This is a genomic window from Latilactobacillus sakei subsp. sakei DSM 20017 = JCM 1157, assembly GCF_002370355.1.
In the GTDB taxonomy this organism is placed as follows: Bacteria; Bacillota; Bacilli; order Lactobacillales; family Lactobacillaceae; genus Latilactobacillus; species Latilactobacillus sakei.
Genome location: NZ_AP017929.1, coordinates 1,614,799 through 1,730,141, shown reverse-complemented (window position 1 = coordinate 1,730,141; position 115,343 = coordinate 1,614,799). Strand labels below are relative to the sequence as shown.

121 protein-coding genes, 1 tRNA gene, 4 pseudogenes and 1 other annotated feature (2 of these 127 only partly in view) are annotated in these 115,343 nt (G+C 40.8%); of the genes and pseudogenes, 106 read left to right on the top strand and 20 right to left on the bottom strand.

Going from position 1 to position 115,343, the window contains the following annotated elements; translation table 11 throughout:
- The 8 genes from opp3b to LEUCM_RS08640 all read left to right on the top strand — a co-directional run.
- A protein-coding gene (opp3b, locus tag LEUCM_RS08675) for an oligopeptide ABC transporter permease (protein ID WP_011374411.1) crosses the window boundary here: on the top strand, nt 1-95 show its end. Its footprint begins 841 nt before the window's first position; 95 of the gene's 936 nt are visible here — the last part of the coding sequence; the start codon falls outside the window, past its left edge; its stop codon occupies nt 93-95.
- Complete coding sequence (locus LEUCM_RS08670; protein WP_056936396.1) at nt 96-1,109, top strand: ABC transporter permease; 1,014 nt, start codon at nt 96-98, stop codon at nt 1,107-1,109. It begins immediately after the preceding gene.
- A gap of 408 nt (nt 1,110-1,517) precedes the next feature.
- Nucleotides 1,518-2,543: an ABC transporter ATP-binding protein gene (locus LEUCM_RS08665; RefSeq protein ID WP_016264874.1), complete on the top strand. Its 1,026-nt coding sequence runs from the start codon at nt 1,518-1,520 to the stop codon at nt 2,541-2,543.
- A 28-nt stretch (nt 2,544-2,571) separates the two neighbouring features.
- On the top strand, nt 2,572-3,534 hold the full coding sequence (locus tag LEUCM_RS08660; protein WP_011374414.1) for an ABC transporter ATP-binding protein: 963 nt from the start codon (nt 2,572-2,574) through the stop codon (nt 3,532-3,534).
- 154 nt (nt 3,535-3,688) lie between these two features.
- Nucleotides 3,689-4,402: a ribonuclease III gene (gene rnc / locus LEUCM_RS08655; protein WP_371861460.1), complete on the top strand. Its 714-nt coding sequence runs from the start codon at nt 3,689-3,691 to the stop codon at nt 4,400-4,402.
- Between the two features lie 35 nt (nt 4,403-4,437).
- Nucleotides 4,438-7,998 carry a chromosome segregation protein SMC gene (gene smc / locus LEUCM_RS08650; protein WP_056936397.1) on the top strand — a complete coding sequence of 1,187 codons (3,561 nt, stop codon included), beginning with the start codon at nt 4,438-4,440 and terminating at the stop codon, nt 7,996-7,998.
- Between the two features lie 10 nt (nt 7,999-8,008).
- Nucleotides 8,009-9,481 (top strand): signal recognition particle-docking protein FtsY, encoded by a 1,473-nt coding sequence (gene ftsY, locus LEUCM_RS08645; protein WP_096695401.1) that lies wholly within the window; start codon nt 8,009-8,011, stop codon nt 9,479-9,481.
- Nucleotides 9,478-10,257 carry an alpha/beta fold hydrolase gene (locus LEUCM_RS08640; RefSeq protein ID WP_025015859.1) on the top strand — a complete coding sequence of 260 codons (780 nt, stop codon included), beginning with the start codon at nt 9,478-9,480 and terminating at the stop codon, nt 10,255-10,257. Before ftsY ends, LEUCM_RS08640 begins: the two co-directional genes overlap by 4 nt.
- A gap of 51 nt (nt 10,258-10,308) precedes the next feature.
- Here the strand turns inward: LEUCM_RS08640 and LEUCM_RS08635 are convergent, their stop codons facing one another.
- A complete protein-coding gene (locus LEUCM_RS08635) occupies nt 10,309-11,256 on the bottom strand; it encodes a sugar-binding transcriptional regulator (protein WP_025015858.1) in 948 nt (315 codons plus the stop codon).
- Nucleotides 11,257-11,420: 164 nt separating this feature from the next.
- On the opposite strand from LEUCM_RS08635, the gene LEUCM_RS08630 reads away from it, so the two are divergent.
- The 17 genes and pseudogenes from LEUCM_RS08630 (at nt 11,421) to LEUCM_RS08550 (ending at nt 24,929) form a co-directional block, all read left to right on the top strand.
- Nucleotides 11,421-12,560, top strand: a complete 1,140-nt coding sequence (locus tag LEUCM_RS08630; protein WP_035146302.1) for an NAD(P)-dependent malic enzyme — start codon at nt 11,421-11,423, stop codon at nt 12,558-12,560.
- A gap of 24 nt (nt 12,561-12,584) precedes the next feature.
- Nucleotides 12,585-13,904, top strand: coding sequence for a 2-hydroxycarboxylate transporter family protein (locus tag LEUCM_RS08625; protein ID WP_016264881.1), 1,320 nt, complete (start codon nt 12,585-12,587; stop codon nt 13,902-13,904).
- Nucleotides 13,905-13,916: 12 nt separating this feature from the next.
- The gene (gene citC / locus LEUCM_RS08620) at nt 13,917-14,969 is read left to right on the top strand and encodes a [citrate (pro-3S)-lyase] ligase (protein WP_025015857.1); all 1,053 of its coding nucleotides are present in this window, start codon (nt 13,917-13,919) and stop codon (nt 14,967-14,969) included.
- Nucleotides 14,959-15,255 (top strand): annotated as a pseudogene (gene citD / locus LEUCM_RS08615) (citrate lyase acyl carrier protein). Before citC ends, citD begins: the two are co-directional and overlap by 11 nt.
- Entirely contained in the window at nt 15,255-16,157 is a 903-nt protein-coding gene (gene citE / locus LEUCM_RS08610) for a citrate (pro-3S)-lyase subunit beta (protein WP_016264884.1), read from the top strand. The pseudogene citD and the gene citE overlap by 1 nt, the downstream one beginning before the upstream one ends.
- Nucleotides 16,147-17,688, top strand: coding sequence for a citrate lyase subunit alpha (citF, locus tag LEUCM_RS08605; RefSeq protein WP_016264885.1), 1,542 nt, complete (start codon nt 16,147-16,149; stop codon nt 17,686-17,688). The genes citE and citF overlap by 11 nt, the downstream gene beginning before the upstream one ends.
- Before the next feature lie 4 nt (nt 17,689-17,692).
- Nucleotides 17,693-18,238, top strand: a complete 546-nt coding sequence (gene citX / locus LEUCM_RS08600) for a citrate lyase holo-[acyl-carrier protein] synthase (RefSeq protein ID WP_025015855.1) — start codon at nt 17,693-17,695, stop codon at nt 18,236-18,238.
- The gene (gene citG / locus LEUCM_RS08595; RefSeq protein WP_035146297.1) at nt 18,239-19,084 is read left to right on the top strand and encodes a triphosphoribosyl-dephospho-CoA synthase CitG; all 846 of its coding nucleotides are present in this window, start codon (nt 18,239-18,241) and stop codon (nt 19,082-19,084) included.
- A 93-nt stretch (nt 19,085-19,177) separates the two neighbouring features.
- Nucleotides 19,178-20,323: a glycerate kinase gene (locus tag LEUCM_RS08590; protein ID WP_025015854.1), complete on the top strand. Its 1,146-nt coding sequence runs from the start codon at nt 19,178-19,180 to the stop codon at nt 20,321-20,323.
- A gap of 125 nt (nt 20,324-20,448) precedes the next feature.
- On the top strand, nt 20,449-20,790 hold the full coding sequence (locus LEUCM_RS08585; RefSeq protein WP_011374421.1) for a putative DNA-binding protein: 342 nt from the start codon (nt 20,449-20,451) through the stop codon (nt 20,788-20,790).
- A 24-nt stretch (nt 20,791-20,814) separates the two neighbouring features.
- Entirely contained in the window at nt 20,815-22,251 is a 1,437-nt protein-coding gene (gene ffh, locus LEUCM_RS08580) for a signal recognition particle protein (RefSeq protein ID WP_016264889.1), read from the top strand.
- A gap of 92 nt (nt 22,252-22,343) precedes the next feature.
- Nucleotides 22,344-22,619 (top strand): 30S ribosomal protein S16, encoded by a 276-nt coding sequence (gene rpsP / locus LEUCM_RS08575; protein ID WP_011374423.1) that lies wholly within the window; start codon nt 22,344-22,346, stop codon nt 22,617-22,619.
- Between the two features lie 9 nt (nt 22,620-22,628).
- Nucleotides 22,629-22,871: a KH domain-containing protein gene (locus LEUCM_RS08570; RefSeq protein ID WP_025015853.1), complete on the top strand. Its 243-nt coding sequence runs from the start codon at nt 22,629-22,631 to the stop codon at nt 22,869-22,871.
- Between the two features lie 65 nt (nt 22,872-22,936).
- Entirely contained in the window at nt 22,937-23,467 is a 531-nt protein-coding gene (rimM, locus tag LEUCM_RS08565) for a ribosome maturation factor RimM (protein ID WP_011374425.1), read from the top strand.
- Nucleotides 23,457-24,197, top strand: a complete 741-nt coding sequence (trmD, locus tag LEUCM_RS08560; protein WP_016264890.1) for a tRNA (guanosine(37)-N1)-methyltransferase TrmD — start codon at nt 23,457-23,459, stop codon at nt 24,195-24,197. The genes rimM and trmD overlap by 11 nt, the downstream gene beginning before the upstream one ends.
- Before the next feature lie 118 nt (nt 24,198-24,315).
- A complete protein-coding gene (rplS, locus tag LEUCM_RS08555) occupies nt 24,316-24,663 on the top strand; it encodes a 50S ribosomal protein L19 (protein ID WP_011374427.1) in 348 nt (115 codons plus the stop codon).
- Between the two features lie 77 nt (nt 24,664-24,740).
- Complete coding sequence (locus tag LEUCM_RS08550) at nt 24,741-24,929, top strand: hypothetical protein (RefSeq protein ID WP_011374428.1); 189 nt, start codon at nt 24,741-24,743, stop codon at nt 24,927-24,929.
- Here the strand turns inward: LEUCM_RS08550 and LEUCM_RS08545 are convergent.
- Nucleotides 24,926-25,330, bottom strand: a complete 405-nt coding sequence (locus LEUCM_RS08545; protein WP_025015852.1) for a hypothetical protein — start codon at nt 25,328-25,330, stop codon at nt 24,926-24,928. The genes LEUCM_RS08550 and LEUCM_RS08545 overlap by 4 nt on opposite strands.
- Before the next feature lie 145 nt (nt 25,331-25,475).
- Entirely contained in the window at nt 25,476-25,823 is a 348-nt protein-coding gene (locus LEUCM_RS08540) for a hypothetical protein (RefSeq protein ID WP_011374430.1), read from the bottom strand.
- A 161-nt stretch (nt 25,824-25,984) separates the two neighbouring features.
- Between LEUCM_RS08540 and LEUCM_RS08535 the strand changes: the two genes are divergently transcribed.
- Together LEUCM_RS08535 and LEUCM_RS08530 are read left to right on the top strand one after the other, a co-directional pair.
- Nucleotides 25,985-26,218, top strand: a complete 234-nt coding sequence (locus tag LEUCM_RS08535) for a hypothetical protein (protein ID WP_016264893.1) — start codon at nt 25,985-25,987, stop codon at nt 26,216-26,218.
- A gap of 144 nt (nt 26,219-26,362) precedes the next feature.
- Nucleotides 26,363-26,450 (top strand) — tRNA-Ser (locus tag LEUCM_RS08530).
- 218 nt (nt 26,451-26,668) lie between these two features.
- On the opposite strand, the gene LEUCM_RS08525 is transcribed toward LEUCM_RS08530, so the two are convergent.
- The 5 genes from LEUCM_RS08525 to LEUCM_RS08505 all read right to left on the bottom strand — a co-directional run bounded on the left by LEUCM_RS08525 (nt 26,669) and on the right by LEUCM_RS08505 (nt 29,840).
- Nucleotides 26,669-27,178 (bottom strand): N-terminal phage integrase SAM-like domain-containing protein, encoded by a 510-nt coding sequence (locus LEUCM_RS08525; RefSeq protein ID WP_025015850.1) that lies wholly within the window; start codon nt 27,176-27,178, stop codon nt 26,669-26,671.
- A 156-nt stretch (nt 27,179-27,334) separates the two neighbouring features.
- Complete coding sequence (locus tag LEUCM_RS08520) at nt 27,335-28,138, bottom strand: DUF1828 domain-containing protein (RefSeq protein WP_025015849.1); 804 nt, start codon at nt 28,136-28,138, stop codon at nt 27,335-27,337.
- A gap of 24 nt (nt 28,139-28,162) precedes the next feature.
- On the bottom strand, nt 28,163-28,633 hold the full coding sequence (locus LEUCM_RS08515; RefSeq protein WP_051524259.1) for a DUF6978 family protein: 471 nt from the start codon (nt 28,631-28,633) through the stop codon (nt 28,163-28,165).
- 89 nt (nt 28,634-28,722) lie between these two features.
- Nucleotides 28,723-29,427, bottom strand: a complete 705-nt coding sequence (locus LEUCM_RS08510; protein WP_016264895.1) for a hypothetical protein — start codon at nt 29,425-29,427, stop codon at nt 28,723-28,725.
- Nucleotides 29,428-29,447: 20 nt separating this feature from the next.
- Nucleotides 29,448-29,840, bottom strand: coding sequence for a DUF4064 domain-containing protein (locus LEUCM_RS08505; protein ID WP_016264896.1), 393 nt, complete (start codon nt 29,838-29,840; stop codon nt 29,448-29,450).
- A 293-nt stretch (nt 29,841-30,133) separates the two neighbouring features.
- On the opposite strand from LEUCM_RS08505, the gene LEUCM_RS08500 reads away from it, so the two are divergent.
- Nucleotides 30,134-30,376 (top strand): hypothetical protein, encoded by a 243-nt coding sequence (locus LEUCM_RS08500; protein WP_025015847.1) that lies wholly within the window; start codon nt 30,134-30,136, stop codon nt 30,374-30,376.
- An 80-nt stretch (nt 30,377-30,456) separates the two neighbouring features.
- Here LEUCM_RS08500 and ybaK read toward each other — a convergent pair whose 3' ends face one another.
- Nucleotides 30,457-30,963 (bottom strand): Cys-tRNA(Pro) deacylase, encoded by a 507-nt coding sequence (gene ybaK, locus LEUCM_RS08495; RefSeq protein WP_011374436.1) that lies wholly within the window; start codon nt 30,961-30,963, stop codon nt 30,457-30,459.
- A 122-nt stretch (nt 30,964-31,085) separates the two neighbouring features.
- On the opposite strand from ybaK, the gene LEUCM_RS09920 reads away from it, so the two are divergent.
- From LEUCM_RS09920 to LEUCM_RS08450, 10 genes are all read left to right on the top strand, one after another.
- The gene (locus LEUCM_RS09920; RefSeq protein WP_011374437.1) at nt 31,086-31,250 is read left to right on the top strand and encodes a hypothetical protein; all 165 of its coding nucleotides are present in this window, start codon (nt 31,086-31,088) and stop codon (nt 31,248-31,250) included.
- A gap of 100 nt (nt 31,251-31,350) precedes the next feature.
- Nucleotides 31,351-31,797 (top strand): hypothetical protein, encoded by a 447-nt coding sequence (locus LEUCM_RS08490; RefSeq protein ID WP_025015846.1) that lies wholly within the window; start codon nt 31,351-31,353, stop codon nt 31,795-31,797.
- Between the two features lie 32 nt (nt 31,798-31,829).
- Complete coding sequence (locus tag LEUCM_RS08485; protein WP_011374439.1) at nt 31,830-32,216, top strand: hypothetical protein; 387 nt, start codon at nt 31,830-31,832, stop codon at nt 32,214-32,216.
- Nucleotides 32,217-32,359: 143 nt separating this feature from the next.
- The gene (locus tag LEUCM_RS08480) at nt 32,360-32,884 is read left to right on the top strand and encodes a DUF3013 family protein (RefSeq protein WP_016264899.1); all 525 of its coding nucleotides are present in this window, start codon (nt 32,360-32,362) and stop codon (nt 32,882-32,884) included.
- Nucleotides 32,885-32,947: 63 nt separating this feature from the next.
- A complete protein-coding gene (prmA, locus tag LEUCM_RS08475) occupies nt 32,948-33,850 on the top strand; it encodes a 50S ribosomal protein L11 methyltransferase (protein WP_011374441.1) in 903 nt (300 codons plus the stop codon).
- Between the two features lie 11 nt (nt 33,851-33,861).
- Nucleotides 33,862-34,617, top strand: a complete 756-nt coding sequence (locus tag LEUCM_RS08470; protein WP_016264901.1) for a 16S rRNA (uracil(1498)-N(3))-methyltransferase — start codon at nt 33,862-33,864, stop codon at nt 34,615-34,617.
- A 39-nt stretch (nt 34,618-34,656) separates the two neighbouring features.
- Nucleotides 34,657-35,001, top strand: a complete 345-nt coding sequence (locus tag LEUCM_RS08465; protein ID WP_025015844.1) for a hypothetical protein — start codon at nt 34,657-34,659, stop codon at nt 34,999-35,001.
- 80 nt (nt 35,002-35,081) lie between these two features.
- Nucleotides 35,082-37,313 carry a RelA/SpoT family protein gene (locus LEUCM_RS08460; protein ID WP_025015843.1) on the top strand — a complete coding sequence of 744 codons (2,232 nt, stop codon included), beginning with the start codon at nt 35,082-35,084 and terminating at the stop codon, nt 37,311-37,313.
- A 12-nt stretch (nt 37,314-37,325) separates the two neighbouring features.
- Nucleotides 37,326-37,772, top strand: a complete 447-nt coding sequence (dtd, locus tag LEUCM_RS08455; RefSeq protein WP_016264904.1) for a D-aminoacyl-tRNA deacylase — start codon at nt 37,326-37,328, stop codon at nt 37,770-37,772.
- Nucleotides 37,772-38,398 carry an HAD-IA family hydrolase gene (locus LEUCM_RS08450; RefSeq protein WP_016264905.1) on the top strand — a complete coding sequence of 209 codons (627 nt, stop codon included), beginning with the start codon at nt 37,772-37,774 and terminating at the stop codon, nt 38,396-38,398. Before dtd ends, LEUCM_RS08450 begins: the two co-directional genes overlap by 1 nt.
- A 37-nt stretch (nt 38,399-38,435) precedes the next feature.
- On the opposite strand, the gene LEUCM_RS08445 is transcribed toward LEUCM_RS08450, so the two are convergent.
- Nucleotides 38,436-38,822, bottom strand: a complete 387-nt coding sequence (locus tag LEUCM_RS08445; protein WP_025015842.1) for a DUF3397 domain-containing protein — start codon at nt 38,820-38,822, stop codon at nt 38,436-38,438.
- Nucleotides 38,823-38,919: 97 nt separating this feature from the next.
- On the opposite strand from LEUCM_RS08445, the gene LEUCM_RS08440 reads away from it, so the two are divergent.
- The 20 genes from LEUCM_RS08440 to LEUCM_RS08350 all read left to right on the top strand — a co-directional run bounded on the left by LEUCM_RS08440 (nt 38,920) and on the right by LEUCM_RS08350 (nt 59,552).
- Nucleotides 38,920-39,042: a DUF4044 domain-containing protein gene (locus LEUCM_RS08440; RefSeq protein WP_011374448.1), complete on the top strand. Its 123-nt coding sequence runs from the start codon at nt 38,920-38,922 to the stop codon at nt 39,040-39,042.
- 260 nt (nt 39,043-39,302) lie between these two features.
- A complete protein-coding gene (mraZ, locus tag LEUCM_RS08435; protein ID WP_011374449.1) occupies nt 39,303-39,734 on the top strand; it encodes a division/cell wall cluster transcriptional repressor MraZ in 432 nt (143 codons plus the stop codon).
- Between the two features lie 14 nt (nt 39,735-39,748).
- Nucleotides 39,749-40,705 carry a 16S rRNA (cytosine(1402)-N(4))-methyltransferase RsmH gene (gene rsmH, locus LEUCM_RS08430; protein ID WP_016264907.1) on the top strand — a complete coding sequence of 319 codons (957 nt, stop codon included), beginning with the start codon at nt 39,749-39,751 and terminating at the stop codon, nt 40,703-40,705.
- Between the two features lie 11 nt (nt 40,706-40,716).
- Nucleotides 40,717-41,091 carry a cell division protein FtsL gene (gene ftsL / locus LEUCM_RS08425; protein WP_016264908.1) on the top strand — a complete coding sequence of 125 codons (375 nt, stop codon included), beginning with the start codon at nt 40,717-40,719 and terminating at the stop codon, nt 41,089-41,091.
- Complete coding sequence (locus tag LEUCM_RS08420) at nt 41,088-43,226, top strand: penicillin-binding transpeptidase domain-containing protein (protein WP_025015841.1); 2,139 nt, start codon at nt 41,088-41,090, stop codon at nt 43,224-43,226. The genes ftsL and LEUCM_RS08420 overlap by 4 nt, the downstream gene beginning before the upstream one ends.
- Nucleotides 43,227-43,258: 32 nt before the next feature.
- Nucleotides 43,259-44,221 (top strand): phospho-N-acetylmuramoyl-pentapeptide-transferase, encoded by a 963-nt coding sequence (gene mraY / locus LEUCM_RS08415; protein WP_016264910.1) that lies wholly within the window; start codon nt 43,259-43,261, stop codon nt 44,219-44,221.
- A 15-nt stretch (nt 44,222-44,236) separates the two neighbouring features.
- Nucleotides 44,237-45,601, top strand: coding sequence for a UDP-N-acetylmuramoyl-L-alanine--D-glutamate ligase (gene murD / locus LEUCM_RS08410; RefSeq protein ID WP_016264911.1), 1,365 nt, complete (start codon nt 44,237-44,239; stop codon nt 45,599-45,601).
- A 15-nt stretch (nt 45,602-45,616) separates the two neighbouring features.
- The gene (gene murG / locus LEUCM_RS08405; protein ID WP_016264912.1) at nt 45,617-46,717 is read left to right on the top strand and encodes an undecaprenyldiphospho-muramoylpentapeptide beta-N-acetylglucosaminyltransferase; all 1,101 of its coding nucleotides are present in this window, start codon (nt 45,617-45,619) and stop codon (nt 46,715-46,717) included.
- A 74-nt stretch (nt 46,718-46,791) separates the two neighbouring features.
- On the top strand, nt 46,792-47,598 hold the full coding sequence (locus LEUCM_RS08400) for a cell division protein FtsQ/DivIB (protein ID WP_096695400.1): 807 nt from the start codon (nt 46,792-46,794) through the stop codon (nt 47,596-47,598).
- A 129-nt stretch (nt 47,599-47,727) separates the two neighbouring features.
- A complete protein-coding gene (gene ftsA / locus LEUCM_RS08395; protein ID WP_011374457.1) occupies nt 47,728-49,038 on the top strand; it encodes a cell division protein FtsA in 1,311 nt (436 codons plus the stop codon).
- 27 nt (nt 49,039-49,065) lie between these two features.
- Nucleotides 49,066-50,304 carry a cell division protein FtsZ gene (gene ftsZ / locus LEUCM_RS08390; protein WP_011374458.1) on the top strand — a complete coding sequence of 413 codons (1,239 nt, stop codon included), beginning with the start codon at nt 49,066-49,068 and terminating at the stop codon, nt 50,302-50,304.
- A gap of 15 nt (nt 50,305-50,319) precedes the next feature.
- Nucleotides 50,320-50,754 (top strand): cell division protein SepF, encoded by a 435-nt coding sequence (locus tag LEUCM_RS08385; RefSeq protein WP_011374459.1) that lies wholly within the window; start codon nt 50,320-50,322, stop codon nt 50,752-50,754.
- On the top strand, nt 50,755-51,039 hold the full coding sequence (locus tag LEUCM_RS08380; protein ID WP_011374460.1) for a YggT family protein: 285 nt from the start codon (nt 50,755-50,757) through the stop codon (nt 51,037-51,039).
- A gap of 1 nt (nt 51,040) precedes the next feature.
- Nucleotides 51,041-51,829, top strand: coding sequence for a YlmH family RNA-binding protein (locus LEUCM_RS08375; RefSeq protein ID WP_016264915.1), 789 nt, complete (start codon nt 51,041-51,043; stop codon nt 51,827-51,829).
- A gap of 33 nt (nt 51,830-51,862) precedes the next feature.
- Entirely contained in the window at nt 51,863-52,687 is an 825-nt protein-coding gene (locus tag LEUCM_RS08370) for a DivIVA domain-containing protein (RefSeq protein ID WP_025015840.1), read from the top strand.
- Nucleotides 52,665-52,874: a binding site (T-box leader), on the top strand. It overlaps the preceding gene by 23 nt.
- Nucleotides 52,875-52,918: 44 nt before the next feature.
- Entirely contained in the window at nt 52,919-55,705 is a 2,787-nt protein-coding gene (gene ileS / locus LEUCM_RS08365) for an isoleucine--tRNA ligase (protein ID WP_025015839.1), read from the top strand.
- 171 nt (nt 55,706-55,876) lie between these two features.
- Nucleotides 55,877-56,419, top strand: a complete 543-nt coding sequence (locus tag LEUCM_RS08360; protein ID WP_025015838.1) for a TetR/AcrR family transcriptional regulator — start codon at nt 55,877-55,879, stop codon at nt 56,417-56,419.
- Between the two features lie 320 nt (nt 56,420-56,739).
- Nucleotides 56,740-56,880, top strand: a complete 141-nt coding sequence (locus tag LEUCM_RS09870) for a hypothetical protein (RefSeq protein WP_011374465.1) — start codon at nt 56,740-56,742, stop codon at nt 56,878-56,880.
- Between the two features lie 15 nt (nt 56,881-56,895).
- Nucleotides 56,896-57,303 carry a PTS sugar transporter subunit IIA gene (locus LEUCM_RS08355; RefSeq protein ID WP_025015837.1) on the top strand — a complete coding sequence of 136 codons (408 nt, stop codon included), beginning with the start codon at nt 56,896-56,898 and terminating at the stop codon, nt 57,301-57,303.
- Between the two features lie 176 nt (nt 57,304-57,479).
- Complete coding sequence (locus LEUCM_RS08350; RefSeq protein WP_025015836.1) at nt 57,480-59,552, top strand: DNA topoisomerase III; 2,073 nt, start codon at nt 57,480-57,482, stop codon at nt 59,550-59,552.
- A 125-nt stretch (nt 59,553-59,677) separates the two neighbouring features.
- Here the strand turns inward: LEUCM_RS08350 and LEUCM_RS08345 are convergent, their stop codons facing one another.
- Both LEUCM_RS08345 and LEUCM_RS08340 read right to left on the bottom strand, forming a co-directional pair.
- Entirely contained in the window at nt 59,678-60,532 is an 855-nt protein-coding gene (locus tag LEUCM_RS08345; protein WP_025015835.1) for a DNA/RNA non-specific endonuclease, read from the bottom strand.
- Between the two features lie 110 nt (nt 60,533-60,642).
- Nucleotides 60,643-61,634: pseudogene (locus tag LEUCM_RS08340) on the bottom strand (LacI family DNA-binding transcriptional regulator).
- A 138-nt stretch (nt 61,635-61,772) separates the two neighbouring features.
- Here LEUCM_RS08340 and LEUCM_RS08335 point away from each other — a divergent pair.
- The 7 genes from LEUCM_RS08335 (at nt 61,773) to LEUCM_RS08305 (ending at nt 70,410) form a co-directional block, all read left to right on the top strand.
- The gene (locus LEUCM_RS08335) at nt 61,773-62,939 is read left to right on the top strand and encodes a galactokinase (protein WP_016264959.1); all 1,167 of its coding nucleotides are present in this window, start codon (nt 61,773-61,775) and stop codon (nt 62,937-62,939) included.
- Between the two features lie 25 nt (nt 62,940-62,964).
- Nucleotides 62,965-63,957, top strand: a complete 993-nt coding sequence (gene galE / locus LEUCM_RS08330) for a UDP-glucose 4-epimerase GalE (protein ID WP_025015834.1) — start codon at nt 62,965-62,967, stop codon at nt 63,955-63,957.
- Between the two features lie 10 nt (nt 63,958-63,967).
- Complete coding sequence (gene galT, locus LEUCM_RS08325; protein WP_025015833.1) at nt 63,968-65,464, top strand: UDP-glucose--hexose-1-phosphate uridylyltransferase; 1,497 nt, start codon at nt 63,968-63,970, stop codon at nt 65,462-65,464.
- A 45-nt stretch (nt 65,465-65,509) separates the two neighbouring features.
- Nucleotides 65,510-66,550: an aldose epimerase family protein gene (locus LEUCM_RS08320; RefSeq protein ID WP_016264962.1), complete on the top strand. Its 1,041-nt coding sequence runs from the start codon at nt 65,510-65,512 to the stop codon at nt 66,548-66,550.
- A gap of 106 nt (nt 66,551-66,656) precedes the next feature.
- Complete coding sequence (locus LEUCM_RS08315) at nt 66,657-66,857, top strand: cold-shock protein (RefSeq protein WP_011374475.1); 201 nt, start codon at nt 66,657-66,659, stop codon at nt 66,855-66,857.
- Nucleotides 66,858-67,241: 384 nt separating this feature from the next.
- Nucleotides 67,242-68,501, top strand: coding sequence for a tyrosine--tRNA ligase (gene tyrS, locus LEUCM_RS08310; protein ID WP_011374476.1), 1,260 nt, complete (start codon nt 67,242-67,244; stop codon nt 68,499-68,501).
- A 481-nt stretch (nt 68,502-68,982) separates the two neighbouring features.
- Complete coding sequence (locus LEUCM_RS08305; protein WP_016264963.1) at nt 68,983-70,410, top strand: MFS transporter; 1,428 nt, start codon at nt 68,983-68,985, stop codon at nt 70,408-70,410.
- Nucleotides 70,411-70,430: 20 nt separating this feature from the next.
- On the opposite strand, the gene LEUCM_RS08300 is transcribed toward LEUCM_RS08305, so the two are convergent.
- The 3 genes from LEUCM_RS08300 to LEUCM_RS08290 form a co-directional block, all read right to left on the bottom strand.
- Nucleotides 70,431-71,303 (bottom strand): hypothetical protein, encoded by an 873-nt coding sequence (locus LEUCM_RS08300; RefSeq protein ID WP_016264964.1) that lies wholly within the window; start codon nt 71,301-71,303, stop codon nt 70,431-70,433.
- A 68-nt stretch (nt 71,304-71,371) separates the two neighbouring features.
- Nucleotides 71,372-72,568: a toxic anion resistance protein gene (locus LEUCM_RS08295; RefSeq protein ID WP_016264965.1), complete on the bottom strand. Its 1,197-nt coding sequence runs from the start codon at nt 72,566-72,568 to the stop codon at nt 71,372-71,374.
- Nucleotides 72,568-73,248, bottom strand: coding sequence for a 5-bromo-4-chloroindolyl phosphate hydrolysis family protein (locus LEUCM_RS08290; RefSeq protein WP_011374480.1), 681 nt, complete (start codon nt 73,246-73,248; stop codon nt 72,568-72,570). The genes LEUCM_RS08295 and LEUCM_RS08290 overlap by 1 nt, the downstream gene beginning before the upstream one ends.
- Before the next feature lie 190 nt (nt 73,249-73,438).
- Between LEUCM_RS08290 and LEUCM_RS08285 the strand changes: the two genes are divergently transcribed.
- The 6 genes and pseudogenes from LEUCM_RS08285 to LEUCM_RS08260 all read left to right on the top strand — a co-directional run bounded on the left by LEUCM_RS08285 (nt 73,439) and on the right by LEUCM_RS08260 (nt 77,210).
- On the top strand, nt 73,439-73,981 hold the full coding sequence (locus LEUCM_RS08285) for an NUDIX hydrolase (RefSeq protein ID WP_011374481.1): 543 nt from the start codon (nt 73,439-73,441) through the stop codon (nt 73,979-73,981).
- Nucleotides 73,982-73,992: 11 nt separating this feature from the next.
- Nucleotides 73,993-74,283 (top strand): hypothetical protein, encoded by a 291-nt coding sequence (locus tag LEUCM_RS08280; RefSeq protein WP_011374482.1) that lies wholly within the window; start codon nt 73,993-73,995, stop codon nt 74,281-74,283.
- A gap of 42 nt (nt 74,284-74,325) precedes the next feature.
- Nucleotides 74,326-75,018: a 5'-methylthioadenosine/adenosylhomocysteine nucleosidase gene (locus LEUCM_RS08275; protein WP_011374483.1), complete on the top strand. Its 693-nt coding sequence runs from the start codon at nt 74,326-74,328 to the stop codon at nt 75,016-75,018.
- Between the two features lie 378 nt (nt 75,019-75,396).
- Nucleotides 75,397-75,657, top strand: coding sequence for a zinc ribbon domain-containing protein (locus LEUCM_RS08270; protein ID WP_011374484.1), 261 nt, complete (start codon nt 75,397-75,399; stop codon nt 75,655-75,657).
- A 106-nt stretch (nt 75,658-75,763) separates the two neighbouring features.
- Entirely contained in the window at nt 75,764-76,219 is a 456-nt protein-coding gene (locus LEUCM_RS08265) for an ASCH domain-containing protein (RefSeq protein WP_016264966.1), read from the top strand.
- A gap of 15 nt (nt 76,220-76,234) precedes the next feature.
- Nucleotides 76,235-77,210, top strand: a pseudogene (locus tag LEUCM_RS08260) (S66 family peptidase).
- A 368-nt stretch (nt 77,211-77,578) separates the two neighbouring features.
- Here the strand turns inward: LEUCM_RS08260 and LEUCM_RS08250 are convergent.
- From LEUCM_RS08250 to LEUCM_RS08235, 4 genes and pseudogenes are all read right to left on the bottom strand, one after another.
- Nucleotides 77,579-78,304 carry an energy-coupling factor ABC transporter ATP-binding protein gene (locus LEUCM_RS08250; protein WP_016264968.1) on the bottom strand — a complete coding sequence of 242 codons (726 nt, stop codon included), beginning with the start codon at nt 78,302-78,304 and terminating at the stop codon, nt 77,579-77,581.
- A 5-nt stretch (nt 78,305-78,309) separates the two neighbouring features.
- Nucleotides 78,310-79,119 carry an energy-coupling factor transporter transmembrane component T gene (locus LEUCM_RS08245; protein ID WP_011374488.1) on the bottom strand — a complete coding sequence of 270 codons (810 nt, stop codon included), beginning with the start codon at nt 79,117-79,119 and terminating at the stop codon, nt 78,310-78,312.
- A pseudogene (gene cbiM, locus LEUCM_RS08240) lies at nt 79,103-80,109 on the bottom strand (cobalt transporter CbiM). The gene LEUCM_RS08245 and the pseudogene cbiM overlap by 17 nt, the downstream one beginning before the upstream one ends.
- Before the next feature lie 98 nt (nt 80,110-80,207).
- A complete protein-coding gene (locus LEUCM_RS08235) occupies nt 80,208-80,873 on the bottom strand; it encodes a Crp/Fnr family transcriptional regulator (RefSeq protein ID WP_016264970.1) in 666 nt (221 codons plus the stop codon).
- Nucleotides 80,874-81,106: 233 nt separating this feature from the next.
- Between LEUCM_RS08235 and larA the strand changes: the two genes are divergently transcribed.
- The 21 genes from larA to LEUCM_RS08130 all read left to right on the top strand — a co-directional run bounded on the left by larA (nt 81,107) and on the right by LEUCM_RS08130 (nt 103,947).
- Nucleotides 81,107-82,381: a nickel-dependent lactate racemase gene (larA, locus tag LEUCM_RS08230; protein ID WP_016264971.1), complete on the top strand. Its 1,275-nt coding sequence runs from the start codon at nt 81,107-81,109 to the stop codon at nt 82,379-82,381.
- Between the two features lie 11 nt (nt 82,382-82,392).
- The gene (larB, locus tag LEUCM_RS08225; protein WP_016264972.1) at nt 82,393-83,175 is read left to right on the top strand and encodes a nickel pincer cofactor biosynthesis protein LarB; all 783 of its coding nucleotides are present in this window, start codon (nt 82,393-82,395) and stop codon (nt 83,173-83,175) included.
- On the top strand, nt 83,172-84,446 hold the full coding sequence (gene larC / locus LEUCM_RS08220) for a nickel pincer cofactor biosynthesis protein LarC (protein ID WP_035147213.1): 1,275 nt from the start codon (nt 83,172-83,174) through the stop codon (nt 84,444-84,446). The genes larB and larC overlap by 4 nt, the downstream gene beginning before the upstream one ends.
- Before the next feature lie 146 nt (nt 84,447-84,592).
- Complete coding sequence (gene larD / locus LEUCM_RS08215) at nt 84,593-85,306, top strand: D/L-lactic acid transporter LarD (protein ID WP_016264975.1); 714 nt, start codon at nt 84,593-84,595, stop codon at nt 85,304-85,306.
- Between the two features lie 20 nt (nt 85,307-85,326).
- Nucleotides 85,327-85,632: a hypothetical protein gene (locus LEUCM_RS08210; RefSeq protein ID WP_016264976.1), complete on the top strand. Its 306-nt coding sequence runs from the start codon at nt 85,327-85,329 to the stop codon at nt 85,630-85,632.
- 24 nt (nt 85,633-85,656) lie between these two features.
- The gene (gene larE / locus LEUCM_RS08205) at nt 85,657-86,493 is read left to right on the top strand and encodes an ATP-dependent sacrificial sulfur transferase LarE (protein WP_016264977.1); all 837 of its coding nucleotides are present in this window, start codon (nt 85,657-85,659) and stop codon (nt 86,491-86,493) included.
- Between the two features lie 126 nt (nt 86,494-86,619).
- Entirely contained in the window at nt 86,620-87,786 is a 1,167-nt protein-coding gene (locus tag LEUCM_RS08200) for a cysteine desulfurase family protein (RefSeq protein WP_016264978.1), read from the top strand.
- Nucleotides 87,787-87,845: 59 nt separating this feature from the next.
- On the top strand, nt 87,846-88,193 hold the full coding sequence (locus LEUCM_RS08195; protein ID WP_025015831.1) for a DUF1831 domain-containing protein: 348 nt from the start codon (nt 87,846-87,848) through the stop codon (nt 88,191-88,193).
- Nucleotides 88,194-88,380: 187 nt separating this feature from the next.
- Complete coding sequence (mnmA, locus tag LEUCM_RS08190; RefSeq protein ID WP_076631886.1) at nt 88,381-89,520, top strand: tRNA 2-thiouridine(34) synthase MnmA; 1,140 nt, start codon at nt 88,381-88,383, stop codon at nt 89,518-89,520.
- A 159-nt stretch (nt 89,521-89,679) separates the two neighbouring features.
- Complete coding sequence (gene deoC / locus LEUCM_RS08185) at nt 89,680-90,330, top strand: deoxyribose-phosphate aldolase (RefSeq protein ID WP_016264980.1); 651 nt, start codon at nt 89,680-89,682, stop codon at nt 90,328-90,330.
- 15 nt (nt 90,331-90,345) lie between these two features.
- On the top strand, nt 90,346-91,536 hold the full coding sequence (locus LEUCM_RS08180) for a phosphopentomutase (protein ID WP_025015830.1): 1,191 nt from the start codon (nt 90,346-90,348) through the stop codon (nt 91,534-91,536).
- Between the two features lie 16 nt (nt 91,537-91,552).
- On the top strand, nt 91,553-92,257 hold the full coding sequence (gene deoD / locus LEUCM_RS08175; protein ID WP_016264982.1) for a purine-nucleoside phosphorylase: 705 nt from the start codon (nt 91,553-91,555) through the stop codon (nt 92,255-92,257).
- A 21-nt stretch (nt 92,258-92,278) separates the two neighbouring features.
- Nucleotides 92,279-93,508: a NupC/NupG family nucleoside CNT transporter gene (locus LEUCM_RS08170; RefSeq protein WP_025015829.1), complete on the top strand. Its 1,230-nt coding sequence runs from the start codon at nt 92,279-92,281 to the stop codon at nt 93,506-93,508.
- Nucleotides 93,509-93,531: 23 nt separating this feature from the next.
- Nucleotides 93,532-94,806: an NCS2 family permease gene (locus tag LEUCM_RS08165; protein ID WP_016264984.1), complete on the top strand. Its 1,275-nt coding sequence runs from the start codon at nt 93,532-93,534 to the stop codon at nt 94,804-94,806.
- 100 nt (nt 94,807-94,906) lie between these two features.
- On the top strand, nt 94,907-95,788 hold the full coding sequence (locus tag LEUCM_RS08160) for a sugar-binding transcriptional regulator (protein ID WP_371861457.1): 882 nt from the start codon (nt 94,907-94,909) through the stop codon (nt 95,786-95,788).
- An 18-nt stretch (nt 95,789-95,806) separates the two neighbouring features.
- On the top strand, nt 95,807-97,105 hold the full coding sequence (locus tag LEUCM_RS08155) for a pyrimidine-nucleoside phosphorylase (protein ID WP_016264986.1): 1,299 nt from the start codon (nt 95,807-95,809) through the stop codon (nt 97,103-97,105).
- Between the two features lie 236 nt (nt 97,106-97,341).
- The gene (locus LEUCM_RS08150) at nt 97,342-98,676 is read left to right on the top strand and encodes an FAD-dependent oxidoreductase (RefSeq protein WP_025015827.1); all 1,335 of its coding nucleotides are present in this window, start codon (nt 97,342-97,344) and stop codon (nt 98,674-98,676) included.
- Between the two features lie 152 nt (nt 98,677-98,828).
- Nucleotides 98,829-99,488, top strand: coding sequence for a histidine phosphatase family protein (locus LEUCM_RS08145; protein ID WP_016264988.1), 660 nt, complete (start codon nt 98,829-98,831; stop codon nt 99,486-99,488).
- A gap of 11 nt (nt 99,489-99,499) precedes the next feature.
- Nucleotides 99,500-100,159, top strand: coding sequence for a tetratricopeptide repeat protein (locus tag LEUCM_RS08140; protein WP_016264989.1), 660 nt, complete (start codon nt 99,500-99,502; stop codon nt 100,157-100,159).
- 5 nt (nt 100,160-100,164) lie between these two features.
- Nucleotides 100,165-102,693 carry an SF1B family DNA helicase RecD2 gene (recD2, locus tag LEUCM_RS08135; protein ID WP_056936400.1) on the top strand — a complete coding sequence of 843 codons (2,529 nt, stop codon included), beginning with the start codon at nt 100,165-100,167 and terminating at the stop codon, nt 102,691-102,693.
- A gap of 42 nt (nt 102,694-102,735) precedes the next feature.
- Entirely contained in the window at nt 102,736-103,947 is a 1,212-nt protein-coding gene (locus LEUCM_RS08130) for a GNAT family N-acetyltransferase (RefSeq protein WP_011374512.1), read from the top strand.
- A gap of 60 nt (nt 103,948-104,007) precedes the next feature.
- Here the strand turns inward: LEUCM_RS08130 and LEUCM_RS08125 are convergent, their stop codons facing one another.
- Nucleotides 104,008-104,247, bottom strand: a complete 240-nt coding sequence (locus LEUCM_RS08125) for a hypothetical protein (RefSeq protein ID WP_011374513.1) — start codon at nt 104,245-104,247, stop codon at nt 104,008-104,010.
- A gap of 264 nt (nt 104,248-104,511) precedes the next feature.
- Between LEUCM_RS08125 and LEUCM_RS08120 the strand changes: the two genes are divergently transcribed.
- The 14 genes from LEUCM_RS08120 to LEUCM_RS08055 all read left to right on the top strand — a co-directional run.
- A complete protein-coding gene (locus tag LEUCM_RS08120) occupies nt 104,512-105,123 on the top strand; it encodes a LysE/ArgO family amino acid transporter (protein ID WP_016264992.1) in 612 nt (203 codons plus the stop codon).
- A gap of 91 nt (nt 105,124-105,214) precedes the next feature.
- Nucleotides 105,215-106,327 (top strand): DNA alkylation repair protein, encoded by a 1,113-nt coding sequence (locus tag LEUCM_RS08115; protein WP_016264993.1) that lies wholly within the window; start codon nt 105,215-105,217, stop codon nt 106,325-106,327.
- A 178-nt stretch (nt 106,328-106,505) separates the two neighbouring features.
- A complete protein-coding gene (locus LEUCM_RS08110; RefSeq protein ID WP_016264994.1) occupies nt 106,506-107,222 on the top strand; it encodes a MerR family transcriptional regulator in 717 nt (238 codons plus the stop codon).
- 1 nt (nt 107,223) lies between these two features.
- Nucleotides 107,224-107,778: a GNAT family N-acetyltransferase gene (locus LEUCM_RS08105; protein ID WP_016264995.1), complete on the top strand. Its 555-nt coding sequence runs from the start codon at nt 107,224-107,226 to the stop codon at nt 107,776-107,778.
- 267 nt (nt 107,779-108,045) lie between these two features.
- Nucleotides 108,046-108,501 carry a 3-hydroxyacyl-ACP dehydratase FabZ gene (gene fabZ / locus LEUCM_RS08100; protein ID WP_016264996.1) on the top strand — a complete coding sequence of 152 codons (456 nt, stop codon included), beginning with the start codon at nt 108,046-108,048 and terminating at the stop codon, nt 108,499-108,501.
- Nucleotides 108,502-108,511: 10 nt separating this feature from the next.
- Nucleotides 108,512-109,492 carry a beta-ketoacyl-ACP synthase III gene (locus LEUCM_RS08095; RefSeq protein WP_016264997.1) on the top strand — a complete coding sequence of 327 codons (981 nt, stop codon included), beginning with the start codon at nt 108,512-108,514 and terminating at the stop codon, nt 109,490-109,492.
- A 41-nt stretch (nt 109,493-109,533) separates the two neighbouring features.
- On the top strand, nt 109,534-109,773 hold the full coding sequence (locus LEUCM_RS08090) for an acyl carrier protein (protein ID WP_016264998.1): 240 nt from the start codon (nt 109,534-109,536) through the stop codon (nt 109,771-109,773).
- 137 nt (nt 109,774-109,910) lie between these two features.
- Nucleotides 109,911-110,855 (top strand): ACP S-malonyltransferase, encoded by a 945-nt coding sequence (locus LEUCM_RS08085; protein ID WP_016264999.1) that lies wholly within the window; start codon nt 109,911-109,913, stop codon nt 110,853-110,855.
- On the top strand, nt 110,855-111,586 hold the full coding sequence (gene fabG / locus LEUCM_RS08080) for a 3-oxoacyl-[acyl-carrier-protein] reductase (RefSeq protein ID WP_016265000.1): 732 nt from the start codon (nt 110,855-110,857) through the stop codon (nt 111,584-111,586). The genes LEUCM_RS08085 and fabG overlap by 1 nt, the downstream gene beginning before the upstream one ends.
- A gap of 13 nt (nt 111,587-111,599) precedes the next feature.
- Nucleotides 111,600-112,832, top strand: a complete 1,233-nt coding sequence (gene fabF, locus LEUCM_RS08075) for a beta-ketoacyl-ACP synthase II (protein WP_025015824.1) — start codon at nt 111,600-111,602, stop codon at nt 112,830-112,832.
- 4 nt (nt 112,833-112,836) lie between these two features.
- A complete protein-coding gene (gene accB, locus LEUCM_RS08070) occupies nt 112,837-113,292 on the top strand; it encodes an acetyl-CoA carboxylase biotin carboxyl carrier protein (RefSeq protein ID WP_016265002.1) in 456 nt (151 codons plus the stop codon).
- Between the two features lie 3 nt (nt 113,293-113,295).
- On the top strand, nt 113,296-113,718 hold the full coding sequence (gene fabZ, locus LEUCM_RS08065; protein WP_011374525.1) for a 3-hydroxyacyl-ACP dehydratase FabZ: 423 nt from the start codon (nt 113,296-113,298) through the stop codon (nt 113,716-113,718).
- 13 nt (nt 113,719-113,731) lie between these two features.
- Complete coding sequence (accC, locus tag LEUCM_RS08060) at nt 113,732-115,078, top strand: acetyl-CoA carboxylase biotin carboxylase subunit (protein ID WP_016265003.1); 1,347 nt, start codon at nt 113,732-113,734, stop codon at nt 115,076-115,078.
- Nucleotides 115,079-115,091: 13 nt separating this feature from the next.
- Nucleotides 115,092-115,343 carry the beginning of an acetyl-CoA carboxylase carboxyltransferase subunit beta gene (locus LEUCM_RS08055; protein ID WP_016265004.1) on the top strand. 600 nt of this gene lie beyond the right edge of the window, so the window shows 252 of its 852 coding nt (coding positions 1-252); the start codon lies at nt 115,092-115,094; its stop codon lies off the right edge, out of view.

Below are 115,343 nucleotides of genomic sequence, written 5' to 3'. Positions count from 1 at the left end.
CATTCTTATTAACCGTTATTATTTTAGTCGTTGATATTCTATATGGGATTATCGATCCTCGTATTCGATTAAGCGACGGTCAGGGGGCACGTTAAATGGCAGATGCGAAGCTAACAGCTGGATCTTTTAAACCACTTAATAAAGATACACATGAAGAACAAGAAAAAATTAGTGCACCCTCATTAACGTTTATGCAAGACGCAATTCGGCGCTTGAAGCAAAATAAGGTGGCGGTGGTCTCACTATTCGTATTGTTGATCATCATCATCGCGGCTGCATTGGCGCCCGTGATTGCACCGCACAATCCCAATACGCAAAACGTAGCGTATGCCAACCTCCCACCTAAAATTGGTGACGGTCAAATCCCAGGATTTAAAGGTGAGATGGACGTTTCCGGTGTTAAAGTTGATAAATATCAACAAGCGGGTGTGCCTAAAGGCAAGTATTTCATTTTAGGGACTGATTACCTCGGCCGGGATTTATTCTCACGAATTCTTTATGGGACACGTTTATCACTATTGATTGGGGTCCTAGCGACGCTCGTTGATTTGTTGATTGGGATTCCATACGGGATTATCTCCGGTTGGCGGGGCGGTCGGATTGATACGTTCATGCAACGGTTTATTGAAATTATCTCTTCAATTCCCAACTTAATTGTTGTGGTGCTGATGATGTTAATTCTACGACCAGGACTTTTATCAATCGTCATTGCGATCGGTTTTACTGGCTGGATTACGATGGCCCGACTGATTCGGGCGCAGACCTTCCAACTAAAGGAGCAAGAATTTGTGCTCGCTGCTAGAACGTTAGGGGAGACACCGTTCAAGATTGCGATGAAACATTTAGTACCTAACTTATCGTCAACGATTATTATTCAAACGATGTTTACCATTCCGAGTGCGATCTTCTTCGAAGCATTCTTAAGTTTTATTGGGATTGGGATTCCCGCACCTAATGCATCGCTAGGGACTTTATTATCTGATGGGCAAAAAGCCTTCCGGTTCTTACCCTATCAAATGTGGTACCCAGCAGCAGTCTTATGTGTCATCATGATTGCCGTCAACTTACTAGCAGATGGCCTAAGAGACGCATTTGATCCAAAATCATAAAGTGTGTCAAAAGCGATTATATTCTGAGGATCAGCATAGCAAGACGAATGATTGCTGCAAGCAATCGTTTGACTTATGTCGCTAACCGCAGGAATATGCTTTTGAGAGCACGTTTCAAAAAGAGTGTGTCGTTAACGATAGCTTTTGAGCATTTGCATAGAGTTGTGAATGGAGCGACGCAGTCGATTGTTTACAATTCGTAGCAAAGCGCAGAAAGCTGTTAATGAAAGCACGTTTCAAAAAGAGTGTGTTTGGAACGGTTTGACTTTGAGCATTAACTTAGTGTTGTGAATAATCGGTATAGCCGATTGTTTGCAATAGGTCGTTAAGCGCAGAAGTCAGTTTCAATAAGCACGTTTCAAATTACGAAAAAAGACCGTTCGCGGTCTCATAGTTGGAGGTCGTCAAATGGCAAATATTTTAGAAGTTAATCATTTAAGTATTGATTTTAAGACCTATGCAGGTGACGTCCACGCAATTCGGGATGTTAGTTTTAACCTTAAAAAAGGGGAAACGCTAGCGATTGTTGGCGAATCTGGATCAGGTAAATCGGTAACCGTGCGCAGCGTTATGGGGTTGCTGGCCAGTAACGCCCACGTTAAAGCCGGGACCGTCATGTATCATGGTGATGATTTATTGAAAAAACCAGAACGTGAAATGGATGCGATTCGTGGGAGTGATATCTCGATGATCTTCCAAGATCCGATGACCTCGCTTGATCCAACCATGACAATCGGCAAGCAAGTGGCGGAACCATTGTTGGTTCACAAAACGATGAACAAAGAAGATGCGATGAAGCGGGCCCAAACCGTGTTAGAATTAGTCGGCATTCCGAACGCCAAAGAACGGATGAAAGATTATCCGCACCAATTTTCTGGTGGGCAGCGGCAACGGATTGTGATTGCGATTGCGATTGTTGATTATCCGCAAATCTTGATTGCGGATGAACCCACAACTGCCTTGGATGTAACAGTGCAAGCGCAAATTATCGACTTGATGAAAGAACTACAACGTAAAATCGAAACGTCAATCATCTTTATCACCCATGATTTGGGCGTTGTGGCCGGGATTGCGGATCGGGTAGCGGTGATGTATGCCGGCAAGATTATCGAATACGGTTTGGTGGACGAAGTCTTTTATGAACCCAAACATCCGTATACTTGGGGCTTATTAAATTCGATGCCCACACTCGAAACGGCGGGCAAGTTAGAGGCGATTCCGGGGACACCGCCAGATTTGTTGGACCCACCTAAAGGGGATGCTTTTGCACCTCGGAATCCGTACGCACTGCAAATCGATGTGGAAGAAGAACCACCATTCTTTGAAGTTTCCAAAACGCATTTTGCGGCAACCTGGTTATTGCATCCAGATGCACCAGCGGTTGAACCGCCAGCAGCAATCCAAGCTTTGATGAAAAAACATAACGTTCTTTAAATTATAAATAAGAAAGTAGGCCTGTCAGATGGATAAACAGCAACGTAAAGTCTTAGTTGAAGTCAAACATTTAAAACAATACTTTAACCCGGGCAAAAAATCCGAAGTGAAGGCCATCGATGATATTTCCTTTGAGATTTACGAAGGTGAAACATTCGGGTTAGTTGGCGAGTCTGGTTCGGGTAAAAGTACGACTGGTCGCAGTATTATCCGGCTTTACAGCCCAACTAGTGGTGAAATTAATTTTGATGGGCAAGATATCAGTAAAATCAAGGAACACAGTCGCCAGATGAAGGAATTCCGCAAAGAAATTCAAATGATTTTCCAAGATCCATACGCGTCACTTAATCCGCGGATGAAGGTCAAAGATATCATTGCTGAAGGATTGCACATTCATCATTTGGTCAAAAATGAAGCCGAAAGTGATGCGCGCGTCAATGAATTGCTCGATTTAGTCGGACTCAATAAGGATCACGCAACGCGTTATCCGCATGAATTCTCTGGTGGGCAACGGCAACGGATTGGAATTGCCCGTGCTTTAGCCGTTAAACCCAAATTTATCATTGCGGATGAACCAATCTCAGCTTTGGATGTGTCGATTCAGGCGCAAGTTGTCAACCTGATGAAAGAGATTCAGGAACAACAAAACCTCACGTATCTCTTTATCGCCCATGATTTATCGATGGTGAAATACATTAGTGATCGCATCGCCGTTATGCATAACGGTAAGATTATGGAATTGGCATCAGCGGACGATATTTACGATCGCCCACTCCATCCGTATACGCAAAGCTTATTATCGGCTGTGCCGTTGCCTGATCCTAAGATTGAGCGCCAACGTCGCCGGATGCCTTACGATAGTTCAATTGAAAGTGACGATGGTGATCGCCAATTACGAGAAGTCGCGCCTGAACACTATGTTTATGCGACTGAAGCGGAAGTTGCGTCTTACCAATCAGCTTTAGCGACACTTGTGCAACAAGCTAATTAAATGAGAAACGTCTATTTTGAAATATTTGTTTGCGTGTTAAAATAAATATTTCAGAACAGACGTTTTTTATGCGCCTTTAATTCGGAATACCGGCGTTCGGCGCTGTTTTTTTAGCCGTATAAACGGTATAATAGTGAAAGATTAATCAGTTGAAATGGGGTATTTAATTTTGGATGCAGCACTAGTCAGCGAGCTTCGCGCCCGTTATGGTATTGAATTTAATAATTTAGCACTTTTGGACGAAGCGTTCACACATTCGTCTTACGTTAATGAACATCGCGAGTTAGGCTTGCGGGACAATGAACGATTGGAATTTCTTGGCGATGCCGTTATGGAAATTACGGTCTCAGAATACCTCTACAAAAAGTATCCTGACTGGCCAGAAGGTAAGTTAACACGTTTACGAGCAGCAATTGTCTGCACGAAGAGTTTCAGTAGTTTTTCAAAAGAAGCTCATTTTGACCGTTACATTCGCTTAGGGAAAGGTGAAGAGAAAAATGGGGCCCGCGCCCGGGCGACACTTTTGGAAGATTTATTTGAAGCCTTCAATGGTGCTTTGTTCTTAGACCAAGGTCGCGGCGCCGTCGTTGATTTTGTTTCACAAGTTATTTTTCCCAAGATTGAAGCCGGTGAATTCTCAGATCAAACAGATTACAAAACAAACTTACAAGAGTTCTTACAACAAGATGGCGAAATCGAAATCGAAATCGACTATCAATTGTTAGCGGAAGTTGGCCCTTCACATGACCGTCAATTTGAAGTGGATGTGTTAGTTGGCGATCGGGTATTAGGCTCTGGTGTGGGTCGCAATAAGAAAGCTGCCGAACAAGCAGCAGCTAAAAAAGCGTTAGAACAACTTAAAGCATAATTGCGATTATTAAGTTAGTGTAGGGAGTTTAGTGCATGCAGTTAAAATCATTAGTCTTATCAGGCTTTAAATCATTTGCTGATAAGACAGAAATTAATTTTTCAGACGGCTTAACCGGCATTGTCGGCCCGAACGGGAGCGGTAAGAGTAATATCACAGAAGCAATTCGTTGGGCGATGGGCGAACAATCGGCCAAGAGCTTGCGTGGCGAGAAGATGCCCGATATTATTTTTGCCGGTACTGATTTACGGCCTCAGATGAACCGCGCCGAAGTTACGTTGAATTTCGATAATAGTGACCACTATTTAAATCAAGAACTAGATAATGTGACGTTAACCCGTCGCCTATTTCGTAACGGTGATAGTGAGTTTTATTTAAATCAAAAAAGTTGTCGATTAAAGGATATCGTCAACTTATTTATGGATTCTGGCTTAGGGCGAGAATCTTTTTCAATTATTTCGCAAGGTCGGGTTGAAGCTATATTTAACAGTAAACCTGAGGATCGGCGCAATATCATTGAAGAAGCTGCCGGTGTTTTAAAATATAAGCAACAAAAGAAAAAGGCTCAATCGGAATTAGATCAAACCGATGAAAATTTAAGTCGGATCGCCGATATTGTTTACGAATTAAAGGGACAAGTTGAACCGCTCAAAGAACAAAGCAGTATCGCGCAAGATTATTTGGAACAAAAAGCGCAATTTAACGCCTTACATCAACAATTGTTAGTCGTTGAAATTGATCAATTAGCAGCGGATCAAACGCAATACCAAGCGCAAGCCAAGACACTCGCTAAGGCACTAGGCGAGATTGAAAGTGAGATTCAAGAAACCAATAAGGCGTTGGCCGATAACCAACAGGAAGTCGCAACGTTGGATCAAGAAATTGAAACGGCCAATGAAACCTTGTTGGTTAAGAGTCGCTTGGCTGAAAATTTACAGGGTCAAGAAAATGTTTCTAAGGAACGGGCTAGCTATACTGATGCTAATCGTCAAAACTTGGTCGATCGAATCGCCCAATTAGAAACGCAGTCAACAACGGCTAAGCAGCAACAAATAGCACTCAAGGCAACATACACAGAAAAAGTTGCGACATTAACTGACTTGAAAAATGAGTTAGCAACCTTGAAACGACAAGCATCAGGTAGTGAGGCCGAATTAAAGGCGAAGATTGAACAGATCCGCCAAGACTACATCGATCAAATGCAAGCCCAAACAACCAATCGCAACGAACAACAATATCTAGAAAAAGCCTTGCTACAAACGAAGACACAATTAACGCGCCAAGATAGCTCAATCAATGAAACCAGTGCGCAATTGACACAGATGCAAGCTGACAAGGTGGCCAAAGAAGCACAAGTTGCCCAATTAGCAACAGACTACGCGGCTTTAGAAACGCAACTAAGTCAATTACAACAACAAATCAGTGCGACACAAAAGCAATATCAAACGGAACAAAATAATTGGTTCCAAGCTTCTGGTATTTTACAAAAGGCAAAAGCCAAACAAGCCAGTTTAGCTGAATTAAACGATGATTACGCCGGCTTTTATCAAGGTGTCAAAGCGGTCTTGAAGCAAAAACAACAATTACCTGGTTTACTGGGTGCGGTTGCTGAATTAATGACAGTGCCTAATGACTATCAACAAGCGATTGAATTAGCATTAGGGGCACAATTGCAACAAATTGTTACGACAGATGAAAAGACGGCGCAACAAGCAATCGATTATTTGAAACGTAATCGACTGGGTCGAGCCACCTTTTTACCAAATAATGTCGTGAAACCGCGGACTTTACCAAGCAGTTTGGTGAACCAACTACAAACAGAACCCGGTTTTATTGGTATTGCGAGCGATTTAATTCAGTTCGACGATGCTGTTAACCCGGTCATGATGCATTTGATGGGGAATTTAATTATCGCCACTGAATTGACAGAAGCAATTAAGATTGGCCGTCTGACAGGACATCGGTACCGAATTGTCACTTTAGCAGGTGATATTTTAAGTCCAGGGGGTTCAATGACTGGGGGCCATAATAATCGCCAAAATAATGGTGGTTTATTGGCACGGAAGCAAACATTAACAGATTTGGAACAACAAATTAGTAAAATGCAATTGGCCTTGGATCAAAAGCAAACCAAGGTACAAGCTTTACACCAAGATTTGGCAGAGCAACAGGCGCAACTTGAACAACAACAAGGTGCCTTTGAAACAGCTAAGACGCATTACCAAACACAAAAAAATGAGTTGACGTTATTAAACGAACGTCTTACGCAATTCGAACGCCAACAACAAGCGGCTGATTATCAAGTTCAACAACAACAACAAAGTTACGATGCGGACTTGAAACGCCAAGGCGAATTACAGGCAGCAGCTACCGAAATTGAAGCACAACTCACGCAGTTAAAAGCGGACCTGGATGCGGCCAATGAACAACTACAACATTTTGATCAAAGCCAAGAACAGATTCGCCAACAACAAACCGCTTTGGAAACGAAGTTGGCAGTTGCGCAGTCCGAACAAAAAAATGTACAAGAAAAACTTACTGATGCCACGCAATTGGCTAACGATTTAACGCAACAACTCGAAACGAGCCAACAAGCGCTCGCAGCATTGCAACAAGCTGATTCTGAAGATGCGATGACGCAAAAAGAACGGCGGACGCAACTGAAGACCACTAAAGCACTAATCCAAAAACTTACTGCCGAATTGGCAACAAAACGGACGGCGCGAGAAACGCTGAAGGCCACGCAACAAACGTTACAAGCTAACGCAACGCGTGTCTACCAATTGCAACGGAATTCTTTAGCTGAGCAAGAACAAAACGCGGTTGCTTTAAACCGTGTTAAGATTAATATTGACCAACGCTTAACGACATTGCGCGAAGATTATCAGTTGAGTTATGAAGCGGCTAAATCGGCTTTACAAGCTTCCGATTTAACGAATGACCAATTGAAGTCAAAACTCAAACTTTTGAAATTAGGCTTAGCTGATTTAGGGACTGTCAATTTAGCGGCTATTGAGGATTATCAACGGGTTAAGGAACGTTACGATTTCTTAATGCAACAAGATGCCGATTTATTGGACGCCAAGTCACAATTATTAGCGTCGATGGCTGAAATGGATGCAGAAGTTGAAAAACGCTTCAAGCAAACGTTTGACCAAACCGCAGCGGCCTTTGAAGAAATCTTCCCAATGATGTTTGGCGGTGGGCACGCGTCATTAACCTTGACGGATCCATCTGCTTTATTAACCAGTGGGATTGATATCATTGCACAACCACCTGGCAAAAAACTACAACGCCTTAGCCTGTTATCAGGTGGCGAGCGCGCATTAACGGCGATTACGTTGTTATTTGCCATTTTAAAAGTGCGGCCCGTACCGTTTTGTATTTTGGACGAAGTGGAAGCGTCATTGGATGAAGCCAATGTCGATCGCTTCGGTCGTTTTATGAAACGCTATGAGAGTGAGACGCAATTTATCGTTATTACGCATCGCAAGGGCACCATGACCCAAGCCAACCGGTTATACGGGGTAACAATGGCAGAATCAGGCATCTCGAAGATCGTATCCGTCTCGTTAGAAGAACACGAAACCGCCTAGGAGGTAAGACATGGGATTATTTGATCGCATTAAAAAAGCATTCACGTTAGAACCAGAAAAAGAACCGGAAAACGTCGACGAACAAGCAACGACTGCTGAAAAGGAAGCTGACGATCCAGCTGAAAAATCGACAGAAAAGCTTGACGATTCAACCGGCGAGACCGATTCTGGAGAAACACCAGAAACACCAGAAACACCAGAAACACCAGAAACACCAGAAACACCAGAAACACCAGAAACACCAGAAACACCAGAAACACCAGAAACACCAGAAACACCAGAAACACCAGAAACACCAGAAACACCAGAAACACCAGTCGAAGAACCAACTGAACCAGTGGTCGCAGAAACACCAACACCAGTTGAACCAGAACCGGAAGTTGCTGAACCTGAAGCAACAGCAGCGCCTGAAGAGGCAGTTATTGTTACTGATGAACCAGCAGTTTCAGAAGAAGCAACGGTGGCAGACGATGCGGAAGCCGAACCGGTTCAAGCAGCTCAAACTGAAAAATATGATCAAGGTTTAGAAAAATCACGGAAGACTTTTGGACAACGGTTGAACGCCTTGTTCGCTAACTTCAGAAGTGTCGATGAATCTTTCTTTGACGACGTTGAAGAAATGTTAATCGAAGCCGATGTTGGTTATGAAACAGCAATGAAAATTGCAGACGAATTACGTGAAGAAGTGAAGTTACGCAACGTTAAGAAACCAGAAGCCGTTTCACAAGCGATTGTTGAAAAATTAGTCGATTTATACGGTCAAGAAGGACAACAAGAAGATAATGAATTACATTTCGCCCCAGAAGGTGAATTGACAGTCTTTCTTTTCGTCGGCGTTAACGGTGCCGGCAAGACAACTTCAATCGGGAAGTTTGCTCACCAACTGGAAAAAGCCGGTAAGAAGGTCTTACTTGCCGCTGGTGATACGTTTAGAGCGGGTGCAATCGAACAGTTGCAAGAATGGGGCCGCCGCGTTTCAGTACCAGTGGTCGCTAATAAAGCAGGCAGTGATCCAGCCGCCGTTGCTTTTGATGCCGTTAAGCGGGCTAAAGAAGAAAACTTTGACGTCTTATTAGTTGATACGGCTGGTCGTTTGCAAAATAACGTCAACTTGATGAAGGAACTTGAAAAGGTGAAACGCGTGATTACGCGTGAAATCCCAAGCGCCCCTCAAGAGGTCTTGTTAGTATTAGACGCAACGACTGGGCAAAACGCCTTGGTTCAAGCTAAACAATTTAAATCAACCACTGACGTCACCGGAATTGTGTTAACAAAACTGGACGGCTCTGCTAAAGGTGGGATTGTCCTTGCTGTTCGGACAGAGCTACACTTGCCAGTTAAGATGGTTGGTCTAGGTGAACAAATGAATGACTTACAATTATTCGATCCTAACCGCTTTGTTTACGGTTTATTCAAAGACATTATTGTCGGGGATGGCCCACAAAGTGAGATTGATACGGATGTTAGTCAGGCGATTAAATGAAATTTATAACTTCTGATAAAGTGTCACTTGATTATTCAGATGTTGGTGTAGGGCAACCAATCGTTTTTCTAGCCGGCTTTGGCGCTTCCAAAGAAATTTGGCATGCGCAAGCAATTTTCTTTGAGGCTCGTCAATTTCGAGTTATTCAGCTAGACGTCCGTAATCAAGGCTTAGCGCAGCATACGGTAAAAGGATTAAGAATGTCACGAATGGCAAAAGATATTGCGGAATTAATTGCATCACTTGGATTAGTCAAACCAATCTTAGTTGGTAATTCAATGGGTGCCGCTTGTATCTGGGCTTATATGTCACTTTATTCTGATCAACAATTGGCTAAAGTGGTTGTTGTCGACCAGTCACCTAAGATGATTGCTGATGAAACTTGGCATTATGGTTTTAAGGACTTAGATTGGACCAATTTTCCAATACAACTCAGATTAGACTTTGGTCGTGCAACCTATCGGAAGATTGATACAGCGACTAACGAATTGGTAACTGCAATTAAACAGCAACAACCATTTGATAGAGAACTTGATTTACCGTTATTGGTGGATCATGCATTTCAGGATTGGCGGGATGTCATTCGACAGAGTACGCGGCCATATTTGGTAATCGCAGGTAAGAAAAGCCCTTATTTTAATCCAGAATTTGCCGAAGCAGTGGCTCAAATGGGTGCCGATGGTCACTTTGAGATAATCGAAGAAGCCGGACATATTGTGATGGCTGAACAATCTGGCTTGTTTAATCAGGTACTATTAACGTTTATTGAAGCTTAAAAAAGGCATCAGGACAAGGATTAACTTGTCTTGATGCCTTTTTGGTTATCATTAAACGTTTGACGCTAAAATCTTAGTTGCTGTGGGTTCATCAAGAATAACGTCTGTTAAAAAATTGCCTCGTAATGCGGCAGCAACAGCGTAACTCTTGAATTTATTATTAACAACGGCAACTCGGATAGGGACTTTGAGAATATCGTCGATTGAAATGCCAAAGGTTTTATCAGCGCTAGAATCGATTAAGAGGTGGCCATCTTGATCGAATGGTCGGCCATAAAGTAACCCAACAACCTGTTTTGCCTTGATATTAGGGAATAAAGCGGCTAGACTATCATGCCAACTAGGAATCGATTCTAAGGACTCCATTGTTCCTAAAGTAGTTAGAATGAGATCCATTTGATGTGCTGTTGTTAAGGTTGGCTGGATTGCAGGTTCAAGTGCTAGTAATTGGCGAACTTGATCATTAAGAATGTAGAGGGGGGCGTTTAATGTTGAGTATTGACTATTATATTTATTGGCCGCTTTTTGAACCATCCGCATTGAGCCGGCAAGTGAGTTGTATTTACCGTTTTCACCCATGAATTGCGTGAAAATAAGTTGTTCCTTGGTTGTTGGTTTAAACCGTTCGATAACGTTATAAACAGTGTCTCCCCAACTTAGCCCAATAATTTTTAAAGGTTCGATGAGACTTTGGACATTTTGGGCTGCGAAGGCGTAAAAGCGGTCGGCATCATTGCTATTTTTTTCAGTGTTAGCAAGTACGTAAAAGTGGTGGCCGGGATAGCTAACCCCAAGTTGTTTTTCAAGCTCCTGATTGCGAGCAAAAGGTGACCTAATTGTAATTGAAACAATGTTTTTAGTTAATGCTTCATCTAAATATTTTGAAATTTTGTAACGACTAACTTGATATTTAGTTGAAATGTCAGCAATTGTTAATTGATTGATGTAGAAATCTTGCGCAATATTGATCAATAAATCAGTATTTGTTTGTTCGGCCATAGTAATCTCCTTGAATTAGTTTGTTAAAAAAATAGATGAAAATATATTATACATTAAATATAGCGCTTTCTATTTACAAAATAAAGAATTAGAAGTATTATTAATTTAAAATATTTTAAAAATATATTATTTTTTTAAAATATTTTAAATTGGAGGTTATGCAAATGGCTCTTGATGAGATAAAAGCGTTGCACGAGAAGCATACAGGCGTTTTAAGTATTTATGGTGAACTGCCTGTGAAAAATAGAACAGATTTAGGTAAAGCATATACACCCGGTGTTGCCGGATTAAGTAAATTAATTCAACAAGATCCATCCCTCGCACGCCAATATACGGTTAGTGGTAAGTTAATTGCAATTATTACAGATGGTTCCGCAGTGCTTGGGTTGGGCGATATTGGTCCCCAAGGTGGCTTACCAGTCGTTGAAGGAAAAGCACTATTATATAAGGAATTAGCGGGTGTCGATGCGATTCCACTTGCATTGGATCAAACATCGGTTCCAGAATTCGTTCAAACGATTAAGAATATCAGTAAAAGTTTCGCTGGTATTCATTTGGAAGATATCAAGGCACCTAGATGTTTTGAAATTGAGGATCAATTGAATCAAGTGCTCGATATTCCAGTATATCATGATGATCAAGAGGGAACAGCGATTGTTGTCTTAGCGGGCTTGATTAACGCTGCTAAAGTTGTTGGCAAATCATTGACTGATTTAAAGGTCGTTGTTAATGGTGCGGGCGCTTCAGGACTAGCAACAGCAAAGCTATTGGCTAATGTAGGCATTCAAAACATTACACTAGTCGATCAAAAAGGTGTGGTTCGTGATCAAAGTACTAGTCTAAATGATTATCAATTGAAGTTTGTTCAATCAGTTCAACCAAACACAGATGCGCATACGCTAGCAGAAGCGTTAGTTGATCAAGATGCATTGATTGGTTTATCAGTTGGGGAAATCGTAACCGAAGCAATGGTTAAATCAATGGCGACTGATCCCATTATTTTTGCATTAGCCAATCCAATTCCTGAAATCAATCCGGCATTAGCGCAAAAAGCGGGCGCTGCAGTGATTGCGACCGGGAGCTCAGCCTATCCAAATCAAGTTAATAATATTCTAGCATTTCCAGGACTCTTCAGAGGCTTACTTGAGAACCATGTAAACCACTTTGAAACTGGTATGGAAGCCGAGATTGCAAAAGCCTTAGCTAATATGATTAAAGCGCCAACTAATGAAAAGATAGTACCCGGTGTCTTTGATGATGGTGTCGTTGAAACAGTTGTTGAAGCAGTAAAGCAGTATAAATAATGATTTTAGAATGGAGTCTTTGATATGGAAGCAAAGAAAACTGTAAACAATCAGAATTTATTTCAAAAATTTATTGCATTACACATTGGTATTATTCCGATGCCACTCTATTTAATCTTAACACTTGGCTACGTCCTATTAACAATGGGAAATCAAATGCCAGATGATATGTTAGGTGCTTTAGGCATCATGACTTTATTTTCATTTATTCTGGAAGAAGTTGGTAAACACATTCCGGTCTTGAAATCATTAGGCGGGAAAGTGTTGGTGGTTACCTTCTTACCATCATATTTAGTTTATCAGAATTGGTTACCTAAGAGTACTGTTCATGTTGTAACGAATTTTATGACGCGCAACAATTTCTTAGCATTTTTCATTGCTTTATTAATTGTCGGTAGTATCAGTGCGATGAATCGTAAAACTTTGATTAAGGCCAGTACCAGAATTATTGTCGTTTTATTAATTTGTGAACTTGTTGGTCCGATATTGGGAATCGCAGTTGGAACATTATTAGGCCTTTCTGCATGGAAGAGTTATTTCTATGTTATTGCACCAATTATGGCCGGTGGCGTTGGTGAAGGTGCTTTGCCACTATCATTAGGTTACGCAGCTATTATTTCAATGACGCAACCCAAGATTTTTGCCATGATTTTACCTTGTGTTATGTTAGGTAGTTTAGTAGCAGTTATCTTAGCGGGTATTTTGAAAAAAATCGGTGATGTGCACCCAGAATTAACCGGGAACGGCCGTCTTGTTGAATCGGATGAAGCTGAATCAGGGCTTGATAATTTAACACAAAAATCAAACGGTGCTGATATCGAAAAAATGTTGGTATCAGGTATTTTAGCAATTGCGCTTTATTTATTAGGAGTTTGGGTCAATAGTGTTATTCATTTACCAGCACCAATTGTTTTATTAATTGTTGTGATGGCTGCTAAAATGTTGGGTTGGATTCCGGCAAGCTTACAAGCTGGTGGGAGTTCATTGTATAGTTTAACGGTTAAAGGCATCACACCGCCATTATTATTTGGTGTTGGGGTTGCAATGACACCTTGGAAATCATTGATTACGGTCTTTACGAACGTACCAATGTTGATCACAATTGTTGTGACAGTTACCGGAATTGTCGCTGCTGCTTTCTTTAGTGCTAAATTCTTGGGAATGTATCCTGTTGATACGGCAATCGCGGTATCATGTTGTAGTGGTCAAGGCGGAACCGGTGCTTTAGCGATTTTGGCAGCTGGTGATCGGATGGTCTTAATGCCATTTGCACAAGTGGCTGTTCGTTTAGGCGGTGCCATTACCGTAACATTATCAATATTCTTGATGCGATTATTTGCTTAAAAGGAGCTTTCAATGAATTACTCTCAACAACTTAAACAATTGAACTTGAAAGAGCCGCATTACTATAAACAATGGGCCGCGTTACTCACACAAGAGGGTATCGAAGGCTTACCACAAGCACCTGTTGATGTCGACGGCTGTCTTGGCATTTTTGAAGACCAACGACTGATTGCTACTGGTGCGTATCAAAAAAATGTTTTAAAATATATTGCTGTTGATGCGAACTATCAAGGCGGTAAGTTGTTCAACGACATTATTTCGGCGCTGATCAATACATTAACGCAGCAAGGGGTTTTTCATTTCTTTGTTTTTACAAAGCCGATTTATCGACAAAGCTTTGAATTCGTAGGCTTTAAACTTTTGGCTCAAACTTCCTTAGCCGTATTATTGGAAGCCGGAGATGCCTCCTTACAACAATTTATTGCACAGGTACCACGTCTTGAAAATCAATCTACTGCAACGATTAGTGCGATTGTGATGAATGCCAATCCATTTACGTTGGGGCATCGCTATTTGGTTACACAGGCCGCTCAAAAGAGTGATTTTGTCTACGTTTTCGTCGTTAGTCAGGATGTGTCACTTTTTACAACTGAAGAACGGTTTAAATTGGTTCAACAAGGTCTCTCTGATTTGCCAAATGTAATCGTGGTACAAAGTAGTGATTATATGGTTAGTTACGCAACATTCCCCTCATATTTTTTACCAGAGTCACAAGATATAATTGAATATCAAACTGCTTTGGATGCACAGTTGTTTAAAAAAATTGCCGCGCAGTTGAATATTCAGCAACGTTTCTTAGGGGAAGAACCATTTTCTAAAACAACGGCACTTTACAATCAAGCGTTGAAAGCTACTTTACCGCCAGAGATAACCGTTGAAGTAATTCCAAGGCTGAAAGCAGCAACACAAACTATTTCAGCGACACAAGTTAGAAAAGCCATTCAAAATGGCACAATTGAAACAATCCATACGTTTGTACCAGAAACGACGTATCAATTTATTAAACAAAATCAGGCTATTTTACAAGCCAGAATTCAGAAAGGGATGCAAGTTGATGGAAATTAAACATACAGCAATTGCAGGCACACTAGAATCAAGTGATATTCAAATCATGCTTTCTAAAATTGAAGGACCAACTGAAATTGAATTAGAAAGTGCTGTTGAAAAACAATTTGGGACACAAATTTGAACTTTAATGCAAACAATCCTAGATCAATATGGACTTACAAACGTTAAGATTAAAGCAGTCGATAAAGGGGCTTTAGATTGTACGATTAAAGCACGCTTAATCACAGTTATTCAACGAGCAACCGACAAACAAAATGATCCAGATTGGGAGGTATTAGGCTAATGGAACGTTTACGACGGACGATGATGTTTGTACCAGGTAATAACCCTGGTATGTTGAAGGATGCAGGGATTTATGGCGCCGATTCAGTCATGTTTGATTTAGAAGACTCAGTATCACTTGCTGAAAAAGACGCCGCTAGAATGCTAGTGATGCAAGCTTTGCAAACAGTTGATTATGGTGATACAGAATTAGTTGTCAGAATTAATGGCTTGGAAACACCATTTGGCCGACCTGATATCTTCGCAATGGTTAAAGCTGGCGTGAACGTTATTCGTTTACCAAAAACTGAAACAGTTGATGATGTCTTGGAAACAGAAGCAGTGATTGCAGAAGCTGAAGCTTATTTTAATATCCCAATTAAAACAACTAAGATGATGGCAGCCATTGAAAGTGCTGAAGGTGTTTTAAATGCACCCGCAATTGCAAAAGCCTCAGATCGTTTAATCGGTATTGCGATTGGTGCTGAAGATTATGTTACAAATATGAAGACACACCGTTATCCTGATGGGGCAGAATTATCATTTGCTCGGAATATGATTTTACATGGCGCTAGAGCTGCTGGTATTGCCGCTTTTGATACTGTTTATTCAGATGTCGACAACGAAGCCGGTTTTAATCACGAAGTTGAGTTAATTCATGAACTTGGTTTTGATGGTAAGTCAGTTATTAATCCGCGCCAAATTCCATTAGTTAATGCAATTTATGCACCAACTGAAAAAGATGTCCAAAATGCAAAAGATGTTTTAAATGCCATTGAAGAAGCGCGGATTAAGGGTTCAGGTGTTATTGCCCTGAACGGTAAGATGGTTGATAAACCGGTTGTTGCTCGCGCACAACGGACGATGATGTTAGCAGAAGCATCACACTTAGTTGATCAGGAGGGAAATTGGCATGCTGAATAATGTACAACGAGAATTACCAGATGAATTAATGAAGAAAACGGGTTATCAACCATTTGAAACTGTTGAAATTGGGCATCCCGAAATTCAACGTGTGGCGCCTAAAGTAACGGTTGATCAAGGTCACGCTAAATTAGTGTCGTCAATTGAAGACGTCATAAAAAAGGTTGGTCTCAAAGATGGTATGACTATTTCATTCCATCATCATTTCCGTGAAGGGGACTATGTCTTTAATGCAGTTATGCAAATCTTGATTGATCAAGGGTTTAAAGACTTAACTCTAGCACCAAGTTCATTGACAAATGTGATGAATAAGATGGTTGTTAAAGCGATTAAGGCGGGTGTTGTAACACATATTACATCATCTGGGATGCGTGGCGAATTAGGTGATTTAGTCTCACATGGTGGCTTAGAAAATCCTGTTATTTTACGTTCACATGGTAACCGTGCACGAGCCATCGAAAGTGGTGATATCAAAATCGATGTTGCTTTCTTAGGTGTTCCTAATTCTGATGAAGTCGGTAATGCAAATGCGATTAAAGGCGATGCTGTTTTTGGTTCATTAGGTTATGCTTTAATGGATGCACAGTATGCAGATAAGGTCATTTTATTAACTGACACGATTATGCCATATCCCAACACACCAGCTAGCATCAAACAAACGCAAGTTGATTACGTGGTAAAAGTCGACAAGGTTGGCGATCCGGAGAAAATTGGTTCAGGCGCAACACGCTTTACTAAAGATCCTAAGGAATTAAAAATCGCTGAAATGGTAAATGCTGTTATTACACATTCCCCTTATTTCAAACAAGGTTTCTCATTCCAAACAGGTTCAGGCGGTGCTGCATTAGCTGTTACACGTTATTTACGTGAATCAATGTTGAAAAAATCAATCACAGCTTCATTTGCTTTAGGTGGCATTACCAAACCTACCGTTGATTTATTAAACGAAGGCCTAGTTGACAAAATTTTAGATGTTCAAGATTTTGATAAGGGTGCTGCTGATAGTATGGCTACTACCGAAAATCAACAAGAAATTGATGCTTCTTGGTATGCAGATCCTAACAACAAGGGTGCAGCGGTGAACCAACTAGATGTCTGCATTTTATCAGCGCTTGAAATCGATACGAAATATAACGTTAATGTTATGACTGGCTCAGACGGTGTTTTACGTGGGGCAATCGGTGGTCATCAAGATGCTGCTAATGCTAAGTTAACGATTATTTCAGCACCAATTGTCAGAGGTCGGATTGCAACGGTTGTTGATGATGTGACGACAGTTGTTACACCTGGTGATTCAATTGATGTTTTAGTGACAGAATTAGGGATTGCGATTAATCCTAAACGGAAAGATTTACTTGAAGCACTAGCTAATATTCCTGGTGTACCAGTATTTACGATTGAAGAACTTCGTCAAAAAGCTGCTAAAATTGTCGGTCAAGCGGCGCCATTAGCATTCACAGATAAGCCAGTTGCTTTGATTGAATATCGTGATGGCACTTTAATGGATGTCGTTTACCAAGTGAAGGACTAGTAAAATGCTTAATCTATTTGCAACAGGAATCCCGCAAGAGATTACCGCAGTATTAAATAATCGAGATCAACGAGTTGAATTACAAAATCAATTAGTTGCAGATGCTAGTCAAACGCAGAGTGTTGTTGCTTTAAAACTCAATATTCCAGGACCTATTAAGAATAATGCTGACTTAACACGTTTATTCTTGGCAGGACTAGCTGCTTTTAAACAAAAGCTAGTTGTTGTTCGACAAATAGATTGGTCGAAATCAACTGGCCCAGAGACCTTTTTAATCGTAGAAGGGTCGTCCTTGGCTATTAAAAAACAAGCGGCAATATTCGAGGATCGACATGCTTTAGGGCGATTATTTGATATTGATGTTTTGATTTGGCAATCAGATTTACAACAAGTGCAGCCGATAAGTCGACAAGCATTAGGACAACCAACACGGCGCTGTTTATTATGCGAACAACCTACTAAAGTTTGTGCTAGAAGTCGCCGTCATACGGTGGCGGAATTACAAGCGGCGATTAACCAACAATATCAATTATTTATGGAGACTGATTAGATGAAAACACCCCAAGAAATCGCGCAACTTGCGCAGCGCGCTCTTTTATACGAAGTGAGTTGTTATCCCAAACCAGGGTTGGTGGATCCAATTGATCACAAAACACATATGGATATGGATTTCTTTACATTCATTGATAGTAGTGTCGTGTTATTACCTTTTTTTGAACAATTTGTTCGCGTAGGCGCAACATTTAATCAGGCTGATTTAACGTCATTAATGACACAAATTCGGCCATTAGGGATTCAGGCTGAAGAAGCGATGCGCCAAGCGACTAAAGGGGTTAACACGCATAAAGGCGCGATTTTCTCACTGGGGATTTTATTGAGTGCAACAGGCTATCTGCAACAAAAGGACGCATTAGCCGCAACAGCACTCAGCCAAATGGTTCAAAAGATGTTGGCTGGATTAGTGAAGAATGATTTCAAAACACTTCACCAAAAATCGCCAGCACAACTTACCAATGGTGAAAAAATGTATCTTAAGTACGGTCTAGTTGGCATTCGTGGTGAAGCACAAGCTGGCTATCCAACGATTTTTGAAGCAGCCTACCCTTATTTGCGAAAACAAACTGGTAATTGGAATACACGCTTATTGAATACATTGATGAAAATCATCAGTGTTTCGGAAGATTCCAACTTAGTGAAGCGAAGTGGTCGTTTACAGACACTAAAAGATGTTCAGGCACAAGCAGCTGCGATTGTTGCAGCTGGGGGTGTCAAAACATCAATAGGGCAAGAAGGCCTGCTAAACTTGGATCAGGAGGCGACTCAAGGGCATTATAGCCTTGGTGGCAGTGCTGATTTATTAATAATTACGGTCTACGTTACATTGTTACTACAATAGGTATTGAAAATAGCGATTATCATCAGGTAACTGGTGGTAGTCGCTATTTTTTGATTGTTATTGTAAAATGACGTTAGTGACGAGGTAAATAAAATGAAAATTGTATTAGCACCAGATTCATTCAAAAATTCAGTGACGGCCATCGAAGCGAGTCATGCGATGCGGGCCGGGTTTGAAAAAGTTTTTCCAAAAGCAACTTATGTTGAAGTTCCCATGGCAGATGGCGGCGAGGGAACTGTGCAATCGATGGTTGATGCCACAGGCGGTCGGTTTCTAACGGCTGAAGTCGTGAATCCTTTAGGACAAAAAGTTACTGCGCAATATGGAATTCTAGGCGATCAAGAAACAGCGGTCATTGAAATGGCCGCTGCCAGTGGGATTCAATTCATTAATGAACAAACACGCAATCCGTTGTTAACGACGACATACGGCACGGGTCAGTTGATTGAAGCGGCTGTTAAACAGGGTGTTAAAACGATTATTATCGGTCTTGGCGGTAGTGCCACCAATGACGGTGGTGCCGGAATGGCGCAAGCCCTCGGCGTTCAATTATTGAATGCCGACCAGCGAGCCTTAGCGTTTGGTGGCGGTGCTTTGGCTGACTTAGCAAGCATCGATGCAACTAGGATGTTACCAGCCTTAGCGGACGTTAAAATCGTCATTGCGTCGGACGTTACTAATCCTTTAATCGGTGAAAAAGGTGCCTCAGCCGTCTTTGGTCCGCAAAAAGGGGCGACACCTGAAATGGTTGCACAGTTGGATCAAAACTTAGCGCACTACGCGGCCATTATCGAGCGTGATTTAGGCGTCAGTGTTGCGCAAACACCAGGTGCCGGTGCGGCTGGTGGCTTGGGGGCTGGTTTGTTAGGCTTTACGAAGGCACAATTACAGCCAGGCGTTGAAATTGTGATTGAAAAAACGCAACTCAAAACGGCTGTTGCAGACGCCGATATCGTCATCACTGGTGAAGGTGGGATCGATTTCCAAACGCAATATGGGAAAACCCCGATTGGTGTCGCGCAAGCGGTCAAAGCGGTTAATCCGCAAGCAACCGTGATTGCGATTGCCGGTAATATCGGTGAAGGAACTGACGTACTCTATGATTTAGGCATTGATAGTATCTTTTGTTCAACACCGGGGGTCATGTCATTGGAAAAAGCGTTGGCTAATACCAAGGCTAATTTAACCCAAACAAGTATGAATATCGCACGCTTAATTCAAAAAACAAAGACACACTAGATTAATTTAAAACACACTCAATTTAGAGTGTGTTTTTTAGTGCGCTAATCCGGAATAAAAGTTGACTAACCCCGTCAAAATAGGTACTCTAGTACTTAGGTCAATCTACTATTTGGAGGCGTCAAATGGAACTCGCACAAAACGCACGAATGAATTCACTATTTGAATTTTATGGCGCACTTTTAACGGCGAAACAACATAGTTATCTCTCATTATATTATGGCGATGATTTCTCATTAGGCGAAATTGCCGAAGAGTATCAAGTCAGTCGACAAGCGGTTTATGATAATATCCGCCGGACTGAAAAAATTCTTGAGGGCTATGAGGCTAAGTTGCATCTGTTTCAAAATTACGAACAGCAAAACGCTAGTGCAGACGCGCTCCAGAAGTATATTCAAGCTCAGTATCCAAATGATCAGCAATTAGCCAAACTCTTGGCAGACTTGCTGAATCTCACTGAACAATAAATCAATTTAAAGGAATGATCATTAATGGCATTTGAAGGACTAACAGAAAGATTACAAGGTGCATTAAGTAAATTACGTCGTAAAGGGAAGGTTACTGAAGCTGACGTCAACCAAGCGATGCGTGAAATTCGCTTAGCGTTATTAGAAGCCGATGTTAACTTTAAAGTCGTTAAGGACTTCATTAAAGTCGTTAAGGAAAAGGCAATCGGAACGGAAGTGTTGGAGAGTCTCTCACCAGCACAACAAATCGTTAAGATTGTTGATGAAGAATTAACCAAGATGATGGGTGAAACGGCTGTACCGTTGAACAAATCACCAAAAATTCCAACGATTATTATGATGGTCGGGCTTCAAGGGGCCGGGAAAACCACGACTGCTGGGAAATTAGCCACTTATTTAATTAAAAATGAAAAAGCACGGCCGTTGATGATTGCGGCCGATATTTATCGTCCAGCCGCTATCGATCAATTGAAGACGGTTGGGGAACAAGTTGGGGCCCCAGTCTTTGAAATGGGTACGGATGTTAATCCGGTTGAAATCGTACGCCAAGGGTTGGCACAAGCTGCTTTACAAAAGAACGACTACGTCTTAATTGATACGGCCGGTCGTTTACAAATTGATGAAGCGCTAATGCAAGAATTGGCTGATATCAATGATTTAGCCCATCCTAATGAAATCTTGTTAACAGTTGATGCGATGACTGGGCAAGCTGCGGTTGACGTTGCTGAAGGCTTTAACAGCCGCTTAGACATCACCGGGGTTGTCTTAACTAAATTAGACGGTGACACACGTGGTGGGGCTGCCCTTTCAATTCGTGCGGTAACCGGCAAGCCAATCAAGTTCACTGGTCAAGGTGAAAAATTAAACCAATTAGATGTCTTCTATCCTGATCGGATGAGTAGCCGAATCTTAGGGATGGGCGACATGTTGAGCTTGATTGAAAAGGCTCAAGAAGATTACGATGAACAAAAAGCGGTTGATATGGCCGAAAAAATCAAAGAAAATAGCTTTGATTTTAACGACTTCCTCGATCAAATGGATCAATTGCAAAATATGGGACCATTGGAAGATATCATGAAGATGATTCCGGGGATGGCTAATAACCCCCAACTTAAAAATATCAAGATGGATCCTAAGGATATGACCCACATGAAGGCGATTGTGCAATCAATGACACCGCAAGAACGGGAAAATCCAGACTTATTAAACCCAAGTCGTCGTCGTCGATTAGCCGCCGGTGCTGGCCGGCCAATCGTTGAAGTTAATCGGATGATCAAACAGTTTAATCAATCCAAGAAGATGATGAACCAAATGTCAAAAGGTAACTTTAATGGCATGGAAGGTTTAATGGGCAACGGCATCAAGGGTAAAATGGGTAAGATGGCCATGAACTCAATGATGAAGAAGCAAAAGAAGAACAAGAAAAAACGTCTTAAGAACGCACGTCGTTTTAAATCTTAAAAAAATTCGCCCTGTAAAGAAAAAACACTTTACACGGCCTTTAAAATTTGGTATATTATGACATGTTAAAGAATTAATAGGAGGTGGCATTAATGTCAGTTAAAATTCGTATGAAACGTATGGGTTCTAAAAAACGCCCATTCTACCGTATCGTTGTTGCAGATTCACGTTCACCACGTGATGGTCGCTTTATCCAACAAGTAGGTTACTACAATCCATTAACAGAACCTGTTGACTTGAAGTTAGAAGAAGAAGTTATCATGGACTGGTTACAAAAAGGCGCACAACCTTCTGATACAGTACGTAATCTTTTATCAAAACAAGGGATTATGCAAAAATATCACGAAGCTCGCTTCGCTAAAAAGTAGGGATTTGTTATGACAGACGTGAAAGAACTAATTATTGCAATTGTTCAGCCACTTGTCGAACATCCCAATGATGTCAAATTGACTGAACATGAGACGGAACGTTTTATGGAATTTGACTTACAGGTTAATCCATCAGATATCGGACGTATTATTGGTAAGCAAGGCCGGGTAGCGCAGTCAATCCGGACCATTGTCTATAGTGTGAAAACACCTTATCAAAAACGCGTTCGCTTAAATATTGTAGATGCCTAATCAAACGTTTAAATGAAGCAGAGATGTTTTGTTTAAGCGTTTTTTGTTGAATAAGGAGAAATTAAATGCCAGAAAAATACTATCAAGTCGGTAAAATTGTGAATACGCATGGTATTCGTGGTGAAGTCCGCGTCATTGCGACAACCGATTTTACAGAAGAACGGTTTAAAAAGGGAACGCACTTGGCGGTTGAAATGCCAAATGGCTTAACACCAGTGACGGTTTCTGCGATGCGTCAACATAAGCAATTTTACTTATTACAATTCGAAGGCTTAGGAAACATTAACGACGTCGAATTATTTAAGGGACACAACCTCAAAATTGCGGCAAGTGAACGTGATGATCAACTTGAAGACGATGAATATTACTACGGCGATATCATTGGTTTAGAAGTGATTGAAGAATCTGATGGGACAAGCTATGGTAAGGTCTCAGAAATAATCGATCCCGGTCCTAATGACGTGTGGGTTATCAAACGTCGCGGCCGTTCTGATTTATTACTACCATTTTTGAAGTCAGTCATTAAAAAAATTGATATTGAAGCGGGTAAGGCCTACGTTGAAGTACCAGAAGGATTGATTGATAATGAAGATTGATGTTTTAAGTTTATTCCCAGATATGGTTCAAAATGGTTTATCGCAATCAATTATCGGTAAGGCCATCGATCGAGATTTAATTGATCTAGAAGTCACTGATTTCCGTGATTTTTCAGTCAATAAACATAATTCGGTGGATGATGCGCCTTATGGTGGTGGTGCGGGGATGTTACTCCGGCCACAACCTATTTTTGAAGCGATGGACCAGGTGAATGCTAAAAATCCCGGTCATAAACGCGTTATTTTATTAGATCCTGCTGGTGTTACTTTTAATCAGAAGGTTGCCGAAGAATTTGCACAAGAAGACCACCTCGTATTCATTTGTGGCCATTATGAGGGCTATGACGAGCGTATTCGGACCTTGGTGACGGATGAAGTCTCATTAGGCGATTTCGTCGTCACAGGGGGCGAATTAGGCGCTATGGTGATGATTGATGCCATTTCACGATTAGTGCCTGGTGTTTTAGGTAACGAACAATCAGCCGTCACCGATTCGTTTTCAACGGGCTTGTTGGAACACCCCCAATACACACGACCACCAGAATATCGCGGCTTAAAAGTACCAGAAGTATTGATGAACGGTAACCATAAACTCATCAATGAATGGCGGGATAAGATGTCTTTGAAACGGACTTATGAACGCCGGCCGGATTTATTAGAAAATTTTGATCTAACCGCAGACCAACAAAAGTGGTTACGTGAAATTAAACAAGAGGCTGATGAAAAATAAGCCTTTTAATTAAGTTTGATTTATGCTAAAATTGATAGCTGTGATGATAAGTCACAAAACAACGGTATTCCGCTGGCGCAAGACGTTAATGAATATCTGTGAAAAAGGAGAGATTCAGATGAATCCATTAATTCAAGAAATTACTAAGTCACAATTACGTTCAGATATTCCTAGCTTCCGTCCTGGTGACAGCGTACGTGTTCACGTGCGTGTTGTTGAAGGTACTCGCGAACGTATCCAATTATTCGAAGGTGTTGTTATCAAACGTCACGGTGTTGGCGTTAGTGAAACTTATACTGTTCGTAAGATCAGTAGCGGTGTTGGTGTGGAAAGAACTTTCCCATTACACTCACCTCGTGTTGCTAAATTAGAAGTTACTCGTCATGGCCGTGTACGTCGTGCTAAGTTATACTACTTACGCGCATTACGTGGTAAGGCAGCTCGTATCAAAGAAGCTCGTCGTTAAGATGACATTTAAAAAGGCCGACTCATTGCGAGGCGGCCTTTCTTTATGTGGTTATTTTGTAAGTTAGGTGATGAAAAATGAACCATTGGATTTATATTGTCATGTATCAAGCAAACCCACTCTATTATGAGAAGAGTAAGATGATCCGCGCGTTTAGCTCGGAACAACGGGCTAAGGAATACGTTTCGCTATTAAATGAAACGCCCTATGCCAACCAATCTTTAAAAGAGGGCCATTACACCTATCAAAAATTAAGTCTCAACTAACTTAATAAATGGCGCTTATAAGACGCAATCTGTGGTTTCTTCGGAACTGCCGGTTGCGTTTTTTTGATAGGGACCGGTTTAGGGGTCGCCATCAAAGCAAGTAGCGGCTGACATAGTAAGGTAATGATTGAAAGACCAAGGATGATAAGTAATGCATGCAGTGCACCAGGTGATTGTTTCAATTCATCGAAGTAGGCCTCGAAACGGTTGTTGAAGTTGTTGAGCTTTTGTTCGGCATTATCGCTAGGAGTCGCATGATGAGCTTTAGGACCACGGTGTGTTTCAAAACTAACCCGGCTTTGAGTTTGATTGCGCGCGACGCCTCTATCGAATAAGTAAGGGCTTACAAAAGGGAGCGCAAATAAACAGATGAGATTTAAAATAACAAAATACCGTTTCATGATGAGACCTCCTAATAGTTTTATCTTCAAACTAATTATATCACAAAATAATATTTAACAGGGTTTTGATTGGGTGAAATGACACGTTTATAACGATAAAAAAGGGGTTGAGACAAAAGTATCTTTTGCCTCGACCCCTTATTGGTTAATTACGAGCGATATATGATTTGAGTGCCAGTACTAAACCGGCGAATAAGAAAATAATAGCGAGTAATAAATAATTAGGAATGATAATTAACGTTAAATAACCTAAGATCGCCAGTAAGTTAGTGAAAAGTGCGATATTTTGTTCTAATGACAACAAGTAGGCGATGACATGCAAAAGAATCGCCACCAAGGCTAACCACCAAACCTTACCGATAGCGTCCATATAGGTCGGTAAGAAATTAGAAAATGGTGGATTCAGGATCAAAATTAAAGCCGATTGGAACAGCGTCACGACTAAAAAAATAAAATCAAAGAAGAAAGGAAACTTGTAAGGTGATATTTTCATCTGAGAGAACCTCTATCGTCAAAGTATAAGATAGTATTAGTATAGCGGAGTTGGGGGGAAAAGGGAATAGGGGGAACCATGCAACTTTAATAGAAGATAAAACGTTGCTTATTTTTAGTAAGTGATGTATGATGAATTTGTCAAAGATGAGCAACTCATCAATGAGTTTAAAAGTTGAAATGGAGATGAAGGCAATGTTAGTCATTAAATATGTAAATGGTCAAAATAGTGCCGAAAAAATTTATCAAAAAGCTGCTGAGTTTGTGGCAAATCAACAACTAGAAGTGCCAGACTTTGAAGACTATGTTCAAATTGCGGAAGTCACATTGGATGGTAAACCATTGACATTAGACGATGCAACCATGCGTGGGCTATATAATTATTTAAACCAATAAAATAAGAAAATAAAAACGTCGCTCGGAAAAGCGACGTTTTTTAGAAGATCATAGGGTCAGTGGCATAAATATGTTCTAGTGGGTGATAGGTTAGAATAATGCCTTTTCAGTTTGTTATAAATCTGGTATAATAACTACTGTTATGGAGAGTTGGCAGAGTGGTAATGCAACGGACTCGAAATCCGTCGAACCGGCTTATACCGGCGCGCAGGTTCAAATCCTGTACTCTCCTTAAGCTAAAGTCCTATATTGTCCTATGTAAGCCGAATCGCTGTTAAATCAGTGATTCGGCTATTTTTTTGTTTAATTTAAAAAGTCATATTGTCCTATATACGCCGACAAAGGTTAGTCAAAAAGGTTAGTCACTTCTATAGGGTTAGTCAAAAATGAAGTAAGCAGGTTAGTCAATTATTGCAAATATACAAATTACGGTTTTTGGCTAAATTTTGATTAGTCAAAGTTAACATCCAAGGCATATTTTAATTTATCTTTTTGATTCGATGTTATTAAATTGATTGTGTAAGCATACTTAAAAATACGATTAGCGTATTTATCTGCCCAACGATTAACAATTGGTTGTAATAGCTTAGGCGTAATTTCATTTAGTGGGATGGATCCAATTTCTGGTAAGATGTGACAATCAAAAATCTGCTTAGTTTTGTAGATTGTACTAGATTGGACGGTAGTTCGGTAAGATTCACTAAACCACTTTAAATAAGCTTGATGAAAGGTAAGAGCAGGAGAATCAGTTAATTTAAATACATACTTATCATTCTTAACCCGAGCTTCTATTTTACGAAATTCAGCATTAGCTGCAGCGGGTGTTTTAAACCCTCGACGAGTGATAACTGATTTTTTATGGGTCTCGGGATTAATACCAACATAAATTCTAAACAGGTATCTTCTTTCGCCTTTGCTAATATATTCTGTAATAGCGTTATTTTTATCATACTTAAACATAGGGACACCTCTTACTTGGAAATTAATGGTTAATTTTATAAATTACATAAATAAATCTAGATAAATGTTAATGGAATGGGTAAAACATAAATAATTAGCTTACAAACGCAAACGTATGTTCTTTTGAGTGACAAATAAAAAACCCAACAGGGGCTTTTATTTAATAGATAATTTATCTTTTACTTCATTCTTATTCTGAAAATCAATAACATCAATTTCGTGAGACAAAAGTCCATCAATGAATGGTTTTTCTTTATCGGATATACCATTTATAAGAATATTGAATGAGGAGTTGGTGCCATAGTTATTCTCTCTGAACCCGGAAGTGTCACTCCAAATACCGATAATTGCTTCCATAGAATTTTTGGATAGGGTATTGTACATTTTAGTTAGTTTAAATTCATTTGGTTTTGGAGTGAACAAGTATTCAAATTTATATTTTTGGCTTGTTTTACCATCAGCATAAATAGTATTTAAAAAACTATAATCAGATCTTCTTTCATTAAAATAATCTCTAACATCATCAAAAAAAACACTAGCAGTATTAGTTCTGTTCATAAACGCAATATCAGAAACATTTATTAAAACCTGAATAAAATCTGTTATCGTTTGAGATAGTTCGCTCTTTTTAACTAACTTAAAGATAGTATCATTCTTTCCAATTTTAAAGTTATAGGGGGTAATAATAGAAAGCAGTATTCGCCATCTATTAGATTGCTTTGATTTCACATTAATACCATTAGAAGTAAGATTCCAGATGGTATAACCCTCGTCAGTAACTTGATAAATGTCATTTTCTTTCGAAATAATATTAAATAGAATACCATCACCGAAATTATCTATAAAAGGTGTAATAACTTGTATTTTATTATTATTTAGTCTTTTGAAATTTGTTTGCCCGGTCATCCAAGAAGACCAGTTGTTTGCGATGCTTTTTATTTCTAAATCCTGAGTATCCATCTTTTATCCCCCTTTCTAACGAATTTAAAAGTTTAATGGTTGCGGAATTGTTAATTGAAGTTTATCACGGTTGCTGGTATTAGTATAGTTAAAAAGGTCGTCTATTGCTTCTAGAATATCCCTAGTATTTCTTAAAACGCCCTTGGGAAGAGGGGATGCTTTTGTATGGGTTGTTCCATCTCCTTTTGAATAAAATTCATCCTCCGAAAATATATTAACTCTGTTTCCGTATATCTTTTCGCCAGTAGAATTTTTATGAAAACTATCATTTAAATTCATTCTGATAAGAGTTAATTTTATTTTTTCATCCATAAATTGTAGATGAATATTGTTGCTTGAATAGAAGTACCGTAAAGAAAATTTCCTTCCAGAATTTGAGGAAATGTTAACTATTCCGCGATCGCCATCTGTTAGGATTCTAGTTGTTTTTTGTGTTAATTTTTTTAGGGATGCAATTAAATCATCAGCTTCGTGTTGAGTTAGTAGTAGTTCCATTATTGATTCCTTTCATGGGGAAAGTTATCGCCTAATCCCCAGCCGCGAATCGAACGCGGCTGTCTCACCAGAGTGGAGGGTATTTATAATTAGTCTAAATTAATAGTTAAATCATAGTTATGATTAGAATTTTCATCTTCGTAATCATCAGTATCATAGCTAGCATTAAACTTATATCTTAAAGATTTAATATCGGAAATATTATTTAGTTTTTCTAGTGGGAAAATGACGTCACCCGATTTATTGGCTCCGTTAGCGATATCTCCACCCCAATTAGTTGTTACACCCTTCATAGAAGGCATAATAGCCTCCTGCTGTTGTCCGTCGTTTGTAATGATAGTTCCTTGATCAGGGAATGTAGCAGTTAAATCACGAGAAGGCTTAACTGCTACATTTAGAATAATTAAACCTTCAGCCTTTTTACCGGATTCTGAATTGTATTCAAAAGGTTTTACTTTAATGACTCTTGCGCTTGAAATAGAAACAGAAGCCGAGTTCCAAGTAGTGTCAGATACGGAAAGTTTGTAAGTCTTTTCCGAAATAATAGGAACCTTGTTATAGTCAATCGTTAAACTATTAGAATTATCGGTTCTATTTTTAGAATTTCCTTTTTCAGCAGAAGTTGTTGTGTGAGCTGTTGCATTTGATTCTTTAGTATCATCGCTACCCCCTGAAAGTGCTGCGAAAATAAATATAATAACGACAACTGCTAGAACCCAGATCCACCAGCGCTTATACAAAGGTTTAACTTCTACAAAAGTATTCCCGTTTTCATCTTGAATTTTTTTTGACATAATTTATTACCCCCAAAAAATTATTTTCTAATAAGTGCAAGAATTCCTGCGACAATTATTAATACTCCGCTTAAAACACCAAATGCTGAAACAAAAACAATATTTAAAATGCCACAGACAATGATTAACCAACCCATCACAACGCGATTTTTATTAATCATACATACTAAAATAATTGCAACGATGCTTGCGACAACACAACCGAAGCCCAATCCAAACAAGCTACTTGATGAAGTATTGTTGATTGCACTGTCAAAACCACCCATTAAGAACGAAAAGACACCAGCGATAATCCCAAATACGCCACCCATGATTCCCAAAATCATTTCAGCTGTACGTGAATGTTGGCTTTCTTGATTCTCGCTGACTTGTTTGTAAACTTTACCGTCTGCACCTTTAATTTTAGTGCTCATTTCAAATCCTCCAATAATATATACAGCTTTTTAAGTCGTCAGTATTTGGACTCAATAATAATTATTGATAAAACCACTTTTTCACATTGTTAATTAGTATATCAAAACTTGTTATAAAAATCATTTAATTATATAGAAGAAAAAGAAAATAATAGAGTATGATTAAAAATAGAATCTAAATGTAGGGTGATATGTAATCGTTCTCCGAACACATAGTTTTACCTTATTGTACAATTAGTAATTTGTATAAAACGATTAACTGTGTTATCCTTTTTACAAGGAGATGAGTGACCGTGAACAAACATTTTTATGGGAAATACGAGATTACCGAAGCGCAAGATGAGGGACAGTATGTTGCAACGATCAAACTATGTCAGTCGATTAAGAAGGTAGTGGTAAAATCCGATGCACTAACAACTTTAGCGCAAGCGGGTGTGACCCCACAAACGGTCATTCACAATATTGTGAAGACGCCAACCTTGTTGAAGGATAAGGTGATTGTTTCTAATCACAACTTAGCAGGCTATTTAGATTAATATGAATTAAAAAAGGACATCGATTCGCAATGTTAAATCACTCGTTGTAGTGATTACATTGGCAAATTGATGTCCTTTTTTTAGTCTTCGCTAATATCTGCGAAAGTGCCTGAGACCACCCGGCTCAGGTCTTGGGGGTTAATCTGGATTGAACGGCCAATTTTACCTGATGAAACAAAGATTAAAGGTTCTTTTTCGGCTTGTTGGTCGATATAGATTGGAAAATGTGCTTTTTCCCAAATACCAACGGGCGTATTGGCGCCATGTTCGTACCCGGTTGTTGCTACGAGATCCTTTAAAGGGACCATCGCGATTTTTTTATTACCGGAAATCTTGCTGAGTTTCTTTTCGTCCAAATGACAATCGATGGGGACGACACCGACAATTGGGCCGGTTTGTTTGCCCGAGAGCACGAGTGTTTTATAGATGAGATGTTCATCAATATCCAAGTGATCGACCTGCATTTGTGCGACGTGATGTTCTTCGTGTGTTGGAAACTCAAATTGTGTATAGGCGACCTTTTGTTTGTCTAATATTTTTTCGACAAGGGTCTTTGCGAGTTGTCCTTGTTTTTTCTTTTTACCCAAAATAGATGCCACTCCTTTAGTAATTATAGTTAGTTTACGGCAATTTGTTAAAAATGTAAATTTAAGGACCGCCATTAATGTTGAATAGGGGTATAATGACTTTAAATAAGGAGTTGATTGTGATGAAATGGTTTAGAAAACGGCAAGAAACAGTAAGTGGTGTTCAAGCACATGATTTTACGCAATTGGTCAGTCAAGCAAGGGATAACGATGCGCATTATCAGAAGATTCGGGTGGCCTTTTCGGGGTTAACCAAACCATATCAGCAACCAATTCACAAAAAATAGTGATTCGTATGAGCTTATTCTTTAATAAATTCCAATTATTTTGATAATCTATGCTTAAGTCAGTTATTGACTAATTGAAAAATTAAAGGAGCGGATATCGATGACAACCAAGACAATACCGGCTGTAAGCTATGTGGTTCAGGTGAACCAACTGCTCGAGAGATTCGCTGTATTTGAAACGGTGTTTTTCGAGTGTACGCAAACTTGTAGGAATATTATTTTAGGAAGATGCACAGTCGGTGAAACGTTAGCGACCCTGGATCATTACGTTGACCAAAATTTAACGGTCCTGCGGGCATTTGTTACTCAAGTCGCTGCGGTGCAACCACCAACTGCGTTTGTCACGATTAATCAGCAATTAATTACGGCACTTGAACACTACGTTGATGCAACAGAAACGATGGTTCATTCTTTTGAAGGGCCTTCTAAAGAAGTTTATGCGCAAGTTTTAGCGGCGCGTCATGATCAAGAAACACAACGTGAACAAATTAACACAGTTTTACATGCGATTTCTATGGTTAGTTTTTCAACCGCTGATATGGCATAATAAAGGTAATTTAAATTTGAGCAGGTGACATTATGAATAGACAGACTTGGCATTTTCTTTTTTATAAATCAGGCTTTACCAAAGAACAGATTGATCAGTTACTAGCCTATTTAGGACAGCGACAGAATTTCGGCGGTTTTCCACTTGTTTCACTCACGCAAGATGGTGATAGCAACGAGATTCGGTTCGTAACGATGGTCTTTGATCCTTTGTCAGAGATTATCCCATCGGTTCAAGAAGAAATGGCGAAGTTTATTTTAATGCACGCGATTCGACCAGCGGATAATACGGAAGAAGCTGATATGCGTTTATACGGGCGGGTTATGAGTCACTCGCTTGAAGATTTAGGCATTGAATTTCACCGTTATGATGCTAATACAATGGATATTAATTATTGGGGCCAAAAAAAGGCCGACTAAAATTGGACGTTTCAATCAGAAATCGATTAAGCCGGAGACAATTGTCACGGCTTTTTTTGTGTTTCAGATGATAAGTGCTTTAGATTCATTGCGTAATCAGGTATGATATTAGCAGGTGTTCGGCTGTTATTGATAGCCGATGAATGAACAAATTAAAGGATACGGTGACAATTATGGTCGAAAAAAACATGTTAGAATTTTTTGAAGCAGAATTAGATGATTTACAATTTAGCGGCGATATCAACATCAACTGGGATAAACAATCACGGGCGATCGAATTAGAATTCACGTTAAATGTGACGAAGAGCCAAGAATTGGCTGTCGAAGATCAAAATGGCGAATTAAATGAATCAGATGAAATTAGTTATGAAGATGCAATTTTATTCTTCGATGAAAGCAAAATCGACGGTTTTGAATATGCTGATAACTATTTAGCTGTCATTCCATTTTCTGGCCGCCAAGGTTTGAATGCCCAAGTCGGGCGTGGTGTTTTCAATTATCTCCAAGACCTATTAGATGACGGCGAAGATCACTTAGCTGCCTTTGTAAACGATGAATCAGATGACGAAACATTTATCTTGGACTGGGATGACACGGTTTTCCAAGCAACCGTTGCTCAAGCCAGTGATGACTTAGCTAAAAAATACTACACTTACCCTAAATACTAAGAATAGATTTCAGCGACAGGTCAAATTCTTTTGGCCTGTTTTAATCATTAAGGAGCAGAATACATGGAATGGACGAAAGTCACAGTTGCAACTGTCAATGAAGCAGTTGAAGCGATCGCAAATATTTTAACCGAAGCTGGCGCCGAGGGCATTCAAATTGAAGACGCCTCAATTAACGATACTTTAGTCGGAGATGTGGCAGCAGTCAGTGCCTTTTTCCCAGAAACGGTTTTTGTTCCTGAAAAGTTACCGTTGATTCGTCAACGCGTGTTACAACTCACGGAATTCGGCTTATCAATTGGTGAAGGTAGCGTTAATCTACAACAAGTGGCCGATGATGATTGGGCAACTGCATGGAAAAAGTATTATCAACCAACCCGTCTAACCCGTTTCTTAACGGTTGTGCCCAGTTGGACGGATTACCAACCAACAGATGAACGTGAAGCTTTAATCCGAATGGATCCAGGGATGGCTTTTGGTACTGGGACGCATCCTACGACGCATCTTTCAGTACAAATGTTAGAAATGGTTTTACGCGGCGGTGAACAATTGATCGACGTTGGGACAGGTTCTGGTGTCTTGAGTATTGCGGCAGCTCATTTAGGTGTTCAAGATATTCGCGCGTACGATGTAGATCAAGTCGCAGTGGATGCCGCGGTGGCTAATTTTGATTTGAACCCCGTTACACAAGGCATCATTGCCAAACCAAACGATTTATTACACGGCATTACTGGTGCGGCTGACGTAATCGTCGCCAATATGTTACCAGTGGTCTTAGTGCCCCTGATTCCACAAGTGCCGGCCTTATTAAAAGAAGGCGGCCACTTATTATTGGCTGGGATTATCACTGAAAAAGAAGCAGTCATTCGCGAAACGTTGAGCGCTAACGGCTTAATGGTTGAAGAAAGCCTTCATATGGGTGATTGGGTCGGCTTGATTACGCGGCTAAAGACGGACGAAGATTAGAGGTCAAATGAATGCAACGTTATTTTATTGAAGAAACCGTGAAGGTTGATCAATCATTACAATTAACCGGTGAAACGGCGCATCATATGCTCAAGGTGATGCGTATGCAAGTTGGCGATCAGATTGAAATCGTGACGCCAGAAGAATTAGCTTTTATCGCACAATTGCAATCAGCAGATGCGACGCAAAAACAAGCGACTGTGACAGTTGAATCAGCCGTGGAAACAGATGTTGAGCTGCCGATTGAAACGACGATTGTCTGTGGCCTTTCTAAAGGTGATAAGACCGATTGGATCGTTCAAAAGGGGACGCAATTAGGCACACATCGCTTTATCTTTTGTAATAGTCAATTTTCAGTAGCGCGTTGGGATGCTAAAAAGCAGGTGAAGAAACTAGCGCGTCTGCAAAAGATTGCCCAAGAAGCGGCTGAACAAGCGCATAGAACCCATGTGCCAGTGATTGAATGGCGCGCGAGTTTAACGGCAATTGCTGAAGAATCAGCGGACATTAAATTAGTGGCGTACGAAGAATCAGCAAAAGCCGGTGAACACGGCCAATTGGTTCAAAGCCTACAATCAGCGCAACCAGGGCAAAGTTTAATCTGTGTTTTTGGGCCAGAAGGTGGCATTGCACCAAAGGAAATTGAGGCCTTACAAGCAGCAGGTTTCTTGTTAGCTGGTTTGGGACCACGAATTTTACGGGCCGAAACAGCACCGCTATATCTACTAAGCGCAATTTCATATGTGACAGAATTGAGTACTTTATAGTATGATAGGTAATAATAATTTTTATAGAGGGGCTTCACAATGGATAAAATTAAAAATAATCGCTTTTTAAAGCAAGTTTGGGTCCGTTACTTCTTAGTAGCGTTACTCCTTGCCGTTGTATTGCCACTCGTTTTCGGTTGGTTATCAATTAGTAAAACGTGGCGCATTGGGTTGCTGTTTATGGCAATTAATGGCTGTGCAGCCTTTTTCATCGGCTATCGCATTCAGAAAACACACGCCCCTTGGTATAATATTTTTTATCTGCCAGTTTTATTTGCCTTAATGGTTGTTGTCCGCTTCGCAGATTATAATTATTGGTTTATCCCAATTTACTTCTTATTAAGTTATTTGGGTATTAATACTGCGTACGAACGTCGCAAATAAAACTGACTCGACAAACTGTTGAGCCAGTTTTGTTGTTTAAAAAACAAATTTTAGTAGAGTCGGAATTGGAGTTGGGCAAGATGTCAGAAGAAAAAGTGATTTCACAGCAAGAAGTGATCCAGCTATGTCAGAAATACATGAATGCTGAGCATCTTGCTTTCGTGCAAAAGGCGTATGATTTTGCAGCGTATGTGCATAAGGAACAAGTACGTCAATCAGGTGAACCGTACATTATTCATCCGATTCAAGTCGCAGGTATTTTAGCAGAATTGAAGATGGATCCGGCGACAGTTGCGTCGGGCTATTTGCATGACGTCGTTGAAGATACCAATATTACCTTAGGTGATGTGCAAGAGATGTTTGGCCAAGATGTGGCAGTCATTGTTGATGGTGTGACGAAATTAGGGAAAATTAAGTATAAATCGCATCAAGAACAACTCGCTGAAAATCATCGGAAGATGTTGTTAGCGATGGCCAAGGATTTACGGGTCATTATGGTAAAACTAGCCGATCGTCTGCATAATATGCGCACGTTAAAGCATTTGAAACCCGAAAAACAACGGCGGATTGCTAATGAAACGTTGGAAATTTATGCGCCATTAGCTGATCGTTTAGGGATTAGTAAGATTAAGTGGGAACTAGAAGATATTTCGCTACGCTATCTTAACCCACAACAATACTATCGGATTGTTCATTTGATGAATTCTAAGCGGACACAACGTGAAGCTTATATTCAAGAAGCAATTGAAGACATCAAGGATTCAGTTGCCGATTTGGACATGAACTACGAAATTTACGGTCGTCCTAAACATTTATATTCGATTTACCGCAAGATGCGCGATCAACACAAGCAATTCGAAGAACTCTATGATTTACTCGCAATTCGGGTAGTGGTTGACTCGATTAAAGATTGTTACGCTGTTTTAGGCGCCATTCACACTAAGTGGAAACCAATGCCCGGTCGTTTTAAAGACTATATTGCAATGCCCAAAGCGAATATGTATCAATCGATTCATACAACGGTGATTGGTCCTAAAGACAAACCACTTGAAGTACAAATCCGGACGCAAGAAATGCACAACGTTGCTGAATATGGGGTTGCGGCACATTGGGCTTATAAAGAAGGCGTTAAGGAACAAATTAAGATAGATGAATCAGGCCGTAAGTTAGATTTATTCCGTGAAATTCTAGAAATTCAAGATGCCTCAGATGATGCATCAGAATTTATGGAAAGTGTCAAAGGCGATATCTTCAGCGACCGCGTCTACGTTTTCACCCCTAGAGGCGATGTTTACGAGTTGCCAAAAGGCTCGGTACCAATTGATTTTGCCTATCTCGTGCATACGGAAGTGGGTAATCATGCGGTTGGTGCTAAGATTAACGGCAAAATCGTCCCATTAAATTATCAATTACGTAACGGTGATATTGTGGAGATGTTAACCTCAACTAGTGCGACACCAAGCCGGGATTGGATTAAGTTAGCTTTCACAGCCCGTGCTCGTAATAAAGTAAAACGGTACTTTAAAAAAGAAGATCGTGATGAAAATGTTGAAAAAGGCCGGACAGCAATTGAACATTTGTTGTTAGAACAAGGTCATACTGTGAAGGCACATCTGAACAAGGATAGCTTAGCAATCATTTTGCCGCACTTTAATTTTAATTCAGAAGAAGAATTATTTGCAGCGGTGGGCTTTGGTGAAATCTCAGCACAAGCGGTCTTGAACCGATTAACGCTTAAGGAACGTCGTGAAAAAGAAGAGAATGAACAAAAGGCACTAGAAGCTGAAATTTTATCGGCCAAGGATTCTCAAAAACCAGGTCAAAAGGCTGCTGGTAGTCATATTACGATTAAGCATGAAGACGGCGTCATCATCGAAGGTGTCGATAATGTGTTGGTACGCTTAAGTAAGTGCTGTAATCCAGTACCTGGCGACGATATTGTTGGCTATGTGACAAAAGGGCGTGGTGTTTCAGTCCATCGTCGTGATTGTCCAAATATCGTGGATCGTGCCGATATGAACAGTCGACTAACGGAAGTCAGTTGGGAAAATACGTCCGCTAAACATGATCAACTCTACGATGCCAACTTAGAGGTCTATGGTTACAATCGGGGCGGTTTATTAAACGATGTCTTACAAGTGTTGAATGCACACAGCAAACAACTCAACAATGTCATGGGGCGGATTGACCATGATAAAATGGCTGATATTCATGTGACGGTTGGGATTCACAATATTGATCATCTCGAACGGATTATGGAAGCCGTTAAAAATATTCCAGATGTTTACGAAGTTAAACGAGTGCAAGGATAGGAGTCGTTAATCATGAAAGTAGTCTTACAACGTGTTAGCCAAGCAAGTGTCACAATTGAAGAACAAGTCGTTGGTCAAATCAACAAGGGCTTTTTACTGTTAGTTGGCATTTGCGATGACGATACAGAGGCCGATTTAGATTACCTCGTCAAAAAGATCAGTCAATTACGGGTTTTTGAAGATGAAGCAGGGAAGATGAATTTGGCGTTAGGGCAAGTTGACGGTGCCATTTTATCAGTATCGCAATTTACGTTATATGCCTCAACCAAGAAGGGGAACCGGCCTAGTTTTACAGGGGCGGGGCAACCTGATTATGCGCAAAAAATGTATCATTTATTTAACCAAAAACTAGCGGCTACTGGGATTACTGTTGAAACGGGTGAATTTGGGGCGGATATGCAAGTCGCCCTTGTCAACGATGGTCCGGTGACGATTTTATTTGATACGAGGGATAATTAATGGCTTATCAAAATGCAATTTGGGACTTTGATGGGACACTCTATGATACCTATCCAGTAATGTTAAAAGCGCTCGTTGCGGTTTATCAGCAACAACAAGTACCAGTTGATCAGGATGCTTTGTACAAAGCGATTAAACAAACATCAATTAAAAAGATGTTACAAGCATTAGCCGATCAAACGGGGACTGCATTTGCGACATTAGACCAACAATATCATCAACTCGAGGCGAAGACGCAAATTGCACCGCAACCTTATCCAGGGGCGGCGGCTATTTTAGAACGGGTTAGTCAGACCGGGCGTAACTTCTTGATGACGCATCGTGATACAGCGGCTCAAAAATATTTGGCGGAACATCATCTCGACCAGTATTTTACGGAGATTGTCACTAGCCAAAACGGGTTTGCGCGCAAACCGGCGCCGGACAGTTTGAATTACCTCTGCGATCGTTATCAATTAGATAGAGCGAAGACAGTTATGATCGGCGATCGCGCGTTGGATATTGAAGCCGGGATTAACGCTGGACTTCAAACGGTTTATTTTGACGTTGATTGCTTACTAATTACGGCGCAACCGACAGTGACGATTACTGATTTATCGATGCTGATTGATTATTTCAATAAATGATATCAAAAAAGTCGCATGCCAATTTGGCGTGCGACTTTTATTTTACAATCAATGCGATAACGAGAAAGGTAAGGTACCAAGCGCCTGACATTAATAAGACATAGCGCCACCAGCTTTTGAAAAACTTGCGGGGATAAAGCGCATGGTCGTAATAAAACCGCGTTAGACTCCAAATGATGCCCCATACGCAGATGACCAAGCAGAAATACCAACCAGCTTTGTTGAAAAATGGTTGGCTAAGCGCGATGGCACTTATTAAAAATGGCACGGGTAGCCAGTCGACAAAGTGAAGTTGTTTTTTGAAAAAGCGTTGCAATACAAGATTTAAGCCGTAACCGATGGCTAAACAAATTAACGGTAATAGAATAAAGAATAACGTAGCCGTAAATGGCATTTGAATCACCTCGAAAGTTAATATCCCCATTGTACCGTCTTTCTGAAAAGATAAAAAGGACTAAGTTGCACTTTGCATTGATTCGGTGTAAACTGCTGATAAGAAAAAAGACTAGGTGGTGGAATCGTTGAAGAAACAAACAAGTACTTTTAGTCGGATAACCAAGATTTTTGTTTGGGTTATGTTAATCGCCACAGTAGGCTCTGTTATTTTTGGCTCATTGGCAGCAACCGGCGTCTTAAACTTCTAAAATTAATTAAATGATTGGTCTAGGGTATTTTGCCCTAGGCCTTTTTTGTTGTGGTTCGACGATCTATTTAAGGGTTGTTCACTAGTGAACGAGATGTCGTTAATAGGCAGTGCTATTAAGGTGCAAAATGGTTATGGCTAGTGGGTTAGTGGGAATAAATCCTAAAAGATAAGATTTTGGTTTTTTTAGTCAAAATGTGGTAGAAAGTGGGGGATTATGGTAGACTAAAATGAATTGAGGTGGGTAAAGGGGTGAAGTATATGTTCATGGGTGAATTTCATCACACAATCGACACGAAGAACCGATTGATTGTACCAGCCAAGTTCCGGGAAGCATTAGGAACTGAATTCGTGTTGACCCGTGGTATGGACAATTGTATCTTCGGTTACCCACTCAGCGAATGGGAACAGTTGGAAGAGAAATTAAAACAACTGCCACTCGCTAAAAAAGATGCACGTGCTTTTGTGCGTTTTTTCTACTCAGCTGCGGTGCAATGTACCCCGGATAAACAGGGCCGCATTATGATTCCCCAAGCATTATCAACCCACGCTTCTTTAGAAAAGGAATGTGTGCTGATTGGGGTTTCCAATCGAATCGAAATTTGGAGCCAAGAAAAATGGGCGAGCTTTAGTGAAGAAGCTGAAGAAAATTTCGATGACATTGCTGAAAATATGTTAGATTTTGATTTTTAAAGGATGGTAACAATATGACAGAAACATTTAAACATCAAAGTGTTTTATTAAAAGAAACGGTTGATGCCTTAAATGTTCAGCCAGACGGGATTTACGTTGATGCAACACTAGGTGGTGGTGGTCATAGTGAATACTTATTGTCACAATTAACAACCGGACATCTTTATTCATTTGACCAAGACGACCACGCACTTGAAAGTAGTCGCCAACGGTTAGCGAAGTATGCGGATGCAGGACAAGTGACATTTATCAAGAGTAATTTTCGATTTTTGAAAACAGCACTCGCTGAACAAGGCATCACGAAGATTGATGGTATTTTATACGACTTAGGTGTTTCATCACCACAGTTTGACGATGCCCAACGCGGCTTCAGTTATAAAAAAGAAGCGCCACTCGATATGCGCATGGATCAAGGCGCCGAGTTAACAGCGTATACAGTCGTTAACGAATGGTCTTACCAACAATTGATTAAAATTTTCTTCAGATATGGTGAAGAAAAATTCTCAAAACAAGTCGCACGTAAAATCGAACAACAAAGAGAAATTGCACCCATTGAAACGACAATCCAATTAGCAGATTTAATTAAAGAGGCAATTCCGGCACCGGCAAGACGGACGGGTGGGCATCCAGCTAAGCGGATTTTCCAAGCAATCCGAATTGCGGTTAATGATGAATTAGGCGCAATTGAAGATTCAGTTGAACAAGCCATTCCATTAGTTAAAGTGGGTGGTCGAATTAGCATCATTACGTTCCAATCATTGGAAGACCGTTTAGTCAAAACAATGTTTAAGGAACAAGCGACATTACCAGATATTCCTAAGGGATTACCGATTATGCCGGGCACCGAAAAAACCGTTTTAAAACTGGTTAATCGCAAACCAATCCTACCAACAGAAGACGAGTTAACGGTTAACCACCGGGCACACAGTGCTAAGTTAAGAGTAGCTGAAAAACAAAAAGAAATAGACTAGAAGGAATGATTATGATGGCAACCAATGCAGCTCGCCAACTAACGACCCCAGAAAGTATTCCGAGTCAGGTTCAAGAACCTGCTCGTCAATCAGCGCAACAAACAACTCAAAAAGTAGCTTATTCAACACTTGAAAAATTAGCCGTTACCGTAATCGGGATTGCTTTTTTTGCAATGCTAGTAAGCTTACTCTCGACTAAAATCGCGGTGGTTAATGCACAACGGACATTAGAAAATACCACTCAAGATATGAGTCAAACACGTGCTAAAAATAATGATTTAAAACAAGAAATCGGGGAATTAACAAGCTCCGACCGTTTAGATGCCTTTGCTAAGAAAAATAATCTGAAATTAAACGAAAACAATATTCGGAATGTGGCTAAATGAGAAATTTATTTAGGACACATAGGAGTCCACGACAGAATCGACGCATATTTGGCGAAGTTTTATTGCTGATTATCGCGGCGATTTTTCTGATTTTCATGGGTCGTTTTGCGTACATCGCCGCAACCGGGCATATTGCGGGTGTTGATTTAACTAAACGATCGAACAAGAAATATGAAGGCGACTCCGTGATTCGGGCACAACGGGGCACAATTTATGATTCATCAGGCAATGTTTTAGCACAAGATACCAACGCCTATGCCGTTTATGCGGTTTTGAGTCATGATTATGTGACTGCGGATAAAAAGCCATTATACGTAGCAGATAAGAAGAAAACAGCAAAGGCGCTCAGCAAGTACCTCCCAATGAGTGAAGCTAATATTTATAAGCAATTGACGCCTAAAAATAAAGCTGTTTACCAAGTTGAATTTGGGAGTGCCGGGCAGAATTTATCACTCAGCATTAAACGAAAAATTGAAAAGCAACATTTGACCGGGATTTACTTTAAAGAATCACCAACACGCTTGTATCCTAATGGGACTTTTGCATCGCACGTTGTGGGGATTGCACAAACGCCTAAAGGTTCAGAAGATAGTGGTAGTCAAGATTTAGTTGGCGTCATGGGGGTTGAGAAGTATTTCAACGAACAATTAACGGGTCAAGATGGCTATAAGAATTTGACGAAGGATTCGTATGGCTATTCGATTAATCAGAACAAAAACAAAGTCAAAGCCGCTAAGAACGGTCAAGATGTGTATTTAACACTAGATTCACGGATGCAATCCTATCTAGAAAGTCTGTTGAGTAAAGTTAATAAGAAATATCAACCGGCTAGCATGAACGCCGTTTTAATGAACGCTAAGACCGGTGAAATTTTAGCGGCCTCACAACGACCAACTTTTAATGCAAGTACTAAAAAAGGTATTGGTGATGTTTGGCGCGATACTTTGGTCGAAGATGGTTATGAACCTGGTTCTGTTTTGAAGATTGCGACGTTATCAGCTGCGATCGATTCAGGTCACTATAATCCAGATCAATACTATAAATCGGGTTCTGTGTTGGTCAGTGGTAAGAAAATTAGTGATTGGCAGACCGCTGGGTGGGGGATGATTCCGCTCAACCAAGCGTTTGCCCGCTCAAGTAATGTTGGGATGGTCAAATTAGAACAGGAAATGGGTGCCAAGACTTGGAAGTCCTATATTGAAAAATTTGGCTTCCTCAAGAAAACGGGTATCGAATTACCAGGTGAGACGGCCGGCACCTTGCAATATGAACGACCACTTGATCAGGCGACGACTTCGTTTGGGCAAGGGATTAACGTCAATGTCATGCAGATGTTGCAGATGACAAGTGCCATTGCTAACAATGGGACAATGATTAAGCCGCAAATTTTGGCAGGTGTTGGTCAAGAACAACAAATCACACCGATTAAAGCCGGTAAACCAATCAAAGCCAGCACGGCTAAGAAAGTCATGCAAAATATGGAAGACGTCGTTTATAAAGATTATGGGACTGGTCAGGTTTACCAGATTCCGGGCTATAAAATCGCGGCTAAAACCGGGACGGCGCAAATTACGGGTCCTAACGGTGGCTATTTAACTGGTGCAAGCAACTATATCTTCTCAGTATCGGGAATTGCACCGGCAGATGATCCTAAATACATTTTATATATCACAATGAAGCAACCGGGTAATATGACGGATAGTGCGGAAACCATTTTATCGCAAGTCTTTAATCCAATGATGAAACGGGCGCTAGAGTATACGAAGGAAGCCGAAAAAGATAAGCAACAACAAGTTAAAGTCGCTTCGGTCTTGAGTCAATCAACAAAGGATGCGCAAAAGAAACTAGAAGCGCAAAACCTAAAGACAACATTGGTAGGTAGTGGTAATCTCGTCGTGCAACAATTACCAAAAGCCGGCAGTGTCATTTTGCCGAACCAACGGGTCTTGTTGATGACCAACGGCGCGATGACGATGCCGGATGTTAATGGTTGGTCAAAAAATGACTTACTAAAACTAGCGCAATTAACGGGGATCGATGTGGATATCAAAGGCAGTGGTTATGCTTATCATCAAAGTCTAGCGGTTAATAGTTTGTTAGACGGCGTCAAGCAAATTAAGGTACAATTAAAATAGTCAAATAAGAGTGGATTAAAGGAGTTTATATCATGTTAACGGGACAATTTTTAATACCCCTAATGAGTGGGTTTGTGATTACGGTGATCTTCATGCCGTTATTCATCGGTTATTTACGGTTTAAAAAAGAGGGACAAACAATTCGTGATGAAGGTCCTAAGTGGCACGCTAAGAAAAACGGTACACCAACGATGGGTGGGTTGGTGTTCATCGTTGCCGCAGTAATTTCTAGTATCTGGGTCGCTATCTGGTTGCAACAATTGACCAATAGCTTATGGATCGCATTATTCATCCTAGTACTATATGGCTTACTTGGTTTTTCAGATGACTTTATCAAAGTCTTCAAAAAACAAAACCTTGGTTTGCGGGCTTGGCAAAAATTAGCTGGTCAAATCTTGGGTGGCGCAGTTTTCTTAGCGGTTTATTTCCACGAAGGTTTCAGCCACGCACTGAACATACCGTTAATCGGTACAATTTCTAGCAGTTGGTTCTTTAGTTTATTTATCATCGTGTGGTTGGTTGGCTTTTCAAACGCGGTTAATTTAGCGGATGGGATTGACGGCTTGGTTGCTGGTTTGGCAATTGTGTCATTTGCAACTTATACGATTATTGCTTTTAGACAAAATCAAATCGATGTTGCGATTTTTGGCTTAACAATTATTGGGGGCTTGATTGGATTCTTAATCTTTAATCATAAGCCAGCTCAAATTTTCATGGGTGACGTTGGTTCATTAGCCCTTGGTGGGGCGTTGGCAGCCATGTCAATTCTCTTACACCGTGAATTCTCACTATTATTAATTGGCCTTGTTTATGTCATTGAAACGGCCAGTGTGATGCTCCAAGTTGCTTCATTCAAACTATTCCATAAACGTATCTTTAAAATGAGTCCCATCCACCATCACTTTGAAATGTCTGGTTGGAGCGAATGGCGTATTGATATTAGTTTCTGGGTATTCAGCATTATCTGTTCAACAATTTATCTGTTAATTTTTTAGAAGAGGGCGAATTCGATGAGAACCATCGCAACATATCAAAATCAATCTGTTTTAGTATTAGGACTAGGTAAAAGTGGCGTTAACGCTACTAAACTATTATTACAATTAGGCGCAAAAGTTACTGTTAATGATGGCCAAGATCAAGAGGACACACCAGCAGTCGCTGAATTACGGGCGCTTGGTGCAACTGTCATTACGGGTAGTCATCCAGTTGCTTTATTTGAAGAAGGGTTCCATTACCTCTTTAAAAACCCAGGAATTCGCTATGATAATCCAATGGTGGCAGAAGCCATCAAACGCGAGATTCCCGTCTTGACAGAACCAGAATTGGCTTATGAAGTTTCTGAAGCTGACTGGGTGAGTGTGACTGGCTCAAACGGGAAAACAACTACGACGACTTTAATCGCCTTAATGTTGAACTATCAACGTGCACAAGGACATGCATATGCCGCCGGAAACATTGGTATTCCGTTGAGTGAAGTCGCTCAAAAAGCAACGGCCAAAGATACAATGGTCACCGAATTATCAAGTTTTCAATTGATGGGGACAACAACTGTTAAACCCAAGGTAGCAGTCTTAACGAATATCTACGAAGCACATCTCGATTATCACGGGACACGTGAAAATTACGTGCAAGCTAAGATGCGGATCGTCCAAAATCAAACAGCTTCTGATTACTTTGTTGTGAACTGGGACTTACCAGAATTAAGAACCTTAAGCCAACAAACCAAAGCGCAAGTTGTGCCATTTTCTAGATTAGGCACTTCTGAAGAAGGGGCCTATGTCAAAGATGGCCAACTATGCTTTAAAGGTGAAGTCATCATGCCAGTTACAGATATTAATGTCCCTGGCGATCACAATGTTGAAAATGCCTTAGCAGCATTGGCAGCCGCTAAGTTAATGGGCCAATCAAACGAAGCGATTATTGAAGTCCTAACGACCTTTACAGGCGTTAAACACCGGATGCAATTCGTTAAAGAATTCGCAGGGCGTCGTTTCTATAACGATTCAAAAGCCACAAATATGGAAGCGACAGAGGTTGCCTTGAAGAGTTTCAAACAACCCATCGTTCTCATTGCTGGGGGCCTTGATCGTGGCTTTACGTTTGAACCATTAACTGCTTTATTGAAAGCCCATGTCAAAGCGATTATCCTTTATGGTGAAACTAAGCAGCTGTTGGCACAAACGGCCAAAGAAGCCGGAATTGAAACGATTGAAATTGTCGATCAACTAACTGAAGCAGTACCCGCAGCTTACGCGGCAAGTCAAGAGGGTGATGTGATCTTATTATCACCTGCTTGTGCCAGTTGGGATCAATTCAAAACGTTTGAAGAACGCGGCGATGTCTACATTGATGCGGTTGAACAAATTACAGAATAAATTGGAGATTTAATAATGAGAGTAATGATATCTGGCGGTGGCACAGGTGGCCACATTTACCCAGCACTAGCCTTAATTGAACGTCTAAAACAACGTGGTTTGTTAGATGCTGTATTATATGTCGGAACAGAACGTGGTTTAGAAAGTAAAATTGTGCCTGATCAGGGCATTGATTTTAAAACACTTGAGATTCAAGGGTTTAAACGCTCAATGAATCTTAATGGGATTAAAACTAACCTTAAAACAATCGAATTATTCATGAGCAGTATTAAGTCCGCTAAAAAAATGATTAAAGAATTCAAACCAGATGTTGTCATTGGGACCGGTGGTTATGTATCAGGGTCACTTTTATACGCCGCAAGTCGTTTAAAAGTACCAACGATTATTCATGAACAAAATTCAGCAGCCGGTGTGACGAATAAATTCTTAGCGCGGTTTGTTGATAAAGTGGCGATTTCTTTTGAATCTGTTAGCGACCAATTTCCAATGCACAAAGTCGTTTTAACAGGGAATCCTCGGGCCCAACAAGTGGCCGGAATGGTCCCAAATGAACGCCTAAGCGAATTTGGTTTAAAAACGGATAGTCCAACTGTCATGATTTTTGGTGGTAGCCGGGGCGCCCCAAGTATCAACAAGGCGTTTATTGATGCGGTGCCACTTTTAAACGAACGTGACTATCAAGTCCTATTCGTTTCTGGTCAAGTCCATTACGAAAATGTACAAGCAGCTTTAGCCAATACTACTTTAAATAGTAATTTGGCGTTCGTGCCTTACATTAGCAATATGCCAGAAGTTTTACCTGACTTGAAGGCAATTGTCGGCCGGGCTGGTGCCACTAGTCTTGCCGAAATTACGGCATTAGGGATTCCATCTATTTTAATTCCTAGTCCATACGTGACAAATGACCATCAAACTAAAAATGCGCAAAGTTTAGTGAAAGAAGACGCCGCTATTTTAATTCCGGAATCAGAATTAACGGGTGATAGTCTTGTCAAAGCACTAGATACATTATTTGAAACACCAGAAAAACAACATGCAATGGCTAAAGCCGCTAAGAAGAGTGGTATTCCGGATGCATCAGACCGGATTATTGAGGTCATTGAAACGATTATTTAATTGTAGAAAGAAGCGTGTGACTTGAAAAATAAAAAAAGCAGCTCGGGTCACATGATCCGCTACAGTTATTAAAGGTGTGGCGCGCCTATCAGATTAAGCGGTGGAAACGACAGCGTCGACAACGTTTAAAACCAGGGCGCCCAACAATTACCAATCAACTACCACAGCTCAAAAAACAACGTGGTAAAAAGATTAGATGGCAACTAGTAGTCATTCTAGGGATTTTTACTTTAGGGAGTTTGACTGCAACTTATTTCATTTCAACAAAAAGTGATATTCAACAGTTAGCCGTTAACGGCACAAAGTCGGTACCCGATCAACAGGTCATTAATGCAAGTGGGATTCAGCTTGGCGATGATGTGTTGTGGCAATTAATGCACCACACGAAAGCTAAGAATAATATTCAAACGAAATTACCTAAGATTAAACAGGTTAGCTTGCAAGTGAGCCAAATGAATCACGTTGCAATCAATGTTTCAGAGTATAAGACAGTGGGGTATATGTTTAAGCATAAGCAGTATTACCCAATTTTAGAAAACGGCACTATTTTGAAAACGAAAATGACTCAGTCATTAGGGAATAGTCCGGTTTACAGCCATTTTAAAAATGATCGTTATTTGAAACTGGGTCTTAAACTCTATAATGATATTCCTGATAGCATTCAAAGTGCGGTTTCTGAGATTCGTTTAACGGCACAAAATGATAATCCTTATCAAGTTCACTTATATATGAATGATGGTAACGAAGTAATTGGTGATTTAAGAACATTGGCCAAAAAAATTAAATATTATCCTGTTTTAGTGAAACAAATGGATGGCAAGGGTAAAATTGACCTTGAAGTGGGTGCGTATTCAAAATTATTTAAGCAATCGAAGTCGTAATCGCTTAAATAATTAGTTAACGGGCTTCAAATAACATTCTAAGGCTTTCTAAACCTAGTCGAAATGTGGTACTATTTAGCATAGGAATCATTTTATTCTAATTGAATGCAAGGAGGTTCCACATATTTAATGGAGAATTCAAAAATATATGTTGGGCTTGATGTTGGAACTACTTCAATTAAAGTTATTGTTGCAGAATCAATGAATAAACAATTAAACGTGATCGGTGTTGGGTCGGCAAGATCTAATGGGTTGAGTCGCGGCACAATTGTTGATATTGATCAAGCAGTTTCCGCTATTCAACAAGCCGTTCAACAAGCAGAGCAAAAAGCAAATATTGAAATTACACAAGTTGTCGCAGGTATTCCAGCTAATCTATTACAGATTGAAGAATGCCAAGGCATGATCGCCGTTTCTGATCAATCAAAAGAAATAACAAGTCAAGATGTACAAGATGTTGCAAGCGCCGCTTTAGTGCGGAACTTACCACCAGAACGTGAGATTTTAACGGTCTTACCAATGCAGTTTACTGTAGATGGTTTTGACGGAATTAAAGATCCTCGCGGGATGATGGGTGTGCGTCTTGAAATGTCAGGAATTTTATTCACGGCACCTAAAACAATGATTCACAACTTAAAGAAATGTATTGAAAAAGCAGGTCTTGAACTCTCACAACTGGTCGTTAATCCATTAGCATTAGGTAAATTAGCGTTATCAGATGGGGAACAAGACTTTGGCGCAATTATTGTTGATCTTGGTGGTGGTCAAAGTACCGCTGCAGTTATTCATGATCATCAATTAAAATTTACTGCAATTGACCAAGAAGGTGGCGACCACATCACCAAAGATATTTCAGTGGTCTTAAATACATCAATTGAGAATGCAGAAAAAGCTAAACGTGATTATGGGAATGCGGATTCACTAGTTGCTTCAGAGGAAGAACAAATTCCAATCGAAGTCGTGGGTCAAACAGCGCCGATTCAAATCACTGAGAAGAAACTAGCTGAAATTATCGAAGCACGTATGATGCAAATCTTTGATCGTCTCAAGACGGCCTTGGATAAAGTCAATGCGTTCGATATGCCGGGCGGAATTGTCATGACCGGCGGTGTGACAGCTTTACCTGGAATTGTTGATTTAGCACAGGAAGTTTTTAATTGCCCTGTTAAACTCTACATTCCAGATCAAATGGGATTACGTCATCCTTCGTTTGCGCAAGGGTTAAGTTTAATTAACTACATAGCTAACTTGACGGAAGTGGATTGGCTGGTTCAAAGTGCGCTTGGCAATGTCGAGCAATTTGAAGCACGTCAAACAGCGACGAAGTCAACTGCTAAGACTCAAGCGACACCTAAAGAAGCACCACAAAAGAAACATAAAACTGAATCAAAGCATACATTCGAAGGCCTAAAAAGTTTCTTTAGTAACTTTTTTGAATAGGGCTAGTCGTTACAGGAGGAAAAGCATATGGAATATTCATTAGATGCGGAACAAGAAAACAATGGCGCAGTTATTAAAGTAATTGGTGTCGGCGGTGCTGGTGGCAATGCCGTTAACCGAATGATCGATGAAGGCGTTAAAGGCGTTCATTTTATCGCGGCTAATACTGACGTACAAGCGCTTGAAGATTCAAAAGCAGAAACAAAAATCCAATTAGGACCTAAATTGACACGCGGTTTAGGTGCAGGTTCAACACCTGATATTGGTCAAAAAGCTGCCGAAGAAAGTGAAGAAGTTTTAGCAGAAGCCTTAAAAGGCGCTGATTTAATCTTCGTTACTGGTGGTATGGGTGGCGGTACTGGTACCGGTGCAGCCCCAGTTGTTGCTAAAGTCGCTAAAGACTTAGGCGCATTGACTGTTGGTGTTGTGACACGTCCATTTACATTCGAAGGCCCTAAACGTGGTAAAAACGCTGCTTCAGGGATTGCTGAATTAAAACAACATGTTGATACATTAGTCATTATTGCTAATAACCGTTTACTTGAAATTGTTGATAAGAAGACACCAATGTTGGAAGCTTTCCACGAAGCTGATAATGTTTTACGTCAAGGGGTTCAAGGGATTTCAGACTTAATCACATCACCTGGTTATGTCAACTTGGATTTTGCTGATGTTAAAACAGTAATGGCAAACCAAGGTTCTGCCTTGATGGGGATTGGTTCAGCTACTGGCGAAAACCGGACAGCAGAAGCAACGAAGAAGGCTATTTCATCACCATTATTGGAAGTTTCAATCGATGGCGCAGAACAAGTCCTCTTAAACATCACTGGTGGCCCAGACTTGTCATTATTTGAAGCACAAGATGCTGCTGGTATCGTTCAACAAGCTGCAACAAGTGAAGTCAACTTAATCTTCGGGACATCAATCAATGAAAATCTTGGAGACGAAGTTGTCGTAACTGTGATTGCAACTGGGATCGATAACGATGGTAAAACACCAAAACGTCCAGAAGCTGCTCAAACAACAAGTCAACCTGTACAACCTAGTACACCTAAACAAACAACTAATGACGATCCTTTCGGCAATTGGGACATGCGTCGTGAACCTAATCCACGCGAACAAGCGAAAGCTACTGAAAAATTTGATGAAGTTGAAAAGAAAGACTTCGACATCTTCAAACGAACAGCACAAGTAGACAGTGACGCTGTGGATACAAAACAAGATAACAATGATGTACCCCCATTTTTTAAACGACGTCGTAAATAATTAGGAGGATGACTGATGGCTGGTAAATTTAGTTTCAGTAATTTTTTCGGCATGACAGAAGATGAAGATTATTCGACTGATCTGCAAGGAACCAAGACAACTGATGAAGTCAGTCCAACATCACGTCCGGATAATATTATTTCAATGACCGCCGCAGGCAATGCTAAGATGAATAAAATCGTACTTTGCGAACCACGTATTTACTCTGACGCTAAAAAAGTTGGTAAGCATTTACTCGAAAATAAAGCCGTTATTGTTAATTTTACGAGAATTGAGGGTGCACAAGCGTCACGCATAATTGATTTTCTGACCGGGACAGTTTTCGCAATTAATGGTGAAATTCAACGGGTCGGTGAACAAATCTTTTTATGCACGCCACCAAACTATGAAATTGACGGTAATCTATCCGATATTATCGATCAAAATGATTTTGATTCTGAGGTGAACTAAGTGCAATTTGTAATCTATTTATTAATGTTCCTAATGCAAGCCACAAGGATTTATGTGGGCATCATCTTTATTTATTGTCTATTAACTTGGATTCCAGGTGCGATGGATTCTAAATTAGGTCAGCTACTTGCGAGATTGGTTGAACCCTTCTTAGGGGTTTTTGACCGGATCATACCAGCAATTGGTGGTATTGGTTTTTCCGCCATCATTGCTGGCTTTGTCTTGTATTTAGTCGAACGTGGCTTAGGGACGATTATTCAAATCTTAGCCATGAGGTATTACTAAGATGGCTGATAACGAAGCTGTTTATCAGCACTTTAGAAAAAGTGAAGCGCCATTTGTTGCACAAGTTCTTGATTGGATTGAACAAGCAACAACTGAATACCGTGCAATATTAACGGATTTTTTAGATCCTAGACAGGCTTACATTCTACAAACCTTAATTGGTGAAAAGGGTGAGCTTAAATACCATTTCAGTGGGGGCTACAATGCTGCTGAACGACAACGTGCGTTGATTGCACCAACTTATTTTGAACCTGAGGAAGCCGATTTTGAAATCCAACTCTTTGAAATTCGTTATCCAATTAAATTTGCACAGCTTTCGCATGGTAAGATTTTAGGAACATTGGTCAACGCTGGTATTGATCGAAACGTGTTTGGTGATATCATGACGGATGGTCAACGGTGGCAATTTTTTGTCACAACTAAGATGGCTGACTATGTGGTGAATCAGATTACGAAGATTGGTAAAGTTACTGTTCACCTTGAAGAACAAGCCTATACTGAGTTGATTATCCCCAGGGATGCTTGGCAGTTTGAACAGCTATTAGTCAGTTCATTCCGACTAGATACGATTATCGCGGCAGTTTATAATATGTCACGGCAACGTGCTAAAGAGCTTGTTCAAGGTAATAAAGTGAAATTGAATTGGCAAGCCTTTGATAAGCCTGATTTTGAATTAGACTTATTAGACATTATTTCTGTCCGTGGCTATGGGCGTATTCAGCTCAAATCAATTGATGGTCAAACGCGTAAAGAAAAATACCGTGTGACACTTGGTATTCTAAGAAAATAATAGAAATGTTGAAAATGACGGAGGGATTTCAGAATGGTTTTAACACCTTTAGATATTCATAACAAAGAGTTCGGCAATAAGATGCGGGGATATAATCCTGATCAAGTTAATGACTTTTTAGACCAAGTGATTAAGGATTACGAATCAGTTTTAAATGAAAATGATGCTTTAAAAGCAGAACTAAAATCAAGTGATGAAAAGGTCACTTACTTTAACGAATTAAAAGATGCCTTGAACCAATCAATTATTGTGGCCCAAGAAGCAGCCGATAAAGTTAAAGAAAATGCTAAAAGAGAAGCTGAAATTATTCAAACTGAAACAGAAAAGAATTCTAAATCAATGTTGAATGATGCGACTGAAAAAGCCAACCACATTATTGAAGATGCAACTGAACGTGCTAAACAAATCGCCATCGAAACAGACGATTTGAAGAAACAAACACGCGTTTTCCGTCAAAGATTACAAGTGATGCTCGAATCACAATTGGAAGTTGTTAAGAGCCCCGAATGGACAGACCTATTATCTAAAGATGATTTAGCTGGTCATGAAGCATTATCTGCAGAAATTGACCTCACAGACCTTGACAGCAAGAAGCATAATCTAGTAGACTCAGAGACAGTAGTTAAACCATGGGATGATATTACGACTGATGACTTTTCTGATCAAACAACCCATACGATTGTTTTCCCTGATGATAAGTTACCAGAAGTAGCTGATGAAGAAGCACCTGAAGAACCAGTCATTAAGGCCGATACTTTAGATGATGAAATTCAATCAGAAGAAACTCATAATGGCTATGGCTATAATCCAATCGAAGAAGACGATAGCGAACCATTAACAGACAATAACAAGAATTAACAAATTAAATAACATTTAAGCGAGCCAACGACTGGTGGAAGGTTGGTAATGCTCTATTTAGTGTGTATCACCTTGTTGTTTTTCAGATGAATCAAGTAGTTTGGAACGGCCAATGCCCGTTAACGCATCTTAAGGAGGGTCTTTGACTCTCAAAATTAGGTGGTACCACGAAGATTTCGTCCTATACGGGGCGGGGTCTTTTTTTGTTTTAAAAAATTGAGGAGTGATTTAATGCGTATCAAAGAAACATTAAACTTGGGTAAGACAGCTTTCCCAATGCGAGCAGGTTTGCCTAATCGTGAAATCGATTGGCAAAAAGGTTGGGCCGATAACAACCTTTATCAACAACGGCAAAAATTAAATGAAGGTAAACCATCATTCGTACTTCATGATGGGCCTCCATTTGCTAACGGTAATATCCACATGGGTCACGCCTTAAATAAAACAAGTAAAGATATCATCGTTCGTTACAAATCAATGAACGGTTTCCGCGCACCTTTTGTCCCTGGTTGGGATACACATGGTTTGCCAATCGAACAAGCCTTGGCTAAAAAGGGTATTAAACGGAAGGAAATGAGCCTTGTTGACTACCGTAAACTTTGTTACGACTATGCCATGGAACAAGTCAACACGCAACGCCAAGATTTCAAACGCCTTGGTATTTCTGCTGATTGGGATAATCCATACATCACTTTAACAGCTGATTTCGAAGCTGAAGAAATTCGTGTCTTCGGTGAAATGGCTAAAAAAGGCTATATCTATAAAGGTAAGAAGCCCGTTTACTGGTCACCTTCATCAGAATCAACATTAGCTGAAGCTGAAATTGAATACAAAGACATCAAGTCACCATCAATGTACGTTGCGTTTAACGTTGTTGATGGTAAAGATTTATTAGATGCTGACACAAAATTCATCATCTGGACAACAACACCATGGACAATTCCTGCTAACTTAGGGATTGCTGTTAACCCAGCTTTTGATTATGTTCAAGTATTAGCTGACGGTCAAAAATACGTTGTTGCTGCAGAACGTTTGAACAAGATGACTGATCTTCTTGGTTGGGAATCAGTTGAAATCTTGAAGACTTTCAAGGGTGCTGACATGGAATTAATGACAGCCCGCCACCCATTATATGACCGTGAATCATTGGTGATCTTAGGGAACCACGTGACATTAGAAACTGGGACTGGTTTAGTGCATACGGCACCAGGTCACGGTGAAGATGATTACAACGCTGGGACAAAATATAAGTTACCAGTGCTTTCAGTCGTTGACAGCAAAGGGATTATGACTGAAGATGCCCCTGGCTTTGAAGGTGTTTATTACGACAAAGCAAACCCAATGGTGATAGAAGCGCTTGAAAAGAACGGCTCATTATTGAAACTCGACTTCTTCACGCATAGTTACCCACATGACTGGCGGACAAAGAAACCAGTTATCTTCCGAGCAACAGCACAATGGTTTGCTTCAATCGATGCGTTCAGAGATCAAATCTTGGCACAAATCGAAAAAGTTGAATTCATGCCAGAATGGGGTAAGACGCGTCTTTACAACATGATTCGTGATCGTGGCGATTGGGTTATCTCTCGTCAACGGGCATGGGGTGTGCCATTACCAATCTTCTACGCTGAAGACGGTACAGAAATCATCACACCAGAAACAATCGAACGTGTGGCACAACTCTTTGCAGAACACGGTTCAAACGTTTGGTTTGAATGGGATGCTAAAGACTTATTACCAGCTGGCTTTACACATCCTGGTAGCCCAAATGGTGAATTTACAAAAGAAAAAGATATCATGGATGTTTGGTTTGATTCAGGTTCATCACATCAAGCTGTTTTAGCTGCTCGTGATGAATTAACTTATCCAGCAGACTTAATCTTAGAAGGTTCAGATCAATATCGTGGTTGGTTTAACTCAAGTTTAATCACGAGCGTTGCGGTTGGCGAAGTGAGCCCTTATAAGGCTGTTATCTCACAAGGCTTCGTCTTAGACGGTAATGGTCGTAAGATGAGTAAATCACTTGGGAATACAATCCTACCTGAAAAGATCATTAAACAAATGGGTGCAGATATTGTCCGCCTCTGGGTAGCCTCAGTCGATGCTAGTTCAGATGTGAAAGTGACAATGGAAAACTTCCAACAAGTCAGTGAAGCTTACCGGAAGATCCGGAACACAATGCGCTTTATGATCGCTAACACAACCGACTTTGATCCTGCCAAAGACACAGTTGATTACGCAGAATTAGGCTCAGTTGATAAGTTCATGTTGGTTCGCTTAAACGCAATCATTGAAAGTTGTAAAGCTGCTTACGATGCTTACGATTTTGCCACAGTTTATAAGACAATCAATATGTTCTTAACGAACGAATTATCAGCCTTCTACTTAGACTTTGCTAAAGATGTTGTTTATATTGATGGCCAAAATGATGCGCCTCGTCGTAACATGCAAACTGTTTTCTATGCAGTAGCAGTTGCCTTGACGAAGTTATTAACACCAATCTTGCCACATACAGCTGAAGAAATCTGGAGCTACTTACATGAACCAGAAGAATTCGTTCAATTAGCTGAAATGCCAGAAGTGGCACATTTTGCCGGTGAAGAAGACTTAGTCGCTACATGGAATGCTTTCATGGGTATTCGTGACGATGTCTTAAAAGCCCTTGAAACGGCCCGGATGGACAAGGTCATCGGTAAGTCATTAGAAGCTGCCGTAACACTTTATCCAAACGAAGCCAATGCTGCTTTATTAGCTTCATTAGATGCTGACGTTAAACAATTATTGATTGTCTCACAATTAACAATTGCTGACCAAGCTGTAGAAGCCCCAGCAGAAGCCACACAATTTGACGGCGTTGCTGTTAGTGTTGCTCATGCCGAAGGTGACGTTTGTGATCGTTGTCGGATGATTAAGACCGATGTCGGTTCAGACGACAAGTTCCCAATGCTTTGTGCGCGTTGTGCTGCGATTGTCACAGCCAACTACCCAGAAGCAGTTGCTGAAGGTTTAGAAAAATAAACATGATGCTTAAAAAAGCTCAGATATACCGCGTTATTGCGGCAATCTGAGCTTTTTTTGTTCGAAAAATTTGATAACGATTACATTAATCTTAGTCTTTGTTAATGTTTAAACATGACTTATCATTTTTTTGATAAACTAGAAGAGGAAAAATTAAGAAGGGGTGGGTAAATGAGGAAAGGACAAGTTATGAAGCAACATATGGCATTAATTTTAATGCAATTATTATCAAAGAAACGGCAACGAAAATTAACCGTCGCTGAGTTTTTAGAACAGGCAGAGGTCTCACGAACGACCTTTTATTATCATTTTCCAAATGGGATGTGTGGTCTGTTTAGATGGACATTAGAGCAAGAGGTACTAGCGCTGGTGAGGCAGGCGATTTGCGCCGGCCACTGGGAAGAGGGCTGTCACGAGATGGTCCAATTCATTATGCGTTATCCTGAATTTTGTTTAAATCTCTATCGTTTCTCGGATGAAATGCTGCGTTGTGCTTTCTTTGAATCCTTCACAACGACTGTCTTTAAACAAGTACTTGAAAAATATCGACCACACTATACTGATTCGGAGTTGAAAGACTTTGAGATCTTTTACAGTGGGGCACTCATTAACCAAATTGATCGTTGGTTTGAAGGTAATTTAAAAGAATCTGGCGAGGCCGTTGATGTGCGCGTCTGTTTTAATTTACGTCAAATCGAACGGCTGATGAAATAACAACTGTACAAATGAAGCGTTTTGTTCGGGATTAGAACAAGACGGCGTGTTTGTCAGTGGTGATGAAATCATGATTTGGTAAACTAAGAGTGTACCAAAATAAAGGGAAACGCAACAACCATCATGGAAAGCTCGACCAATTGGTCGGGCTTTTTATGATAGTTACGTTGCAATATGATTGAACGAAAAATTGATTTATAGTCGTTTGATTGACTGTTATTAGACTGACTCTTTTACCCGTGTAACGGCCTCTGTTAAGCATTTTTGAATGCTATAATAAAAAAATCTTGAGTATTGTGATAACAATGGAGGAGTAAATTATGAAAGCCTATCAGACAATTTTATTATCGAGTATGGTTTTAAGTACACTAAACACGGGGACCGTATTAGCCGATACAGCTAATCAAAAAACAACTACGGATCAAACAGAACGGACCAAGGCCGTCAGAACTTACAGATAAAAGGATGATTAGCGAATGAGACAATTGATATTAGTCAGTCATGGTGATTTGGCCAAAAGTTATTTAACGAGTTTAGATATGATTGCCGGCGGGCATGATAATGTAACGGCCATCACCTTCGATTGTGAAATTAGTAAGACGTTATTAGGTGATCAAATTGAAGTTGCGCTTAAACCAGATGCACAAGAAGTGATAATCGTTGTTGATTTACCAGGCGGGATGCCATGTAATGTCGTACTAGAACGCTATTTAACAGATGAGCGCATCACAATTTTAGCCAGTTTGAACTTACCAATGATTTTAGAGCTTTATTTAAATCTTGGTCAGGCAGATTATCAAATGTCACAAGTGATTAAAACGGCTATTTGTAATACCTATGATGTGAAACAACAACTCAGTAACCAGACTGAAGACGATGAATAAAACTAAAAAGAGCAAGCCAAACATCTGGAAAAGATGAGGGGCTTGCTCTTTTTTGATATGTCAATACAAAGTAAAACTTTAATCTGTTCTCATTAGCTTATAGTTCATTCCCCTTTCAATATGCGTTATACTATTAGTCAGTAACTAATCTGAGCAATTAATTAAGAGGAATTTAAATGAGTAAAAAACTAGTCATTACCGAAAAACCGAGCGTTGCTAAAGAGCTCGCCAAGGTTCTAGGTACTAATCAGAAAACTAAAACCTATTTTGAAGGCGATCAATACGTAATTACATGGGCGTTTGGTCATCTTTTATCATTACAATTACCGGAAGATATTAAAAAAGAGTGGCAACAATGGCGTTTGGAAGATTTACCAATCATTCCTAAGCACATTGGGCTTAAACCACTTCCTAAAACGGGCGGGCAATTAAAGGCTATCAGCCATTTGGCACATCGTCAGGATATTTCAGGGGCAGTCATTGCGACTGATTCTGGTCGTGAAGGGGAAGCTGTTGCCCGTTATATTTTGGAATGGATTAAATTTGATAAGCCAGTCGAACGACTCTGGATTTCATCACAAACGACTAAGGCGATTAAAGAAGGCTTTGCCAATCTGAAACCAGCTAAGCAGTTTGATAATTTGTACGCTTCAGCGCTTGCGCGGGGCCATGCGGATTGGTTGATCGGCTTGAACGTCACGCGGGCCTTAACGACGAAATATGAAGATAATTTGTCAGCGGGTCGGGTTCAAACACCAACATTGGCTTTTGTGAACGAAACAGCGCAACAAATCAGTCGTTTTAAACCTGAAAAATATTACACAATTCAATTGAAAGTTGGCCAAGAACAAGCCACGCTCCAAATGGCTAAACCACAGGGCTTAAAAGACCGTGCGCAAGCCGAAACGCTAGTCGCTAAATTGAAGCAGGCACAAGGTAAAGTGGTTAGTGTCAAGACGAGCCAAAAATCACAAGCTGCACCACTGCCTTATGATTTGACGGAATTACAACAAGTTGCCAATGCGATGTACGGCTTGTCGGCTAAAAAGACGTTGTCATTGATTCAATCATTATATGAAATTCATAAAGTTGTTAGTTATCCGCGGACGGATTCTAAATATCTTTCAACAGATATTGAAGGCACATTGAAGGAACGTTTATCGGCCTTAGTGAAGTTTGATCCGCGCGCCAAACAATACTTAGGGCAGGGCGCTAAAGTGAAACAACCGGCTGTTTTCAACGATCGAAAGGTCACTGATCACTACGCCTTAATTCCAACCGAAGAACCAGTCAGAGCTGAAAAATTATCTACCGATGAATTGCGGATGTACCGTTTAATTGTCGAACGCTTTATGGGCTTGTTTGCGGATCAATATGTCACAGCCGTTACAAAAGCGACTGTTCAGTTTGGTGATCACACCTTTACCTTCAAACAAACTAAAGTCGTTCAACAAGGTTGGCACGCGGATTCAAAAGAAACACCAACTACAAGTGTTGATTGGCAAGAAGGCGCAGTGGTGCCTGCTGACTTTTCAATTAAGGAACAATTAACATCAGCGCCGAAACCCTTAACTGAAGGGACCTTATTAGGTAAGATGGAACACTATGGCTTGGGCACACCAGCAACGCGGGCCGAAATTATCGAAAAATTGGTGCGTAGTGAACTCTTAGAACGCCGTGGCCATTCCTTAGCAGTGACACCTAAGGGGCAACAACTGTTGAAATTGGTTAATAAAACATTGGTCTCACCAGAATTGACCGGTAAATGGGAGAATTCATTAGAGGCGATTGCGCGTGGTCAAGAAAATCAAAAAGCGTTCATCACTGAAATCGAAGCGGCCACTAAGACCTTGGTTTCTGAGATTAAAAAGAGTGAAACTGAATATCACGATTTCGCGATTACCAACAAGAAATGTCCAGAATGTGACCATCCGTTGAAGGAGCGTAATACGCGTGACGGCAAGGTTTACGTCTGCACAAACTGTCATTATCGGCGTCGTAAAGATCCCAAAGTTTCCAACCATCGGTGCCCACAATGTCATAAGAAAATGGTCATCATTGAAGGACAAGCCGGTGCTTATTTCCGTTGCTTGAATGATGGAACGACAGAAAAAATGCTCGATAAAAAAGATTGTAAGAAGAAAATTTCAAAACATGAAGAACGCCGCCTAATTCAAAAAGTAAACCAAGAAGAAGAGCCAGCTGAAAGTCCACTAGCAGCAGCATTGCGCAAGGCAATGGAGAAATAACGGATTCAAAAAAAGTATGCGGTTAATATTTGAATATAAACATAACTCGTATATAAATTAGTATTATTTCAATTTATAAAAAGAAGCAGTCCCCGTTAGAAAACCTAACCGTGGCTGCTTCTTTTTTAGAATCGATTTTTGATATTATTGACGGTATTTTCTGTCCCTTTTACAATCGGATGATTATCTTTTACTTGAATGTTGGCATCTAAGTGAGAACGACCGGTTGCGTAGTCAAAGGCGACGCCGGGTTCGATGTTCCAGACATAATCGTTGAAATTAAGGGTGCCATCTGTCGAGATGGCTTGGACCCAGTAACCGCGGGGCATTAATTCATTACCACGAAAGACGGTTGTCACTTTATAGATTACTTTTTTATTAGCGGCCAGTGCGTTACGGACCTTTTCTTCGAAAATCTGCATTGTCTTTTGATTACTATATTCGGTTTGAGTCGCCAGGTTTAACGGATTATCTAAACTACCTGGCTGCCCCGATTGAAAGTGACCATTTTGATCAAAATTAAAACTAATGGTGTAAGCAATCAGGTGGCCACGGTTTTGAGGTGTGATGCGGCGACCGTTGACGACCAGTGGTTGATTATGCCAACCAGTCGGATTCCAAACTTGGCGTGAGCGCCCTTCAGATTTCCCTAGGTTGCGGGAAGACAGATAGGCTGTTGCCGAAGTGGTTCGATTGAGTTGATCTAATTGGCCGTAATCGATTTTTTCGCTGGTCCAATCTGCACTAGTCAACTGGCTTTTGTCGTTGTTGATGGCAAGATAAGCGGCGCTGCCATTTTCAAAGTCGCGGTTAGCAATTGCCTGATAATCGGGACTGACTTGCGCCTGTTGTATGGTGGATTGTGTAATGGCGGGGATTTTCTGGGTGATATCTTGCAGGATATTATTGCGACCACCCAAATAACCAATCGCAAGGATGGCGACGGTTAATAATAGCCGACGCATTTTTTTCGTTTTCAAAATAGTGACTCCTAACATTATCTGATTTTACTATTATACCGTGGAATGGGAATAAGATATGGTAAAAAAGGGCTGGGACAAAATTTACTTTTGTCCCAGCCCCATACTCATTATTTTGAACTATTACGCAATGTTAGTGACGTCCCAATCGTAATGACTTGTGGAATGACTTGTTCCGCGTCGAGTTGCTTAATTAATAATTCAGCTGCTGATTGGCCCATTCGTTCGGTGTAGACCTTGACCGAGCTGAGTGTTGGGAACGTGTATTGGCAGATTGACGTGTCATTAAAGCTAATCAAACTGAGTTGCTCAGGCACTTTGATGGCTGCTTCGTGAAGGGCGCGCAGTGCGCCAACCGCCATGGCGTCGTTAGCGATGAAGAGTGCTTCTGGTAAGTTATCGGCCTGTTCATGAAGTAACTGTGTAATGAGCTGGTAACCAGATTCCGGTGTGAAATCGCCGGTAAGTAGCCATTCGGGATGGAAGTTGTTTTGCTTTTTAAGATAATGTTTGAAGTGGGTTGAGCGGGGGTCGGTGCCCAATTTAACATTGTCGGACGTGCCTTCTTGGCCTGTTAACATCCCGATTTTCGTTAAACCACTCGCCATAAAATGATCGACAACTGCTTTGACCGGTGTTTTGAAATCGGTCATGACACAACTAATCTCGTAGTCTAAGGTATTCATATCAATAAAGACGAGATTGCGGTTTAATTTCTTTAAACGGGTAATCTGACCCAAGCTGTATTTACCGATGACAATGACACCCGCGGCATCAAAAAGGGTATCGAAAGGATCGTTTTGAAAAAAACGAGTGACTTCAAAACCGAGTTCTTGCAGCTTCTTTTCAACGCCCAGGCGAATTGATAGGTAGTAGAGGTCTTCCAATTCTTCTGTAGCGGTATACCATTCGACAATGGCGATGCGGCCCCGATGGTTATTATTTTTTTAGTATTTTTAGTGTAGCTAAGGCTTTCAGCAGCTTCAAAAATGCGTTGGCGGGTTTCATCACTCACAGAAAGGGACTGATCGTAATTTAAAACCCGGGAGACAGTTGCGTTTGAAACTTTAGCTAATTGTGCGATATCTTTAATAGTTGCCAAGGTGCACCTCTCAATTCAGTGTTTACTACTATCTAGTTTAGCATACTACCCGAAAATAATGCGCGCGTTAAAAAAATAGTTTGATTTTTTAGTAAATGTTTAGTAAAATGAAAGCGATTAATAAAGGAGGAATTTACTATGAACATGACAGAATTGAATACCGCATTTAAAGCAGCCTACAACAAGGAACCTGAAGCAAGTTACTTTGCCCCTGGTCGGATCAACTTAATTGGTGAACATACAGATTATAACGGCGGACACGTTTTCCCAACAGCAATCACATTAGGGACATACGCAGTCGTTGCTAAACGTGAAGACCAAACAATCAATCTTTTATCAGGCAACTTCGAAGATGCCGGTGTCATTTCATTTGACCTTAGCGATTTATCATATCAAAAAGCACACAACTGGGCCAACTATCCTAAAGGCATGATTGTTTACTTACAAGAACAAGGTTATACAATCGATCATGGTTTGGATATTTATTTAAAAGGTAATATTCCCAATGGTGCTGGTTTATCATCGTCAGCTTCAATCGAATTATTAATGGGTGTTATTTTAGAAGACCAATTCAACTTAGATATCGACCGTGTGGACCTTGTTAAAACAGGGATGATGGTTGAAAATAAATTTATCGGTGTTAACTCAGGTATCATGGATCAATTCGCAGTTGGGATGAGCAAGGCTAACCACGCTATTTTACTTGATACCAACACCTTGGATTATGATTTGGTCCCAATCGACTTACAAGACAACGTGATCATCATCATGAACACTAACAAACGTCGTGAATTAGCTGATTCTAAATATAACGAACGTCGTAGTGAATGTGAAAAAGCATTAGCGATTTTACAAACTAAGAATGATATCAACTCATTAGGTGATTTAGATAACGAAACATTTGATCTACAAACATACATGTTACAAGACGAAAACCTATTAAAACGTGCTCGCCATGCTGTATCTGAAAACCAACGGACAATGAAGGCTAGAGAAGCCCTCAAGAACAATGACCTTGAACGCTTCGGTAAGTTAGTGAACGCATCACACGTGTCATTACAATTTGATTATGAAGTAACAGGGATTGAATTAGATACATTAGTTCAATCAGCTTGGCAACAACCTGGCGTCTTAGGTGCTCGGATGACTGGTGCTGGCTTTGGCGGTTGTGCCATCGCGATTGTTGCAAAAGACCAAGTTGAAAACTTTGAAGAAAATGTTGCTAAAGCTTATACAGATAAAATTGGTTATGCCCCAAGCTTCTATGTCGCAGAAATCGCTGACGGTGCTAAGAAGTTAGGTTAATCATTAAATTAGGAGGGGTTTCAATATGTCAATTCTAGTATTAGGCGGTGCCGGTTATATCGGTTCCCATACAGTTGATCAATTAATTGAACGCGGTTATGACGTCGCAGTTGTCGATAATTTAGTTACGGGACATAAGGCAGCGATTAACGCCAATGCCCGTTTTTATAAGGGTGACGTACGCGATAAAGAATTTATGCGCAACGTTTTCCAACAAGAAGACGTTAGTGGTGTCATTCACTTTGCTGCCTTTTCAATCGTGCCAGAATCAATGCAATCGCCATTAAAATATTTTGACAACAATACTTATGGGATGACGGCGTTACTTGAAGTGATGAACGAATTCGGCGTTAAACGGATCGTCTTTTCATCAACGGCGGCGACTTATGGGGAACCTAAGGCAATTCCAATTAAGGAATCCGACCCACAAGTGCCAACTAATCCTTACGGTGAAAGTAAGTTGATGATGGAAACAATGATGAAGTGGGCCGATAAAGCTTATGGCATCAAGTTTGTCGCCTTACGCTATTTCAACGTGGTCGGTGCCAAATCAGATGGTTCAATTGGTGAAGATCATCATCCAGAAACGCACTTGTTACCAATCGTGTTGCAAGTCGCTGCTGGTAAACGTGATCAATTATCAATCTTTGGTGACGACTACGATACGCCAGATGGCACAAACGTCCGCGATTACGTGCACGTTTTAGATTTAGCGGACGCGCACATCTTGGCCTTTGAATATCTCAAAGACGGCCATGATAGCAACGCCTTTAACTTGGGCTCATCAACTGGCTTTTCAAATATGGAAATTGTCGAAGCTGCTCGTAAAGTGACTGGCAAGGCAATTCCTGTGACGATGGCCCCTCGTCGTGCCGGTGATCCAAGTACATTGATTGCCGCAAGTGACAAAGCACGTGAAACGCTTGGCTGGGCCCCTAAATATGACAATATGGAAGCAATTATTGAAACCGCATGGAATTGGCACTTAAACCATCCTAATGGTTATGCAGATCGGTAGAGGAAAGAATATGCAAGCAAGAGAATTGATTCAAAAGTTTATTACAAAAGTCAGCACTTTTCCAGAAACAACTTATACGGCTGAAGATGAACAATATTTATTTAACGTTGTCCTCGACTTAGTTGGCGAAGGTGATGAGACACCAGTTGTTGCACAAGAGACGACAACTTTGATTGACTTGAAAGAAGCATTGGTCCAATTGGCAGTTGACCATCAGCGTATTCAAGATTTAGCGGCTGAACGCGATATTTTGGGCGCTAAGTTGATGGATTTGGTGACACCATTGCCAAGTGCCGTTAACAAACGTTTTTGGACGTTATACGAAAAGGACCCAGAAAAGGCGCTAGCTTATTTCTACGAATTAAGCCAAGCCAACGATTATATCAAGGTTGCTGCAATCGCGAAGAATATCGCTTATGATGTACCCACTAAATATGGCGATTTAGAAATTACGATTAACCTCTCAAAACCTGAAAAAGATCCTAAACAAATTGCGTTAGCTAAAACGATGAAACAAACGGGTTATCCTAAATGCCAACTTTGTTTAGAAAATGAAGGGTATGCGGGTCGGTTGGATTTCCCAGCGCGGCGTAATCATCGCATTGTGCGCTTTGATTTAGAACAACAAACATGGGGCTTCCAGTATTCGCCATATGCTTATTTCAATGAACATTCAATCTTCTTGGATGGCAAACACGAACCAATGGTGATTGATCAAACCACGTTTAAAAACCTACTACAAATTGTTAAGCAGTTCCCTGGCTACTTTGCCGGGAGTAATGCTGATTTGCCTATCGTAGGGGGCTCAATTTTAACGCATGAACATTATCAAGGCGGCCGGCATGATTTTCCAATGGCCAAAGCACCAATCAGCACACCACTTCAATTTGCGGGTTATGATGATATTCAAGCCGGAATTGTTGAATGGCCAATGTCGGTTATTCGCTTGACGGGTAGTGATGCTAAGCGCATTGAAACACTTGCTGCTGACATTCTGACTAAGTGGCAACACTACAGTGATCCAGAAGTCCAAGTCTTAGCGCAAGAAGCAGACGGGACACTGCATCACACCATCACACCGATTGCGAGAATGCGTGGGGATCAATATGAAATTGATTTGGTCTTACGTGACAATCAAACATCGCCAGAACATCCAGATGGTATTTATCATCCACACGCAGATGTTCAACATATTAAAAAAGAAAATATTGGTTTAATCGAAGTCATGGGCTTAGCGATTCTACCACCACGTTTGAAGTCTGAAATGGCAGAAGTTGAAAAATACCTCTGTGATCAACCAAATGAAATGGCCGCTTATCACAAAACATGGGCTGACCAAATCAAGGCTGATCATTTAGCAATCACACCAGCCAATGTTACAACATTGGTTCAAAATGAAGTCGGTAAAGTCTTCATGCGTGTTTTAGAAGATGCGGGTGTCTTCAAGCGCGATACAAAAGGACAAGCAGCATTTATCAAATTTACAGAGCGTGTCAACAATGCCTAAAAAGTGTTGCTGACAACCCGTTAAAAATCAATTGGAGGTCAAGTCATGAAATATTGGCGTCAGGAATTTGGGACGATTAATGGTCAGACTGTTTGGCAACATTGGTTAGAAAATAGTCAGGGCTATCAATTAGCAGTTATCGATTATGGGGCAACCATCACGAATTTAGTGATGCCCGATAAGGCGGGACAATTTAAAAATGTGGTAATCGGTTACGATAATTTAGCGGATTATCTCAAACAAGAAGCTTACTTTGGCGCGACTGTTGGCCGGGTAGCCGGTCGAATTGGTAAAGGGGCCTTCACATTAGACGGCCACGATTATCAATTACCACTTAATAACGGCGAAAACACCAATCATGGTGGTCCTAATAGCTTTGAATCTCAAGTTTGGCAAGCAAGCGTTGAAGAACAAGCCGACGCAATTAGCGTTACTTTTAAATTAACAAGTCCTGACGGTGCCAATGGCTTCCCAGGGAACTTATCAGTTGCGACGACTTATACCTTGAATGAAAAAAATGAATGGTTGGTTGATTATCAAGCAACATCCGACCAAACAACGCTTTTCAACCCAACTTGTCACGTTTATTTAAACTTAACCGGGGACTTCGATCAATTAGTTGACGGTCATCAATTGCAAATCGACAGTGATCGTTTCGGCGAAATTCAACCAGATGGTCTACCAACCGGGCAATTATTGCCAGTTGATCAAACTGTTTTCGATTTACGGCAACCACGTGCAATCGCTGATGCTTTTGCTAGTCAAGAAACACAAAATAAATTGGTAAATGGCTACGATCACCCATTCTTATTAAATAAAAATGCTGATCGAAATGATGCGGTTTTAACCGAACCAACTAGTGGTCGCTCGCTAACGATTAATACGGAAGGTAATGCAATTGTCATCTACACTGCCAACGGTTTCGGGAGCGAACCAAACTTGACTGATAAAGCGATTCAACCGCACGAAGCGGTCGCAATTGAAGCCCAAATGATGCCGGATGCGATTCATCATGCGGACTTTGGCAATGTTATTTTAAAGGCCAATGAACAGTACCATCGGCAAACATGTTACAAGTTAAATTAATCAGAGTTTCTGATTGCATGCGGTTACAAAATCACGTATAATGAACTTGTTTAGAAGACCAATACGGTTGGCTAGATAATATAGTGTATTTTAAAGGAGTAACATCATGGAAAAAGGAACAGTAAAATGGTTTAACAATGAAAAAGGTTTTGGTTTTATCTCAGTTGAAGGCCAAGACGATATCTTCGTACATTTCAGTGCTATCCAAGACGAAGGCTTCAAATCATTAGAAGAAGGCCAAGCCGTAGAATTCGACATCGTTGAAGGTACACGTGGCGCACAAGCTGCTAACGTTAAAAAACTATAATCTTAAAAAAGATTAATGATACTTTGAAGAAGGTGCCGGACTGATTAGTCTGTGGACCTTCTTTTTAATAGATTGATGATAATTAGATTGACAAGCAGGGTTAAATCGATTAACGTATAACCATAGTTAAATATCAATGACCGCGTAATGAGTAGAGAATAAGCCACTATATCAGAGAGCTGGGATTGCTGGAAACCAGTATATGCTTAGAATCGAATTACAATACGCTAAGTGGTCAGACGTGTGATTGACGTACCAATCAATGAGTGATGCTAGGCAACTAGCATAATTCGGGTGGTACCGCGAACTTAAACTTTAAGTCGTCCCTATAATCTTCTCACGAGGATTATAGGGACTTTTTTTATTATATTAGGAGGGTTTCAAATGCAAAAGAATATTATTGATGAATTAACATGGCGCGACGCAATTAACCAACAAACAGATGCTGACGGTTTACGTGAATTAACTGAAAAGAAGAGTATCTCATTATACTGTGGGGTTGATCCTACTGGCGATAGTATGCATATCGGGCATTTAATTCCCTTCATGATGATGAAACGTTTCCAATTAGCTGGACATCATCCATATATCGTTATCGGTGGGGGAACAGGTTCAATCGGCGATCCAAGTGGTCGTAAATCAGAACGTCAACTCCAAACAATGGAAATGGTCCAACACAACGTTGAAGCTTTATCTGGCCAAATGAAACGTTTATTCGGCGAAGATGCCAATGTTTCAATGGTTAACAACTACGACTGGTTATCAAAAATTTCATTGTTAGATTTCTTACGTGATTACGGTAAGTTATTCAACATCAACACAATGTTGGCTAAAGACGTGGTTGCTAGTCGTTTAGATGTTGGGATTTCATTTACTGAATTCACATACCAAATCTTACAATCAGTCGATTTCATGCACCTTTACAAAGCACACGATGTGCAACTACAAATCGGTGGTGCTGATCAATGGGGTAATATTACTTCAGGGATCGATATGATTCATAAAATTGAAGGTAGCGAAACAGAAGTCTACGGCTTAACAATTCCATTGATGCTCAAGGCTGACGGGACGAAGTTTGGTAAGACAGCTGGCGGTGCCATCTGGTTAGATCCTGAAAAGACAACCCCATATGAATTCTACCAATTCTGGTTAAACCAAGATGACCGGGATGTTGTTAAATACTTGAAATACTTCACTTTCTTAGATGAAGCTGAAATTAACGAACTCGCTAAAACAGTTGAAACAGCCCCTGAAAAACGTGAAGCACAACGTCGTTTAGCTGAAGAAGTGACACGTTTTGTTCACGGCCAAGCTGAATTAGAAGGTGCTCAAAAGATTACGGAAGTACTTTTCTCAGGTGATATCAAAGCCTTAGATGTCAAAGAAGCAGAACAAGCCTTCCAAAAAGCACCAACAGTTGAAATCACAGCTGAAAAGAAAAACATCGTTGATTTCTTAGTGGATGCTGGAATTGAATCATCAAAACGGCAAGCACGTGAAGATGTGCAAAATGGGGCCATCACAATTAACGGTGACCGTCTCCGCGAAACAACACTTGAAATTGACCCAAGCGAAAACTTCGAAGGTAAATTTGTCATTGTCCGTCGAGGCAAGAAAAAATACTTCTTGGCAAGAGTAAAATAAGTGCGTTCAGGCTTGGTCAACTTTTGAGCATTAACACAAGGAAGCGAATTAGCGACATAGTCGATGATTTGATTCACAGCGCTAAGCGCAGAAAGTTAGCTTGAAAAGCACGTTAAATAAAGTGAGTGATGACTCGAGTTGGTTAGGCTTTGAGGATTAACGTAAAAAGAATATTATGGTATTTTTTACCATAATACTCTTTTGGTAGTTAACCGGAAAAGGCTACTCGAGAAGCATGTTAAAATAAATGAGTGCGTTCAAACCGGGTATGTTCTGAGGACTAGCATAGCAAGGCGAATGATTGCTGCAAGCAATCGTTTGACTTGTGTAGCTAAACGCAGGAACATGGTTTGAAGAGCACGTTAAAAATCACCCCCAACCCTCTTTTCGAGCGTTTGGGGGTGATTTTTTATATTTAATTTTCTGAAAGAAGGGTATACTTATTATTAAATAAATTGAAAAGAAAGAAAGTGACTTACAGATGGCGTTAAGTTATGCAGATAATCCGCAGGTTCAAAAGAATCGTTGGCGGATATTAACGGCGGTGGGGCTTTTTACCTTCATGGCCACCCTCGATGGGAGTATCGTCAATATTGCGTTACCTGTCATGAGTCGGGATTTGAAAATTCCGATGAATCAATCAGAATGGATCGTCTCGATTTATCTGATTATGATTTGTGCACTACTGCTATTATTTGGTAAAGTTGGCGATGCCTTCGGGAAAGTTAAAGTTTTCAAGATTGGGACTCTTCTTTTCGTATTGGGCTCATTACTATGTGGGTTTAACGGTGGCCTACCATTGCTACTTGGTGCGCGGGTCGTTCAAGCGCTAGGAGCTTCAATGACAATGAGCAATAATAATGGGATTATCACCGAAGTTTTCCCATTAAAAGAACGGGGCCGAGCATTAGGGTTAACCGGTTCATTTGTGGCTTTAGGCAGTATCGCGGGTCCCGGGATTGGTGGTTTAATCCTCGCGCACTTTAGTTGGGGCTATATTTTCTGGATTAACGTGCCAATTGGTATTTTAACAATTATTTTTGGGCATTTTATTTTACCAAAAGATATTATTAAAACGCATGAAAAAATTGATTATGCCGGATTTGTCAGTTTTGCGGCTTTGATTGTCAGCTTGTTCCTTGGCATTTTTATCGGCCAACAAATTGGCTTTACATCACCAATCATTTTAACGGCTTTTGTGGTAGCCTTGATCAGTGCCGGGATTTTTGTTTGGATCGAACAACATGTTGAACAGCCCTTATTATCATTTAGATTATTCAAAAATGTTGATTTTAGCTTGAGTTTATTATGTGCATTCTTAATTTTTATCGTTAATTTCTTCTTCAACGTCATTTCACCATTCTATTTGGAAAATGCATTGGGTTTAGCGCCTAATTTGGCCGGTTATAGTTTAATGATTTTCCCAATTGTGCAAGTGGTTGTAGCACCGATTGCTGGTAGTATTTCAGATAAAATTGGCCCAGAGCTATTAACTTTTGTCGGCTTGATTTTAATCTCAATTAGCCAAGTCGGTTATATGTTGATGAATTTACAAACGCCAATTTGGTTATTCATGTTCTTCGTCGGTTTAGTCGGACTGGGCAATGGGATTTTCCAAGCGCCCAATAACACGATCGTCATGAGTTCAGTTGGGGTTCAAGACTTGGGGGTCGCCGGTGGGATTAACGCCTTAGCGCGTAACTTAGGCATGGTCTTTGGAATTTCACTATCGACAACAGTCTTGTACGCCGCAATGAGTCGTAATTACGGTCAAAAAGTAACGGGGTACATTCCAGGTCACGCGGACGTCTTCATTGCCGGGATGCACGATGCTTTCATGGTCGCCTTGGTTATTTGCTTGATTGCGACAGCCTTAACAGGTTGGCGAATGTTGAAACATCGTCATTAAAATAAAAGCCATCAATTCTTTTAGGAATTGATGGCTTTTTCGTTAGCTGAAATTTGGCGGCTCTTAATCAAATACTGTGCGAGCGTTATGATAATCAGAAGGTTACTGAACTGAAAATGATACCGCTGGAGCGGCAATCCGACAAGAAGCACTAATAAAAGGATTAAGTAGTCTTTTTGTCGTACGGTTTGAGCAGGTTTAAGATTGATGAAAACCCCTATCATTAGGGCGAATATGAAAAAGAGTGTGATGAAGTAAAATAGGTTAAACGTTGGTTCTGATGGTGCTCTGAGTTCTAAGTAGTTACTTAGAATTAAACCCCATAAATTAATGATTAAGTAAAGATGGCGTTTGGAAAAGGGTATTGGTTTGAAGGCCATTTTTGTGATAAATAATCGTGTAAAAAGCCAGATGCCCCAAATACCGATTAAGGTTTGACTGAGATAAACAATCATTAAAATGAAAGTAATTCGAGAATTAAAAACCGATGCTACTGCTGTTATACCAACACTTGTGTTGGTGAAAAAAGCAACTACGGTGAGTGTGATATCAGATAATCCAAGTATCAATAAACTCGTCAAGGCGAGATATACGTTAATTTGACATCTTATCTGATAAATTAAAATGGCTAATAATAAACATAATATTACTGCCGTGATATCCGATACCAATATGCCTTTTGGTGCCATACGGCAGACGAGTCTATAGGACCACTCAAAGAATGGAAAATCCCAAAATAGATTTTCGTTACCAGTTAGATCAATCAAACGGGTGTATAATTCGCTAGTCAGCCGGATGACACTCATACTGATCTGGCCTAGAAGAACGATCAATAAAAACCAATGACTGACTCGGGGGTGACCAATAATTTTCCAATTTTTCTTTTTAAACATCTACAAGAACCCTACTTTCCAACATAAAAACTGATTATAACATAAAAAAAGCACTCAGTTGAGTGCTTTTAGTTGACATTCTTAGGACCCGCGTTATTTGTTGTCTGGCCTTGTGTGTAGGCTAATAAATGATCACGTAAGTCATTTTCCATGTGGTTTAATTCTTTTTCAGCCATTTGCCGTTTTTCGTGACCTTCTTGTTGAATCTTCAAGGTTTCTTGAAGGGTTTCGACTAAGTCGTTTTGGGTCTTTTGAAGGGTTTCGATATCAACGACGCCACGTTCGTTTTCCTTAGCAGTTTCAATTGATGACATCTTCAACATCGCACTATTTTTCTTCAAGAGATCGTTAGTTGTTTCGGAAACTTGGCGTTGTGCAGTGACCGCATCTTTTTGACGGAGGAGGGTCAAGGCGATTGCGACTTGATTCTTCCAAAGCGGAATAGCGGTGTTAATTGAGGCTTGAATTTTTTCAGCGAGCGCTTGGTTCGTATTTTGGATTAAGCGAATTTGTGGCGCTTGTTGGAGCGTAATTTGACGGGCTAACTCTAAATCATAAGTCCGCTTTTCAAGCCGGTTCTTAAATTGATTGAGATCATTGACCTCTTGCACAGCCATTTGATTGTTGTCATTTTCGGCTTTCGCCATAGCAGCTGGGATCTCAGTTTGATCGAGCGCTTGCATCTTGAGTTGACCAGCGGCGATGTAGATATTCAGTGCATCAAAGTAGGCTTTGTTTTTAGCGTATAGACCTTCCAATGTTTCGTTATCGCGCATTAAACCGTCTTTTTCTTTTTCCAGTTTAATCGCAATCCCGTCGATTTGAGCACCAATCTTTTGATACTTAGCAGTGACTTCGTAAACTGATTTTTTAATCTTACCAAACATCCGCTTGAAAACGTTGCTGTCTTCAGCCCGTAATTCGTCCGGGTTAGCTTCGTTTAGACGATACATCAATGAAGTTAGTGCGTCGCCGATTTCACCAGTTTCTTGGCTTTGAACTTGATTCAACATTGTTTGCGAAAAAGCACCCAGTTTCTTTTGGGCCTGAGCGCCGTAATTGAGAACTGCTTGTTGATCGTTAACGTCTAATTGTTCAGCCAATTGTTGGGCTTGTTGTTGTTGTTCAGGTGAGAGTTGGTTTAGTAATTCTTCACCTGATTTTTTTTCAACCGTTTCTTCAGTAACGGCAGGGGTCGCTTGATCAAATGGGTCTTTTAATAAATCACTCATTAAATCATCTTGTTTTTCGGTAACGTCTGTCATTAGTTTTCCTCCTTGTGATCAGGGGTTGTTTGTTGTTTTGCAACTGAGATTTCAGTGTCGAGATCATCTAAATCATCGGCCACAAAAGTCGCGTAGTCTTGCTTAATTTGTTGGCTCAAAGCATCGATTGCTTCGGCAGATTTATCCAAAACAGCGTAGGTATCAGCCGTCTTAACTTCATGATGACTAATCTCGATGAATTTGCGCGTTAGTTCATTAATTGAAGGTAAGTGACGATAGAGAAAATCGCTAGCTAAGTGCAAGCGTTTGGGTTCCTTGACGATTGCTTGGAACATGGCTTGACTGACACGCGTTGTTTCTTGATTTAAATCAATCGCCTTTAATTTAGGAAGAGCTTGCATGTTAGTTGCCAAAGCTTGAACTTCAATTTCGGCTTGGTGCATTGTTGATCTGAAGAAATCAATCTCATCATCACTCATGCCGGCATCTTGATAGTGTTTCAGCATTTTATCTGAAATTTTGTGATTGGTTTTGTATTGGGGTTGTTGCTTAAGGCGTTTAAAACTGATTAGCATGTAGATCGCAGCGAGTAAGACACCTAGACCGACCCACAAGAAGTTATCCCAATCGCCATAGAAATCAAAAAGAGTTGCGAACGTTGGAATTGAAACTGCCATAATTAGAAAGCCAATACACCATATTTTTATTTTTTTAAACATTATTGTCAGCTCCTAAATTTATATTGATGAGTTCATTTTAACAGTAATTTCATTAAAAAGGTATCAGCCTAAGGATGGATATTTAATCCCAACCAAATAATGAACTTTTACGTACTGATAGCGGACGATTTCAAAAGCGCGTATAATGATTGACAAGAATGCAAACTTAATTAAAGGTGGTTAATTTTAAATGTCTTATGAGGAAAAGGTATTATCCGAAGAAACACTTTTTAAAGGGCATGTGATTGATCTAGCGGTTCAACAAGTTGCCTTGCCAGATGGTCAAACCGCCAGTCGCGAAATTGTCTATCACCATGGTGCGGTTGGGATTATTCCAATCACAGCTGATGGTGAGCTATTATTGGTACGACAATGGCGCGCACCAATGCAACGTGAAACGCTTGAAATTCCAGCGGGAAAAATTGATCTAGGTGAAACGGATTTGGCCAAGGTTGCTTTACGAGAATTAAATGAAGAAACAGGCTTAACGACGGCTAATTTACAACAAATTGCTGAATTTTTTACATCACCAGGTTTTTCTAATGAAAAAATGACGCTCTTTTATACGACGGCTCTAACCCCAGTTGCTAATAAACGTCCGTTAGATGATGATGAGTTTTTGAACGTTGAACGCTTAACACTCGCACAAGCGCAAGCAGCCGTTAAGAGTGGGCTCATTTGTGATGCCAAAACGATTATGGCACTATACTACTGGCAATTACAAAGCAAATAGGAGGGCTGACAATGGCTAATGAACCGAGTACGCGTGAAGCTTACCGCCAACAAAAAGAGGCGGAAGAAGCGGCTTTTAAACAACGCGATCAAGAACGGTTAAGAACCGAACGGGAATATGCCCGACAAAAGCAAAAGGCGGCTTTCAAGGCTGTGACCGATGACGCTCCGGAAAAGAAGCGTCGGCGTGAGAAAAAAGAAGATCTCCCAGCAGTTAAACGATTGAAGACTCGTTTGAACTGGGCGATTGGGATTACATTTGGATTAATTATAATCGTTTACTTGATCTTATTTTTCATATAAACTAGTAAAGTCGATTATTTTTAGGAAACGGAGAATATTAATATGAAAATTAGTGTCGTTTGTGCCATGGAAGAAGAAATTCGGACATTGTTAACGAAGTTAGAAGATGTTCAAGAACATACGGTGGCAGGCAATACCTTCTATAAAGGACAATTGTACGGTCATGAAGTCACGTTAGTTGAATCAGGGATTGGTAAAGTACAAGCTGGGATGACAACGGCGATTTTATTAGCCGAAGAAAAACCAGATGTTGTTATCAATACAGGTTCAGCTGGTGGGATTGGCGAAGGCTTACACATCGGTGACGTTGTGATTTCAAGTCAAGTCGCATATCATGATGCTGAAGCAACGGCCTTTGGTTATTTACCAGGACAATTACCACAACAACCCCAACGTTTTGAAGGGGATGCTAACACAGTTAAACAAATTGAAGCGGCTGCCAAAGCAGTTGACTTACAACCACGTGTTGGTTTAATCGTCACGGGTGACCAATTTATCGCCAGCCAAGATAAAATCAAAGCGATTAAGGAAATCTATCCAGAAGCCCTCTCTTGTGAAATGGAAGGCGCAGCGATTGGCCAAGTGGCAACCCAATTTGGGATTCCATTCGTTGTTATCCGTGCTATGAGTGATGTTGGTGATGAGGATGCCGGTGTAACGTTTGACGAATTCATCGTAGAAGCAGGCCAAAAATCAGCAGCAATGCTCCTCAACTTCTTGAAGAATATTAAATAAAAATGAGTGCTTTTGAAACGGGTTGACTCTGAGCATTAACTTAATTTGGCGGATTAGCGATGCAATCGCTGATTTGACAAATGTTGTTAAGCGCAAGAGTCAGTTTCGAAAAGCACGTTAAAGAAAGAATTGCTTTTGAAACGGGTTGACTCTGAGCATTAACTTAATTTGGCGGATTAGCGATGTAATCGCTGATTTGACAAATGTTGTTAAGCGCAAGAGCCAGTTTCAAAAAGCACGTTAAAAAAGAAGTGTGTTCAAACCCGGGATATTCCGAACACTAGCCTAACAAGGCGAATGGTTGCTGAAAGTAATCGTTTGACTTGTGACGCTAGGCAAAGGAATATGGGTTGAAAAGCACATTAATCAGGAGTTTCTATGGAAAAATTTTGTCAAAGTTGTGGCATGCCACTTTCACCAGCCAACCAAGGTCGTGAACAAGATGGCACCAAATCAACGCAATATTGCCAACTTTGTTACATTGATGGTCAATGGACAGAACCGACAATTACTTTTGAACAGATGTTAGCTAAAGGTATCGCGGGTCTTCGTGCTGATCAAACAACCGGTCAATTAAAAAAATGGTTCTTAATTAAAAGCTATCCGATGATGCTCAAAAAAATGAGACGGTGGCAATAAGTGACCAAGTAAGTCTAGCTTTGATGCTAGGCTTATTTTTTTTGGACAAAATGGCAATTTCTGTTAAACTAACGTCAATATCATAACTGGATGCGGAGGGTTACCAATGACATCAGAGGTTGAGCAATATTGGCAAACGTTTATTAAAGAACAAAATTTATCACCTGAACGGCAACCAGCAGAAATTTATTCATTTGGAAATACAGTGCAAATGGCTAATGAATTAGCGGTACTAGTCATTAGTAGTCAAAAAACGGCAACTACTTCGGCCATTGACTTGTATGAACCTAATGAGCATGTACCTCAGGCTGGTGATTATAATATTATATTAGATGGACAAGGGAAACCCGCTGCGATTACTAAAACAATGAGCTGTAAAATTATTGCTTATAATAAGGTATCGGCTGATCATGCTTATTTAGAAGGTGAGGGTGATCGAACACTTGATTATTGGCGAGCGGTTCATGAACCTTTTTTTACGGCTGAATATGCCGAGTTAAACCGAACATTTGAGCCAACGATTCCTTGTTTATGTGAACAATTTATGGTGGTTAAGTCTTAGAGGAGTGTGAGGAAAATGATTCCCAAACGATTATCAAAAGGCGATGAAATTCGGGTCATCGCACCTAGCAATAGTTTACAAAGTGTGGGCGGGTTTACCGCCAATCAAGCGGCGCTCAAACGCCTAAACGACCTCGGTTATCAGGTAACATTTGGTCAAAATGTGACGGTAATGGACTGTCTTAATTCAAGTCCAATTGAGGCGCGTGTTGCTGATTTACATGCCGCTTTTTTAGATGATAACGTTAAAGCAATTTTAGCGGTGACTGGTGGTTATAATGCCAACGAATTATTGCCATATCTCGATTTTGAATTGATTGCTAAACACCCTAAGATTATTTGTGGCTACTCTGATTTTACATCGTTGGCCAATGCGATTACCGCTAAGACCGGCTTAGTGACCTATTACGGCCCGTCTTACATCGCATTTAAATTAGCGGATCAACTCGGTGATTATCAAGTTCAAAATTGGCAAAAAGTGATGACTCAGGGCACGGATACGGTTCGGTTGACTGCATCTGCCCAATGGTCAAGTGATGCATGGTACTTGCCGGATGCTAAGCGCGACTATCACGACAATCAATGGCAGACATATGCCAAAGGCCGCGTAACGGGTGAGTTAGTGGGGGGGCAACTTGAACACGCTCTACACCTTACAAGGAACGTCTTATCAACCAAATTATGATCGTAAAATTTTATTGATCGAGTGTTCAGATGATTCTGATCGTTACGATTTTTCACGTAATCTAGCGGCACTCTTACAAAGTATTCGACAGCCACAGGCGCTGATTATCGGGCGAATCCCGACGGATGTTGATTTGGATGAAGAAATGCTCTTATATATTTTAGCGAAATTTCCAATTTTAAAAACGATACCAGTACTCTATAATGTCAATGTTGGGCATACGCAACCGATTCTGACATTACCAATTGGTCAGACAATTACGGTGGATGCGACGGAGAAATGGGTACAGATTGAAAATGATAGATAAAAAAGGCGGTAGTTAGATGGATTTGTATGGCGTGTTATTCATAATAACATTGATGATATTTTTACCGGAGCGTTATCGAGATTATGTTTATCTTAAACTAGGCTATTATCGGTATTTAATCCTTTTAGGGCTATTTTTAGCTTTAATAGCGACGCTCGTTAGCAACGAATTCTTCGTCTTTATTCCGATGGCGATTATTTTATCCTGTTTGGTTGCTTTTTTAGATTTTAGAAGTTTTAAAAAATTTATGAATCGAAATGAATAATGACTTTTGAGGCTGACACAAATTTATTTTTGTGCCAGCCTTTTTTAATAAAAAAACGCACCTTCATCAGAAGATACGTTTTTAGATTTATATTTTTAAATTATTATAACTGTCTTAAAGCTGCCATTAGGGCTGGTTGCCGTTGAATTTCCGTTAGCGGTAAATCATTGGTAATTTGATGGCCTTCGTTAAAAATAACAATTCGCTTAGCGATTTGTTGCACCTGTTCGTAGTTATGACTGGCAAGCAAAATGCTTTTGCCAGCCTGGTTCAGCTGTTGTAGTAGTTGAACTAATAGTGTCTGATAAGCTGCCGATAAGCCATTAAAGGGTTCATCCAAAATAATCATTTCGGGATTCATTGTTAAGATGCTCCCTAATGCGACTAATTTCTTTTCACCACCGGATAGTTGATAGGGGACTCGATCGGCGAGTTTTTCGATTTGAAGGAGTTTTAAGCAGTCTTGCACACGGGTTTGAACGGCTTCTTTAGACAGACCCATCTGTTCAGGACCAAAGGCGAGTTCGGCGAAAACCGTTTCGTTGAAGAGTTGCACATCACTGTTTTGAAAAACAAAGCCGACCGCACGATGTAAGGCGGTCGTTTGAACCGCATTTTTTAAAAATTGATGATCAACTAACTGGTCCTTAAAGTAATATTGGCCGGCCGTTGGTTCGATTAAGCCATTGATTAATTTGAATAAGGTTGATTTACCAGAACCGTTGGGCCCCATAAACGCGACTGCTTCACCAGGCTGAATAGTGAGCGAAATATCCGTTAAACTATCTGTTTGGGTGTAGGCATAGTGAATGTGATTGAGTTGTAGCATATTATTTACCTCCGAATGAAACAGAATAGACAAATCAAGGTGAGATCCCAACTGATTAAGCGCCAATCGTAGCGTGTAATGGTTAATGATGCTTGTTGATTAACATGACCAGTATAACCCCGTAAAAGCATCGCTTGATATAATTCAGTCATATAAGCTCGTGCGCTTAGATAGAGTCGACCAATCAAGGAACCGACTAAGTGCTGTCTTTTTTGCGCTTTACCGGTTGAACGCAAGCGTATTGCCCAAAGTGATTCTTGTAAAAATTGTGCTAATAAATGGCTGTATTTAAGACTAATTTCTAAAGTTAAAACTAGCAGTCCGGGTAGTTTAAGTTGGCGTAAGGCTAAAATAAACGCAGGCCAGGTGATTAACTGTAAAAAAAAGCCAATATTGAATAAAATAATCTCGGTACGAATAATAAAATACCAAGTCGTTTCAGCGTGACCGAGCCAGAAATTCGGTAAAATTAACGCAAGGGCGACTAAACTAATGCTAGCGACTCGCTTTAAAAGTGGTCCAATTTGCTGACCTGGTAAGACACAAATACGGATAAGTGTTAATAATCCGATTAGCCAAATGAGTAAAAAGCTATGTGTGAGTACGACGATTAAAATGGTAATGAGTAAACTAAGCAATTGAATACCAGGTGTTTGCCGAGTTGATTGATGTCGGATGGTTGGTTGGGCGAGTCGTGACAAAATAGCCGTCAGTAACCGTAAATTTTGAATTAAAAAACGGTCGGGTTTAGCGACCGTTTGGGGAATTATTTCTGTTTTGTTGAGCCAATCAGGCAGTTTAGGCGTGGGTTGCATAATGATTAATCACCAGTTTTCCAATGAGATAGAAGATAAGGACCGCTGTCAGTGCGGATAGCATGTAACCAAGTGGTAGGGGAAGCCCTTGAATCGCGTAATCGCTAAAGAGTGCATTAAAGTTTAAGCCATGGGCCATACCGGTCGGGAGGACTTGGCTAAGATGGGCTGTTTTTAATTGTTGCAAGAGTTCACTTGCGTCCCATTCACCCCAAGCAGTGCCACTTGCTAATAAACCAATCGGTGACAAAATAATCAAACCAACGATAAAAGTATAAAGAGCGCGGTGTAGTTTTTTAGTTGGTGTTACTGCGGTGAGTTTTTGAGGGGCAGCGTAAAGTTCGTTAGGGGCAACTTTTTTGATGAATTGATAGACCGCAACCGTGAAACCAGCTTCAACCCAACCAGCGATTAATAGGTGGGCGAATAACATTGCTGGAATCGCAATGTGTAGCGGATAAGGGGCATAAAGTGGTTGACCAGCTGCGTCATGGGCGATTAAGGGCTGTAAGCCAAGTTCAATTCCCGCCATTAAAGCCGCCGTGTTGATGCCTAGATAAGCACCAAGGATAACACCCAACTTTTCGTGATGCCTTTTTTGAAAAAGTCGATAAATACCATAACCGACAAAAGGCATAACAACAGCCATATTGAAGACATTAGCACCTAGCGCGAGGATCCCACCATCGCCAAACAAGAAGGCTTGTGTCACTAAAGCAAGTGTAACCGATAAACTGGCGGCATACGGGCCAATCAGGATGGCGAGTAAAGTAGCACCAACGGCATGGGCGGTTGTCCCACCAGGAATCGGCACGTTAAACATCATCATTAAAAACGAAAGAGAAGCGGAGATGCCTAGCATCGGCACCGTTTCTTTTTTTCGGCAACTTGTAGTTTAACCTTCTTTAGTGCCAAGCCAACGATTGGTATAGTGGCAGCAAAGAAAAAAGTACAGGTTTGTGGACTTAAATAATTATCTGGAATATGCATGTGATGAAACCTCCATATGAGTCAATTGATGCTGTTCATGTTACGCGTCTCATAGGTGTTTTCAATGCCATTTCATGTATACAAATGGTAACAAATGGCTAGTTGGCAATGTTGTCTAATAGATAACTGACATCCTTAATTAAAAATTTGTGGCCGTTAGTTTGCAAGACACCATCTTTTTTAAGCTGATTGAGCATTCTATTAACACTACTTCTGGAACTAATGCCACAAAAACCAGCGATATCTTCGTTAGTGACTACAAAATCAATCAGAATACCGTCTTTTTGTTTGATCCCAAATAGGTCGATTAGGTCGTATAAGAAGGCACAAAGCCCGCCTTTTTTACCATTCATCATCATTTTTTGCAGGCGATAAATATTTTCGGATAATTTTTTGCGATAGTAATTTTTAATGTAGTTTTGCAATTCAGGGGTGGTGTTAACGTAGTGCCAGAAGGTGACCCGATCGATTTGATAGAAGGTTGCTTCTTCTGATTCAATCCGGACGTTAAAGGGTTGGTCGGTGTATTTAGAGACCTCATCGCGAAGGAGCGAAATAACGTCAGGTTGCGCGATATAAGATAAGTTAAATTCACGGCCATCTTGTAAGATAATCGAATTTTTGATAATGCCGTTTTTCAATATATAGGTATAACGTTCCTCTAGACCATGATAGGTCAGATAAGTATGTCGTTTTTTGGTGATAATTGGGACTTGTCGATCCTCTAAAAAATTAATTAGAAATTCAATATCATTTAAAACCATAATGCGATAGCCTACCTTAATTGAGATTAATAATCATTTATACTTATTATTTGATAACTTAAGTCTTAAGTGTACGCTATTTTAATTGAACATTTGTTAACATTTGTAGCCTTCCTTTTGTAACGTTTAATGTTGTCTATAAATTATACCGCATTCTTTTCAGAAAATCTGTATAACTATGAGCGTAGCTTTTTTAAGCGTTAATTTAGAACCGAGAAAGGAAGTCCTACAGTTTGGTAGCTATAAAATTACCTTACGATCAAAAAATTATTACGGCTAATATTGCAGATGCTAATTTTGCCGGCAAGTTGGTTTCTCAAGCAGCCACTTATCAAAATCCATTGAGTGAGGCCGAAACAGTTGAACAGTCATTGGATAATCCTATTGATAGTCCGAAGTTGGAAGAATTGGCGAAGGGAAAGAAGAACATTGTCATCATCAGTTCTGACCACACCCGACCAGTACCTTCACATATTATGACGCCTATTTTATTAAGACGGATTCGTTCAGTGGCACCTGATGCACGCATTCGCATTTTGGTGGCCACCGGATTTCACCGGCCTTCAACGCACGAAGAACTCGTCAATAAGTATGGTGAAGAAATCGTTGCTAATGAAGAAATCGTCATGCACATCTCAACTGATGATAGTTCAGTGGTTAAAATTGGCCAATTACCTTCAGGTGGCGATTGTATTATCAATAAAATTGCTGTTGAAGCTGACTTGTTAATTTCAGAAGGTTTCATTGAATCTCATTTCTTTGCCGGTTTTTCAGGCGGTCGGAAATCAATTCTACCGGGTGTGGCGTCATACAAAACAATTATGGCCAACCACTCAGGTGAATTTATCAATTCCCATTATTCAAGAACTGGGAACTTAATGCATAATCCAGTCCACAAGGATATGGTTTACGCTGCTAAAACAGCCGGTCTTAAATTTATTTTGAATGTTGTTTTGGATGAAGATAAACATATCATCGGTTCTTTTGCCGGTAATTTAGAAACGGCGCACAAAAAAGGCTGTGACTTCGTTGAAAGTCTATCAGAAGTCGACAAAATTGATTGTGACATCGCAATTTCAACCAACGGTGGTTATCCACTTGATCAAAATATCTACCAAGCGGTCAAAGGGATGACTGCTGCTGAAGCCACGAATAAACAAGGTGGCGTAATTATTATGGTCGCTGGTGCACGTGATGGTCATGGTGGCGATGGTTTCTACCATAATATTGCCGACGTTAAAGATCCAAAGGAATTCTTAGACCAAGCAATTAACACACCACGGCTTGAAACGGTGCCCGATCAATGGACGTCACAAATTTTAGCTCGAATTTTAGTGCAACATCACGTGATTTTCGTATCAGATTTAGTTGATCCTCAATTAATTACCGATATGCATATGGAACTGGCAACTAGTTTAGATGCTGCCTTAGAACGAGCCTATGCAATTGAAGGTGTGGACGCAAAAGTGACTGTAATCCCTGATGGTTTAGGGGTTATTGTGAAATAACAATAGAAAGAATGAGTAGTTTGGACACAACAAATGAGCTACAACAGCTATTAGAAGCCGTTGCAAACCAAAAAGTCAGTGTAAAAGAGGCCACCAAGCAGCTAGCGCATGAACAGACCATAGATGATTTAGGCTTTGCCAAGGTCGATTTAAGTCGCCAAAAACGTAATGGCTATCCGGAAGTAATCTATGGTGCCGGTAAGACGGCCGACCAAATTATTGGCATTATCGGCTCTTTAAAACGGCATGCTGAAAATATTCTCTGTACGAGAGTATCCCCCCAAAAGTATGCGGTAATTAGAGTTGCCGAACCAACCGCCCATTATGATGAATTAGCCCAGTGTGTCACTTTAATGTTAACGCCAGTAGAACAAACTGAGCATTATATTGCTGTTGTGACGGCCGGCACTTCCGATATGGCAGTTGCCGAAGAAGCGGCCGTTACCGCAGAGGTTTACGGTAACCAAGTAAAACGAATTTATGATGTCGGGGTTGCTGGCATTCATCGTCTTTTTGAACATTTAGATGAGATTCGTGAGGCCCAGGTCGTGATTGTGGTCGCTGGCATGGAAGGCGCCTTAGCCAGTGTTGTTGGTGGGTTGATTGAAAAACCACTGATTGCCGTCCCCACTAGCATCGGTTATGGAACGAACTTTGGTGGACTAACAGCGCTGATGACGATGCTCAATAGTTGTGCTTCAGGCATTACGGTCGTCAATGTCGATAATGGTTTTGGCGCCGGTTACTCAGCAAGTATGATCAATCATTTAAGTGAGACGGAGGATGACAAATGAGAACACTTTATTTAGACGCTTTTTCAGGGATTAGTGGTGACATGTTTATTGGCGCATTACTCGATTTAGGGGTTGATTTCAAGCAATTTGAGACCGAATTGGCCAAGTTAAATGTGACTGGTTACCACTTGCATGCCCAGCGGATCGCTAAAAGCAGTATCTATGGGACCGATTTTGATGTTCATTTGCCAGAAACCGTGCACAAGGATGAAGGCTTTATTGAAACCACATCAACTCATCATCATGATCATCCACACCAACATGCAGATGGGCACACACATAGCCATGGCGATGAAGTTCGGCATTTAAAGGACATCGAAGCCATCATTGATCACAGTGATTTAAGTAATTATGTTAAAACCAATGCTAAACAAGTTTTTACGGAAATTGCCAAATCAGAAGCGATCGTTCACGAATTGCCGCTAAGTGACGTCCATTTTCATGAAGTTGGTGCGCTTGATTCAATTGTTGATATTGTCGGTGCGTTTGTCGCACTCGAATTATTGGCAGTCGATCAAGTTTATTCATCCGAATTAACGGATGGCAGTGGCTTTATCAAAGTGGCCCATGGAATGATGCCTGTTCCGGTACCAGCTGTGATGCAAATGCGAGTGGGCAGTGCGATTCCGATTAAGCAAAACCCAGAGATTCATACGGAATTGATTACACCAACGGGAATGGGCATTGTCAAGACGATTGTCGATCAATTCTGTCCAATTCCAGACAATCAAACGATTACTAAAGTTGGTTATGGCTTTGGTAATCGGGAAACACCACAACTCAATGCGTTACGTGTGATGTTGTGCGAAAAAAAACTAAGCCAACGGGTTGTTGAAGAAAAGGCAGACCAGATATTAGTGTTGGAGGCCAACATTGATGATCAGTCAGCGGAAAGTTTAGCGCCGGTTTTGGATTTATTGATGGATAATGGGGCGCTCGATGCCTTTTTCAGTCCTATTCAGATGAAGAAAAATCGGCCAGCTATCAAACTAACGGTCATGATTCATCCAGCCGATCAGCAAGCCATTACTTATCTGATCTTGAAACATACATCAACCGTTGGCGTGCGTTACCAGACAATGGGGCGCACCATCATGCCACGTCATTTTATGACCGTCACAACGAGTTATGGTGATATTCGGGTCAAAGTAGTTAATTACGACGATATTGAAAAATATACGCCGGAGTTTGACGACTGCTTAGCAGCCGCTAAGGCCTACGACGTGGCGCTTAATCAAGTTTATCTCGCTGTTTATCAGCAATTAAAATAAAAGTGCGTTGCCAGTGGGTAGCTTGAGAGCATTTAACTAATCAGATGAATTGCCGACAAAGTCGGTAATTTGTCTGATGTAGCAAAGCACAGCAAGCTACTGGCAAAAGCACGTTTAAAATAGTCATTATTTGGAGGAATTTATTTATGGTTCATCAGTTATTAGCAGAATTCATGGGCACAGCGCTCATGATCATTTTCGGGGTTGGGGTTCATAGTGATGAAGTCCTAAAAGGATCAAAATATCGTGGCTCAGGTCATTTATTTGCAATCACAACTTGGGGCTTCGGGATTACAGTAGCCTTATTCATCTTCGGGGATGTCTCAATTAACCCAGCGATGGTACTAGCACAATGCGTTTTAGGCAATATCTCATGGGCAATGTTCATTCCTTATTCAGTTGCTGAAGTATTAGGTGGGATTGTCGGTGCTATCATTGTCTACATTATGTACGCCGACGAATTCAAAGCTTCAGAAGGCAACGTCGATCCAGTCGCTGTTCGGAACATCTTCTCAACAGCCCCTGGTATTCGTAATTTACCACGAAATTTCTTCGTTGAATTTTTTGCAACATTTGTTTTCATTTCATCAATCATCGCGATTACACAAATTAAGACACCAGGAATTGCACCAATTGCTGTTGGATTACTTGTTTGGGCAATTGGGATGGGGATGGGCGGTCCTACCGGATTCGCGATGAACCTTGCACGTGATATGGGTCCTAGAATTGCGCACGCTATTTTACCCATTAAAAATAAAGCTAACTCAGATTGGCAATACGGGATTATTGTACCTGGGATTGCCCCATTTGTTGGTGGTCTATGTGCCGCACTCTTCATGCGGAGCTTCTTTGGTATCTAATTTAATCGGAGGAATCAATTATGCGGGAACAAATTAAACAAACTCAAACGATGATGGTCGATTTATTTGAAGTCGCTGCACATGCGTCACAACCAGGGACAATTTCAACGAGTCTTATCGAAGCGCAACAAGCTCTCTTAACAGCGGAACAACTATACGGAGATTTAGATGACGCACAACAAAGTGCGGGTCAATCAACATTCAAACACTTTGTTGATAGTGCCACAGATTTGAATTTAATGATTGTCAAAAGTTTAGATAACAATGATTTAGCTTATGCTGATCGGATTCAAAACGGTTTATCAGAATTAAAACAATTAATTTAATTATATAGAAAGAAGTCTTTAACAATGAATACATTATCTGAAAAAAAAGCAATGTTGGCTGCCAATTTACAACAAATGAAAAAAGTAATCGTAGCCTTTTCTGGTGGGATTGATAGCACATTAGTATTAAAAATGGCTTTAGAAACACTCGGTAAGGAAAATGTCTTAGCAGTCGTTGCTAACTCAGAATTATTCACAGACGAAGAATTTAACAAGGCAATCGACTTAGCACATGAAATGGGGGCTAACGTTGAAACAACCACTTTAAATTACTTATCAGATGAACATATTGCTAATAACACACCAGAAACTTGGTATTACAGCAAGAAGATGTTCTACACACAATTAAACCAAATTGCTGCTGAAAAAGGCTTTGATCACGTCTTAGATGGCATGATTATGGATGACAACAGTGATTTCCGTCCCGGCTTACGAGCTCGTGATGAAGCTGGTGCAGAAAGTGTCCTTCAAACAGCTGGTTTCTACAAGATTGATGTCCGCCAATTAGCGAAAGAATTAAACTTGAATAACTGGAACAAAGTGGCTAGCTGTTCAGTTTCTTCACGCTTCCCATATAACACAGCCTTAACAGAAGACAAGATTGCGCAAGTCATGCAATCAGAGAAATTCTTGCGTGATTTAGGTTTTGCAACGGTCCGTGTTCGCTACCACGAATCAATTGCCCGTGTTGAAGTGCCAGAAGCACAAATTGCTGACTTTTTAACACATAGCGAACAAATCAACCAAGCTTTACAACAAGCTGGGTTCGAATTTGTCACTGTTGATTTAGCTGGTTTCAAGAGTGGTCGGATGAATGAATCACTATCAGAACAACAAAAAGCAGCCTTGATGACCGCATAATTGAAGTAATATTAAAAGATTAGGGGCTAACCCTAGTCTTTTTTAGTTTTGAAGTGTTTCTACCGCTAATAAAGTGGCTTCTATGTTAAACTAACATAGATACTTTTTAAAACGAGGCGAAAAATTTTGGAACATATTTATTTAGACAATGCAGCAACGACCCCGATTGCCCCGGAGGTAATCGAGACGATGACCACGCAGATGACCCAAGATTTTGGGAATGCGTCTAGCACCCATTTCTTTGGGCGTCAAGCACATACTGTTTTAGATACAAGTCGGCATATTCTAGCGCAAAGTATTAATGCGAAGGATAACGATATTATTTTAACCAGTGGTGCAACTGAAAGTAATAACATGGCGATTTTACAAACGGCTCAAAAACGGGCTAACGAAGGTAAACGGATTATTACGACAGCGATTGAACATCATTCTGTTTTAAAACCAATGGCTTATTTAGAAAGCCAAGGGTTTGATATCGTTTATTTACCCGTTAATGCACAAGGCGTTATTGAATTGGCTGACTTAAGGGCTGCCTTAACACCTGAAACGATTCTAGTAACGATTATGATGGGCAATAATGAAATTGGCAGTCATATGCCAATTCACGAAATCGGCCAACTTGTTCATGAATCAAATGCCTGGTTCCATACAGATGCCACTCAGGCATATGGTTTATTGGACATCGATGTGCAAGAAGATCAGATTGATATGTTATCTGTTTCAGCACACAAGATTAATGGGCCTAAGCAAATTGGGTTCTTGTACGTGAATGACGCGATTCATTTGCCATCATTTTTAATGGGTGGCGAACAAGAAAAGAAACGCCGTGCGGGGACAGAAAATATTCCAGCCGTTGCTGGGTTTGCCAAAGCAGTTGAATTATTGACACCAGCTGTTAAGGCTGAACATCGCGCTCGGTATGCTGGTTTCAAACAACAAGTCTTAGAAACCCTTCAAGCAAACGGTATTGACTTTGAAGTCAATGGCGCAGGTAGTGACGATATGGTGGGCCACGTATTAAATATGTGGGTTAAGGGTGTCTCAACCTATGTCTTGCAGATGAACCTTGATTTAGCAGGCTTTGCGATTTCAGGTGGGTCAGCATGTACTGCAGGTGATTTGGAACCTTCACACGTTCTAATTGCCATGTACGGTGAAGATAGCCCACGAGTTGCCGAAAGTATTCGAATTAGTTTTGGTGTTGAGACAACTGAAGCAGATGTGACTGCCTTTTGTGCCGCATTAACTAAAATTGTGCAAAAAAACTTGGCTAAGCAAGCCGGTAAAGCCTAGGCGCAACCGCTTCATCTATGCTAAAATGAAACTATCAATCAGTTGATGGAGGTAGCAAGATGGCTTTATTAAAAGAGACAGCAACGGTTTTAGGCAATACGACACAATATGGGTTAAGTGACGCCGTTAAGAAATATACATTACGAGATACTGGCTTCATGCCAACCAATAATGGTAATTTTCAATTGGAACGGCCCCTTGATCCTAATTCACCCTTTAATACAGCGATTAAGCTTAAAATTACTGTTGGTAAAGAATTGAAGACGCTCAAAATGTCGGTCACTTCCGCTGATGGGTTATATCCAGTTAATATTTTTAAGGATGAAAAGAACGCTGAAAACGTCGAACAATTTAATTTCATTATTAATCACTTGATTGAACGGGATATTTTGGTAGCCCAAGCATAATCAAATGAGGATGGGAACGCTGCCAATGGTCAAAATTGGTTAGCGTTCCTTTTTTTATTGACAATTACTTATGAAAAGTGAGTGTTATGGTTTGAAATATGAGCGAGGATTGCTATAATGGTAGTACTGGAATTCACGACCTTCAAATCGTAGAAAACTAGAATCTATTTGAAATGATGGTGATATTGTGGTTGACCACAGTAATACACGAGTCGTCGTTGGTATGAGCGGCGGAGTGGACTCATCAGTAACAGCCTTATTGTTAAAGCAACAAGGTTATGATGTTATTGGTGTTTTCATGAAAAATTGGGACGATACGGATGAAAATGGTGTCTGTACCGCAACGGAAGATTATGAGGATGTTGCCAAGGTTGCTTCTAAAATTGGCATTCCTTATTATTCCGTTAACTTCGAAAAGGAATACTGGGATCGCGTGTTCGAATATTTCTTAGACGAATATAAGCACGGTAGAACACCTAATCCTGATGTTATGTGTAACAAAGAAGTGAAATTCAAGGCTTTCTTAGATTACGCAATGGAACTTGATGCTGACTTTATCGCAATGGGCCACTATGCTCAGATCGAACGCGATGAAAACGGCATTGCCCACATGTTGCGTGGCGGTGATAGCAATAAAGATCAAACATACTTCTTGAGCGCTCTTTCTCAAGATCAATTACAAAAATCAATGTTCCCAATCGGTCACATGCAAAAATCAGAAGTCCGTCGTTTAGCTGAAGAAGCTGGCTTAGCAACTGCTAAGAAGAAGGACTCAACTGGGATTTGTTTCATCGGCGAACGGAACTTTAAGCAATTCTTAGGCGAATACTTACCAGCACAACCAGGTAAGATGATGACTGTCGACGGTCTTGAAAAAGGCACACATGATGGTTTGATGTACTACACAATCGGTCAACGTTCTGGTCTTGGTATCGGTGGCGGTGGCGAATCAAACGACCCATGGTTTGTTGTCGGTAAAGACTTAGAGCAAAATATTCTGTATGTTGGCCAAGGCTACCATAACGAGTTACTCTATGCTGACCAATTGGATGCAAGTAAGATGACTTGGATCACACCAGTTGATCACGGCACAGATTTCCATTGCACAGCGAAGTTCCGTTATCGTCAACAAGATGTTGGCGTAACAGTTCACATGACTTCAGAGACAACTGCCACAGTTGTCTTCGATGCGCCAGTGCGCGCTATTACACCCGGACAAGCTGTTGTTTTCTACGACGGCGCAGAATGTTTAGGTGGCGGCACAATCGACGTGGCTTACAAAGTCGCTAACGATGATGCTGACAAGCAAGTTTTACAATACGTCTAATTAATAGCACTATGACATATTAAGAAGAAGCGATGCCAAAGATAATTCTGGTATCGCTTCTTTTTTATTGTGAATTTTACATAATTTCAAGATATGTGTTTACAAATGTTCAAAACGGTGTTAAATTGAAAGCGTTAACAAAACAAGGAGGCGCTAATTATGAACTTAGCAAAATATATCGATCATACATTATTAAAACCTGAGGCAACAATGACTCAAGTAGACCAAATTATCGCAGAAGCAAAAACATATCAATTTGCATCTGTTTGTTTAAATCCATATTGGGTGAAGCGTGCTAGTGAGGCACTTCAAGATAGCGATGTTAAAGTTGTGACTGTTATTGGCTTTCCTTTGGGTGCAACAACGACAGCTACTAAAGTTTTTGAAGCACAAGATGCCATTGAAAATGGCGCTGATGAATTAGACATGGTCATCAATGTTGGTGAATTGAAAGCGGGTCACGATGAACAAGTGCTAAGTGATATTCAAGCCGTTGTCAAAGCAGGCCATGCTGCTCAAAAACACGTGAAGGTTATTATTGAAACTTGTCTATTATCGGATGAGGAAAAACGACGTGCTTGTGAATTATCTGAAAAAGCGGGTGCTGATTTTGTTAAAACATCAACTGGTTTCTCGACTGGTGGCGCAACGGTTGCAGATGTTACTTTAATGCGTTCAGTTGTTGGCGATCGGTTAGGGGTTAAGGCATCTGGCGGTATTCATTCAAAAGAAGATGCTGAAGCAATGATTGCAGCTGGTGCAAATCGATTAGGCGCAAGTGCCGGTGTTAAAATCATGAACAGTAAATAAAAGGAGCGAGCAAATATGCAATTCAAACGGGTTTTTACAGTTGTCTTAGATTCAGCTGGTATTGGTGAAGCGAGTGATGCTGCTAACTTTAATGATGTCGGTGCCGACACACTTGGGCATATTGGTGCGTTTTACGGTGAACAATTTAAGTTACCTAACTTACAAAAATTAGGATTAGGTAATATTCGTGCATCTGATCCGATTAAGGGTGTCCCTGCGGCGCAACCAGCTTTGGGTTATTTTGGTAAGATGCAAGAAACTTCAGTTGGTAAAGATAGTATGGATGGTCATTGGGAAATGATGGGTTTACCAGTTAAAGAACCACTTGGCTTTTTCCCCAATGGCTTTCCCAACGAATTAATTCAAAAACTAGCTGCTTTTAGTGGTCGTTCCGTAATTGTTAATCGGCCCTATTCAGGCACTGATGTGATTCGGGATTATGGCGAAGAACAACTCGCAACAGGCGCTTTAATTGTTTATACATCAGGCGATTCCGTCTTACAAATTGCCGCTAATGAAGCGGTCATTGCGCTTGAGGAATTATATCGAATTTGCGAATATGCCCGGCAAATAACAATTGAAAAGCCATACCGAATTGGCCGCGTCATCGCACGTCCGTTTAAGGGGCAAGACAAAGACCATTTTGAACGGACCTCAGATCGGCATGATTATACATTAGAACCAACTGGGACGACTGATATGGATCGTTTGAAGGCAGCTGGCTTGGATGTCCTTGCAGTGGGTAAGATTAATGATATCTTTTCTGGTAAAGGGATTACAAGCGGTGTCCATACAGAAAGTAATCACGATGGAATGGTCCAAACCATCAAAAATGCACAAACCGATTTCACCGGATTTAGTTTTACAAATTTAGTTGATTTTGATGCGATGTATGGTCATCGCCGTAATCCAGAAGGGTACGGGGCCGCTTTAATGGCATTTGATCAACAATTAGGCGAATTACTAGCTGTTTTAAAACCCGATGACTTGTTACTCATCACTGCTGACCATGGCAACGATCCTGGTTTCAGAGGGACTGATCATACGCGTGAATACGTCCCATTGTTAGCTTATTCATCTCGTTTAGCAGGGAATCAATCACTTGGCGTTCGATCAACTTTTGCCGATTTAGGGGCGACGATTTTAGAAAACTTTGATTGTCCAGCAGGAGAAGTTGGTACAAGCTTTTTAACACAATTAAAATAATGGAGGCGTTATTTCTATGAGTACACATATTGAAGCCCAACAAGGGGATATTGCGGAAACTGTTTTATTGCCTGGTGATCCATTGCGCGCTAAATATATCGCTGAAACGTTTTTAACAGATGTGCACCGCTATAATACAATTCGGAATGCATTTGGTTATACTGGTTATTACAAAGGACAAGCCATTTCAGTCCAAGCTTCTGGTATGGGGATTCCATCCATCTCAATTTACGCTAATGAATTAATTCAATTTTATGGTGTTAAACGGTTAATCCGCGTTGGCACTTGTGGCGGATTAGGGACTGATGTTCACGTCAGAGACGTTGTGATTGCCCAATCCGCAAGTACAGATTCTGCTATTATTCAAAATACATTTGGTGCCGGATTGTATTATGCACCGACGGCTGATTTTAAACTCTTAATGAAGGCTTACCAAGCAGCCCAACAAGCACGAATTGCGGTTAAGGTTGGTAATATCTTGTCAGAGGATCGTTTTTACAACGATGAAATTGATCGACAAAAGCTAATCCAATATGGTGTTTTAGGTTCTGAAATGGAAGCCGCGGCACTTTATATGTTGGCAGCGAAGTTTAACGTCCAGGCATTAGCCGTGTTGACGATTAGTAATCACATCATTACAGGAGAAGAAACCTCAGCTGAAGAACGCGAAAAATCGTTTAACGAAATGATAACGGTTGCATTGGAAGCTGGTATTGCTTAAAACAGGGAAGTAGGGGACGAAATGTATCTTTTAGTGAATATTATCGGTTTAATTGTCTTTGTCGGTTTGGCCTTTTTATTCTCGAAAAAAAAGTCGCAGATTAAATGGCGTTCAATTGGCATTATGATGGCAATCGATCTTTTTCTAGCGTGGTTTTTAACCGGCTTTCCGATTGGACGCAACATCGTTATGGGAGCGGCCAATGGCTTTAATTGGTTGGTCCAAGTCGCTTATACCGGAATTGCCTTTGCTTTACCAAGTTGGGTAGCTGTTAAGCAAATGGATTTTGTGACGAGTGTCTTGTTACCAATTCTAATGATTATCCCGTTATTCGATATTTTGACGTATATCGGTGTTTTACCATGGATCATTAAATGGTTAGGGCGTGGCTTATCAAAAGTAACGGGTCAACCAAAGTTCGAATCATTTTTTGCAGTTGAAATGATGTTTTTGGGAAACACTGAAGCTTTGGCTGTTTCAGCATTACAACTCAAACAGATGAAAGGCGAACGGAACTTAACGTTAGCCATGATGTCAATGAGCTGTGTGACGGCATCCATTATTGGGGCTTATACACAAATGATGCCGGGGCAATTTATTTTAACCGCGATTCCAATTAATATTATTAACGCAATTATTGTTACTAATATCTTGAATCCGGTTGAAGTAACACCGGAAGAAGATACGATTGCAACGATGAGTGGTAGTGGGTCTGATACTTCTGACGAACAAGTAGACGTACAAGGGAAAGAACCCTTCTTTTCATTTTTAGGGGATTCAATCTTGAACGCTGGTAAGTTAGTCTTGATTATTACGGCCAACGTTATTGCCTTTGTGGCATTAGCCGCTTTGATTGATAAAATCTTACAATTGATCAATCCTTGGATTACATTGGAACATCTTTTAGGGATTATCATGTTCCCATTTGCTTGGTTGATGGGCTTAGATGTTAGTCACGCTTTTGAATTCGCGCAATTTATGGGAACTAAGTTAGTGACAAATGAATTTGTTGTAATGGGTAAAGTGACAAATACGATTGGCGATTTTGCCCCACATTACAAGGCAATTCTAACGGTCTTCATGACCTCGTTTGCCAACTTCTCAACAGTCGGCATGATTATCGGCGCTTTCAAGGGCTTAGTCGATAAATCAAAGAATAATTTAATTGCTAAAAACGTTGGTTACATGTTGCTTTCTGGTATTTTAGTGTCATTATTATCAGCAGCGACTGTTGGTTTATTCGTTTGGTAATTTGAAAGGGAGTTTTTAGAAAAATGGCATTCCAGGTGGGACATAAAAATCAAGTGCGAACAGAAATTTTAGCAGGCATCACAAGTTTCTTCGCGATTTCATACATCATTATTGTTAATCCAATGATTTTAAAGGATGCGGGGATTCCGGCTAATCTTAGTGTGTTCGCCACGATTTTTTCATCAGCAATTGGCTGTTTTATCATGGGAATTTGGGCTAAGGCCCCAATTGTTTTGACACCTGGAATGGGCGTTAATGCCTTTTTCACGTATACCCTAGTGGTTGGGATGCATTTGACTTGGCAACAAGCCGTGGCTATTTCTTTTTTCAGTAGTTTTATCTATGTCGGGATTGCCTTTACATCTCTTAGTGAGCGTTTATCCGCTTTAATCCCAGCATCGTTAAAAGCGGGGATTACGGTTGGTATTGGGCTATTCCTAGTTGTTTTAGGACTCGAAAAAGCCGAACTGATTCGCTCGGGCGGTACACAGTCGTTGCTCGCATTAGGTGATTTGAGTCAAGCAACACCACTGTTAGCCCTTTTAGGGTTGACCGTTACGCTCGTATTGTATTTAAGACAAACACCAGGGAGTTTTATCGTCGGCATTTTCTTAATCAGTGGGCTCGCGGGGATTTTTAAACTTGTCCCACAAGCAACAACCCAGATTACGATTAGTCAAATCCGTGACTATCCGCAACTTTTAATGCAAGGTGATTTTAGTTCTTTATGGACGCTAAAATTTGGATTGGCGGTTTTTTCAATGACCATGATCTTAGTTTTTGAATCGATGGGCTTATTAGAAGGTTTATTGACCGATCAGCAACAATTTAAACGCGCATTTCAAGCAAGTGCGGTAACGACTTTACTCTCTGGTTTCTTAGGGACCAGTCCCACCGTTGCAGCTGCTGAAAGTGCTTCGGGGATTGAAAGTGGTGGTCGAACTGGCATCACGGCCTTTACGGCGGGCACATTATTTTTAGGCGCACTTTTCTTTATTCCGTTGTTGCGCTTTGTGCCCCAAGCAGCCATTGCACCAGTCATTATTATTACCGGTGCTTTGATGATGATGCAGGTCCAAGCAATTGATTTGCAAGATTTTACAGAATGGTTTCCAGCCTTTTTAATGATTGTTTTGATCCCATTAACAGGTTCAATTTCAACAGGGTTAGCATTTGGTTTCGTCTTTTATCCAATTGTGAAGTGGGCGGGCCACAAAACACGACAATTAAATTGGACTTTAGTTGGCTTAGCGATGCTTTTTCTATTAGAATTGATTTGTAATACTTTTTTGATGTAATGAATTTGATGAATAGAGGTTCAAATCATGGTAGAAATTGAGTCGCATAAAAAAAACGCAACAAAGTTTAGCTGTTGCTAATTTATATTACAAAGCCAATATGAGCCAGGAAGAAATCGCAAAAAAACTGGCGATTTCTAGACCAACTGTCTCACGACTTTTGCAATATGCTAAAGAAATTGGGATTGTCCGGATTGAAATCGTTGATCCTTATGCCAGTGCACAAGCATTAGAAACGTTAATTCAACAAAAATATGATTTACCTGAGGTGCACGTCGTTTATACAGATGTCTCCGATTACCAACAAACAATTGTCCAACTTGGGCAGTATGCGGCGGATTATCTGACGTCGATTGTTAAAGACAATGATTTAATCGGTGTCAGTTGGGGCAAGACGTTAAATCAAGTGGCGCTAGCACTGAAAGAACAAACGGCTCAAAACGTTAATATTATTGAATTAAAAGGGAGTGTCACTTACACCCCAACACCGGTTTATGCCGAAGAAGTCCTGATGAAATTTGGGACGGCTTTCCATACAGCGCCGCATGTCTTGCCGTTACCGGTTGTTTTTGGCAACCAAACGACGCACGATGTTGTCATGGAAGATCGCCATATTAGACGGATGATTGAGATGGGCAAGCAAGCGAACATCGCGATTTATACGGTCGGCACGGTTCGGGATGAGGCCTTACTCTTTCAAACGGGTTATTTTAATAAGGAAGAACAAGCTGTGCTGCAACAAAAAGCGGTTGGCGATATTTGCTCACGTTTTTATAACACGAGTGGTCAAGTGACATGTGCAGCGATTGATCAGCGAACCGTTGGGATTCAACTCGCGGATTTGAAGACGAAGGAACATAGTATTTTAGTAGCAGGCGGGCAACAAAAAATTGCGGCTATTAAAGGCGCATTAGCGGGGCACTATGCAAATTGTTTAATTATTGATGTGCATACAGCCCAAGCATTGATTGCCCCTGACTAATAAGAAGGAGTGATTAGCATGAGAATGGTTGATATCATTGATCATAAGCGACAAGGTGGCGCCCTAACGGCAGAAGAAATCCAATTCTTTATTGATGGGTATACAGATGGGACGATTCCAGACTACCAAGCAAGTGCGTTACTGATGGCGATTTATTTTAATGACATGACTGATGACGAACGGGCGTTGTTGACCATGACGATGATGCGTTCGGGCGATCAATTAGATCTTTCGATGATTGACGGTATCAAAGTCGACAAGCATTCAACTGGTGGTGTCGGTGATAAGACCAGTATTCCACTTGCACCAATGATTGCAGCGTTGGGGATTCCAATTCCGATGATTTCGGGGCGTGGTTTAGGCCATACTGGTGGCACATTGGATAAATTGGAAGCGATTCCAAACTTTAACATTTCGTTAACAGAAGAAGCCTTTAAAAAGCAAGTGGCGGAGATTAAACTTGCGATTATTGGCGCAACCGGTAATATTGCCCCCGCTGACAAGAAAATTTATGCACTCAGAGATGTGACTGATACGGTTGATTCGATTCCGTTAATTGCAGGGTCAATCATGAGTAAGAAGATTGCTTCAGGCACCGATGCGTTAGTATTGGACGTTAAGACTGGTTCCGGAGCCTTTATGAAGACTGAAGAAGACGCTAAGGAATTGGCACAAGCCCTCGTTAACATTGGGCGTAGTGTGGGGATGCAATGTATGGCCGTTATTTCTGATATGAATCAACCTTTGGGCAATGCGATTGGGAATGCGCTAGAAATCGAAGAATCAATCGCCATCTTAAAAGGAGAAGGACCAGCCGATATTACAGAACTAATCTTAACGTTAGGCAGTCAAATGGTCGTCTTGGCTGGAAAGGCAAGTACCTTGGATGAAGCACGTCAATTACTACAAGGCGTGATCGACGATGGTCGAGCACTCGAAGCCTTTCGCCAAATGATTATTTATCAAGGTGGTGATCCTGCCGTTATTGAAAATCCAAAATTAATGCCACAAGCACAATATCAAATCGAATTACCTGCTAAAGAAAACGGTTATGTGACTGAAATGACCGCTAATGAAATGGGAATTGCCAGCATGTTACTTGGCGGTGGCCGGCAGGCGAAAACCGATGAGATTGATTATGCTGTCGGATTAGTCTTACACAAAAAAATCGGAGACCCCGTTCAAAAAGGTGAGAGTCTATTGACGATTTATAGTAACCGAGAAGACATTGAAGCCATTAAGGACTTGCTCTACGATAATATTAAGGTTGGTTCAAAAGCGCAAAAAGTTACTTTGATTCATGCGCTAATTCAATAACAGAAAGGACGTTAATGGGCGAACTTAACCATTAACGTCCTTTTTTAGAATAAAATCACAATGTATCAATTAAATAACATATAAATAACCAGTTTTGCTTGTGAAATCAAATAAATAGCGGGTCAAAATTGACAATTTAGAACTAAATAGCGTACAATATAATTACACGCTGATTGCGTGATGTTTCACAAAAACTGACGATGAAATCGTTTTTATATTATTTAGGAGGCAACACTATGAAAGTAGCAGTAATTGGTTGTACACACGCAGGAACCTTTGCAACACAAGCAACATTAACAGCACACCCTGATTGGGATGTCACTGTTTATGAAACACATGATAATTTATCATTTCTATCTTGTGGGATTGCGCTTTGGGTAGGTGGCCACGTCTCTGATCCTAAAAAAATGTTCTATTCAAGTCCAGAAATGTTAGCCCAATTGGGTGCACATATGAAGATGCAACACACTGTCTTGAAGGCAGACTTGAAAGAGAAAGTCTTACACGTTAAGAACTTAGTGACTTCTGAAGAAACAATTGAAAAATTTGATAAAATTATTGTCACAACTGGTTCATCACCAGTGATTCCACCAATCGAAGGTATTGATAATCCCAACGTTAAATTATGTAAAAACTGGGAACATGCTAACGAATTGAAGAAGAGTGCACCTGATGTGAAGAGCGTCATTGTCATCGGTTCTGGTTACATTGGTGCTGAATTGGCTGAAGCTTATGCGACAACTGATAAAAAAGTAACCTTGATAGATGCTTTACCACATGCACTTGGTAAAAACTTTGATCCTAATATCTCTGAGATTGTTGAACAAGATTACAGAGATCACGGTGTTCAATTAGCCTTAAGCGAAAAAGTAGTTAGCTTCTCAGGTACTGATCAAGTAACTGTTAAGACTGATAAGAACGAATACACAGCTGATCTTGCAATCTTATGTGTTGGTTTCAGACCAAATACTGGCCTCTTCAAGGATCAAGTTGAAATGCTAGGCAACGGTGCGATTACAACTGATGAATATATGCAAACATCTGTTAAAGGTGTCTATGCTGCCGGCGATTCAGCTGCTGTATACTATAACCCAACGCAAAAAGCAGATTACATTCCATTGGCAACTAATGCTGTTCGCCAAGGCTTGTTAATTGGTCGCAATATCGAAACACCAACTGAAAAATATATGGGCACACAAGCAACATCAGCCGTTGAATTGTTCGGTCGGACATATTCTGGTAGTGGTTTGACAGTTGAAGGCGCTAAGGTCCGCGGGATGGCAGTTGCAACAACTACTTTGACTGAAGATTATCGCCCAGACTTTATGCCATCAACAACACCTGTTTTGATGAACTTAACATGGGATCCTAAGACGCGCCAAGTTTTAGGGGGCTCATTTACAAGTCAATATGATATTGCACAAGCAGCTAACGTCATTTCAATGGCCATCCAAACGAAGATGACAATTGATCAATTAGCAATGGTTGATATGTTCTTCCAACCTAACTACGATCAACCATTGAACTACGTCAACGCAATTGCAATGAAAGCTGTCGCTGAAAGTCATTAATCAAAAAATGCGTGAGACGCTTTTAAAGGTGCTGGGGAAAATTTTCCCCAGTGCCTTTTTTGTTATAAAAAACAACCTTTTAATAGGATAGACTTGAATTTGGGCGATGACTCTTTCATAATGAAAAGTAAGTTATTTTGAGGAGAAAGTGTATGACAACCTTATATTTTGTACGTCACGGTAAAACTGAATGGAATTTGGCAGGGCGCTATCAAGGTGCGAATGGTGATTCACCACTACTGGCTTCTAGTTATACGGAAATCGGTGAATTAGCTAACTATTTAAAAGACATTCAGTTTGCCCATCTCTATACAAGTCCAATGAAGCGCACGCGCGTGACGTCAGCAACTCTTAAACAAGATTTACACCAAGATTTTCCAATCACGGTGGTCGATGGCCTCCACGAATTTGACCTTGGTTTAATGGAAGGCATGTATTTTACTGAAGTTCAGGAACGTTTCCCGGAAACGTTACGGACTTTCCGCGAAGCACCAGCTGAATATGATGCGAGCGTCATTAATGGTGAAAGCTTCCCGCAAGTAATCAAACGTACAACTGCGGCGATTGCGCAGATTATGGCCACGGCTAAACCAGACGATCAGATTTTAATTGTGAGTCACGGAGCGGCATTAGTTGCCATGATTCAGGCGTTATTAAAAACACCCTTGGCAGATATTCGTGCCCACGGTGGTTTAACGAACTCATCTGTCACAACGTTAAAAACGACTGATCAAGGTCAGTCATTTGAACTATTGGATTGGAACGAAACGGCCTTTTTAAGCCGCACACTTTCTGCGTCAGATACCATTTAGGAGATGATTTGATGAAACCCGAAATTTTAAAAAAATGGGCAGCTGGCCAACACGAAGAAGCCGTTCAACAGCTAGTTGATTATTTAGAAAAAACACCCACTGATATCGAAGCGTACGTCACACTAGCGACTTTTTTGACGACCCTCAAAGATTATGAACAAGCTGAAGAGCTTTTACAAAAAGCGCTAACGCAATTCCCAGAAAACGACGCGCTCCAATATGCACTCGGGACACTCTATTATCAAGCTGAAGCTTATCAACAAGCTGAGACCACTTTCTCGCAATTGGTGAAGGAGACCCAAGCACTAGATGCGCAATATATGTTGGCACAAACTTATCATCAATTGGAACAAAACGCTCGGGCAATGGCCTTTGCACTCACTGTTCAGGAAAAACAACCAGATCAATTAGATGCTAATATCCTAGTCGGTAATATTTTGATTAGTTTAGGCGATTTTGATCAAGCACAAACCTACTTTAAAAATGCACATCGCATTGACGCTCAAAACGGCGAAGCAGTTTTCAAATATGGTTTAACGCAGCTAGTTCTTGGTCGAGAAAGCCAGTCATATTTTGAACGTGCCAAAACATTAGATCCAGCATACTTTGAAAAAAATAAACAACAACTGATTGATATTGAAGGCTTTATGCGCGCCAAAGATCAGAAATAATAGGGATGGCGATTTTGGAAACAGAAAATACGGTCGATAATAAACCAACCGTTACCGGAACGGTCCAAAGTGTTTTTTACGAGAATCCCGGTAACTTTTTTAAGATTCTCTTGATTAAAATTGCCCATAAGACAATTGATTGGCACGAGCCAGAGATTGTCGTGACTGGTAGTTTTGGTGAGATTAAAGAAGACGAACGCTATACGTTTTATGGCAAAGTCATCACCCATCCTAAATACGGTCAACAATTTCAAGCTGACAACTATCAGGTTGACCAACCGACGACTAAGACTGGCTTAGTCGCCTATTTATCTGGCGAAAAATTTGCCGGCATCGGTCAAAAAACGGCAGAGAAGATTGTCGATACCTTAGGATTAGACGCGATTGATAAGATCTTAGCGGATTCAACCGTTTTAGCGCCGCTGGGTTTAAATGATAAGAAACAAGCGACGTTGGTTGAAACGTTGACGATTAATAATGGGATGGAACAAATTATCATTGGCCTCAATAATTACGGTTTTGGGAGCTCGATGGCCTATAATATCTATCAGACTTATCACGAAGATACCTTGAAGATTATTCAAGAAAATCCTTATCAACTAGTGGCCGACATTGCCGGTATTGGGTTTAAACGGGCGGATAATTTAGCCGAGAAAATTGGCTTTGCAGCCGATTCGCCAGCACGGATTCAAGGGGCGCTGATGCAAGCCTTGAACGAACTGACAAATCAAGCGGGTGATACGTTCACTCAGGCGAAGCCGTTATTAGCAGCCAGCATTCAATTGATGGAACAGGCACGGAACGTGGCGATTGATCCGAATTTAGTGGCAGAGCAATTAATGGTCTTGGCACACGACGGCAAAGTGGTCGGAGATGAAAATCGGATTTATCCGAATGGTTTGTACAACGCGGAATGGCAAATTGCGAACCACTTGATGCGGATTGAAAATGAACGGGATAAAATTAGTTATCCTAAACATGATCTGGATAAAGAAATTCGCCGGCTCGAAAAACGTTTTAAGATGAGCTATGATGGTGTTCAAAAAAATGCAATCAAATTGGCGATGACGCACAGAGCCTTTCTACTAACGGGGGGCCCTGGTACGGGGAAAACAACGATTATTAATGGGATTGTGACTTTATTTGCTGAGTTAAACGGTCTTTCGCTTGATATCAACGAATATAAAGACACACCATTCCCAATTTTATTGGCGGCACCCACCGGGCGAGCCGCTAAACGGATGAGTGAAACAACTGGCTTGCCAGCTAGCACGATTCATCGTTTGTTAGGGATTACGGGCCGTGAAAATAATCCTGATATCGATAGTAAGGAACTAGAAGGCGGCTTATTAATTGTCGATGAAATGTCGATGGTTGATACGTACCTCTTTAGATCGCTGATTCGAGCGGTGCCTAGCAATATGCAAGTCGTCTTTGTTGGTGATAAAGATCAGTTGCCATCAGTTGGCGCGGGGCAAGTCTTTTTTGATTTACTGCAGAGTCAGGCAATTCCGGCAATCGAACTGCAACAAATCTACCGACAAGACGATGAGTCGACGATTATTCCGCTAGCCCATGAGATTAATCAGGGCCAACTACCAGCTGATTTACTCCAACCGCAAAAGGATCGGAGCTTTATTCAGTGCAGTCCTTATCAGATTGAATCAGTGATTAAACAAGTGGTCACTAAAGCAAAAGAACGGGGTTTTGAGACGAAGGACATTCAAGTGCTAGCACCGATGTATCGTGGGGCAGCCGGAATTGATCAATTAAATCCAATGATTCAAAATATCATGAATCCGAAGGTCGATGATCGTAAGAAACAAGTTAGTTTAGGCAATGTTCATTACCGGATTGGCGATAAGATTTTACATCTGGTTAATAGTCCGGAATTAAACGTCTTTAACGGTGAAATTGGGCAAATAACCGGGATTACGTATGCTAAAGATAGTGATGACAAGATGGACGAGTTAACGATTGCCTTTGATAGTACCGAAATTACCTATAAACGGACGGAATGGCATAAAATTACGTTGGCGTATTGTACGTCGATTCATAAGGCTCAAGGTTCTGAATTTGAAATGGTAATTCTACCATTGGTTAACCAATACCAGCGGATGCTGAAACGGAACTTGTTGTATACAGCAGTGACACGGGCGCGGTCCTTATTGATTTTAATTGGGGAACCAAGTGCTTTTGATAAAGCAGCTAAGGAATTATCCGCAAACCGACAAACAACGCTTAAAGAACGGATTATCAGCGTCTTTAATGGTGAAAAGGTGAGCCAAGCGGTCAAAACTGCAAGTGTTGGTTTAACGGAAGCTAAACCGGCTGTTGAAAAGCCAACGCCGGCTAAAGAAGCGGCGCCAGAACAATTGGCATTAGTGGACGATGCAGATGACAGCGAAGAAACAATTCAAGAAGCACCTGCTAATTATGAATTAACACCAGCCTTGGTGAGTGGTCATCAGATTGACCCGATGATTGGAATGGCGGATTTAACGCCGTACACATTCATGACAAGTGCTAAGTAGTGTATAATAAGAAAAACGATTAAATAAAAATGAGGCGAAACAATGGCTGACCAGCGAGCTAATTTAGAAATTAGACCCGTGACAATCGAGTATTTAGAACAATTTAATGACTTATTACGATATGTTTTCCAGGTAACCGATCAGGAAGTTTCTGATAGTGGTTATGAAGAAGGCGAACTAGAACGTGCTAAACGGCCGGTCTTAGAAAAATCAGATGTGATTGGTTGGTTTAATGGCGATGAATTAATTTCCCAACTCGCAATTTATCCTTGTGAAGTTAATATTCATGGAAAAATTTTTAAAATGGCTGGGTTAACCGGTGTGGGCACCTATCCAGAATATGCCGGCCACGGTTTAATGCATGATTTAGTAAAAGTCGGCTTAGACCAAATGCGGCAAAATAAACAATGGATTTCCTATCTCTATCCTTACAGCATTCCTTTTTACCGTAAAAAGGGCTGGGAGATTATGTCCGATCATCTGACTTATGATATTCGCGATAGTCAATTACCCAAGCAACAACCCGTTAACGGGCATGTTGAACGTTTGGACATTGACGATGCTGATGTGATTATGATGTATGATAAATTCGCGCTTCGCAATCATGGCGCTATGATTCGCAATGAGTTAAATTGGGATGAATATTGGCGTTGGGAAAACGAAGAAGAACGGATTGCCGGCGTTTATTATGATGAAAACGAAGAACCAACTGGCTACGTGCTTTATTGGATCGCTAACGAAGTCTTCCATATTAAAGAAATGATTTATTTGAATCAAGAAGCACGAATTGGTTTGTGGAACTTTATCGGTGCGCATTATTCAATGGTCGACCACGTTAAGGGCAATCTCTATCAAGATGAACCAATTACGTTCCTATTGGATGATGGGGATATTGAGCAGACTATTAAACCTTATTTCATGGCGCGGATTGTTGATGCTAAGGAATTCTTACAAGCTTATCCGTTTGAAACGGACGGGCAAGCCTTCCATATTGAATTAACGGATCCACTAGCTGAATGGAATAACGGCACATTTGGTGTTTATTGGGACGAGCAAGGAAAAGTCCATGTTACGAGTCGGCCGGTTGGCGAAAAGGTTGTTTGCGATATTCAAACGTTGACGACCATGTTAATGAGTTACCGACGCCCATCATATTTAGCTAAAATTGAACGCCTGCAGGCCACAAAACAAACGCTTAAAAACTTAGAGAATATTATTCCGGTTGAACAACCTTATTTCTCAGATTATTTCTAAAAAAAGAGCCCTCAGTATTGGCGTTTAGCCAGAACTGAGGGTTCTTTTTGAATAGTTGGGTTATGAACGGATTGATATTTCAATAATATCCGCACTCGAATAAATAATATCAGGATTGCGCTTCGCAATAAATAAAGGCGTCTCTTTGATGAAATGCGTTATGAACGCGACAATATCTTGATGGGGAAAGTCCCTAATAGCAAGTTTATTAGTGCGCGGCGCATCCGCTGCTGTTCCGCATAGGACGTCATCATCTTTGAGAACGATCTTTGTGTTGTCGAATAACGTTAATTTGACCATAATTTAAAACCACCTTTCAATATTTATTGTATCGATAAGAAAGCGTTTTTACAAGAAAAATAGTTAATGCAGTGTAGTAAATTATATCGCCAACAATTGACTAATCGTATAGATAATAACGGCCATTAAGATAACACCGATAATGAATAATGATGATAAGTTAATTTAAAGGACTAGACGTCGCCGCTAAATTCAGATAGAGTAGAGGTTTATAGGTCATTTTAGTGAACTAGAACTGGATATGAGATTTAGAGGAGGATTTGGATGATTTTTTTAAAAGGGATGCTAATTGGGTTTGCGTTTGTCGCACCAATTGGGATGCAAAATATTTTCGTATTTAATAATGCATTGTCAAATACGACACGGCGCGCGGTTTTAAATAGTTTGTTTATTTGGTTATTTGATGCGCTCTTTTCCGTGGTGGCCTTTTATGGCATTGGTGCGTTGATTATTCAAAATGAGATTATTAAGTATACGATTATGGGTGTCGGCGGGCTGTTGATTTTGTGGATTGGCTATACAATTTTACGGAGCGCGCGGGCGGCCGTCGAATTTGGTAAATTACAGCCAATTCCGCTCAAAAAAGTAATTTTAACAGCCTTCATTGCCGTTTGGGGTAATCCGCAAGCCTTGATTGATGGCACGTTGATGCTGGGGGCCTTACGGGGCGATATGACTGCCAGTCAATCATTACCATTTATTATCGGCGTTGTGACGGCGACTGCTAGTTGGTTCTTCGGCATTGCCATTTTGTTTAGTATTTTTAGAGATAAGGTCTCACCTAAATTCCTAATGTGGGTTAACATCCTTAGCGCATTAATCATTATCGGTTATGGTTTGATGTTAATTGTGAAAGTGGTAGGTATTTTAATTTAGATCGCAAAAAAACGCACATCATTGATGGGCGTTTTTTTTAGCCGTTAAGAACGGTATGATAGAAGAAAGTGAAAAAACGGAGGCATTACTAATGGCTGAATTGTTAAAAGATATTTATACAGAAGCATTCCTGACGACCTTTAGTCAGCAAGTTCAAGAAGTTTATCGGCCCTTTAAAGCGCAACAATTTGTGAGGGCCGTTCTAGCTGATAATTGGGCCGATTTAACGTTGAAACAACGGACACGTCAGATTGCAATCGTACTCGGTCAATTCTTACCACAGGACTATTCAGAAGCGATTGCACTTTTAGAACAACTGGCACCTGATTGTCAGGGCTTTGCCTATCTTTTTTTCCCGGATTTCGTTGTTGTTTATGGCACACGTTCCGATGATTGGGCGCTTTCAATGCACGCACTTGAGATTTTTACCCAACAATCTTCAGCGGAGTTCGCCATTCGGACTTTTATTTTAACGGATCCAAAACGCGCAATGGGCCAAATGACACAATGGGCGCAAAGCGCTAATGCCCATGTGCGGCGTTTAGCAAGTGAAGGCTGTCGACCACGTTTACCTTGGGGAGAATCTTTACCGGTATTTAAACAAGATCCGACACCGGTCTTAGCGATTCTAGAACGACTTAAAAATGATCCTGAACTATACGTTCGACGCAGCGTCGCGAATAATTTAAACGATATTGTTAAGGACCACCCACAATTGGTGATTGAAACGGCTAAAAAGTGGCAGGGACAATCCGAAGCGGTTGATTGGGTGATTCGTCATGGTTGCCGGACGTTATTGCGAAAGGATTTCTTGGCGGTTCAAACCTTATTTGGTTATGCAGCCGATAGTCCAGCAAAGCCGTTAGTGCTAGCAGCAACTATCAAAACAACCGCGACAACTGTAGCCATTGGTGATAAATTAGCGTTTCACTATCAGATTCGCTTTAGACCGGAAGCCAAGCTACTGGTTCGGGTTGAATACGCAGTAGATTATGTGAAGGCCAATGGTCAACAGTCGCGTAAGTTATTTAAGCTAGCGGAAAAAGAAATTGATGGTCGCCAGGGGCTACGTGGTGAACGGCAAATTAATTTTAAAGATTTAACGACTCGGAAACACTATCCAGGGCAACATAACGTGGCACTGATTGTCAACGGACGAGAAGTGGCTAAAACTGCGTTTGAAGTGGTCCGGCGTGAGGAGTGACATTTTTCAAAAACGTGTTATTCACACCAACTTTCTGCGCTTTACGAGACTTGTCAAACCGGCGTCTTTGATGCCAATTCGCCAAGTAGCGTAAATGCTCAAAAGTAAGCCGGTGTGAATAACATTCTCTTGACCCTTGGGTTACCCTAGGGTTTATACTTTTTTGTGAGGTGAGAAGATGGCTGAAAAGTTATTGACGATTTCGGCATTTGCCAAATTATTTAAGACAACGCAGTACACTATTCGGCATTATGAGGATAAGGGGTTGTTATTGCCAGCGAAAATCGCTGAGAATGGCTATCGGCAATATGGTATGGCCGAGGCCTATCAATTATCGTTTATTCTATTTTTGCGGGCATTAGATTTATCAGTAGCTGAAATAAAGTTGATTTTAACAACGGATTATCCAGAACAAACGATGCTTCTGAATAAAAAACAAGCGCTGCAACAAGAAATTGCACGGTTACAAGCGTTAGAGCGAACCGTTGATGAGCAATTACAACAAGCGACTCATGAAACAACCTATCGAGTCAATCAAACAATTCACTTGCGCGTTTTAAAACGGCTACCATTTGCGCAAGATTTTGACTTATCGGTAGTTGAAGCAATTGATTGGCAGCCTGATTTGATGGTCCGCCAGCTGTATTATGTGATTGGCGAAACGGATTATGCGATTTGTATCGCAACGCCCACGCCAAGCGACTACCACATTGCCGCCGGTTGTTATGACTTCACGACAATTGAAGCCGCGAGCGGCACGGAATTTGATAGCGCCTTGTCAGCCATCACGACTCACCAAAACTTACCGTTAATTGGCATTGAAACGCGGGGCACTTTTTTGAGCCCAGGCAAACACTTAGCGGTTAAAATACTAGGAAAAAGGCAGGTACAATAATATGCAACTTGAAACACAACGCTTAATCCTCAGACCATTTGAATTGACGGATGATCAAGCAATCTATGAATATGCAAAGGATCCAGCGATTGGCCCCATCGCCGGTTGGCCAGTGCACACTAGCGTCGCTAATAGTCGCGAACTCATTCAAAACTATTTAATGGCAGAAGGAATCTATTCAGTTAATTTGAAAACCACACCACAACACGCAATCGGTAGTGTTGGTTTAGAATTAGTTAAAAATGGTGGTGGACAACCCTTTATGGGTGAGAATGATGCCGAAATTGGTTATTGGATTGGTGTCCCATATTGGGGCCAAGGTTTAATCCCTGAAGCATCAAAAGCGATTTTGGCATATGGTTTTGAAACGCTTAAACTTGATAATATTTGGTGTGGTTATTATGACGGTAACCAACAATCAAAGCGCGCCCAAGAAAAATTAGGTTTCCAACCAGAATTGACGATTGATGAAATGTATAACCCATTATTAGATGATACACGTCAAGAACACTTCACGAAGATGACCAAGAAACAGTGGCTAGCGTTGAATAATTAAGCGCAAGAATATAAAAAACAATCCTCCAATCATTTTGGCTGCTACCGAATGATTGGGGGATTTTTTCGTATTTTATTCATTTAAAAATTTTATTGTATACGACATAAACAAATCGCGTTAAATCGGCTTTTCCGCCACCTTATGCGATATTTCAACGTAAAATATGTTTTAAAGTCGAATTGACTTCAAAAAAAACATATGGTATTGTTCATGAATGGAAATGTGATACGCCGTATTACATTTTTAAATAATCAATGGGGAGGCATTATGACACTCTTAAATACAACTGAGATTATGGCGCTAATTCCAAATCGGTACCCAATTATTTATATTGATACTGTTGAGTCGTTAGTACCTGGTGAAGAAGTGGTCGCAATCAAGAACGTCACGATTAATGAGCAATTCATGCTTGGCTATCGTCCCGATTCACCACAGATGCCAAATACATTAATGATTGAAGCTTTGGCACAGACAGCTTCAATATTAATTCTAAAATCACCAGAATTCTTTGGGAAGACAGCTTACCTAGGCGCTGCTAAAAACGTTTTGTTCCATCAAACGGTTCGGCCCGGTGATCAAATCGTCTTCACAGTTAAATTAACTAAGAAAAAAGAAAATATGGGAGTTGTCCAAACCAATGCGACTGTTAATGGTCAAATGGTTTGTGAAGCGGAGCTAACCTTTGTTGTGGCCCCGCGTGATGATCTCCTCGGAAAAAAGTAGAGGTTAACAAATGGCCTTTAAAATAATTGAAACGGCAAGTGCTTTACCCGCCAACATTGTGACTAACGACGATTTAACGGCCATTATGGAAACTTCTAATGAATGGATTGAAAGTCGAACAGGTATTTTAGAAAGACGGATTTCGGAAACGGAAAATACGTCTGATTTATGCTTACGCGTAGCACAAACGTTATTGGACAAGAGCGGTATCGCAGTTTCACAAATTAACGCGATTATCGTTGCGACGATGACGCCGGATTATTACACACCTTCAACAGCAGCTATTGTGCAGGGGCGATTAGGGGCTGACCAAGCGTTTGCGTTTGATATTAGCGCCGCTTGTTCCGGCTTTACCTATGCACTATCTGCTGCGCGAGGATACGTACAGACGCCAGATGATTACGTTTTGGTCATCGGTGGCGAAGTTATTTCCAAAATGCTTGATTGGTCAGACCGTAGTACCGCCGTTTTATTCGGTGATGGCGCTGCGGGTGTCTTGTTACAAGGCACTACCGCTGACCAAGAGAGTTGGGTCAGTGAAAAGCTGATCACGATTGGGACGGAAAGTGACCAATTAGTTTCAGGTTACGCACCGGTTAAACGGCCTAATTTTGGCCAGGTTGGTCAAACGCAAGTCGGGATTGATTTTTTCAAAATGACCGGTAAAGCAATCTACCAATTTTCAACTCGGCGCGTACCCAAAGCAATTGAAGCAGCGGTCTTAGAAGCCGGTTTGACACTTGATCAAATCGATCACTTCTTAGTCCACCAAGCGAATTCACGCTTGATTACAAAAATGGCTAGCATGTTGGATCAACCGCTAACCAAGTTTCCAATGAATTTACAGCACTACGGTAATACTTCGGCTGCCAGTATTCCACTATTATTAGCGGAACAAGTCGAAACAAACCACGTTAAGCGCGGCGATGTATGCGTGCTCTGTGGTTTTGGCGGTGGGTTAACCATCGGCATTCAAATTATTCGTTATTAAAAATAAACTAAAAAATTAATTAATTATAAGGGGTTTTAATCATGACACAAGCAGACATCTTAAAAAAAGTACAAGCAGTTATCGCAGAACAATTAGACGTTGAAGAAAGCCAAGTAACACCTACAACGAACATCCGTGAAGATTTAGATGCAGATAGCTTAGATATCTTTGAAGTAATGAATCAATTAGAAGATGACATGGAACTTAAATTAGATCCAGACGAATCAATCGTAACGGTTCAAAACGTTGTTGACTATATCGAAAAAACAATGAACAAATAAAGCGTGCGTTTGAAACGGTTTGACTCTGAGCATTAACCGCATTTGGCGAATTGGCGATGAAATCGCTGATTTGACAAATATCGTTAAGCACAAGAGTCAGTTTCAAAATGGACATTTAGCAATCTAAAGGAGCACAGATGATGGTTAAAATTGGACTTTTAATGAGCGGTCAAGGTAGCGAAGCCGTTGGGATGGGGAATGATTTATATCAAGATTATCCCATTTACCACGACACGATTGACCAAGCGAGTCAGCTGACACAACTTGATTTACAAAAAATCATGAATGATGCTGATTTATTAGGTCAAACGCGTTATGCGCAACCGGCGATCGTGGCTATGAGCGTTGGGATTAGCCGCATGTTAACAGATACGGGGATCTTAACAGCTGGTGCCTTAGGGCTTAGCTTAGGGGAATATTCAGCATTGATTGCCAGTGGCATGCTTGATTTGACGACCGGTTTACCGCTAGTTGCCAAGCGTGGTGCTTTAATGCAAGCGACTGTTGAAGCACATCCTGGCGCGATGATTGCGATTTTAAAACCTGATATTAATCAAATTCAAGCAGCTTGTGAGACGATTCAAAAGACTGGTGAAACGGTGACGATTGCGAATTACAATTCGCCCAAACAAATCGTCGTTGGTGGGACTCAAAGTGGGATTCAGGCGTTAACAACGTTATTTGAAACGCTTGAAGTAGCACCTAAAGTGATTCCGTTACCCGTTAAAGGGGCGTTTCATACCGCTTTATTTGAAGAAACGGCGCATCAATTTGAACAAGCACTGGCGCAAGTCACTTTTAAAGAGGGCGTTTATCCCGTGATCAGTAATACAACTGAACAACCTTTTGAAGTTACTAGCTTACAAGCAACCTTAACTGCACAGATGTATCAACCAACTCATTTTGCGACTGGTCTGACACAATTGGCTAAGCAAGAGGTGACAACGGTTATTGAAGTGGGGCCGGGCAACGCACTTAGCAAGTTTGCACGTCAAACGGTCCCTCAATTAGACCGATTTAATATTAGCAGTAGCGCACAGTTTGAAACTGTCGTGGCTGCCTTGAAAGAAGGCGCACATTAATGACTTCAAATGAAAAAGTAGCCGTGATTACTGGTGGTAGCCGCGGTATTGGTCGGGCAATTGCCCTTAAATTTGCAGCAGCAGGTTATCAACTCGTGCTCAATGCGCGTTCAGCATTAGATGCTGAACTCGTCCAAGCAATCGAAGATTTAGGCGTGACCTATTTATTCGTACAAGGCGATATTACCGCAGCAGATACCGCTGATCGTTTGGTTAAAGAAACCTTTGAATGCTATGGTCGATTGGACGTTTTGGTGAATAATGCCGGTATTACGCGCGATAAGCTCGTGATGGCGATGTCTGTTGAAGATTTCCAAGCGGTCGTTGATGTCAATTTGGTCGGCACTTTTAGAGTGACCCAAGTGGCCTTCAAAAAAATGTTACGCCAACGCAGTGGTTGTATTATCAACCTTTCAAGCGTGATTGGCCAACACGGTAATATGGGCCAAGCCAATTACGCCGCTAGTAAAGCGGGTGTGATTGGGTTCACCCAATCCGTCGCCAAAGAAGGCGCTCTGCGTAACGTCCGGTGTAACGCGATTGCACCAGGAATGATTGAAACTGAAATGACAGCGGTCTTAAAACCGAGTGTTAAAGAAGCGATTATGACGCAGATTCCATTACAGCGTTTTGGTCAACCAGATGAAGTGGCATCAGCCGCTTTATTTTTAGCAGAAAATGACTATTTGACGGGGCAAGTTTTGACTGTCGATGGCGGGATGACAATATAAGTGAGGGATTAAGATGACGAGAGTAGTAATTACAGGAATGGGCGTTGTGGCACCTTTAGGAAACGACGTTGAGACATTTACACGCCGGATTCTAGCGGGCGAATTAGGCATTGGCCCCATTACAAAGTTTGATGCAACCACAACAGGTGTGTCATTAGCTGCCGAAGTTCTTGATTTTGATCCGGCATTACGAATCGGCAAGAAAAAAGCAAAGCGAATGGATTTATTTTCACAATACGCACTTGATAGTGCACTAGCAGCACTCGAACAAGCCGGTATTAACGACGAAAATACCGTACCAGCCGACATGGGCGTCATTTACGGTTCTGGGATTGGTGGTTTAACCACGATTCAAGAACAAGTGACGCGTATGGTTGAAAAGGGTGCTGATCATATCTCACCACTTTTTGTGCCTAAATCAATTGGAAATATGGCTGCGGCCAATATCGCCATTGAAATCGGTGCGCAAAATATTTGTACAACGATCGTAACCGCTTGTTCAAGTGGGGCTAATGCGATTGGTGAAGCTTATCGTCAAATTAAAGAGAACCGGGCCACTGTAATGGTGACCGGTGGTTCTGAAGCCTCAATCAATGAAATTGGGATTGGTGGTTTCGCGGCGTTATCAACGTTATCAACCGCGACAGATCCAGCACGGGCTTCATTACCTTTTGACGCAGACCGTAAAGGGTTTGTGATGGGTGAAGGTGGCGCCACTTTAATTTTAGAAAGTCTTGAACACGCACAAGCACGCCATGCGACCATTTTAGGTGAAGTCACAGGATACGGGACCAATTGTGATGCCTACCATATGACATCGCCTAATCCAAATGGTGAAGTTGCTGCTCGTGCAATGCAAATGGCAATTGATGAAGCTGGGATTACAGCGGCCGATGTTGATTACGTTAATGCACACGGCACTGGAACGGTTGCCAATGAGTTAGCAGAATCTGCTGCTTTGGCACGTGTTTTTGGTGACGAAGGAACAGTTCCTGTCAGCAGTACAAAGAGTATGACAGGTCATTTATTAGGGGCAGCCGGTGCGCTTGAAGCAATCGTTACAATTGGTGCTTTACAAGCCGGTACTTTGCCACCGAACGTTGGGTTACAAAATACTGATCCGGACTGTCACGTGAACTTAATTAAGACACCACTAGCTGCCCCAGACGCACAATATGGTATGAGTAACTCATTTGGCTTTGGTGGCCATAACGCTGTGTTGTTGTTGAAGAAATGGAGCGATTAGTTAAATGAACTACGATGAAGTCAAAGAAATGGTGGCCTTGTTTAATCAATCAGGCAACCAAGAAATGCAACTTGAAACAAGTGATATCAAACTTTATTTAAATAAACGAGGCGTTCAAGATGTGCAACACGCGTCAGTAGCGCCATCAGTGACACCTACAACGCCAATGACAAGTATGCCAACTGAGGCGCCTGAAGCACCTGTGGCTGTTGCCGATGACACAGTTGCGATTGAAGCACCGCTTGTTGGGAGTATTTATTTACAACCAGCACCTGCTGATCCAGCTTTTGTGAAGGTTGGTCAAACGGTAGCGGTTGGCGATGTCGTTTGTGTGATTGAAGCCATGAAGATGATGACGGAAGTCAAAAGTACGGTGGCTGGGACAATTACTGACATCCTCGTTCAAAACGAAGAATTAGTTGAATACCAACAACCACTATTTAAAGTGAAAGAAGGCTAAACCATGTTAGATAGTCAAGAAATCCAAGCGATTTTACCCCATCGTTATCCGATGTTATTAATCGATCGCGTATTGAGTTTCGAACCAGGTGAATTCGCGATTGCACGGAAAAACGTGTCAATCAACGAAGCGGTTTTCCAAGGCCATTTTCCAGGTAATCCAGTATTGCCAGGTGTTTTCATTTTAGAAGCCATGGCCCAAACTGGGGCAGTCGCTTTATTAACGCTTGACCAATTTAAAGGGCGGACAGCCTTTTTTGGTGGCGTTAAGTCGGCTAAATTCAGACGGGTGGTTCGCCCTGGCGACACACTTGAAATTAAAGTCACACTTGAAAAATTAAAAGATCGGATTGGGGTCGGTAAAGCGATCGCAACGGTTGATGGTGAAAAAGCCTGTACCGCAGAATTAACATTTATTATCGAATAGGAGGCACCACGCGATGTTTAAGAAAGTATTAGTCGCTAATCGGGGCGAAATCGCGTTGCACATCATTCGGACGTTAAAAGAAATGGGCATTCCCTCTGTATCGGTTTATTCCAAAGCCGATAAAAGTAGTTTGCACGTTCAATTAGCGGACGAAGCGGTCTGCATCGGCGGTAATCGACCACAAGAATCCTATTTAAATATGCAAAACGTTTTATCCGCAGCGATTGGGACTGGTTGCGACGCGATTCATCCAGGGTATGGTTTTTTATCTGAAAACAGTCAATTTGCTGAAATGTGTGAAGCCTGTGGCGTGACGTTTATCGGGCCTTCTAGCCAAGTAATTGCGCAGATGGGGGATAAAAGTCAGGCCAAAACCAGTATGAAGGCGGCCGCCGTGCCGTTGATTCCTGGGAGTGATGGCCCATTAAAAAGTCTTGCGGACGCTAAAATCGTCGCCGCTAAAGTTGGTTATCCCGTAATGATTAAAGCCGTCGCTGGTGGCGGTGGCAAAGGGATTCGCTTGGTTGACGATGAAAGCCAACTCGCTGACAGTTATGCGCAAGCACAATTAGAAGCGGCCAGTGCTTTCGGCAATGATCAGTTGTACCTAGAAAAAATCATGCTGGACGTTAAACATATCGAAGTTCAAATTTTCAGAGATCGCTTCGGCAATGCTGTCTACTTCCCAGAACGGGATTGTTCAATGCAACGCTTTAAACAAAAGGTGATTGAAGAAACGCCATCGGCTTTATTAACGCCGGTTGAACGGGCTGAATTGGGCGCAATTGCACTCAAAGCGGCTGAACAAATTAATTATGAAAATACTGGGACTGTTGAATTTTTAATGGATCAGGACCATCAGTTCTATTTCCTAGAAATGAATACCCGAATTCAAGTTGAACATCCGGTAACCGAAATGGTGACGGGTGTCGATCTTGTCCGGGAACAAATCTTGGTGGCCGCAGGGGCACCATTATCATTTGATCAAGCCGCCGTTGAAACGCGTGGCTTTGCGCTTGAATGTCGTTTAAATGCTGAAGATCCGGACAATAACTTTGCCCCCTCGGCTGGTACGGTGAACTATTTATACTTACCAACTGGTAACTTAGGTGTGCGTATCGACACACATTTATTCAGTGGTTACGCGATTTCACCGTTTTACGATGCGATGATTGGCAAGTTAATTACTTGGGGCGCAACGCGCGAAATTGCGATTGCTAAAATGCATCGGGTGCTCAATGAGTTGATTGTTTCAGGGATTAAAACGAATGCACAGTTCCAACAAACGTTATTAGAAGATCCGGTCTTTTTAAGTAGCCAAGCGACGACGGATTATTTAACGTCATTAGCAACAGATTAAAAGGAGGGGCACCATGCAATTATTCAATGCCGTTCGTAATATCGGTAAAGCCCATCTTAAATATAATCAAGAAGCACGACAAAAGGTGCCAGACGGTTTATGGGTTGCCTGTCCTAAGTGTCAGCAATCGATTTATCATAAGGACCTTGGTTATTACCGGACTTGTCCGGTCTGTCAATATGGATTTCGGACGCGGGCTAAGGTTCGCCTAGATTGGTTGGTGGATAGTTTTGAACCAGCCGGCGATCTAGCGCAAACGCCTAAT

Bases quoted from the DNA above. Each gene is read 5' to 3' on its own strand.
- murD (WP_016264911.1), top strand. From the start codon at position 44,237: ATGAGAACCATCGCAACATATCAAAATCAATCTGTTTTAGTATTAGGA.
- LEUCM_RS08535 (WP_016264893.1), top strand. From the start codon at position 25,985: ATGAGTTTAAAAGTTGAAATGGAGATGAAGGCAATGTTAGTCATTAAA.
- LEUCM_RS08250 (WP_016264968.1), bottom strand. From the start codon at position 78,304: ATGCTACAACTCAATCACATTCACTATGCCTACACCCAAACAGATAGT.
- LEUCM_RS08590 (WP_025015854.1), top strand. From the start codon at position 19,178: ATGAAAATTGTATTAGCACCAGATTCATTCAAAAATTCAGTGACGGCC.
- LEUCM_RS08470 (WP_016264901.1), top strand. From the start codon at position 33,862: ATGCAACGTTATTTTATTGAAGAAACCGTGAAGGTTGATCAATCATTA.
- LEUCM_RS08625 (WP_016264881.1), top strand. From the start codon at position 12,585: ATGGAAGCAAAGAAAACTGTAAACAATCAGAATTTATTTCAAAAATTT.
- LEUCM_RS08140 (WP_016264989.1), top strand. From the start codon at position 99,500: ATGAAACCCGAAATTTTAAAAAAATGGGCAGCTGGCCAACACGAAGAA.
- tyrS (WP_011374476.1), top strand. From the start codon at position 67,242: ATGCAAAAGAATATTATTGATGAATTAACATGGCGCGACGCAATTAAC.
- LEUCM_RS08265 (WP_016264966.1), top strand. From the start codon at position 75,764: ATGACATCAGAGGTTGAGCAATATTGGCAAACGTTTATTAAAGAACAA.
- LEUCM_RS08385 (WP_011374459.1), top strand. From the start codon at position 50,320: ATGGCTGGTAAATTTAGTTTCAGTAATTTTTTCGGCATGACAGAAGAT.
- ftsY (WP_096695401.1), top strand. From the start codon at position 8,009: ATGGGATTATTTGATCGCATTAAAAAAGCATTCACGTTAGAACCAGAA.
- citC (WP_025015857.1), top strand. From the start codon at position 13,917: ATGAATTACTCTCAACAACTTAAACAATTGAACTTGAAAGAGCCGCAT.
- LEUCM_RS08165 (WP_016264984.1), top strand. From the start codon at position 93,532: ATGGCATTCCAGGTGGGACATAAAAATCAAGTGCGAACAGAAATTTTA.
- LEUCM_RS08670 (WP_056936396.1), top strand. From the start codon at position 96: ATGGCAGATGCGAAGCTAACAGCTGGATCTTTTAAACCACTTAATAAA.
- LEUCM_RS08485 (WP_011374439.1), top strand. From the start codon at position 31,830: ATGAATAGACAGACTTGGCATTTTCTTTTTTATAAATCAGGCTTTACC.
- LEUCM_RS08420 (WP_025015841.1), top strand. From the start codon at position 41,088: ATGAGAAATTTATTTAGGACACATAGGAGTCCACGACAGAATCGACGC.
- murG (WP_016264912.1), top strand. From the start codon at position 45,617: ATGAGAGTAATGATATCTGGCGGTGGCACAGGTGGCCACATTTACCCA.
- citE (WP_016264884.1), top strand. From the start codon at position 15,255: ATGGAACGTTTACGACGGACGATGATGTTTGTACCAGGTAATAACCCT.
- LEUCM_RS08105 (WP_016264995.1), top strand. From the start codon at position 107,224: ATGCAACTTGAAACACAACGCTTAATCCTCAGACCATTTGAATTGACG.
- accB (WP_016265002.1), top strand. From the start codon at position 112,837: ATGAACTACGATGAAGTCAAAGAAATGGTGGCCTTGTTTAATCAATCA.
- LEUCM_RS08515 (WP_051524259.1), bottom strand. From the start codon at position 28,633: ATGGAACTACTACTAACTCAACACGAAGCTGATGATTTAATTGCATCC.
- citF (WP_016264885.1), top strand. From the start codon at position 16,147: ATGCTGAATAATGTACAACGAGAATTACCAGATGAATTAATGAAGAAA.
- LEUCM_RS08130 (WP_011374512.1), top strand. From the start codon at position 102,736: ATGGCTGACCAGCGAGCTAATTTAGAAATTAGACCCGTGACAATCGAG.
- larD (WP_016264975.1), top strand. From the start codon at position 84,593: ATGGTTCATCAGTTATTAGCAGAATTCATGGGCACAGCGCTCATGATC.
- LEUCM_RS08335 (WP_016264959.1), top strand. From the start codon at position 61,773: ATGAACATGACAGAATTGAATACCGCATTTAAAGCAGCCTACAACAAG.
- LEUCM_RS08445 (WP_025015842.1), bottom strand. From the start codon at position 38,822: ATGGGGATATTAACTTTCGAGGTGATTCAAATGCCATTTACGGCTACG.
- ftsA (WP_011374457.1), top strand. From the start codon at position 47,728: ATGGAGAATTCAAAAATATATGTTGGGCTTGATGTTGGAACTACTTCA.
- LEUCM_RS08235 (WP_016264970.1), bottom strand. From the start codon at position 80,873: ATGGTTTTAAATGATATTGAATTTCTAATTAATTTTTTAGAGGATCGA.
- LEUCM_RS08640 (WP_025015859.1), top strand. From the start codon at position 9,478: ATGAAATTTATAACTTCTGATAAAGTGTCACTTGATTATTCAGATGTT.
- LEUCM_RS08320 (WP_016264962.1), top strand. From the start codon at position 65,510: ATGAAATATTGGCGTCAGGAATTTGGGACGATTAATGGTCAGACTGTT.
- fabZ (WP_011374525.1), top strand. From the start codon at position 113,296: ATGTTAGATAGTCAAGAAATCCAAGCGATTTTACCCCATCGTTATCCG.
- LEUCM_RS08160 (WP_371861457.1), top strand. From the start codon at position 94,907: ATGAGCCAGGAAGAAATCGCAAAAAAACTGGCGATTTCTAGACCAACT.
- LEUCM_RS08585 (WP_011374421.1), top strand. From the start codon at position 20,449: ATGGAACTCGCACAAAACGCACGAATGAATTCACTATTTGAATTTTAT.
- LEUCM_RS08290 (WP_011374480.1), bottom strand. From the start codon at position 73,248: ATGTTTAAAAAAATAAAAATATGGTGTATTGGCTTTCTAATTATGGCA.
- fabF (WP_025015824.1), top strand. From the start codon at position 111,600: ATGACGAGAGTAGTAATTACAGGAATGGGCGTTGTGGCACCTTTAGGA.
- LEUCM_RS08095 (WP_016264997.1), top strand. From the start codon at position 108,512: ATGGCCTTTAAAATAATTGAAACGGCAAGTGCTTTACCCGCCAACATT.
- prmA (WP_011374441.1), top strand. From the start codon at position 32,948: ATGGAATGGACGAAAGTCACAGTTGCAACTGTCAATGAAGCAGTTGAA.
- ileS (WP_025015839.1), top strand. From the start codon at position 52,919: ATGCGTATCAAAGAAACATTAAACTTGGGTAAGACAGCTTTCCCAATG.
- LEUCM_RS08545 (WP_025015852.1), bottom strand. From the start codon at position 25,330: ATGAAACGGTATTTTGTTATTTTAAATCTCATCTGTTTATTTGCGCTC.
- LEUCM_RS08085 (WP_016264999.1), top strand. From the start codon at position 109,911: ATGATGGTTAAAATTGGACTTTTAATGAGCGGTCAAGGTAGCGAAGCC.
- rsmH (WP_016264907.1), top strand. From the start codon at position 39,749: ATGACAGAAACATTTAAACATCAAAGTGTTTTATTAAAAGAAACGGTT.
- LEUCM_RS08170 (WP_025015829.1), top strand. From the start codon at position 92,279: ATGTATCTTTTAGTGAATATTATCGGTTTAATTGTCTTTGTCGGTTTG.
- LEUCM_RS08350 (WP_025015836.1), top strand. From the start codon at position 57,480: ATGAGTAAAAAACTAGTCATTACCGAAAAACCGAGCGTTGCTAAAGAG.
- LEUCM_RS08665 (WP_016264874.1), top strand. From the start codon at position 1,518: ATGGCAAATATTTTAGAAGTTAATCATTTAAGTATTGATTTTAAGACC.
- LEUCM_RS08210 (WP_016264976.1), top strand. From the start codon at position 85,327: ATGCGGGAACAAATTAAACAAACTCAAACGATGATGGTCGATTTATTT.
- ftsZ (WP_011374458.1), top strand. From the start codon at position 49,066: ATGGAATATTCATTAGATGCGGAACAAGAAAACAATGGCGCAGTTATT.
- LEUCM_RS08360 (WP_025015838.1), top strand. From the start codon at position 55,877: ATGAGGAAAGGACAAGTTATGAAGCAACATATGGCATTAATTTTAATG.
- LEUCM_RS08150 (WP_025015827.1), top strand. From the start codon at position 97,342: ATGAAAGTAGCAGTAATTGGTTGTACACACGCAGGAACCTTTGCAACA.
- rpsP (WP_011374423.1), top strand. From the start codon at position 22,344: ATGTCAGTTAAAATTCGTATGAAACGTATGGGTTCTAAAAAACGCCCA.
- LEUCM_RS08635 (WP_025015858.1), bottom strand. From the start codon at position 11,256: ATGGCCGAACAAACAAATACTGATTTATTGATCAATATTGCGCAAGAT.
- LEUCM_RS08370 (WP_025015840.1), top strand. From the start codon at position 51,863: ATGGTTTTAACACCTTTAGATATTCATAACAAAGAGTTCGGCAATAAG.
- LEUCM_RS08450 (WP_016264905.1), top strand. From the start codon at position 37,772: ATGGCTTATCAAAATGCAATTTGGGACTTTGATGGGACACTCTATGAT.
- LEUCM_RS08505 (WP_016264896.1), bottom strand. From the start codon at position 29,840: ATGAGCACTAAAATTAAAGGTGCAGACGGTAAAGTTTACAAACAAGTC.
- LEUCM_RS08550 (WP_011374428.1), top strand. From the start codon at position 24,741: ATGAACCATTGGATTTATATTGTCATGTATCAAGCAAACCCACTCTAT.
- ftsL (WP_016264908.1), top strand. From the start codon at position 40,717: ATGATGGCAACCAATGCAGCTCGCCAACTAACGACCCCAGAAAGTATT.
- trmD (WP_016264890.1), top strand. From the start codon at position 23,457: ATGAAGATTGATGTTTTAAGTTTATTCCCAGATATGGTTCAAAATGGT.
- LEUCM_RS08115 (WP_016264993.1), top strand. From the start codon at position 105,215: ATGGCTGAATTGTTAAAAGATATTTATACAGAAGCATTCCTGACGACC.
- rplS (WP_011374427.1), top strand. From the start codon at position 24,316: ATGAATCCATTAATTCAAGAAATTACTAAGTCACAATTACGTTCAGAT.
- galT (WP_025015833.1), top strand. From the start codon at position 63,968: ATGCAAGCAAGAGAATTGATTCAAAAGTTTATTACAAAAGTCAGCACT.
- LEUCM_RS08570 (WP_025015853.1), top strand. From the start codon at position 22,629: ATGACAGACGTGAAAGAACTAATTATTGCAATTGTTCAGCCACTTGTC.
- LEUCM_RS08245 (WP_011374488.1), bottom strand. From the start codon at position 79,119: ATGCAACCCACGCCTAAACTGCCTGATTGGCTCAACAAAACAGAAATA.
- LEUCM_RS08180 (WP_025015830.1), top strand. From the start codon at position 90,346: ATGCAATTCAAACGGGTTTTTACAGTTGTCTTAGATTCAGCTGGTATT.
- LEUCM_RS08510 (WP_016264895.1), bottom strand. From the start codon at position 29,427: ATGTCAAAAAAAATTCAAGATGAAAACGGGAATACTTTTGTAGAAGTT.
- fabZ (WP_016264996.1), top strand. From the start codon at position 108,046: ATGACACTCTTAAATACAACTGAGATTATGGCGCTAATTCCAAATCGG.
- galE (WP_025015834.1), top strand. From the start codon at position 62,965: ATGTCAATTCTAGTATTAGGCGGTGCCGGTTATATCGGTTCCCATACA.
- larC (WP_035147213.1), top strand. From the start codon at position 83,172: ATGAGAACACTTTATTTAGACGCTTTTTCAGGGATTAGTGGTGACATG.
- LEUCM_RS08305 (WP_016264963.1), top strand. From the start codon at position 68,983: ATGGCGTTAAGTTATGCAGATAATCCGCAGGTTCAAAAGAATCGTTGG.
- LEUCM_RS08145 (WP_016264988.1), top strand. From the start codon at position 98,829: ATGACAACCTTATATTTTGTACGTCACGGTAAAACTGAATGGAATTTG.
- larB (WP_016264972.1), top strand. From the start codon at position 82,393: ATGAGTAGTTTGGACACAACAAATGAGCTACAACAGCTATTAGAAGCC.
- LEUCM_RS08295 (WP_016264965.1), bottom strand. From the start codon at position 72,568: ATGACAGACGTTACCGAAAAACAAGATGATTTAATGAGTGATTTATTA.
- LEUCM_RS08090 (WP_016264998.1), top strand. From the start codon at position 109,534: ATGACACAAGCAGACATCTTAAAAAAAGTACAAGCAGTTATCGCAGAA.
- LEUCM_RS08300 (WP_016264964.1), bottom strand. From the start codon at position 71,303: ATGTTTAAAAAGAAAAATTGGAAAATTATTGGTCACCCCCGAGTCAGT.
- recD2 (WP_056936400.1), top strand. From the start codon at position 100,165: ATGGCGATTTTGGAAACAGAAAATACGGTCGATAATAAACCAACCGTT.
- LEUCM_RS08270 (WP_011374484.1), top strand. From the start codon at position 75,397: ATGGAAAAATTTTGTCAAAGTTGTGGCATGCCACTTTCACCAGCCAAC.
- LEUCM_RS08480 (WP_016264899.1), top strand. From the start codon at position 32,360: ATGAACAAATTAAAGGATACGGTGACAATTATGGTCGAAAAAAACATG.
- LEUCM_RS08540 (WP_011374430.1), bottom strand. From the start codon at position 25,823: ATGAAAATATCACCTTACAAGTTTCCTTTCTTCTTTGATTTTATTTTT.
- LEUCM_RS08525 (WP_025015850.1), bottom strand. From the start codon at position 27,178: ATGTTTAAGTATGATAAAAATAACGCTATTACAGAATATATTAGCAAA.
- LEUCM_RS08460 (WP_025015843.1), top strand. From the start codon at position 35,082: ATGTCAGAAGAAAAAGTGATTTCACAGCAAGAAGTGATCCAGCTATGT.
- mraY (WP_016264910.1), top strand. From the start codon at position 43,259: ATGTTAACGGGACAATTTTTAATACCCCTAATGAGTGGGTTTGTGATT.
- LEUCM_RS08120 (WP_016264992.1), top strand. From the start codon at position 104,512: ATGATTTTTTTAAAAGGGATGCTAATTGGGTTTGCGTTTGTCGCACCA.
- LEUCM_RS08125 (WP_011374513.1), bottom strand. From the start codon at position 104,247: ATGGTCAAATTAACGTTATTCGACAACACAAAGATCGTTCTCAAAGAT.
- LEUCM_RS08280 (WP_011374482.1), top strand. From the start codon at position 73,993: ATGGCTAATGAACCGAGTACGCGTGAAGCTTACCGCCAACAAAAAGAG.
- LEUCM_RS08285 (WP_011374481.1), top strand. From the start codon at position 73,439: ATGTCTTATGAGGAAAAGGTATTATCCGAAGAAACACTTTTTAAAGGG.
- LEUCM_RS08355 (WP_025015837.1), top strand. From the start codon at position 56,896: ATGAGACAATTGATATTAGTCAGTCATGGTGATTTGGCCAAAAGTTAT.
- LEUCM_RS08315 (WP_011374475.1), top strand. From the start codon at position 66,657: ATGGAAAAAGGAACAGTAAAATGGTTTAACAATGAAAAAGGTTTTGGT.
- LEUCM_RS08490 (WP_025015846.1), top strand. From the start codon at position 31,351: ATGACAACCAAGACAATACCGGCTGTAAGCTATGTGGTTCAGGTGAAC.
- LEUCM_RS08375 (WP_016264915.1), top strand. From the start codon at position 51,041: ATGGCTGATAACGAAGCTGTTTATCAGCACTTTAGAAAAAGTGAAGCG.
- LEUCM_RS08275 (WP_011374483.1), top strand. From the start codon at position 74,326: ATGAAAATTAGTGTCGTTTGTGCCATGGAAGAAGAAATTCGGACATTG.
- LEUCM_RS08520 (WP_025015849.1), bottom strand. From the start codon at position 28,138: ATGGATACTCAGGATTTAGAAATAAAAAGCATCGCAAACAACTGGTCT.
- LEUCM_RS08465 (WP_025015844.1), top strand. From the start codon at position 34,657: ATGGATAAAATTAAAAATAATCGCTTTTTAAAGCAAGTTTGGGTCCGT.
- LEUCM_RS08155 (WP_016264986.1), top strand. From the start codon at position 95,807: ATGAGAATGGTTGATATCATTGATCATAAGCGACAAGGTGGCGCCCTA.
- ffh (WP_016264889.1), top strand. From the start codon at position 20,815: ATGGCATTTGAAGGACTAACAGAAAGATTACAAGGTGCATTAAGTAAA.
- larE (WP_016264977.1), top strand. From the start codon at position 85,657: ATGAATACATTATCTGAAAAAAAAGCAATGTTGGCTGCCAATTTACAA.
- LEUCM_RS09920 (WP_011374437.1), top strand. From the start codon at position 31,086: ATGAAATGGTTTAGAAAACGGCAAGAAACAGTAAGTGGTGTTCAAGCA.
- citG (WP_035146297.1), top strand. From the start codon at position 18,239: ATGAAAACACCCCAAGAAATCGCGCAACTTGCGCAGCGCGCTCTTTTA.
- rimM (WP_011374425.1), top strand. From the start codon at position 22,937: ATGCCAGAAAAATACTATCAAGTCGGTAAAATTGTGAATACGCATGGT.
- citX (WP_025015855.1), top strand. From the start codon at position 17,693: ATGCTTAATCTATTTGCAACAGGAATCCCGCAAGAGATTACCGCAGTA.
- fabG (WP_016265000.1), top strand. From the start codon at position 110,855: ATGACTTCAAATGAAAAAGTAGCCGTGATTACTGGTGGTAGCCGCGGT.
- LEUCM_RS08195 (WP_025015831.1), top strand. From the start codon at position 87,846: ATGGCTTTATTAAAAGAGACAGCAACGGTTTTAGGCAATACGACACAA.
- LEUCM_RS09870 (WP_011374465.1), top strand. From the start codon at position 56,740: ATGAAAGCCTATCAGACAATTTTATTATCGAGTATGGTTTTAAGTACA.
- rnc (WP_371861460.1), top strand. From the start codon at position 3,689: ATGGGGTATTTAATTTTGGATGCAGCACTAGTCAGCGAGCTTCGCGCC.
- LEUCM_RS08630 (WP_035146302.1), top strand. From the start codon at position 11,421: ATGGCTCTTGATGAGATAAAAGCGTTGCACGAGAAGCATACAGGCGTT.
- deoD (WP_016264982.1), top strand. From the start codon at position 91,553: ATGAGTACACATATTGAAGCCCAACAAGGGGATATTGCGGAAACTGTT.
- mraZ (WP_011374449.1), top strand. From the start codon at position 39,303: ATGTTCATGGGTGAATTTCATCACACAATCGACACGAAGAACCGATTG.
- accC (WP_016265003.1), top strand. From the start codon at position 113,732: ATGTTTAAGAAAGTATTAGTCGCTAATCGGGGCGAAATCGCGTTGCAC.
- LEUCM_RS08110 (WP_016264994.1), top strand. From the start codon at position 106,506: ATGGCTGAAAAGTTATTGACGATTTCGGCATTTGCCAAATTATTTAAG.
- LEUCM_RS08660 (WP_011374414.1), top strand. From the start codon at position 2,572: ATGGATAAACAGCAACGTAAAGTCTTAGTTGAAGTCAAACATTTAAAA.
- smc (WP_056936397.1), top strand. From the start codon at position 4,438: ATGCAGTTAAAATCATTAGTCTTATCAGGCTTTAAATCATTTGCTGAT.
- deoC (WP_016264980.1), top strand. From the start codon at position 89,680: ATGAACTTAGCAAAATATATCGATCATACATTATTAAAACCTGAGGCA.
- dtd (WP_016264904.1), top strand. From the start codon at position 37,326: ATGAAAGTAGTCTTACAACGTGTTAGCCAAGCAAGTGTCACAATTGAA.